This is a genomic window from Mesorhizobium sp. KR1-2, from assembly GCF_040045035.1.
Lineage (GTDB): Bacteria > Pseudomonadota > Alphaproteobacteria > Rhizobiales > Rhizobiaceae > Pseudaminobacter.
The window spans coordinates 527111-640998 of record NZ_JBDZDS010000002.1 but is presented as its reverse complement, the minus strand read 5'-3'; the positions used below and the strand labels follow the sequence as shown (position 1 = coordinate 640998).

Genomic DNA, 113888 nt, shown 5'->3' with positions numbered 1-113888 from the left:
CCATGGTTTCGCGCATGGCCTGCCCGAGGCGGGCTGGGCCGGGAAAATACTCCCACTCCTGCGCATGCGGGTAGGGCGTGTCCCAGCCGGTTACGCGGGCAATGGGCGCCTCGAGATGGTAGAAGCAGTGCTGCTGCACCAGTGCCGCCAGTTCCGCGCCAAAGCCGGATGTGAGTGTAGCCTCGTGGACGATCACGCAGCGGCCGGTCTTGTTCACCGAGGCGACGATGGTGTCGAGGTCGAGCGGAAGCAGCGTGCGCAGGTCGATGATCTCAGCGTCGATGCCGCTTTCCTCGGCCGCCGCTTCCGCCACATAGACCATGGTGCCATAGGCCAGGATGGTCAACTCCGAGCCTTCGCGGCGCACCGATGCCTTGCCGAGCGGCACGACGAAATGGTCGTCAGGCACTTCGCCCAGCGGGTGCTTGGACCATGGCGTGACGGGCCTTTCGTGGTGGCCGTCGAAGGGGCCGTTGTAAAGCCGCTTCGGCTCCAGGAAGATCACCGGGTCGGGGTCTTCGATGGAGGCGATCAACAGCCCCTTGGCGTCATAAGGGTTCGACGGCACCACCACCTTCAGCCCGGAAACGTGGGTGAACAGCGCTTCCGGGCTCTGGCTGTGGGTCTGGCCACCGAAAATGCCGCCGCCGGTGGGCATGCGCACCACGATGGGGCAGGTGAATTCGCCATTGGAGCGGTAGCGCAGGCGCGCCGCCTCCGAGACGATCTGGTCGTAGGCGGGGTAGACATAGTCGGCGAACTGCACCTCCACGCAGGGGCGCAGGCCGTAGGCCGCCATGCCGATGGCTGCCCCCACGATGCCGGCTTCGCTGATGGGCGCATCGAAGCAGCGGGTCTTGCCGTATTTCTGCTGCAGCCCTTGCGTGCAACGGAACACACCGCCGAAATAGCCGACATCCTCGCCGAAGACGACGACGGTGTCGTCGCGCGCCATCGACACATCCATGGCGCTGCGGATCGCCTCGATCATGGTCATTCTGGCCATGAGCTACACCCCCGCTTCCTGCCGCTGCCGCCGCAGATGCGGCGGCATCTCGGCATAGACGCCTTCGAACATGTCGCGCGTGGAGGGTTTGCCGCCCGCATGCAGCGTGCCGTGGCTCTCGGCTTCCTTCTGCGCGGCAATGACGGCGTCGAGGATTTCGGCCTCGGCCTGCTTGTGGCGCTCTTCGGACCACGCGCCCTTGAGGATGAGGTGGTTCTTCAGCCGCAGCACCGGATCGCCCAGCGGCCAGGCCGCCGATTCCTCCTTGGGCCGGTAGGCGGACGGATCGTCCGAGGTCGAATGCGCGCCGACGCGGTAGGTGACATATTCCACCAGCGTCGGCCCCAGATTGCTGCGCGCGCGTTCGGCTGCCCATTTGGCCACCGCGTGCACGGCGAGATAGTCGTTTCCGTCGACGCGTAGCGCCGGGATGCCGAAGCCCAGCCCGCGCGCCGCAAATGTGCCGGAGCCGCCGCGGGCTATGCCTTGGAAGGTGGAGATCGCCCACTGGTTGTTGACGATGTTGAGGATGACCGGCGCCTTGTAGGTGGAGGCGAACACGAGTGCTGCGTGGAAGTCGCTCTCGGCGGTGGCGCCGTCGCCCACCCAGCCTGCAGCGATCTTCGTGTCGTTTTTGATGGCCGATGCCATCGCCCAGCCGACCGCCTGGATATATTGCGTGGTCAGGTTGCCTGAGATCGAGAAGAAGCCGTGCTCCTTCGACGAGTACATGACCGGCAGTTGGCGGCCCTTCAGTGGGTCGCGCTCGTTGGAAAAAATCTGGTTCATCATGTCGACCATCGGATAGCCGCCCGCGATCAGCAGGCCGGCCTGGCGATAGGTCGGAAAGTTCATGTCGCCCGGGTTCAGCGCCTTGCGGAAGGCGCAGCTCACCGCTTCCTCGCCCATGTGCTGCATGTAGAATGAGGTCTTGCCCTGCCGCTGCGCCATCAGCATGCGGGCATCGAAGGTGCGCAATGTCATCATATCTCGCAGGCCTGCCAAGAGCTCCTCGTCGGTCAGCGTGCCGGCCCAGGGGCCTACGGCCTCGCCTTCGCGGTTCAGCACGCGGATGATGGAGTAGGCGAGGTCGCGGATTTCCCTGGGATCGACGTCGATTTCAGGGCGGGGCACGGAGCCGGCCTTGGGGATGGGGACGTTGGAGAAGTCTGGTGTGCCGCCGGGGCGAACCTCCGGTTCGGGCACGTGAAGGCTGAGCGGTGCGTGCTCGGTCATGCGGCCAATTCCTCCCGGTTCCGGTTGGCCAAGACACTCGATAGCGTCATTCATTCCACCGGCTCGGGCGGCAATCAACCCCTCCAACCGGCGCGGGCGGCCCTGCGGCGCGGCGCCCGGCAGCCCCCTTCGGGGTAGACAGAAATTTTATGGCGCCAATGCCTCGGGCGCGGGATCGTTCCTGTCGCCACGACAAATTCAGACAGCTTTTCCTGTCGTTTTGAGCTATTGTCCGCGATTGTGACGATGCGAAAATTTTTTTTCGAGATCACCGACAAGGGAGCCCAAACGCAGACGCGAGCTGCGAGATGGACATTCGGAGGAGATAGACATGCCCACCTTGTTACCCCCGCTTTATGAAGGCCACGCGCCGACCATGCTGCACCAGGCGTTTCACGACGCGCTGGAGGCGTATGAGGGGTGGGCTGTCGGGACTCCTGAACCGTCCGTCGATTTCGAAGGCAGCCCGGTTTTTATCAGCGCGGTATTCGGCCGGATGCGAACCTGTACCGACATCTTGCCCGTCCGCACGCTGGATGCGGTCCGCGACATTGCCGGTGCCTCGGCCTCGGAATTGTCAGAAGACCAGGTCACCTATGCCCATGCCGCGCTGCTCTTGAGGGCGCTGTGCGTAGAGAGGCTCAGAAGCTAGCGGATTCGATCTGTTTTCAAAATTGTCAAAATTTTGGAAAAAAATTCCTTGATTTGGCGATTTTTGGAAGGCGAATTCTGTTCGCCACAAAAAAATCGCAATCGACAAAGTCTACAAAAGACATAGACTATTCGTAACCTACGGAGGTCTGAATGTCTCGTAGCCTGTCAGCTGCCAAATGGCATAGCGTTCGCCGGTCCTTGGCGCCGCAACGCTCCAGAATCCGTTTCGGCGTCGAAACGCTCATCTTCCTTCTCGCGGTCGGGTTCACCGTGGCTTTGGTGTGCGGCCTCATCGGCGGGTGAGGACGAAAAAGAAGGCGCAAGCTCAATCAAACTCATAGATCGCGTCCAGCGCGAGTCGCGCGGGCGGCACGATGCACATGAGTTGAGGCATTCGTGGCGCCGCCGAGTTGCGCCGGCGTCGATCAGACGCGATATTTGACGTTTACCAGGAGGTCGTCGTTGTCGGCGTCACGCATCGAGGCGAGGCTGCGGTTGTCCAGCACCTCGGCGATGGCCTGGCGGACTTCCAGCATCATGTGGCGGACCTGGCAGGTGGCCTCGTCACAATCGTCGCAGCGCTGATACTGGGTGCGGCTGGCGCAGGGGATCGGCGCCAGTGGGCCGTCGAGCACGCGCACGACGTGGCCAATCTTGATCTCGGACGCCGGACGGGCGAGGCGGTAGCCGCCGTCCTTGCCCTTGCGGCTCTGCACGAAGCCGGCATTGCGCAACTCGCCGAGGATGGCGTCGAGGAATTTCTTCGGGATGTTGTTGGCAACTGCGATGTCGTTGACGAAGGCCAATTGGCCGACCGGGAGCCCAGAGAGGTGCACGAGGGCCTTGAGGCCGTATTTGCCTTTTTTAGTGAGCATGCCGGGGACAACTCATCGCAAATCCGCCACCGCATGTGGCGATCGTTTGTGTGCAAATCATGACGGGTCATGCTCCGCGAAGCACCTCCACCTGCCTTAAGGTCGGGTGCCATGATAGACAAGCGCAAACTCGTTGATGTTCCGTGACTTTTCGACGGTTTTCCTCGGCCGGTGACCAGAGACGCGTCAGGCGGCGAAAACGCGTCCGCGCCGCACCGTCACGAAGCCCGCGTCGCCCGCGCGTGCCCTGGTTTCCGGTGCGACGTCCAGCTCCAGCACATCGCCCTGGTCGGGCGCCACCAGTAGCCGCCGTCCGCCCGGATGGTCGATGACGCGCAGGATCTTCGCCGCCACGCCGCCGCCGTCGGCGGTCCAGTCGAGGTCGCCTGGGCGCAGGAACACTTCCGCCTTGCCGTCCCCCACGCCGGGCGCGGGGAGGGTGGCTGCGCCGATCTTCGCCTCACCGTTCACCACGGTGGCCGGCAGGCGGTTGGTGTCGCCCAGAAAGCTCATGACGAAGGGCGAGTTCGGCTCTCGGCACACCTCTTCCGGCGTGCCTTGCTGCACGATGTCGCCGTCCTTCAGAATGACGACGCGGTCGGCTAGGTCGAGCGCCTCTTCCTGATCGTGGGTGACGAAGAGCGTGGTGATGCCGAGCTCGTCGTGGATCTCGCGCAGCCAGCGGCGCAGGTCGCGGCGCACATTGGCATCCAGAGCGCCGAAGGGCTCGTCGAGCAGCAGCACCTTCGGGTCCACGGCCAACGCGCGGGCAAGCGCCACGCGCTGCCTCTGGCCGCCGGAGATCTGCGAGGGGAAGCGCTCGCCGAGCCCGTCGAGCTTGACCAGTCGCAGCAGTTCGGCCACGCGTGCGGCAATTTCCTGCTTGCTGCGCTTGACCTTCGACACCTTCATGCCGAAGGCGACGTTTTCGGCCACGGTCATGTGCGGGAACAGCGCATAGTGCTGGAACACGAAGCCGACGCCGCGGTCGCGAACGGGAATGTCGGTGGCGTCGACGTCGCCGAAATGGATCTTGCCGCTGTCGGCATATTCGAGCCCGGCAACCATGCGCAGTATGGTCGTCTTGCCCGAACCCGAGGGGCCCAGCAGTGCCACCAGCTCGCCGCTTTCGATTTCCAGCGACACGCCATGCACGGCGCGGAACGTGTCGAACGTCTTGACGACAGTGTCGAGGCGGATTTTCACGTCGTTTTCTCCGAGGCGAGTTGGGGGATGACCGCTGCGGCTTTCGGCGCGGCGAGCGCGGGGCGGCGGGCGCCGCGACCGGCACCCCGCCGCTCTAGCAGGACCTTGGCCACCAGCGTCACCACCGCCAGCACGGCGAGGATCGAGGCGACGGCAAAGGCGCCGGCGGATTGGTAGTCGTGATAGAGCAGCTCGATATGCAGCGGCATGGTGTTGGTCTGGCCGCGGATGTTGCCGGACACGACCGAGACTGCGCCGAACTCGCCCATCACGCGCGCGTTGCACAGCACCACGCCATAGAGCAGCGCCCAGCGGATGTTGGGCAGCGTGACCGAGAAGAAAGTGCGCCAGCCCGAGGCGCCGAGCGAGGTGGCGGCCTCTTCCAGATCGCGGCCCTGCGCCTGCATCAGCGGGATCAGTTCGCGCGCCACGAAGGGCGCGGTCACGAACATCGAGGCAAGCACGATGCCCGGCAGCGCGAACAGGATCTTTATGTCGGCCGCTTGCAGCGCATGGCCGAACAACCCCTGCAGGCCGTAGACGAAGAGATAGGCCACGCCCGCGACGATGGGCGAGATCGAGAACGGGATCTCGATAACGATCAGCAGGAAGCGCCGGCCCCAGAAGTCGAATTTTGTGATCGCCCAGGCGGCGGCGACGCCGAAGGCGGTGTTGACCGGCACCGCGATCAGCGCCGTCACCAGCGTCAGGAGGATGGCGTGCAACGTGTCGGGATAGGCAATCGCGGCGGCGTAGACCGCCCAGCCCTGCGAAAAGGCCTCCACGCCGATGACGACCAGCGGCGCCACGACGAAGAACGCCGTCACCACCAGCACGATGGCGATCAAGGCGCGGCGGAAGGCGGGGTTGTCGCCGACGCGCGGCGGCTTTTTGGCTGTGCTTGCGCTCATGGTTTTAGGCCCTTTGCGTGTGGCGCAGCGCGCGCGCCTGCAGGAGGTTGGTCACTGCCAGCATCGCGAAGGCGGTTATCAAGAGCACCGAGGCAATCGCCGCCGCCGCCTGATAGTCGTATTCCTCGAGCCGGATGAAGGTCAGCAGCGCGGTGATCTCGGTCTGGAACGGCTGGTTGCCGGCGATGAAGATGATGGCGCCGAATTCGCCCAGGCTGCGGGCGAAGGCGAGTGAGATGCCGGCCAGCAGGGCTGGTGTCAGAAGCGGCAGGATCACCTTGCGGAAGATCGCGCTGTCCGAGCCGCCGAGCGACTGCGCGGCCTCTTCCAGCGCCGGGTCGAGGTCTTCCAGCACAGGCTGGATGGTGCGCACGATGAAGGGCAGGCTGGTGAAGGCCATGGCGATCATGATGCCGAGCGGCGTGTAGGCGACCTGTATGCCGACCTTGGCCAGATACGCGCCGAACCAGCCGTTGGGCGCAAAAAGCGCGGTCAGCGCAATGCCGGCGACGGCCGTGGGCAGCGCGAAGGGCAGGTCCACCAGCGCATCGACGAAGCGCCGGCCGGGGAAACGATAGCGCACCAGAACCCAGGCGAGCGCGAAGCCGAAGACCAGGTTGAAGGCCGTCGCGGCGAGCGCGCACAGCACCGTCACGCGGTAGCTCGCCACCGCGCGGCCGGAGGAAACGATGCGCCAGTAATCGGTGAAGCCGAGGCTCGCCGCCTTGTAGACCAACGCGCCGAGCGGCAGCACGACGATGATCGAGACATAGAGCAGCGTGAGCCCGAGCGTCAGATGCAGGCCCGGCAGGACACGTCGTTGCACGAAGAAGCCTTCCGAAATTGTCGATATGGAAAGACGGAAAGCCGGGCTATGCCGGCTTTCCGCCCTTGAACAGCAGCAAAGCTGTCAGGTCAACGTTCGCCGTAGATCTGGTCCAGCAGGGCGCCGGAGGCGAAGTGCTCGGCCTGCACCTTGTCCCAGCCACCGAACACGTCCTCGACGGTCACGAGGCGAACCTCGGGGAACTTGTCCTTGAACTCGGCCGCGACGTTTTCGTCGCGCACGCGGTTGCCGTGCTCGGCCAGGATTTTTTGGCCCTCCTGCGTGTAGAGGAAGTCGAGGTAGGATTTCGCCAGCTCGCGCGAGCCCTGCTTGTCCGCCACCTTGTCGACGATGGCGACCGGGAATTCGGCCAGCAGGCTGACCGAGGGCGTGACCTGCTCGTACTTGTCCTCGCCGAATTCCTTGCGGATGCCGGTGGTCTCGGACTCGAAGGTGATCAGGACGTCGCCGATGGCGCGCTCCACGAAGGTGGTGGTGGCGGCGCGGCCGCCGGTGTCGAACACCGGCACGTTGCCGAACAGGTTGGAAATGAATTCCTTCACCTTTTGCTCGTCGCCGTTGAAGGCCTCGCGGGCATAGGCCGTGGCGGCCAGATAGGTGTAGCGGGCGTTGCCCGAGGTCTTCGGGTTCGGGAAGACGACCTTCACGTCGTCGCGGACGAGATCGTTCCAGTCCTTGATGTTCTTGGGGTTGCCGGCGCGCACCAGGAAGGAGGGCAGCGAATAGAAGGGCGACGCCTGGTTCGGAAAGTCCTTCTTCCAGTCTTCGGAGACAAAGCCGTTCTTGACCAGGAAGTCGATGTCGGTGACCTGGTTGAAGGTCACCACGTCGGCCTCCAGCCCTTCCACGATGGCGCGGGCCTGCTTGGAAGTGCCGGCATGCGACTGGTCGATGGTGACGCCCGGATGCTGGGCGACGAAGGCCTTGTTGACGTCCACGAACAGTTCGCGCGCCACGTCGTAGGAGGCGTTGAGCAGCTTGTCGGCGGCAAGGGCCGAGGCGGGGGCGGAGAGCAGGCTGGCAATGGCCGCGCCGACGAGCAGGAAACGTCTCATTTCAATCAACTCCAGAATCAATACACTGCGTGGTGTCCGGTATCGGGAGCAAACTAGCGAGCGGGGGCGCCGCCCGCGAGGAATGGCCGCCCCCGTTGCGTGGCAGCAGGGGAAAGGCTGGGGCCTGCGGTCCGCCGTGATTGGAAAATTATTTCCAGAGGACGGAAGTCACGCTGCGTAACGCGGAATTTTGGCCGCGTGCCCAAAAATCTTTTCCGCAGAATCTGATTTCGCCTCCGTCGTGCCGACCCGGAAAGTGTTTTAGCTATCGCTCAAAATACGAAAAGCGCGGTCCTGCATGGGGCGGATGGGCTGCCTAGAATGGGGGCGTTTCATGAGGCGGGCGTCTATCCCGCGAAAATCCCGGCGGTGGCCAGAGGAGTGATGCATGACAACCACCTTGATAATCCCCGGCTTCAATGGCTCCGGCGAGGACCATTGGCAGAGCCACTGGCTGGCCGACCACGACGATGCTCTGCTGGTCGCCCAGGAGCATTGGGGCGAGCCGGTGCTGGAAGACTGGCTCTACAATCTCGAAAGCGAGCTCATCGCCAATCCGGGTGCCATCCTCGTCGCCCACAGCCTGGGCTGCATCCTGGCTGCGCGGCTCGCGGGACGGCCAGCTGCCGAGCATGTGGCGGCCGCCGTGCTGGTCGCGCCCTGCGACATCGACGTGACCAACCGCAAGCACCCCGGCCTCATCGACTTCGGACCGATGCCGCGCCGGCGGCTGCCGTTTCCGTCGATCCTGGTCGCCAGCCGCAACGACGGATACATGGAGTTTGACACGGCGCGCGCCTATGCCGGCATCTGGGGCAGCGGCCTGGTCGACCTCGGCAATGCCGGCCACATCAATGTGGCAAGCGGTTTTGGGCGTTGGGAAGATGGGTACGCGCTGGCTTCCACTTTCCGCTTTGGGCGCTGGGTTTCGCGGGCTGCGTAGTGTGCAAAGCTTTCGCTCTCCTTTGATGGCGGAGGTCGCCACCGGCCGAGTGCGGAGAGGCCAGACCGTTTCAATCAGCCGTCTGCTGCAGGGAGGAATTCTCGACCCGTCGCGCCGATGGCTATGCCGAGGCATGGGTCCCCGGAACCTCCGCACTTCGCTGCGCTCGTGCTCCGGCCCGAGGACGACGGAAAGAGGAACGGCCCGCCCAAATCGCCGACGCCGGAGTTCGACGCCGGAGCTCAGATAGCCGGAGCTCAGGCAGCCTGAGCCCAGGTCGCCGCAGAGCGACGCTGGAGGCTAGGCGGGAGACAATAAACTTCCGTCGTCCTCGGGCCGGAGCACGAGCGCAGCGAAGTGCGGAGGTTCCGGGGACCCATGCCTCGACCTTGACGAGGCCAAAGCCCGTCCAGAACTTTGACGTGCAGTGAGAATCCTCACGCCGCCGGAAACACCTTCCACCGGCGCGGCCGGAAGGCGACGCGGCTTTTCTGCGCGGCCGGGTGCTCGATGGGCAGCTCGATCTCCACCTGTTGCCGCCCTCCGCCAATCTCCAGTTCCACGCGCCGCGTGCCGGCCACGCGGCGGCTGGCCGCCACCGTGCCGGCGATGCAGCCGCTGCAGCCGTCGAGCAACTCGACATCGTGCGGACGGAAATAGAGGGTCGCCTTACCGTCCGGCGCGTCGGGTGCCGAAAGCCCGATCGGCCGGTCGGCGACCCAGAGCTGCCCATCCTCGATCTTGACCGGCAGCGAACTGGATTCGCCGATGAAGCCGTAGACGAACGGCGAGTTGGGCGTGTCGTAAACCTCGTCGGCGGTGCCGACCTGCTCGATGCGGCCCTGGCTCATGACCACGACGCGGTCGGCCAGCTCCAGCGCTTCTTCCTGGTCATGGGTCACGAAGACGGTGGTGTGGCCGGTGGCGTCGTGGATCTCGCGCAGCCAGCGGCGCAGCTCGCGCCGCACCTGGGCGTCGAGCGCGCCGAAGGGCTCGTCCAGCAGCAGCACCCTGGGCTCGATCGCCATGGCACGCGCCAGCGCCACCCGCTGCCGCTGGCCGCCGGACAGCTGCGCCGGATAGCGCTTATCCAGCCCGGAAAGCTGCACGAGGTCCAAAAGCTCGGAGGCGCGGCGGCTGATCTCGGCCTTGCTCGGGCGCGTGGCGCCGGGGCGGACCTTCAGGCCGAAGCCGATATTGTCGGCCACCGTCATGTGCCGGAACAGCGCATAGTGCTGGAAGACGAAGCCGACATTGCGCTCCTGGATGGTGCGCTGCGAAGCGTCCTCGTCGCCGAAATAGATCTTTCCGCGCGTCGGTTTTTCCAGCCCGGCGATGAGGCGCAGCAGCGTCGTCTTGCCGGAGCCGGACGGTCCCAAGAGCGCGATAAGTTCGCCCGACTTGATGTCCAGCGAAACGTCGTGGAGCGCCGGAAAACGGTCGAACTCCTTGCGTACATTGGCAACGCGAACTTCCATGAAATTATCCTTGTCCCCCAAATGCGCTTGTCAATGTCCGCGGCTGGCGGCGATTGCATGGCCGTAGCGGATTTCAAGAATGGTTTTCAGCACCAGCGTCACCAGCGCGAGCCCCGCCAGCAGCGAGGCTACGGCGAAGGCGCCGACGGCGTTGTATTCGTTGTAGAGAATCTCGACATGCAGCGGCATGGTGTTGGTGAGGCCGCGAATATGGCCCGACACCACCGACACGGCGCCGAACTCGCCCATGGCGCGCGCATTGCACAGAAGCACGCCGTAGAGCAGGCCCCATTTGATGTTGGGCAGCGTGACGTACCAGAAGGTCTGCCAGCCATTGGCGCCGAGCGACAGGGCTGCCTCCTCGTCGCCGCTGCCCTGGTCCTGCATCAGCGGGATCAGTTCGCGCGCCACGAAGGGGAATGTCACGAACATGGTTGCCAGCACGATGCCGGGCACCGCGAACAGGATTTCGATGCCGTGGCCCTTCAGCCAGGGGCCGAGCAGGCTGCTGGCGCCGAACAGCAGCACATAGACTAGGCCCGAAATCACCGGTGAGACCGAGAAAGGCAGGTCGATCAGCGTGATCAGGAACGCCTTGCCCTTGAACTCGAACTTGGCGATCGCCCAGGCGGCGGCCACGCCGAAGACGAGGTTGAGCGGCACGGCGATTGCCGCCACCAGCAAGGTCAGGCGGATCGCGGAGATCGTATCGGGATCGACAAGCGTGTCGAAATAGGGTCCCCAGCCGCGCTTGAAGGCCTCGGCAAAGACCAGGACCAGCGGAAGCAGCAGAAAGACGGCGAGGAAGGCGAAGGCCAGCGCCATCAGTACCCAGCGCGTGGCGCGGCTTTCGCTGACACCGGTGGCGCGGGCTTCACGGGCGTCGGCCGCCGCGGTGAAGGAGAGATCAACCATAGCGCTTGCGGCTCCAGGACTGGATCAGGTTGATGACCAGCAGCATCAGGAAGGAGATCGCCAGCATGATCGTGGCGATCGCAGTCGCGGCGGCGTAGTGGTATTCCTCCAGCCGGATGATGATCAGAAGCGGCGCGATTTCCGATACATAGGGCAGATTGCCGGCGATGAAGATCACCGAGCCGTATTCCCCCACGCCGCGTGCGAAGGCGAGCGCGAAGCCGGTGACGATGGCCGGCGCGAGGCCGGGCAGCAGCACACGCGTGATGGTCTGGAAACGGTTGGCGCCCAGCGTTGCGGCGGCTTCCTCGACCTCCCTGTCGATCTCCTCGATGATGGGCTGCACCGTGCGCACCACGAAGGGCAGGCCGATGAAGATCAGCGCGATCACGATGCCAAGCGGCGTATAGGCCACCTTGATGCCGAGCGGGGCGAGCAGGCTTCCGACCCAGCCCTTGGGCGCATAAAGCGAGGTCAGCGCGATGCCGGCCACCGCCGTTGGCAGGGCGAAGGGCAGGTCGACCATGGCGTCGATGACGCGCCGGCCGGGAAAGCGATAGCGCACCAGCACCCAGGCCACCAGCGTGCCGAAGACGACGTTGACGGCGGCGGCGATCAAGGCCGTTCCGAAGCTGACCTGCAGTGCGCTGATCGTGCGTCGGTCGGTGGCGATGGCCCAGAAATCGGCCCAGCCCAATGCTGCCGTGTGCCAGACCAGCCCTGACAGGGGGATGAGGATGATGAGCGTGAGGTAGGTGAGCGAAAAGCCGAGGGTCACCCCGAAACCCGGAATGACGCTTGGCAGCCTGAATCTCCACCCTGCTTCGGCGGGCGCTGTGGTCATATGTTCCCGTTCTTTTTCGCGTCGGCCACTTTGCCGTGGCACTATCATAACATGCCCTGCCGAGGCGGATGACGCAGCTTTGTGGATGCCGCGTCAGGCGCCCCGGCAGGGGAAGGCTTTTCAGGGGCTGTTACTGGCCCGGCTTGTAGAGCTGGTCGAAGATACCGCCATCGCCGAAATGTTCGGGCTGCACCTTCTTCCAGCCGCCGAAGATCGGATCGTCGATGCTGACGAGCTTGAGCTCTGGCAGCTTTTGCAGGTCCTCGGCCGGAACCAGCTCCGGCTTGGAGGGCCGGTAGTGGTGCTTGGCGGCGATGCGCTGGCCTTCCTCCGAATAGAGATAGTCGAGATAGGCTTCGGCCACCTTGCGGGTGCCCTTGGCGTCGACATTACCATCGACGACGGCCACCGGCGGCTCGGCGAGGATGGAGGAGGGCGGGATGACGATGTCGAACTGGTCGGCACCGAATTCGTCGAGCGCCAGATAGGCCTCGTTCTCCCAGGCCAGCAGCACGTCGCCCAGGCCGCGCTCGGCGAAGGTCACGGTCGCGCCGCGCGCGCCTGTGTCGAGCACCGGCACATGCTTGTAGAGGTTGGCGATGTAATCCTTGATTTTGGCCTCGTCGCCGCCGAACTGGTTGTGCGCCCAGGCCCAGGCAGCCAGATAATTCCAGCGCGCGCCGCCGGAGGTTTTCGGGTTCGGCGTGATGACCTGGAGGTCGTCCTTCACCAGGTCGCCCCAATCCTTGATGTCCTTGGGATTGCCCTTGCGGACGAGGAAGACGATGGTCGAGGTGTAGGGCGCGGAATTGTTGGGCAGCTTGCCGCGCCAGTCGGGCGCGATCTTCTTGGTCTTGTCGGCGATGGCGTCGATGTCGCCTTCAAGCGCCAGCGTCACCACGTCGGCGTCGAGCCCGTCGATCACGGCGCGCGCCTGCTTGCCGGAGCCGCCATGCGAGGTGCGGATCGTCACCGTCTCGCCGGTCTCGGCCTTCCAGTGCTTGGCGAAGGCGTCGTTGTAGTCCTTGTAGAGTTCGCGGGTCGGGTCGTAGGACACGTTCAGGATCGTCGTGTCGGCGAATGCAAAGCCGAATACTCCGAACTGCACCGCACCGGCGAGGAGGCCGGCAAGAAGGAAACGCGGTCGAAATTGAGTCATGTCTGCCTCCGTTGAACAAGCATACTCTATCGATTTGGTGGAGTTTGCATGCGGCGGTTCGTGCCAAATTTTGCGCGCCGCGGCAATTTTCCTCACTTCGGCGCTTGGCCGGGACGGAATTATTTTCCCGGCGGGGAGAAGCGGCATCAACGGGGCAGGGTTGCTTCGGTTCCCGCGGGGGGGCGCACGACGGGCAATATCAGGACAAGGGTGGCCTTCTGCAGGCCGCGCCCCGATCCTCACTCCACGAACACCTTCACGCTTGCCGCGCGGCCGGCGGCGTCGATGACGGTCAGCGTTGAATAGCCGGTGCCGTCGGGCTGCCAGGTGGCGGTGCGGCGGCGGGAAGGTTCTTCAAGAGGTTTGCCGTTGGCCAGCCAGCGGAAGGGCGCGCGGCCGCCCTGCAGCTTCAGCACCAGCGGCGAAGCGTCGTTCGAAGCGGCGGCGAGGTCGACATGCGCGCCGTCGGGCGGGAAGACGATCTGCGGCGCCGGCTCGGTCGGAGCAACTGCCACGAGCCCGTCGGGCGCGGGCGAAAAGCGCTCCTGCGTCACCGGCAGGTCGGCGCGGGCGGTGCGGAAGGCGCCGGCCGGCGCGCGGCCGAGCGGTACGGCGGCAAGGCCGGACTTGGCAAAGCCTTCGAACAGGATAGGGGCGGCGGACGCATAGCCTGACAGCCCGGGCACGGAGCCGGCATCCGCCCGGCCCACCCACACGCCCAGCACGTGGCGTCCGTCGAAGCCAACTGACCAGGCGTCGCGATAGCCGTAGGAGGTGCCGGTCTTGTAGGCGATGCCACGCGGGGACGCCCCTTCCGGCGGCCTCACGCCCGACAATATGTCGGCGATCTGCCATGTCGCCTGCTCGCCGAGGATGGTGCCGCCGCTGTTTTCGATCGGCCCGGCTTCGGTGCCGTCGCGCAGCGTGCGCGCCTTTCCGCCATTGGCGAGCCCGGTATAGAGCTGCACGAGATCGCGGAGCGATACGCCCACGCCGCCGAGCCCTATCGCCAGCCCCGGCGCTTCCCCCTTGGGCAGCACCGGCGTCACGCCCGCCTGGCGGAAGCGCGCCGTCAGCCGCGCCGGGCCCACCGCGTCGAGCAGACGCACGGCCGGCACGTTGAGTGACAGCTGCAGCGCCTGGCGCACGCTGACATCGCCCTGATAGCTCATGTCGAAATTGCGCGGGCGGTAGCCGGAGAAGTCGGCCGGGCGGTCCTCGATCAGCGTCTCCTGCGCGACGAGGCCCTGTTCCATCGCCAGCCCATAGATGAAAGGCTTTAGCGTCGAGCCCGGCGAACGCACGGCGCGCGTCATGTCGATCCAGCCGGAGCGGCCGCCGTCGAAATAGTCGGCCGAGCCGACCTCGCCGAGGATCTCGCCGTTGCTGGCATCGGCCAGCACCATGGCGACGGAAATGCGCGGCCCCAGCCTCTCGGCGGCATTCCTGGCCACGGCTTCCAGCCCTTCCTGCACGCGCTTGCTCAAGGTCAGCTTGTGCCGGCTTTCGGACGGTGACTTGCGCAAGGCGGTGTCGGCGACATGGGCGGCGAGGGAAGGCAGGGCGAGGCGGGTGCCGGCCACTGGCTCTCCAGAGGCGCGGGCGGCCTCCGGCTCGTTCAGCACGCCAGCCGTCACCATGCGCGCCAGCACGCGATCCCGAGCTGCTTCCGTCACGTCGCGGTTGCGGTCGGGGCGGCGGCGTTCGGGCAACTGGGGCAGGGCGACCAGCAGGGCCGCTTCCGAGACGGTGAGGCGGCGCGGCTCCTTGCCGAAATAGGCGAGGCTGGCCGCGCGCACGCCTTCGAGATTGCCGCCATAGGGCGCAAGCGTCAGGTAGCGTTCGAGGATCTCGGCCTTTGACAGCCGCCGCTCGATCTGGAAGGCGCGCAGCACCTGCAACAGCTTGGAGCCGAAGCTGCGGCTTGCACGCGGCTCGATCAGCCGCGCCAGCTGCATGGAGAGCGTGGAGCCGCCGGAAACGATGCGGCGATTGCCGGCGAACTGCTTTGCCGCGCGCAGGAGCGCCAGCGGGTCGACGCCGTCATGGTCGAAGAAGCGCTTGTCCTCATAGGCGATCAGCATTTTTACAAATTGCGGATCGACCCGGTCGAGACGGGTATCGAGCCGCCAAAACCCATCCGGCGTCGCATAGGCGCGCAGAAGCGCGCCGTCGCGGTCTAGCACTTCCGTCGAGACGGTGAGGCGTGCGGGGAGAGGGGGCGGATAGGCGCGGTCGAGGGCGTAGAGAGCGCCGGCCGCGATCGTGGCGAGGCCGATGGCGGCCGCGCCCCAGAATGCCAGCTTGCGAAACGCGCTCATGGCTACGGCGCCGCCACCTCCATCATGCCGGTCGAGGTGCGGGCCGAATATTGCGGCCGGTACATGTCCTCGACGCTTGCGGCCGGATGGGCATAGAGGCCCGGCGTCACCGCGCGCACCACATAGGCCAGCGTGATCTGGCTTGCGTCTCCCGCCTGCCGGTCGAAGGCCGCGACGAAGCGGTCGTCGCGGAACTCGAGATGGGCGGCTTCCGTCCGGTCCAGCCAGGGGAAGTTGCCGAGGTCGGCGCTGGACACCAGCCCCGGATTGTCGATCTCGAAGCCGGCCGGCAGCAGGTCGGTCACCAGCACGCGCGAGGGCCAGTCGTTCGACTGGTCGACCTTCAGCACCACCACGAAACGCTCGTTCTGCTTCACGCTGGTGACGTTCGCCTCCGAGCCGTCGAGCGTATAGTAGGTGCGCTCGATCTCGAAACCGTCGCCGCCGGCGGGCAGCGCCTGCGCGGGTGCGGCCACGGCGGTCACCACCGCCTGCACCGGGTCGCTGCCGGTATTGGCGATGACCAGCGGATTGTCGACCAGCGCGCTCCCGTCGATCCGTTCGGAATAGGCGCCACCATGCGGCGTACCGTTGACGGTGAGCTGGATGGCGTCGTTGTTGGCCCTCAGCGCACGGGCGGCCAGAAGCATCCAGGCCTGGTCCTGCGTGCTGAGATAGCTGGCGGCCTTGCGCTCGGTAGTGACGAGGCCGACGAGTTCCGGCACCACCTTGGGTGCCGGCCGGCTTTCGGCGGCAAGCGCCAGCATGGCGGCGCCGTCGCGCAGGCGCGAGCCGTAGTCGGAGCGGGCGTAGTCGTGCTCGGTGGCCTTGGCCAGCGTCAGCGCGGAGCGGAATGCGGCTTCCGAGCGCGGCTGGTCGCCATAGAGCGCGAGGCTGGCGGCGAGCTGCGCGACCGCCATGGGGCTCGAGAACGCGTCGAGCTGCGTGTCGGAATAGTAGCGCAGGTCGCCGATCGAGGCCTTCTTGTTGCGGGCCAGCACATAGAGCGCATAGGCGATGTCGCTGCCGCGGTCCCGCAGGTCGAGGTCGTAGGACAGCGAATTCTGCAGGTTGTCCAGCGCCAAGAGCATGGCCTCGCGCGGCACGTCGTAGTTCTTTTCGCGCGCCCGCGTCAGGAAGTCGGTGACATAGGCGTCGAGCCAGAGGTCGCCCGAGCCCGGTCCCCACAGGCCGAAACTGCCCGAGGAGGACTGGTTGTTGAGCACGTGGTAGACGGCCTCCTGGATGCGCCGGCGCAGGTCCGGGTCGTCCGCCATGCCTGCGCTTTGCGCCAGTTCGCTGAGATAGAGCAGGGGCAGTGCCCGGCTGGTGGTCTGCTCGGCGCAGCCATAGGGATAGCGGTCGAGCGTCATCAAAAGCGACGGCACGTCGAAGGCCGAGGCGTACGAGACGCCGACGCTGACATAGGCGCCGTCGAGCAGGCTCGCGGCCAGAAGCTCGCGATCGATGCGCAGGCTGCCGCCATTGGCCGCCAGGTCCACGACGGTGCGCGTGGTGACCGGCAGCTCGGCCCGGCGCACCGGCAATGACAGATTCTGCTCGACGCTAACGCCGCTGTCGTTGGCGAGGCGGATGGTAAGGCCCGCTTCGCCGGTCGCCTGGGCGGTAATCGGCACGGTCAGCGACTGGCGCTTGCCGGCGGTCAACGTCACCTTGCCGGGAGCCGAGCCGGCCTCGGTCGCGAGGTTGCTGCTCGGCTCGATCGAGAGGACGTAGTCGCCGTCTGGCGCATCGGTGTTGGCGATGTCGAGGCGCATCGTCGCCTGGTCGCCCGGCGTCAGGAAGCGCGGCAGGCTGGCCGTGATCACCACCGGATCGCGCACGATCACGTCGGTCGAGGCATGGCCCATGGCCTCCTTCGTCCAGGCCACGGCCATCACGCGCACCGTGCCGTTGAACTGCGGCAGGTCGAATTCGACGGTTGCCTTGCCCTCACCGTCGAGCTGCACAGGGCCGGAGGAGAAGGCGACAAGCTTCTCGGTCGGCGGGCTGCCTTCGGTGACCATGTTGCCGCCGTCGCCGCCGGTGCGCAGCTTGCCGGTGATGCCGAGAGAACCGTCGATCAGCCGGCCGTAGAGGTCGCGCAGTTCAAGCCCGAGCTGACGCTGGCCGAAGAACCAGCCTTCCGGGTCGGGCGCCTGGTAGCGGGTGAGATTGAGGATGCCGACGTCCACGGCCGCGACCATCACATAGGCCTCGCTTGCAGCGGACGCACCGGTGACCTCGACGGGAATGGACAGGCTACGGCGTGGCTCGCTCTTTTCCGGCGGCGAGAGCGTGACCCCAAGCTGTTTCTCGCCCGGGGTGACCGCAAGCCACTTCACGCCGATGGCGCGGGCCGGCATGCGCGATCCCTGCGCGTTGCCTGGCCGGTAGAGGGTGGCAGTGACATAGGCGCCCGCGCCCCAGTCGCCGTCAACCGGGATGTCGACGGTGGCACCGCCTTCCGGCACGGAGGCGGTGAAGGTCTTGAGCAGCCTGTCGGCACCCACCGTCACCAGCAACTCGCCGGCAAAGCGTGGCGACACCTGCAGCTTGGCCGTCTCGCCGGCAGCATAGGCGTCCTTGTCCAGCGCGATCTCCAGGCCGTCCGGCGTCTCGGTCGAAGTCGCCTCGACGAACCAGCCGGCGTTGAATTCGTAGCTGGTCATCGGGCCGGTCGGGTCGGCCGTCTCCACCTCAAGCCGGTAGCGACCCCAGTCGACCGGCACGGTGACGGTGGCTTCGCTGTCGGCGGCCAGGTCGAGCTGGCCGCTGGCGATGGCGCGGGTGAAGGTCACCGGCTCGTAGTTCCAGCTGTTGCCGCTGCGATACCATTGGTAATTGCGCTCGATCTTGACCAGCGACCAATGCGCGCCGTGCAGCGCCATGCGTTCGCCCTGCGCGCTGGCGGCGATGAGGCTGAACTTGGCAGTCGAGCCCTGCGGCACCTCGTTGCCGGAAAATTCCGGCCGGATGCCGATCATGTCGCCTTGCGGACGGATCGCGATGTCGAGCGCGCGCTCCACAGCGCGGCCGCCGCTTTCGCGCATGCGCACGGTGACGGCGGCATTGAGCAGGCGGGTGGTGGAGGGTGCCTGATCGACTGCGACGGGGAAGGTGGCCTTGCCGTCCTCGCCCACCGGCGGCAGCTCGGCCAGCGGAACTTGCGTCGCCTCGCCCTCCTGCTCGTCGGCGAGCCCGAAGGAGAAGCCCTTGAAGCGGTCCCATTCGCGCCTGGTCGAGACGGTCAGTTCGCCCTCGAGCGCAAGGCCAGCGGCCGGCGCGCCGTAGAGGAAGCGGCCGTCGACGGTGACACTGGCGGCCTCGCCGGCCGCGATCTCGCCGTGGTCGCTGGTGAGATCGAACTCGATGCGGTCGGGCACGAAATCCTCGACCAGGAAATTCTGCGTGGCAACTGCCGGCTGCTTGGGGTCGGTGTGGATCGCCACGCTCCAGGTGCCGCGCATGGCGTTGGCCGGCAGCGTGAGGTCGACGGCGTGGCCGCCGGCCTTGCCGCCGTCGGAGATGATGCGGCGATCTTCGACGCCGTCCGGCCGCGAGAAGACGAAGGTCAGTGGCAGGTTCTCCACGGCCCTGGCCGCGTCGTCGCGAGCGAGGGCGGCCACATGCACCTCCTCGCCGACGCGGTAGATGCCGCGCTCGGTCCAGGCATAGACGTCCAGCGCGCCGGGCGAGGCGCGGCCGGTCACGCCGCGGTCGGACAGGTCGAAGCCGGCGCGGGTCATGTCGAGGAAGACGAAGTCGCTGTCGCCCTGGCTGGCCATCAGCACCGCCGGCACCATGCCGCCCGTGCCGCGCGTCAGGCCCGGCGTGAAGGTGGCGCGGCCTTCCGCGCCCGTCGTGGCCTTGCCGAGGATTTCGTTGTTGCGGGCCAGCAGCGTCAGCTCGACGCCGGCAAGCGGCAGGGCGGTGCCAAGCGAGCGGGCGAAGACGTTGAGCCCGTCCTGGCCGGTATAGGTCGACAGGCCGATGTCGGAGACGACGAACCACTGCGTGGCCTTGGGCTGGTAGTCTTCGCTGCGGTCGTCCTGGGGCCGCGCGGTCAGCACATAGACGCCGGGCTTGCGATCGGGCAGCGCCTCGTCGATGGGAAAGCTGGTGGTGACCTCCTTGTTGAGGTCGTTGCCCGGAATATCGATCTCGCCGTCCCAGATCGGCTCGCCCATCTGCTCGGAGATGCTGCTGATGTCGTAGCCGTCGAGCTGGCGCAGGAACTGGTAGCCGGACAGAAGCTGAGCCAGCGAGCGGTCGCCGACGCGGAACAATTCCAGGTCGGCCGTCGCCGTGTTGACGGTCACCAGCGGGATACCGCGCCGGGCGGTGGCGGGCAGGACAAAACTGTCGCCGGTGAAGCGCACGGAAGGCGAGCGGTCCTGCACATAGATCGAGAGCGTCACGGGCGCGGCCAGCGCTTCGCCAACCGCCGCCGGCAAGCCGGCGCGGAAGGTCACGCTGTAGTGCCGGCCGTGCTCCAGGCCCTCGACGCAGATCTGCCTGTCCTTGGCCTCGATCGCCTTGGGGGCGGCGTCGTCGAGCTTCACGAACGTCGTGTAGTCGACGCCGGTCTTGACCAGTTCCTCGGAAAACTGGGCGCAGATGCGCGGGGACGTGCTGTCGTTGTCGACCGAATGGTCGACGATGCGGAAGCCCTTGCGCGCCTTTAGGTCTTCATAGTCGGTCCGGACCGACGCTGAATCGTTCAGCGCAAGGCTTGCCTCATAGGCCTTAAGGGCAGGGCGATAGAGCTCGCGCTTGTCGAGCCCGACGGCCAGCACGGCCAGTGCTTCGGCGCGCGCCATGGCGCTGCGGGAGAGCTGATAGCCGTTCCAGGCGGCCGATGTGGCGTCTCGCTTGAGCTTGGCCGTTTCCTCGTCGTTTACCGGGGGCGTGCCGAGTATGGCGCGGGCAAGCTCGATCCACAGCGCGCCGTCGTCGGGCGTGGTGGCGACGGCGGAGGTGAACTTTTGCATGGCGGTGCGCGGGTCGCCGTTGCGCATCGCCTCTTTCCCGGCCTCGGTGAGGGCGGCGAGGCCTTCCTCGCCGACGGCCACGGAACCATCGGTCAGGTCGCTGCGGAAACGGCGCGCCTCATCCACCATGCCCGCGGCGAAGAACGACAACGCCGGCGGAGCGCCGATATCGGGTGCGCTGTCGCGCAGCACCACCTTGCCGGCGACGGCCCCGGCGAAGGGCTTCAGCTGGCTGAAATCGGATTTCAGAAAACACCACTTCGCCTTGACGTTGTAGGTGAAGGCGCGGCAGGCGCTGTCGCCCAGGCAGGTGCTCTTGCACTGGTCGAGCGAGACGTTCTGCTGGGACCGGAGGTCGAAGCCGAAATAGTCGCTGTTTTCGGTGGTGGCGATGGAGCGGGCGTCCACCGCAAGCGCGGGGCTTGACCATGGCAGCACCAGCAACAAGGCAAGGAATGCGAAAGTCGACCAGATGCGAGCAGCGCGAATTGCCATAGGTCCCCTCCGGACGCTGGTGCTTTCTCGAAAAACCATTGATCAAGCTTCAAAACTACTTGTCAACACGGCTCCGTCATCACCCGGTCTTTACCTGCTGCGCATGTCATTCATGCATCGACCGCCCGGGCAGCATGCGGCGATTTTCTTTGCAGGCGTCGTGACCGATCGGAAAGTGTCTGCGGGCCCTTTCCACACTTTTTAGTGGTGTCGGCCGAAGCGCGCACGCCAGGATGCGCAAAGCCTTGTGTGGCCTCACGATGAGCCCGGTCTGGCGCTGGCTGTTTTTCGGTGATGGCCGTATTCTTGCAAGCTGCGAAAAAAATCGACCGAAATTGCCGCGCATTACCAATTTTGCGCCATGGCTGTCGTATTCGCGAAAACCGCCTCCCAATCAAAATTGCACATTTGCTCCCGCGTTGACGTCTTGGGCTTTTGACATCGAAGGCCGGATGCGAAATGCTAATCGGCGGAAAAGCCAAAAATAATGGGAGAAAAACATGACGTTCTACAAGAGTAACGGGGACCTTGTGCCCGATCATATTCGCAAGCTCGCCGAGAGCGCGAAGTCGGGCCAGTTCGACCGTCGTGAATTTCTAGCGTTGGCAAGTATCTTCGGCGCCTCGACCGCCATGGCTTACGGTATGATCGGTATTGCCGCCCCCACGCCAGCCCGCGCCGAGGAGCAGCCGAAGACGGGCGGCGTCATCAAGGTGGCCATGTCCATCAAGGACCCCAAGGACCCGCGCACGGCCGACTGGTCGGAAATCTCCAATGCCGAGCGCCAGGCGCTGGAGCCGCTGGTGAAGTATACCCGCCAGTATACTTTCGAGCCCTATCTGCTCGAGAGCTGGGAAGTCAATGACGACGCCACCGAATACACGCTGCATGTGCGGCCGGGCGTCGAATGGAACAACGGCGACAAGTTCACCGCCGACGACGTGATCCATAATTTCACCCGCTGGGCCGACAAGACCGCCGAAGGCAACTCCATGCCGGGCCGCCTGGGCAGCCTCGCCGACGAAGAAACCAAGAAGCTGCGCGAAGGCTCGGTCGTCAAGGTCGACGACATGACCGTCAAGCTGAAGCTGAGCAAGCCCGACATCGCCCTCATTGCCAACCTGACCGACTATCCGGCGCTCGTCGTGCACAGCTCCTTCGACGAGAAGGGCGGGAGCTTCAAGGACTGCCCGATCGGCACCGGCCCGTTCGAGCTCGTCTCCTACGACGTCGGCCAGAAGGTCGTCTACAAGCGCCGCGAAACCGGCAAGTGGTGGCAGGGCGACGTCTATCTCGATGGCGTCGAGTTCATCGACTACGGAACCGATCCGGCAGCGACGGTCGCAGCCTTCGAGTCCGGCGAGGTGCATTGCAACCACGAGACGACTGCCGACTATGTCAGGATCCTCGAAGGCGTCGGCGCCCCCGTTTCGGAAGTCGTGACCTCGGCCACCGTCGTCTCGCGCTTCAACGTCAACAACAAGCCGTACGACGACCAGAAGGTCCGTCAGGCGCTGTGCCTCGCCGTCGACAACGAGACGGTGCTGCAGCTCGGCTACGGCAATGCCGGTACGGTGGGTGAAAACCACCACGTCTGCCCGATCCATCCGGAATATGTGGAGCTGCCGAAGGTCAAGCGCGATCCGGCCAAGGCCATGGAAATGCTCAAGGAAGCCGGCGTGGCCGATTTCGAGCACGAGCTGATCAGCAACGACGAGGACTACCACAAGAACACCACCGACGCGATCGCCGCCCAGCTTCGCGAAGCCGGCATCAAGGTGAAGCGCACGGTGCTGCCGAGCTCGACCTTCTGGAACGACTGGACCAAGTACCCATTCTCGGAAACCAATTGGAACATGCGTCCGCTGGGCATCCAGGTCATCGCGATCGCCTACCGTTCGGGCGAGGCCTGGAACGAGAGCGGTTACGCCAATCCGGAGTTCGACAAGAAGGTCAACGAGGCGCTTGGCGTTGCCGATGCCGAGAAGCGCAAGGTGGTGATGAAGGACATCGAGCAGATGCTGCAGGACTCCGGCATCATCATCCAGCCTTACTGGCGCAAGCTCTACATCAACATCAAGCCCGAGGTGAAGAACCACGCCATGCACCCGACCTACGAACATGATTTCGGCAAGGTCTGGATCGATCAGGCGTGATCGATCGGTTGTCGGAGAGAGGGCCGTTCGCCCTCTCTCCTTCCTCCTCATATGCCCAGCTGAAAAGGGTCGACCTGAAAATACGGGTGACTTTTCGCCTGGGCATGTGCAAAAAAATCAAGGGTTGAACGCATCCGACCCCAACCCCACCGGCAGGGGGCTCAAATGTTGTCTTTCGTTGCAAGGCGTCTGGGCACAATGGCATTGACGATGCTGTGCCTGACGCTGGTCGTGTTCTTCCTCGTCAATCTCGAACCGAACCTGAAGAAGCTGGCGATCAGCCAGACCGAAATGCACACGTCGGCCGAACAGCTCGAGGGCTGGCTGGTGAAGCACGGCTATCGCCAGAATTTCTTCGTGCGCTACGGCCAGTGGCTGGGCATCGTCCCCAAAGAGCCGATCACCGATCCGGCGACGGGCAAGGCAGTGCAGCGCTTCTCCTTTTGCAACGATCCGGTCGAGAAAGCCTATTCCGGCATCTTGCAGGGAGACTTCGGCTGCTCGACCAAGTTCAAGGCCACCGTTTCCTCAAAACTCTTCCCCGCGCTTGGCGCCACCGCCGTGCTGATGTTCTGGGTGCTGGCCACCATGGTGCCGATCTCGCTGCTGATCGGCATACTGGCGGGCATGCGCGAGGGCTCGCGCACAGACCGCACGCTATCGGTCGCCTCCATCGCCACCACCGCGACGCCTGAATATGTGTCGGGCGTCATCTTCACGGTGATCTTTGCTTCATGGCTCGGCTGGCTGAACGGTTCGGCTGCCTCGGCGAGCCAGGGCGTTACCTTCTACAATTTCACGCTGCCGGTGATGACGCTGGCGATCTACGGCATCGGCTACATCGCCCGCATGACGCGAGCCTCGATGGTCGAGGTGATGACCCAGCAATACATCCGCACGGCGCGGCTGAAGGGGCTCAGCTTCGGCGGCGTGGTGGTCAAGCACGCACTGCGCAACGCGCTGATCGCGCCATTCACCGTCATCATGCTGCAGTTTCCATGGCTGCTCACCGGCGTCGTCATCGTCGAGGTGATGTTCCGATACCAGGGATTTGGCTACACGCTCGTCGAGGCGGCCGGCAACAACGACATCGACCTGCTGCTGGGCTGCTCGCTGGTGTCGGTGCTCATCGTGCTGGTCACCCAGCTCATCTCGGACGTCGGCTACGCCTATCTCAATCCACGCATCAGGGTGCAGTAGGGGGCGCGGATGCAGCTAGAATTCATAAGCGGATTCCAGATTTTTCTCGGCGTGCTCGGCCGGTTCGGGCCGGTGTGGTTGGCGCTGGTCGTCGTCCTGGGCGCGAGCTTCTTCTACCGGAATAAGCTCGGCCTCTATGGCCAGCTCTTCGACAGCGGCGTCGGCATAGCGGGCGCCACCATCTGCCTGTTCTGGCTGTTCACGGCCATCTTTGCCTCCACCGTCGCGCCCTTCGATCCACTGGCGCAGATCCCGGCCATGAAGGATGCGCTGCCGGGCGCCATTGAGCCCGCCTCCCACGGCGTCTATCTGTTCGGCGGCGACAAGCTCGCGCGCGACATCTTCTCGCGCATGGTCTATGGCAGCCAGATCGTGCTGATCATCGCGCCCGCCGCCACCGGCTTTGCGCTGATGGTGGGCATCACGCTCGGTCTGCCGGCCGGCTATTACGGCGGCAAGATCGACACCTTGCTGTCGTTCCTGGCCAATCTGGTGCTCGCCTTCCCGGTGATCCTGCTGTTCTACCTGCTGGTCACGCCTGGCATCATGGACACACCCATCCCCTACGCCATGGCGGGGCTGTTCTTCCTGTTCCCGATCATCTTCTTCTGCGTGCTGTTCTGGACAAGGTTCAAGACGCGTCCCGAGCGGCTGTACCTGCTTCTCGGGCTGACGCTGGTGATCGGCGGCTGGATCTATGCCGGGCTCGTCTTCGACGCCGATCCGCTAAAAATCATCCATATCGATCCGAACCAGCTCAATATCTTCGTGGCGGTGGTGTTCGCCTCCAGCCCCGGCGTGTTCCGCATCGTGCGCGGCCTGGTGATGGACATCAAGACGCGCGACTACGTGGCGGCCGCGCAGACCAGGGGTGAATCTCCCTGGTACATCATGCTGTGGGAGATCCTGCCCAATGCGCGCGGACCGCTGATTGTCGATGCCTGCCTGCGCATCGGCTACACCACCATCCTGCTCGGCACGCTCGGCTATTTCGGCCTCGGCCTCGCACCGGAAAGCCCCGATTGGGGCACCGCGATCAAGGACGCCAGCCGCCTGCTGCGCTCCTTCGTCCACCCGGCGCTGCCGCCGACGATCGCGCTGATGTCCTTCGTGCTCGGGCTCAACCTGCTCGCCGATTCCCTGCGCGAGCAATCGCTGAAAGATTGATGGAGGGCACCATGAACGAAGCCGTCAGGCCTCAGGTCGAACCCATCCTGGAGATCGAGAACCTCTCTATCTCCTTCTTCACGCGGCGCGGCGAAATCCCCGCCGTGATGGATTTTTCATGCACCGTCATGCCCGGCGAGGCCATGGGCATCGTCGGCGAGAGCGGCTGCGGCAAGTCCACCGTCTCGCTCGGCGTCATGCGCGACCTTTCCAATGTCGGCAAGATCGTCGGCGGCCGGATAAAATTCCAGGGCCGCGACATGGGCGAGATGTCGGAGGAGGAGCTGCGCAGGATACGCGGCAACAAGATCGCCATGATCTATCAGGAGCCGATGGCGAGCCTCAATCCGGCGATGAAGGTCGGCAAGCAGCTCATGGAAGTGCCGCTGATCCACGAGAAGGTCTCGAAGGACGAGGCCTACAAACGCTCGCTGGAGATGCTGAAGGCGGTGCGGCTGCCCGATCCCGAGCGGGTGATGAAATCCTATCCGCACCAGCTTTCCGGTGGACAGCAGCAGCGCATCGTCATTGCGATGGCGCTGCTCTCCAACCCGGCGCTGCTCCTGCTCGACGAGCCGACCACCGCGCTCGACGTGACCGTCGAGGCCGGTATCGTCGAGTTGATCAAGGGGCTGGGCAGGGAGTTTGGCACGTCGATGATCTTCGTGTCGCACAATCTCGGCCTGATCCTCGAGACCTGCGACCGCATCACGGTGATGTATTCGGGCGAGGCGGTGGAGACCGGCAAGGTCGAGGACGTATTCGACCGCATGCGCCACCCCTATACGCAAGGCCTGTTCCGCTCGATCCCGCTGCCGGGCGCCGACAAGAATTCGCGGCCGCTGATCGCCATTCCCGGCCAGTTGCCGCTGCCGCACGAGCGGCCCAAAGGCTGCAATTTCGGCCCGCGCTGCCACCACTTCGTCGAGGGCGTCTGCAACGCCGCCGAGATCCCCATGGTCGCCGTGGAAGGGCACGACAACCACTTCAGCCGCTGCGTGCGCATCAACGAGATCGACTGGCAGGCGGTGCCGGAAGGGGCCAAGACGGGGAAGGAACCGATCCAGCCCGGCAAGCCGGTGCTTCAGATCGATGAGCTGAAGAAATATTACAAGGTCTCGGGCAACGAGGTGTTCGGCGGCGGCGAGGGCCGCGTGGTCAAGGCCAACGAGGCGATCAGCTTCGAGGCGCGCGAGGCCGAGACGGTGGCCATCGTCGGCGAAAGCGGCTGCGGCAAGTCCACGCTCGCCAAGGTGCTGCTGGGCCTCGAGACGGCGAGCTCGGGCAAGATCACGCTCGCAAACCGCGAAATCCAGTCAACCCCGGTCGAGGAGCGCGACGTAGACACCGTGTCGTCGATCCAAATGGTGTTCCAGAACCCGTTCGACACGCTGAACCCCAGCCATTCGGTCGGCTCGCAGATCGTTCGCACGCTCGAAAAATTCAAGATCGGCAAGACCGCCGCCGAGCGCCGGCGGAAGATGTTCGAACTGCTCGATCTGGTGAAGCTGCCGCGCGCCTTTGCCGAGCGCATGCCGCGCCAGCTTTCGGGCGGGCAGAAGCAGCGCATCGGCGTGGCGCGCGCCTTTGCCGGCCGCGCCCGCGTGGTGGTGGCCGACGAACCGGTCTCGGCGCTGGACGTGTCCGTGCAGGCGGCGGTCACCGAGCTTCTGATGGACATCCAGCGCGAGTCCAAGACGACCATGCTGTTCATCAGCCACGATCTTTCAGTGGTGCGCTACATCGCCGATCGTGTGGTGGTGATGTATCTCGGCCATATCGTCGAGCAGGGCACCACCGACCAGATTTTTTCGCCGCCCTATCACCCTTATACGGAGGCGCTGCTCTCTGCGATCCCGATCGCCGACACCAGCGTGGTCAAGAAGCGCATCGTGCTGGAGGGCGAAATCCCCTCGGCCATGAACCCTCCTACGGGCTGTCCGTTCCAGACTCGCTGCCGCTACAAGAACCTGGTGCCCGGTAACCTTTGCGAGACCGAGGTGCCGCCGCTCAAGGATCTGGGCAACGGCCACAAGAGCCTGTGCTGGCTGTCGGACGAAGTGCTGGCCAAGATGGAGCCGGTGATCAGCTTCGAGCGGGACGAAAACACGCAGGATCCGGCCGCATCCGCACGCTAAGGATGGCGCGCGGCAAGCGGCGCCCCTATATAGTGTTCAGGTAAAGTCTTCTGCGGTGGAGCGCTAATGCCATGCCGTCTTTGCAGAACATTTCGAAACTGATGCTGCCGGCTCTTGTCTTGCTGGTGGGCGTCTCGCAAGCCCCTGCCATCGAACTCGCCGGAGCGGCTTACCGCGGCCCTGGGGTTGGACAGCAGAGGCTGATCGACGGGCAAGTGCAGTCGCTGCAGAACGAGCAGATGCGCCGCGACTACCAGATGCAGCAGCAGTTCTACCGGGAGCAGGATCGTCCACGCGTCAGTCCGCAGCAGATGGATGTTCCGATCTACCGGCCGGGTTGCCAGAATTCCGGCTGTTGACCCTCTCCGGGGCGATTCCACGTCAAAGCACTGATGGCTTTAGTATAAAACATGATAGTTTTAATCATGTTTTTATGATACCTTTTCAATCGGTTATCTTGAAAATTGACCAATTGATAAAAAAATAAACTGTGCTAGCCTTCCCCAAAACCACAATAATGGGGAACTGAAATGGCCGAAGGTCAGTTCAAGGAAGGCATAGCCGCCGGAAGGCTTGCCGCCGCTCAGTATGCGGAGAATTTTTCCGATCTTCATCCTCCGCTGGATCATCACGAAGCCCTGGTAGAAGCGGATCGCTGCTACTTTTGCTACGATGCGCCCTGCATGCAGGCCTGCCCGACCTCCATCGACATTCCGATGTTCATCCGGCAGATCGCCACGGGCAATCCGCTCGGCTCGGCCAAGACCATCTTCGACCAGAACATTTTGGGCGGCATGTGCGCCCGCGTCTGCCCCACGGAGACGCTGTGCGAAGAGGTCTGCGTTCGCGAAGTCGCGGAAGGCAAGCCGGTGCAGATCGGCCGTCTGCAGCGCTACTCCACCGACATCGCGATGGAGGAGGGCAAGCAGTTTTATCAGCGCGCGGAACCGACCGGTCGTAAGATCGCGGTAGTCGGCGCGGGCCCTGCCGGCCTTGCCGCCGCGCATCGCCTGGCGCGCTACGGCCATGAGGTGACCGTGCTCGAGGCCAAGCCCAAGTCCGGCGGCCTCAATGAATACGGCATCGCCGCCTACAAGAGCACCGACGATTTTGCCCAGGCCGAGGTCGACTACGTCACCGCCATCGGCGGCATCACGATCGAGAACGGCAAGGCGATGGGCCGCGATTTCCATCTCGCCGACCTCACGGCGAAATATGACGCCGTGTTCCTCGGTCTCGGCCTTGGTGGCATCAACGCGCTGCGCGCCGAAGGCGAGGATGCGACCGGCGTAGAGAACGCCGTCGAATATATTGCCACGCTACGTCAGGCCAGCGATCTCGGCGCACTGCCCGTCGGCCGCCGCGTCGTCGTCATCGGCGGCGGCATGACGGCCATCGACGTGGCCGTGCAGTCCAAGCTCCTGGGCGCCGAGGAGGTGACCATCTGCTACCGGCGCGGCCAGGAGCACATGAACGCCTCGGTGTTCGAGCAGGATCTGGCGACTGCCAACGGCGTCGTCATCCGCCACTGGATGCAGCCCAAGCGGGTCATCTCGGAAGGCGGCAAGGTGGTGGGCATCGAACTCGAATACACCGCCATGAAAGGCGACAAGCTCGCCGGCACCGGCGAGATCGTGCACCTGGCCGCCGATCAGGTGTTCAAGGCAATCGGCCAGGCCTTCGAGCCTGTGTCGCTGAACGGCACCGGCGCGGGCCTTGCCATGGAAGGCGGGCGCATCGTCGTGGACGATCAGGGCCGCACCTCGCTGGCCAAGGTCTGGGCTGGCGGCGACTGCATCCTCGGCGGCGAGGACCTCACCGTTTCGGCCGTCGCGCAGGGTCGCGATGCCGCCGAAAGCATTCACAAGTCACTCACCGCGAACGGGAGGGCGTGAGCATGGCTGACATTCGCAACAACTTCATCGGCATCAAGTCGCCCAATCCGTTCTGGCTGGCTTCCGCGCCGCCCACCGACAAGGCTTACAATGTCGAGCGCGCCTTCAAGGCGGGCTGGGGCGGCGTGGTGTGGAAGACGCTGGGCGAGGAGGGCCCGCCGGTCGTTAACGTCAACGGCCCGCGCTACGGCGCGATCTGGGGCGCCGACCGTCGGCTGCTCGGCCTCAACAATATCGAGCTGATCACCGATCGCGACCTGCAGACCAACCTGCGCGAGATGAAGCAGGTGAAGATGAACTGGCCGGATCGGGCGCTCATCGCCTCGATCATGGTGCCCTGCGTGGAGGAGAGCTGGAAGGCGATCCTGCCGCTGGTCGAAGAGACCGGCGCCGACGGCATCGAGCTGAACTTCGGCTGCCCTCACGGCATGTCCGAGCGCGGCATGGGGGCGGCCGTCGGCCAGGTGCCGGAATATATCGAGATGGTGGTGCGCTGGTGCAAGCAGTACACGCGCATGCCCGTCATCACCAAGCTGACGCCCAACATCACCGACATCCGCAAGCCGGCGCGGGCGGCCCATGCCGGCGGCACCGACGCGGTGTCGCTGATCAACACCATCAACTCGATCACGTCGGTCGATCTCGACAGCTTCTCGCCCGAGCCCTCAATCGACGGCAAGGGCAGCCATGGCGGCTATTGCGGCCCGGCGGTAAAGCCGATCGCGCTCAACATGGTGGCCGAGATCGCGCGCGATCCGGAAACCCGCGGCCTGCCCATCTCCGGCATCGGCGGCATCACCACCTGGCGCGACGCGGCCGAGTTCATGGCGCTCGGCGCCGGCAATGTGCAGGTCTGCACGGCGGCCATGACCTATGGCTTCAAGATCGTGCAGGAGATGATCGCCGGTCTCGAGAACTGGATGGATGAGAAGGGCCACAAGACGCTCGACGACATCATCGGGCGCGCCACGCCCAACGTCACCGACTGGCAGTATCTCAACCTCAACTACATCGCCAAGGCGCATATCGACCAGGATGCCTGCATCAAGTGCGGCCGCTGCCACATCGCCTGCGAGGACACCTCCCACCAGGCGATCACCAGCATGGTCGACGGCGTGCGCCGCTTCGAGGTGATCGAGGAAGAGTGCGTAGGCTGCAATCTGTGCGTCAATGTCTGCCCGGTCGAAGGCTGCATCACCATGGAGCCGCTGGCTGTTGGCGCGCTCGACAAGCGTACGGGCAAGACGGTTTCGCCCGACTACGCCAATTGGACGACGCACCCGAACAACCCGATGGCCAGACAGGCCGCGGAGTGAGCTTTATCGATGCGGGTGGCGCGCGAGAAATGCGCGTCGCCCTACAATTGGAGGCAGGATCCCTGCCTATGTGACAACAAGGCCCGACAACGTCGGGCCTTGTTGTTTTTCTTGCGTCAGAACGAGATCTTGGCACCTACCGAAACGGTGGCCGACACAAAGTCCATGCCGGCGCCATCCTTGTATTTCGCGTTCAGGACGCCCTTCTCGTATTCCGTCGTATCCCCTGACGTGCGGAAGTACTTGTCGAAATTGCCGGCCAGGAAAAGGCTGGTGCGTTCGTTCCACTGGTAACTGGCGCTGCCGCCCACCGACACGAACGGAACCGTTCCATACTCGTCTTCGAAGCGCAGTTTGCGTATCCAGTGGTGATCGGTGTCGCTGGCGTTCACCGTGAAGCCGCCGCGCAGCAGCCCGGAGAGGGTCCAGTCGTCGACCAGCGTGGTCGCTTCTGCACCGATGAACAGGGTTGGGTATCTCTGTTCGAAGGTTATCCCGCGTTCGCCGTCCGGGAACGTGTCGATGTCGTCACGGTATCCCTTCTTGCTGTAGATGTGCGAGCCGCCATAGGCCGTCCATTTGACATTCGTGTATTTGAAGCCGCCATGCAGATTGACGGTGATCGTACCGTTGACAGCGAAGTTCCGGCCCAGCGCGACATCCAGATTGATGTAGCGATCGAGATTGGTGTCCGGATGAATGGAGCGGTGAGTCCAATCGTCATCGCCCCAGCCAGACAGCCAACGCCCCGTCCAGTCGTAGTCCTTCATGTCGCTCCGGCCGGAAAAACCGATCACGGCATTGGCCGAAGCAGTCCAAACGTCGGCGAAAACGGCCTTGGCGCCGAGTGTGGCGACGGGAGCCTGAGTCTTCCAGATCAGTTGGCTGATGCGATTGGCATTGTCGTCATAGACGAGTTCGTTGCTCCTCAGCCACGTGTAGCCGATGCCACCGAGGACGGTGATACTTTTGTCGGCTGACTCGTAGACGGTCTCGCTGGACAACTGATCCGCCGCCTGCGCCGTCGTCGCTCCGGCGAGCGAGAACAATGCGAGCATTGCAACGCAACATCTGGTGGTATGCACTGATAGTCCCCTCGTAAGTCAATTAAACCCTTGCTGCACCTACGTTATCCGCCACCATCTGTCTGTCTCTGTTCTGCAACACTGCAGTACCTGCATACCTGCTGGTTCTGCATTTGCGCGTAAGCCGTACTGTTCGAATGCGCGCTTTACCGGCCCGCGTGATCTGCGCTTTCGTTCCTGGAAGTGTCTTGCCCGCCGTCCCGCGCAATGCTTTGCTGTGGAAAATTGGGGAGGGAAGGGGATGCGTCTTGGTGTTCTTGGCATTGCGGTTGCCGTCTGCTTGCAGTGCGGCAGCGCCTCCGCGGAGGAGGCGGCCTTCGACGAACTGAAGGTGATAGACGTCGATGCCGCCGATCCGGATTTCGTCGCCGACATGTTCGGTCCGTGGAGGGTCAGCAACGCGGCGGGCGACAAGCACTGCCTAGCCGTTCTGAAGCGCGAGCAGACCATCGGTGGCATGGAGATCGAACTCGCACCCGCTTGCGCGGCGAACTTCCCGGTCCTGGACGACATCACCGCGTGGCGATTGATGGAGGGCTGGGCGATCGATCTCGTCGATGCCGAGCGCAAGACCCGCATCCGCTTCGAAACGCCGGACGATGTCTATGTCGCTTTCCCGGATACGGACGGCATCTTCACGATCCAGCCGGTCCCCCGCGACTGAGCGGATCGAATAGCGCGGAAGGCCGCGAAGCCCGCCGCTGCGGGTGCCGGGAGGCGTCAGACCTCCTTCGTGTCGAAGAAGAACAGGTCAGCGCCGCCATCTGCGAAATTGGGAATGTCGCCGGCGGCTGCCCTGCCTTCCGGAGAAACCAGGGCGGTTTCCATCGCGGCGAGGGAGGGGAACTCGAGCACCGCAGCCAGGTGATAGGGGGCCGGCCCCGTCAGACTCAACACCGCGCCTTCGCTCACCTCATATCGCACGAGGCCGGGTATCTTCTTGGCAAGCGGGACATGAGTGGAAAAATAGTAGCGGTCGAAGGCCGCCGGGTCCTTCGGCGTCCCGTACATCACGATCAGCTTCGCCATCGTCTCCTCCGTCACGCGCTCCGTTGTCGCGCGCAGACCGGACCCGCCGGCTGCCGCTGCGGAGAGGTCAGGTCAGCATGGCCGAAGCCTGGGTTGGCGGATAGCCGGACGATAGTCCTGCCGGAAACCGAGCCGCTTTTCCCGGTTCAGTCCTTGTGCGGCGCGAGTCCATGGACGAACAGGTCTTCGAGGAAGCGCGCGGCATCCTCGAAGCGGCCTTCGCCGCCGCGGTCGGGGCCGAGCACGGCGCGCACCTGCACGTCGAAGTCGGCATAGTGCTGGGTCGTCGCCCAGATGGAAAAGATCAGGTGCCAGGGGTCGGTCTTGACGATCTTGCCGGCCCGCATCCAGCCCTTGATGATCTGGGCCTTCTCGTCCACCAGTTCCTTCAGTTCGCCCTCCAGCAGCGGCATGATGCGCGGCGCGCCCTGCAGGATCTCATTGGCGAACAGCCGGCTTTCGCGTGGGAAGTCGCGCGCCATCTCAAGCTTGCGGCGGATATAGCCGCGGATCTCGGCGATCGGGTCGCCGCTGTCGTCCAGTTCGCGCAGCGGCGCCAGCCATGTGTCCAGCAACCGCTCCATCAGCGCCTCGTGGATGTCCTCCTTGCGCCGGAAATAGTAGAGCAGGTTCGGCTTCGACATGCCGGCAGCTTCGGCGATCTGGTCGATCGTCGAGCCGCGGAAGCCGTGGGTGGAGAACACGTCCAGGGCGGCTTCGAGAATGAGCTCGCGCTTTGCCTGCTGGATGCGGGTGCGGCGCGGGCGGGCGGTGCTTTCCATTGTCATTGGGGTCTCCCGGCAAGGGCGGAGGCCCCTCGGTTGTGGACCAATTCGCTGGACCAGTTTCTCTCGGCCGGTGGAACGCGATTTCGCACGTGCATCTGGGCTAGTATTCCCTTGACCGCCCGTCTGGCGGTGCTAACGTTTGTCCAATCGGTCAAAAATTGCGTAACACACAAGTACCGCAAAGACCAAGCGTTGGCCGCAGTGAAACAGGGGACCCCAAAAGGAAAGCTTGGTATGTCTAACAGAAAGAACGTCGCGCCGAACGACCTCAGCGCATTCTGGATGCCCTTCACGTCGAACCGCCAATTCAAGCAGGCGCCGCGCATGCTCGTCAGCGCCAAGGACATGCACTACACGGCAAGCGACGGTCGCAAGATCCTCGACGGCACGGCTGGCCTGTGGTGCGTGAATGCCGGCCACTGCCGTCCCAAGATCACCGAGGCGATCCAGCATCAGGCTGCCGAGCTCGACTATGCGCCGGCCTTCCAGATGGGCCACCCGATCGTGTTCGAACTGGCGAACCGCCTGGTCGACATCGCACCGGCGGGCATGGACCACGTCTTCTTCACCAATTCCGGCTCGGAGTCGGTCGAAACCGCGCTGAAGATGGCGCTGGCCTACCAGCGCGTGAAGGGCGAGGGCTCGCGCACCCGCCTCATCGGCCGCGAGCGCGGCTATCACGGCGTCAACTTCGGCGGTATCTCGGTCGGCGGCATCGTCACCAACCGCAAGATGTTCGGCACGCTTCTGGGCGGCGTCGACCACCTGCCGCACACGCATCTGCCGGCCAAGAACGCCTTCACCAAGGGCGAGCCGGAATACGGCGCGGAGCTTGCCGACGAGCTGGAGCGCATCGTCGCGCTGCATGACGCCTCGACCATCGCGGCCGTCATCGTCGAGCCGGTGGCCGGTTCCACCGGCGTTCTCATCCCGCCGAAGGGCTATCTCCAGCGCCTGCGCCAGATCTGCGACAAGCACGGCATCCTGCTGATCTTCGACGAGGTCATCACCGGCTTCGGCCGTCTCGGCACCCCGTTCGCGGCTGACTATTTCGGCGTCATCCCCGACATCATGACCACCGCCAAGGGCGTCTCCAACGGCGTCGTCCCGATGGGCGCGGTGTTCGTGAAGAAGGAAATCCACGACGCGTTCATGAACGGCCCCGAGCACCTGATCGAGTTCTTCCACGGCTACACCTATTCGGGCAACCCGATTGCCTCGGCCGCGGCTCTCGGCACGCTCGACACCTACAAGGAAGAGGGCCTGCTGACGCGCGGCGCCGAACTCGCTCCCTATTTCGAAGAGGCGCTGCACTCGCTCAAGGGCGAGCCGCACGTCATCGATATCCGCAACATCGGCCTCGTCGGCGCGATCGAGCTGGAACCGATCCCGGGCAGCCCGAGCAAGCGTGCCTTCTCGGCCTTCGTGAAGGCGTTCGAACGCGGCGCGCTGATCCGCACCACCGGCGACATCATCGCGCTGTCGCCGCCGCTGATCATCACCAAGGGCCAGATCGATGAACTCATCGATCATGTCCGCGAAGTGCTGAACATGATCGACTAAGACCAAGTGGTTCCGGGAGGCCGAAAGGCCTTCCGGTATTTTAATAAGCAAGACCAGGGGAAAGAAGAGAATGGCGGCGCCGGGAGAGAATCTGCGAATCAATTCAGACCGTTTGTGGGATTCGCTGATGGAGATGGCGAAGATCGGGCCTGGCATCGCCGGCGGCAACAACCGCCAGACGCTGACCGATTTCGACGGCGAAGGTCGCCACCTTTTCAAGAAATGGTGCGAGGACGCCGGCCTCGAAATGGGCGTCGATGAGATGGGCACCATGTTCGCCCGTCGTGAGGGCACCGATGCCGACGCCTTGCCGGTCTATGTCGGCAGCCATCTCGATACCCAACCCACCGGCGGCAAGTTCGACGGCGTGCTCGGCGTGCTGGGCGGGCTGGAAGTCGTGCGCACGCTGAACGATCTCGGCATCAAGACAAAGCATCCCATCGTCGTCACCAACTGGACGAACGAGGAGGGCACCCGCTTTGCCCCGGCCATGCTGGCCTCGGGCGTGTTTGCCGGCGTGCTCGGCCAGGACTGGGCCTATGACCGCAAGGACGCCGAAGGCAAGCGCTTCGGCGACGAGCTCGCCCGCATCGGCTGGAAGGGCGACGAGAAAGTCGGCGCGCGCAAGATGCGCGCCTTTTTCGAGTTGCATATCGAGCAGGGACCGATCCTCGAGGACGAAGAAATCGAGATTGGCGTCGTCACCCACGGGCAAGGGTTGAAGTGGCTGCAGGTGACGGTGACCGGCATGGAAGCGCATACCGGATCGACGCCCATGTACAAGCGCCGCAATGCCGGCCTCGGCATGGCGCGGGTGACCGAGCTGGTGCATGAAGTGGCGATGGACTACCAGCCCGACGCCGTCGGCGCGATCGGCCACATGGAGGTCTATCCGAACTCGCGCAACATCATCGCCGGGCGCACCGTCTTCACCATCGACATCCGCTCGCCCGACAAGGAAGTGCTGGACGAGATGGACATGCGCATCCGCGATGGCATCTCGACCATCTGCGAGGCGCTCGATATTTCCTTCGAGATAGAGCAGGTCGGCCATTTCGACCCGGTCACCTTCGACGAAGGTTGCGTGAAGGCGATCCGGGATGCCGCCGAACGGCTGGGCTACTCGCATCGCAACATCGTCTCGGGAGCGGGCCACGACGCCTGCTGGATCAACCGGGTGGCGCCGACGGCGATGGTCATGTGCCCTTGCGTTGACGGACTGAGCCACAACGAGGCCGAGGAAATCTATCCGGAATGGGCGGCCGCCGGCTGCGACGTTCTTTTCCACGCGGTGGTGGAGACTGCCCAGATCGTGGAGTAACATACGGAACTGACAGGGCCGACGCGCTCGCCAAGAAGCGCGCGGCCCGAAATGAAGGGGAACACGGGAGCATGAGGAGCATCTTCACACACGGCACATAGCGCGACCGGTCGCCATGCGGCGGCCGCGAGGTCGCGCGCGCAACGATCCGGTCCTTGAGCAGGGCGGGAAACGCACTCTCGCAACCAATTGCGAAATCGAGTCAGGAGACGGGCGCAATCCGTTGTTTTCCGGACTCATTTTCGCGCACGTGCCGTCTGCCGAACCCCGAAATGCTTTGATCGATCAACGGAAATTGGAAAGAGCCAGCTTGCAGCCAGCACACAGCAATACCGTCATCGAAGCCAGTAAGCTCGGGCTTACCTTCCAGACCAATGACGGGCCCGTTCGGGCGCTTTCGGATGTCGACCTCACGATCGGCAAGGGGGAGTTCGTCTCCTTCATCGGCCCGTCGGGATGCGGCAAGACCACCTTCCTGCGCGTGATCGCCGACCTCGAACGGCCGACCTCGGGCACGATCTCCATCAACGGCATGACGCCGCAGCAGGCGCGCGAGGCGCGCGCCTACGGCTACGTCTTCCAGGCAGCGGCGCTGTTTCCGTGGCGCACCATCGAGAACAATGTCGCTCTGCCACTGGAGATCATGGGCGTTTCCCGCGCCGAGCAGAAGGCGCGCATCAAGCGCACGCTCGATCTGGTCAATCTCTCCGGTTTCGAGAAGAAATTTCCGTGGCAGCTCTCGGGTGGCATGCAGCAGCGCGCCTCAATCGCGCGTGCGCTCGCCTTCGATGCCGACCTGCTCCTGATGGACGAGCCCTTCGGCGCGCTCGACGAGATCGTGCGCGACCATCTCAACGAGCAGCTTCTGAAGCTGTGGGACCAGACCAACAAGACGATCTGCTTCGTCACCCACTCCATCCCGGAGGCGGTCTATCTCTCCACCCGCATCGTGGTGATGTCGCCGCGCCCTGGTCGCGTGACCGACGTCATCGAGTCGACCCTGCCGAAGGAGCGGCCGCTCGACATCCGCGAGACGCCCGAATTCCTGGCCATCGCAGCGCGCGTGCGCGACGGCCTGCGCGCGGGACACAGCTATGACTGAGGCGGCGGTGTTGAAGGGGGAGTTTTCAATCAAGGGGACCAGGGCATGACCATGGCCTCCAACACCCTGGCGCAGTCTCCGGCGAAACAGGCCGGCATCTTCTCGCGCATCGTCTCCGGCAGCGTTTTTCCGGTGCTGTCGATCCTGGCGGCGCTGGTCGTGCTCTGGTACGTCTTCGCCGTTGTCATGAATGCGCCATTCCAGCGCGATCTCGACCGGCGCGCGGGCGAAGCGCCAGGTTTCGTCGAATTCGTCGGCAAGACGCTGACGCAGCCCAAGCCGGTTTTGCCAACGCCGTACCAGGTGGCGTCGAACTTCTTCGAAAACACCTTCATGCGGAAGATCACCAGCAACCGCAGCCTCGTCTACCATGCCTGGGTGACGCTTTCCTCGACGCTGCTGGGCTTTGCCTTCGGCACCGTGCTCGGCATCCTGATCGCGGTCGGCATCGTGCATTTCGTGGCGCTTGACCGCAGCCTGATGCCATGGATCATCGCCTCGCAGACCATCCCCATCTTGGCGATCGCGCCGATGGTGGTGGTGGTGTTCGCGGCCGTCGGCATCACCGGGCTGGTGCCCAAGGCGCTGATTTCGACCTATCTGTCGTTCTTCCCTGTGGCCGTGGGCATGGTGAAGGGCCTGCGTTCGCCGGAGATCATGCATCTCGACCTCATGCACACCTACAACGCCAGCCCCTCGCAGACCTTCTGGAAGCTGCGCGTGCCGGCCTCGGTGCCGTATCTCTTCGCCTCGATGAAGGTGGCGGTGGCGGCAAGCCTCGTCGGCGCGATCGTTGCCGAACTGCCCACGGGTGCCGTGGCCGGCATCGGCGCCAAGCTGCTCGCCGGATCCTACTACAGCCAGACCATCGAGATCTGGTCGGCGCTCGTGGCCGGATCGATTGTCGCGGTGCTGCTGGTCACCCTGGTGGGCGTTGCCGGGCGCATCGTCGAGCGCTCGATGGGCGGGAGGCCGGCATGAGCGGGTTCAAGATCTCATGGCAGGCGGCGCTGGCGCTCATCGTCGGCGTGATTGCTGCCGCAAAGCTGCCCATTGCCGGCATCGAGGGCGCGGAGCCGTTCGGCCCGGGCGCGACGGCGGCCGTCTTCGCCCTGATCGGGGCGGCGGCGCTGCTGTCCATGCTGCCTCTGTCGGGCTGGCTCGCGGCAGCGATCCTGTTCGTCGGCGCCCATGGAGCGGCATGGCTGCTCATTTCTGGCATCGCCGGCAGCGAGGGCGCCGCGCACGCCTCGTTCTTCCTGCTGGTGGGGGCCGCGTGGCTTCTCGCCTGGCGTTGCGTGACCGTGCTTTCGGCGATGCGGCCCGAAAACCGCTCGGCAAGCACGTTTCTGCGGCTGCTGATCCCGACCATCTTCGGCGCCTGGATCCTGATCATCTGGGAGACGGTGACGCGCGGGGCGGGCATTCCCTTCGTGCTGTTGCCGCCGCCCAGCGCAGTCGCCGCCCGCTTCGCCAATTCGCTGCCGGTGCTGTGGGCGGACGTGAACCAGACCATCTTCCACGCCGTGATCTTCGGCTACATCATGGGCTGCGGTGCGGGCTTCGTGACCGCGATCCTCGCCGACCGCGTGGATTTCCTGCGGCGCGGGCTTTTGCCCATCGGCAACATGGTCTCCGCGCTGCCGATCATCGGGGTCGCGCCCATCATGGTGATGTGGTTCGGCTTCGACTGGCATTCCAAGGCAGCGGTGGTGGTCATCATGACCTTCTTCCCGATGCTGGTGAACACGGTGGCGGGGCTTGCCGCCTCCGGTCACATGGAGCGTGACCTGATGCGGACCTATGCGTCGGGCTACTGGCAGACGCTGTGGAAGCTGCGCCTGCCGGCCGCCGCGCCATTCATCTTCAATGCGCTGAAGATCAACTCGACGCTGGCGCTGATCGGCGCGATCGTCGCCGAGTTCTTCGGCACTCCTGTCGTGGGCATGGGCTTCCGGATCTCCACCGAGGTCGGGCGCATGAACATCGACATGGTCTGGGCCGAGATCGCGGTTGCGGCGCTTGCGGGTTCGGTCTTCTATGGTGTGGTTGCCCTTGCGGAAAGGGCTGTCACGTTTTGGCATCCGTCTGTCCGTGGTGGGTAGACGAACTTCAGAGGGTGGAAAGAATGAAGAAACTGATCGTCTCCATGCTTGCCGGCGCGATGTCGCTGGCGGCTGTCCAAGCCTGGGCGGCCGACAAGGTTACCCTGCAGTTGAAGTGGGTGGCGCAGGGCCAATTCGGTGGTTACTTCGTCGCCAAGGACAAGGGCTTTTATGAAGAGGAAGGCCTCGACGTCGACATCAAGCCGGGCGGCCCGGACATCGCGCCCGAGCAGGTGATCGCCGGCGGCGGCGCCGACGTCATCGTGACCTGGATGGCAGCTGGCCTTTCGGCGCGCGACAAGGGCGTGCCCCTGGTCAACATCGCCCAACCCTATGCCAAGTCCGGCCTTGAACTGATCTGTCCGAAGGATGGCCCGGTCAAGACCGAGGCAGACTTCAAGGGCCACACGCTCGGCGTCTGGTTCTTCGGCAACGAGTATCCGTTCTATGCCTGGATGCACAAGCTCGGCTATTCCACCGATGGTGGCCCGGATGGCGTGACGGTTCTGAAGCAGAGCTTCGACGTGCAGCCGCTGGTGCAGAAGCAGGCCGACTGCATCTCCGTCATGACCTACAACGAATACTGGCAGGCCATCGATGCCGGCTTCAAGCCGGAAGACCTCATCGTCTTCAACTATTCGCAGCTCGGCAACGACCTGCTTGAGGACGGCCTCTATGTCATGCAGGACAAGCTCCAGGACCCGGCCTTCCAGGACAAGATGGTGCGCTTCGTGCGCGCTTCGATGAAGGGCTGGAAGTATGCCGTCGAGCACCCGGATGAGGCCGCCGGAGCTGTGATGGATGCCGGCGGGCAGGACGAGAACCACCAGAAGCGGATGATGGGCGAAGTGGCAAAGCTGGTCGGCGATGGCAAGCTCGACAAGACGCTCTACGACCGCACCGTCAAGGCACTGCTGGACCAGAAGATCATCACCAAGGAGCCGGAAGGCGCCTACACCACCGAGATCACCGACAAGGCCCTCTGATCCGGCTCGCGAACACCGCCTGCCCGGGCATTCCGGGCAGGGCGTGATATCGGATTGCCGCAGAAGCGGCACGAAGCAACGGGAGGGGCGGGTGACCGCCCCTTTTTCCGTGTATCGGGTCGCAACCTTGAGGCTCCGGAGTCGTTATTGCCACTCCTCAGGAAGCGCGGAGTTCGCCTCCGGGGCGGGCGCTTCCTAATCCAGGGAGGCAGTGCAATGAAACACTCCAGCTTTTCGCCGCTGATGGCCGGCCTTGCGATCTCCATCATGCTGATGGCTTCGCCGGCTCTGGCCGAAGCCATGAAATTGACCGCGAAAATGGACGGCAGCCAGGAGGTTCCGCCAACCGACAGCAAGGGGTCGGGCGTGGTGGACGTGACCTATGATCCGGATACCAAGACCATGGAATGGACGCTGGAATATTCCGGTCTGACCGGCAAGGCGACCGGGGCCCATTTCCACGGGCCTGCCGGTTCGGGAGAGAACGCGGATGTGGCCGTGCCGATCCCTGATCCCCAGAGCGGCACGAAAGGATCGGTCACCCTGACGGAAGAGCAGGCGTCCGACCTGATGAACGGCAAGTACTACGTCAACGTCCACACCGCCAAGCATGCGAGCGGCGAGATCCGCGGCCAAGTCATGCCCACAGGCAATTAACCCACCGCAGGCGCCATCGGCGCCCGCACTGGAAGGGCGCCGTGGCGCCCCTTTTCCATCAGCGTTTTTCGCGGATGTCCGTAAGCGTGCGCGCCGGCGTGATCGCTTCGGGATCGAGCTTGATCTCGATGATCGCCGGCTTGCCGCTTGCCTTGGCGCGCTCGAAGGCGGGCGCGAAGGCATCCGTCGTCTCCACCGTTTCGCCATGGCCGCCATAGGCGCGGGCAAGTGCGGCGAAGTCGGGATTGCGAAGGTCGGTTCCCTCCACGCGGCCCGGATATTCGCGCTCCTGGTGCATGCGGATCGTGCCGTAGATGCCGTTGTTCACGACCACGACGATGATCGGCAGGTCGTACTGCACGGCGGTGGCGAATTCCTGGCCGTTCATCAGGAAGCAGCCGTCGCCGGCAAAGGCGACCACGGTGCGCTCGGGGAAGGTGGCTTTTGCCGCAACTGCAGCTGGCGTGCCGTAGCCCATCGAGCCCGAGGTCGGTGCGCCCTGCGTGGCAAAGCGGCGGAAGCGGTGGAAGCGATGCACCCAGGTGGCGTAGTTGCCGGCACCATTGGTGAGGATCGCGTCCTCGGGCAGCACGCTTTCCAGATAGTCCATGATCGGGCCCATCTGCACCGCGCCGGGGCCGGTTTTCGGCGGGGTCGACCAAACAAGATAGTCGGCATGCGCCTCGGCAGTCGCATCGGCCCATGCGGGAGCCGTAGGGCCGTTTCGCTTTTCGAAGGCCCGCGCGAAAGCGGTCGGCGAGGCGTTGATGGCGACCGTCGGACGGTAGACGCGGCCGAGCTCGCTGGAATCGGGGTGGATATGCACCAGCGTCTGGTCCGGATAGGGGCTCTTCATCAGCGTGTAGTCGGATGAAGGCATTTCGCCGAAGCGTCCGCCGATCAGCAGGATGAGGTCGGCCTCCTTGATGCGGGCGGCGAGCTTGGGATTGATGCCGATGCCCACGTCGCCGGCATAATTCGGATGCAGGTGGTCGAACAGCATCTGGCGGCGGAACGAGCAACCGACCGGCAGCGACCAGGCCTCGGCGATTCTGGTGAATGCCTGGACGCCGTGGCGTGTCCAACGTGTGCCGCCAAGGATCGCGAAGGGCCGCTTTGCCGCGTTGAGAAGGGCTTCAAGCCGGTCGAGCTCGGCCTCGCCAGGCTGCGTCTCGACAGGCGTGAAGGGCAGGGCGGCGGGCGCTTCGACGAGGGAGGTCAGCATGTCCTCCGGCAGCGAGATGACCACCGGGCCGGGGCGGCCGGACGTGGCGATCGAGAAGGCGCGGGTGACGATCTCGGGAATGCGCGCGGCGTCGTCGATCTCGGTCGCCCATTTGGCGATTGGGCCGAAGAAGGCGCGGTAGTCGACCTCCTGGAACGCCTCACGCTCCTTGGCGTGACTGGCCACCTGGCCGATGAACATGATGAGCGGGATGGAATCCTGCCTGGCGATGTGGATGCCGGCCGACGCATTGGTGGCGCCGGGGCCGCGGGTGACGAAGCAGATGCCGGGCTGGCCGGTCAGCCGGCCGGCACAGTCGGCCATCATCGCGGCGCCCCCTTCCTGCCGGCAGACGATGGTCCGGATGGGGGAATCATGCAGCGCGTCCAGCACGGCGAGGTAGGACTCGCCCGGTACGCAGTAGACCCGCTCGACGCCATTGGCCTCGAGTGCTTCGACGATCAGCTTGCCGCCGGTTTTCATGATCCCGTTTTCTCCAGTTCCCTGAGTATTTCTTCTGTGTGTTCGCCAAGGCGCGGCGAGGGGCGCTCGTAAGTCAGCGGCGTTTCGGAAAGCACCATCGGCGCGCGCACCGAAGGCAGCTTGTTGCCGTGGCCGTCGTCGAGGTCGAGGCGCATGCCGCGTGCGATCACTTGCGGATCGGCGAAGGCCTGGCCGATATTGTTGATCGGGCTTGCCGGCACGTGGGCCTTTTCCAGCGCGTCCAGAAGCGGCGCGCGCTCGAAGGCCGCAAGGGCTGCCACGATCTTCTCGCGCAGCGTCACGCGGTTGGCCACACGGGCCGAATTGGTGGCGTAGAGCGGGTCGTCGGCCAGTTCCCCAAGGCCGATTGCGGCGCAGAACTTCCGGAACTGCCCGTCATTGCCGACCGCGAGGATGAAATGCCCGTCCTTCACCGGCAGCACCTCATAGGGGGCGATGTTGGGGTGGGCATTGCCCATCTGCACCGGCGGCACGCCGGAGACGAGATAGTTCAGGTTCTGGTTGGCAAGGACGGAAACCTGCGCGTCGAACAGCGCCATGTCGATGTGCTGGCCCTGGCCGGTGGCTTCGGCGTGGCGAAGCGCGGCCTGGATCGCGATGACAGAATAGAGGCCGGTGAAGATGTCGGTGACGGCCACGCCCACTTTCTGCGGCTCGCCGCCAGCCGGCCCGGTGATCGACATCAGGCCAGACATGCCCTGCACGATGAAGTCGTAGCCCGCGCGCGGCGCATAGGGGCCGTCCTGGCCGAAGCCGGTGATCGAGCAATAGACCAGCTTCGGGTTGATCTCGCGCAGGCTCTCATAGTCCAGCCCGTATTTCTTCAGGCCGCCGAGCTTGAAGTTCTCGATCAGCACGTCGGCGGTGGCAACGAGCTTGCGGATGGTCTCCGCGCCTTCCGGCGTGGAAAAATCGACGGCGATAGAGCGCTTGCCGCGGTTGCAGGAATGGTAATAGGCGGCCGAAAGGTTCTCGCCGTCGTGGCCTTCCACGAAGGGCGGTCCCCATTTGCGGGTGTCGTCGCCGCCGTTCGGGCTCTCGACCTTGATGACGTCGGCGCCGAGATCGGCCAGCAGCTGCCCGGCCCAGGGTCCCGCGAGAATGCGGGCAAGCTCGATGACGCGGATGCCGTGAAGTGGAGGATTTGCCATGAAACGCCCTGGAGAGAACTGACGGGAATGCCGAATGCTCTAGCAACATTCGGGCGGCCGTGTCACGGCCGATGCTCTGGGCCAAGCTGTCATGGGACTCAATTTGCCACAGTTCGTTCCGCCCAGTCGGCGAATTGCGCCATGATGATGTGGCGATGCACCTCGTTCAAGCTTTCGTGGCGGGTCTCGGCGTAAACCTTTGCAAACAGATTCGAAAATCCCTGCCGGTCGAGGCGGATCGCCAGATCGGTGATGGCCTTGCCGCCATTGGTTGCCGGGTCCTTCTCGCCTCCGACGAGATTGAAGGGAAGGTCGCGGCGAAGACCCGCGAAATTGCGGTCGTCGGCCGCGTAGAAGATCATGCCGAACAGGTCCTGCCAGAGCGACACCGAGGCGTCCCAGCCGCAAAGCGGGTCGGCGACATATTTGTCGACCTCGGCTTCGTCGCGCGACAGCCAGTCGAATTCGGTGCGGCGGTTGGGCACCTTCTTCGCCCAGTCCTGAAAGGTCAGTTTTGGCAGGATGCGCGAGGGCACGTCGGAGCCCATGCGGAAACGCTCAAAGGCCAGCAGGGCCTGGGCCAGCCGGCCGAGCATGCCGGCGGAGAAATTGGCGTTCCAGATCGCGGCCGCGTGCACGTTCTGCGGGTGGCGCAGCACATAGTTCAGCGCGACGATGCCGCCCATCGAGTGGCCGAAGACGATGACCGGCAGGCCGGGATGTTCCGTCGCGATCAGCCGATGGATCGCAGCGACATCGGCCATGAGGTTGGCCACACCATCCGGGTCGCCGAACACGCCGCGCGGCGCGTCCGGGGCGGAAGAGTAGCCATGGCCGCGATGGTCGTGGGCGTAGACGTGGAAGCCGCGCATGGCCATGAAATCGGCAAAGCGGGCATAGCGTGCGGCGTGTTCGGCCAGGCCGTGATTGATCTGCACGACGCCTAGCGGCCGGCTCTCGGCGAGGCGCGCGTAGAGATTGATCTTCGCGCCGGTCGGCGACTGGTAAAGCGTCTGTCTGTCGAACGGCATGGCCTTCACCCCCAGCTGACTGTGGGCGATGCCTGGGGTGGGCGTCAAGGGAGGGCACGCTTGTGGTCGAGCCGACTCATGACAGGTGCGCGCACTGTCAGCAGCCGGTCAGGGTGCCCTTGTGCGCCACAAGACTGCCCATATACTGCGCAGACTTCGGCCCGCACATTTCCCGCCGCGTTTTCGCGAACCGCCGCGAAAGCGCTACCGCCAACCCCACCGCACGTCCTCACCATGCAGCCGATCATATCCGTCTCGAACCTTTCCAAGACCTATGCGTCCGGTTTCAAGGCGCTGAAGAACATCGATCTGGAAATCCGCCGCGGCGAGATCTTTGCGCTGCTCGGCCCCAACGGCGCGGGCAAGACGACGCTGATCAGCATCATCTGCGGCATCGTCAATCCGTCCGAGGGCACGGTGCTTGCCGACGGCCACGACATCGTCAGGGACTTCCGCCCCGCCCGCACGCGCATCGGGCTGGTGCCGCAGGAACTGGCGACCGACGCCTTCGAGACCGTCTGGAACACTGTCAGCTTCAGCCGCGGTCTGTTCGGCAAGCCGCGCAACCCGGCCCACATCGAGAAGGTGCTGAAGGAACTGTCGCTGTGGGACAAGAGAAACAACCAGATCATCACGCTCTCGGGCGGCATGAAGCGCCGCGTGATGATCGCCAAGGCGCTGTCGCACGAGCCGCAGATCCTGTTCCTCGACGAGCCGACCGCCGGCGTCGACGTCGAGCTTCGCCGGGACATGTGGGAGGTGGTGCGCTCGCTGCGCGCCACCGGCGTCACCATCATCCTCACCACGCATTATATCGAGGAGGCCGAGCAGATGGCCGACCGCGTGGGCGTCATCAGCCACGGCGAGATCATCCTGGTCGAGGAAAAGGCCGAACTCATGCGCAAGCTCGGCCGCAAGCAGCTCACACTGCAGCTTCTGGGCCAGCTCGACCGGGTTCCGCCGGCGCTGGCCAACCACGGGCTGGAACTGGCCGATGGCGGGCACGAGCTCGTCTACACATATGACACGCAGGGCGAGCGCACCGGCATCACCTCGCTGCTCAAGGACCTCAACGACGCCGGCATCCGGTTCAAGGACCTGCAAACGAAGCAAAGTTCGCTGGAAGACATCTTCGTCAATCTGGTGAGGGAACGGCGATGAATTTTTACGCGATCCGCGCGATCTACCTGTTCGAGATGTCGCGAACCTTCCGCACCCTGCTGCAGAGCATCGTCTCGCCGGTCATCTCCACCTCGCTCTATTTCGTGGTCTTCGGGGCGGCCATCGGCTCGCGCATCAGCGAGATCAACGGGATCAGCTACGGCGCCTTCATCGTGCCGGGTCTCATCATGCTCTCGCTGCTCACCCAGAGCATTTCGAACGCTTCCTTCGGCATCTATTTCCCGAAATTCGTCGGCACGATCTACGAGATCCTCTCGGCGCCGGTGTCCTATCTGGAAATCGTCATCGCCTATGTTGGGGCGGCGGCGTCCAAGTCCATCCTTCTTGGCCTGATCATCCTGGCCACCGCCTCGCTTTTCGTGCCGCTGCACATCGAACACCCGGCCTGGATGGTTCTGTTCCTGGTGCTGACGGCGGTGACCTTCAGCCTGTTCGGCTTCATCATCGGGATCTGGGCCGGCAATTTCGAGCAACTGCAGCTCGTGCCGCTGCTGATCGTGACCCCGCTGACCTTCCTTGGCGGCAGCTTCTACTCCATCGACATGCTGCCGCCCTTCTGGCAGAAGGTCACGCTGTTCAACCCAGTGGTCTATCTGGTCAGCGGCTTTCGCTGGAGCTTCTTCGGCTTTTCCGACGTGAATGTCGCGGTCAGCCTCGGCATGACGCTGGTGTTCCTCACCATCTGCCTGACCACGGTCTGGTGGATCTTCCGGACCGGCTGGCGGATCAAGGCGTAGGAACCGCCGCGCTATTGCGTGCCCGATCCGGGCTCCTGATAGGCGGTGCGCCTGAGGCTTCCGACGACCTCGTCGATCTGGACGTCGCTCTCACCGAGGGTGCGAAGAACCATCCCGCCTAGCAGCAGGCTCGACTCGATGGTCTCGGGCATGACGTTGCTGGCGCCATGGCGCATCAGCTCGTCCATGTTTTCCGCGTCGCGGGCGCGCACGATGACCGGCATGTCGGGCAGGTCCCGTCTGATCATCCTCAGCACGGATGCTGCCGCCGCAGGGTCGTCGAGAGTGATTACGGCAGCGCGCGCCAGGCGCACCTTCGCGGCGTGAATGATCGCCTCATTGGAAGCGTTTCCATAGAACACGTGCAGTCCTTTGGCCCGCGCGGCGGCCACATTGGCCGCGTCGAGGTCGACCGCGATCCACTGGATGTCTCGTGCATCGAGCATCGCGGCGATGGTGCGGCCTACGCGTCCATACCCGGCGATGACGACATGGTCTGTGAAGAATTCGGCCTCCGCGGCCAACGCGGCCGTGCCGCCAAAGCCCTTTTCCTCCAGCCAGGCTTGCAGTCGCCGTCCGGCCAGGCCCAGCAGTGGCGTCAATGCCATGGTGATTGCCACGACCGCCAATAGAAACTGGCCTGTTTCAACGGAAAGAACCGCGGTTCCCATCGCAAGCGAGAACAGCACGAATGCGAATTCGCCACCTTGCGCCAGGTGCAATCCCACATTGGCGGAAAGGGGCAGAGGCAGCCGGAACAGTCGGCACAAGACCGTCATGATCGCGGCCTTGGCAAGGATGACAAGCGCTGCGACGGCCAAAATCTCCGGCAGCCGGGGAATGATGGTCCGAAAGTCGACCAGCATTCCTATCGAGACGAAAAACAGCCCCAGCAGCAGTCCCCGGGCCGGGCGGATGTCGGCGTCGATCTGGTGACGATACTCTGTGCCGGCAAGCATCAGCCCGGCCAGGAAGGCGCCGAGCGCCATGGACAATCCCGCCACCATCGTGGCCCAGGCCGTGCCCAGGACCACGAGCAGCGTTGCGGCGGCGAACAGCTCCGGGCTGCGCGTGCCGGCGATCATGCGATACAGGGGGCGGAGAACCAGCCGGCCAGCCACGATTATGAGAACGAGCGCGGCAAGCGCCTTTATCGCGGCGACCGCAAGCGCTCCACCAACCGCTTCAGGTTGAGTGCCAAGCGCGGTTACGATCGCCAGGCCGGGCACCACCGCGAGATCCTGCAAAAGCAGCACGGATAGGACGACGCGGCCGAAATGCGTGGGAAGTTCGCCCCTTTCAGACAGGAGCTGGAGAACAAACGCCGTCGAGGACAGGGCCAGCGCGCCGCCGATCACCACCGCCTGGCTCCAGCTGGCGCCGAACAGCAGCGCGCCGCCGGCAAGTATCGCTCCCGTTACCAAGACCTGGGCGACGCCAAGACCGAAGACATAGCGCGCCATCACCCGGAGCCGTTCCAGCGACAGCTCGAGGCCGATCGCAAACAGCATGAAGACGACGCCAAGTTCGGCCAGCCGATGGGTGCCTTCCACCTCGTGGACCAGTGCCAGCCCATGAGGGCCGATGATCACACCTGCGACGAGGTAACCGATGACCGCATTGATGCCGAAACGGCGGAAGAGGGGCACGACGACGATTGCCGCAAGCAGGAAGACGATCGCGTCGCGCAGGATCGAAGGTTCGTAGGACGCGGTGTCAGGCATATGCGGATCGTGAAGCCGGTGTGTTGGGCATTCACTGTAGTCACATTGCGTGCCGATTGCGAAGCCGCAAAGGGGCGCCAGCGGCGCGGCCCGGGCCAATATCCCGAAAGCATTTGCCGTTTCGGCCCGTATCGCCTACATAGCGCTCAACCTGAAGAACCCAATCCTCACAATCGATTCATGGGATAAGCGCGCGTGGCACGCCAGTTCATCTATCACATGGCCGGGCTGAACAAGGCCTACGGCACCAAGAAAGTCCTCGAGAACATCCATCTCTCGTTCTACCCCGACGCCAAGATCGGCATTCTCGGCCCCAACGGCGCCGGTAAGTCGACGATCCTCAAGATCATGGCCGGCATGGACAAGGAATACACCGGCGAAGCCTGGCTAGCCGATGGCGCGACCGTCGGCTACCTCGCGCAGGAGCCGCAGCTCGACCCGAGCAAGACCGTGTTCGAAAACATCATGGACGGCGTCGCCAAGAAGACGGCCATCATCGAGCGCTACAATGAGCTGATGATGAACTATTCCGACGAGACCGCCGAGGAATCGGCGCATCTTCAGGATGAGATGGACCGCCTGAACCTGTGGGATCTCGAACAGCAGGTCGAGATGGCGATGGAAGCGCTGGCATGCCCGCCCAGGGATGCAGACGTGACCAACCTTTCGGGCGGCGAGCGCCGCCGCGTGGCGCTCTGCAAGCTGCTGCTCAGCGAGCCGGACCTGCTGCTGCTCGACGAACCGACCAACCACCTCGACGCCGAGACCACGGCGTGGCTTGAAAAGCACCTGCGCGCCTACAAGGGTTCCGTGCTGCTCATCACCCACGACCGCTACTTCCTCGACAACGTCACCGGCTGGATCCTCGAGCTCGACCGTGGCCGCGGCATCCCCTACGAGGGCAACTACACCGCCTATCTGGAAGCCAAGGCCAAGCGCCTCAAGCAGGAAGGCCGTGAGGACGACGCGCGCCAGAAGGCTATCACCCGCGAGCGCGAGTGGATTGCGTCTTCGCCCAAGGCGCGCCAGACCAAGTCCAAGGCCCGTATCAAGGCCTTCGAGGACCTGCTCGAGCAGGCCAACAACCGCCGCCCGACCGATACGCAGATCGTCATCCCGCATGGCGAGCGCCTCGGCAATGTCGTCATCGAGGTCGAGGGCATCAACAAGGGCTTCGGCGACGAGCTGCTGATCGAAGACCTGACCTTCAAGCTGCCTCCGGGCGGCATTGTCGGGGTCATCGGCCCCAACGGCGCCGGCAAGACCACGCTGTTCAAGATGATCACCGGCCAGGAGAAGCCCGATTCCGGCTCGATCCGCGTCGGCGAGACCGTCAAGCTCGGCTATGTCGACCAGAGCCGGGATGCGCTCGACCCGAACAAGACCGTGTGGGAAGAGGTCTCCGGCGGCGCCGAGGTGGTCAAACTCGGAAAGTTCGAGGCCAACACCCGCGCCTACTGCTCGTCCTTCAACTTCCGCGGCGGCGACCAGCAGCAGAAGGTCGGCAACCTCTCGGGCGGCCAGCGCAACCGCGTGCACCTGGCAAAGATGCTGAAGACCGGCGGCAACGTGCTGCTGCTCGACGAACCGACCAACGACCTCGACACCGAGACGCTGGCGGCCCTCGAGGATGCGCTGGAAAACTACGCCGGCTGCGCCGTCATCATCTCCCACGATCGTATGTTCCTCGACCGCCTGGCCACGCATATCCTGGCCTTCGAGGGCGACAGCCATGTCGAGTGGTTCGAGGGCAACTTCGAGGACTACGAGAAGGACAAGGTCCGTCGCCTCGGTCCCGATGCGCTCACCCCGCACCGGATGACCTACAAGCGGCTCACCCGCTAACACTTTCAACGCCCCGCCCATCCCGGCGGGGCGTTTTCGTTTGGAGTTCCCGCGATGAAAGACTGGTCGGCTGCGCAGTATCTGAAGTTCGAGGACGAGCGGACGCGGCCCGCGCGGGATCTTCTGGCCCAGATCCCGCTCGACAAGCCGCGCCATGTCGTCGACATCGGCTGCGGGCCGGGCAATTCCACCGAACTTCTTGTCGCGCGCTGGCCCGAAGCAAAGGTTTCCGGCTTCGACACCTCGCCTGCCATGATCGAGGAGGCGAAGAATCGGCTTCCCGCAGTGGATTTCCGGATCGCGGATGCCGAAAGCTGGGCGCCGGGCGAGCCGGTGGACGTCATCTTCGCCAATGCTGTGTTCCAGTGGCTGCCCAACCACCGTGAGGTTCTGGCGCGCCTGCTCGGATTGCTGCGGCCCGGCGGCTTCCTCGCCGTCCAAATGCCGGACAACATGGCCGAGCCCTCGCATGCGGCGATGCGCGAGACGACCGCCGCCATGCCTTTCGCCGAAAAGATCGCCGGGGCCGCGCGTGCGCCGCTGCCGCCGGTCATGTCCTACTATGACCTGCTGGCGCCGCTGTCGGCGCGGCTCGACATTTGGCACACCATCTACAACCACCCGCTGGCCGATGCCGGCGCGATCGTGGAGTGGGTCAAGGGAACGGGCCTAAAACCTTTCGTCGATCCGCTTGACGAGGCCGAGCGCAAGGTGTTTCTAGCCGCCTACACTGCGCGCATCGCTGCGGCCTATGAGCCGGTGGCGGACGGCAAGGTACTGCTGCGGTTTCCGCGCCTGTTCATGGTGGCCCAGCGAAGATAGCGCGTCAGCCGCCTTGGCGTGGCCAATTAAACTGACGTAAACTGCTGCATTGCAACAATGGCGGCGAAAAGCGGTCCTGGATACGTGCGCGCAAGGATCGTGTCGAGCATGCGCACCAGGCGGGCACAAGCATGCATCGCGTCATCATCAGCGGTATCGGCGTCGAAATCCCCGAGTTCAGCATCACCAACGAAGAGCTGGTCGCCAGCTTCAACAGTTGGGTCGATGCCGAAAATCCCCGGCGCGCGGAGCAGGGGCTGGAGCCGCTCTCGAAGTCGGACGCCGATTTCATCGTCCAGGCCTCGGGGGTGAGGAAACGCCACGTCATCGAGCGCGAGGGCATCCTGGACCCCGCCCGCATGGCGCCGCGCATTCCTGCGCGTGACGACGAGGATCTGTCGCTTGAGGCGGAGTTCGGCATCGCCTCGGCACGCAAGGCGCTGGCGCATGCCGGCGTTGAGCCGGCCGATGTGGACCTCATCATCTGCTCGGCCTCGCACCACCAGCGGCCCTATCCGGCGCTGGCCGTCGAGATGCAACAGGCCATGGGCACGCAAGGGGCGGGCTTCGACATGGGGCTTGGCTGTTCCTCCGCGGTCGCGGGCCTGCATGTGGCGGTCAATCTGGTGCGCTCGGGCGCGCAGAAGCGCGTGCTGGTGTCGACGCCGGAGATCATCACCGGCCATCTCAATTTTCGCGATCGGCAGACGCATTTCATCTTCGGCGACGCCTCGGCGTCGATGGTGGTGGAGGCGATCGGCGAGGACGAGGTGCGGCCCGGTTGCTTCGAGGTGCTCGACTCGCGGCTGTGGACGCAGCTTTCCAGCAACATCCGCACCAATCTCGGCTATCTCACCCGCACCTTCCAGGACGATCCCTACATGATTGATCTGGAAGGCAACATGATCAAGCAGGTGGGCAACCGGGTGTTCAAGGACGTCACGGTTGCCGGCCATCGCTTCATCGTCGGCTTCCTGGCCGAGCACGGCCAGACGCCAGACGACATCCGCCGCTTCTGGCTGCACCAGGCCAACGCGCGCATGAACGCCATGATCCTGAAGCTCGCTTTCGGCCACGAGGTCGGCCACGACCGCGCGCCGATGGTGCTGGAGCGGCTGGGCAACACGGCCGGTGCCGGCGCGGTGATCGCGTTTCAGGAAAACCACGCCGACATGAAGGCCGGCGACTACGGCCTGCTCTGCGCCTTCGGCGCGGGCTATTCCATCGGCGGCGCGCTGCTGAAGATGATGTAGGGGCGGTGGCGATCTGCCGCCTGCTACCCCGTCACCAATCACTCCCGCTCATCCACCGATCAGGCTTATTGGCTGGACGCGGGGCGGTTGCAGCGGCATGTTCGCGCCGAAACATGAGGAATCCCATGCTCGACCAGCAAAGCCCCGCCACGGAAGTCGAAATCCTGCCCGCCCGCAAGCTGACCGCCAGGGCGGCCGGCGTCTATATCGCCGAAAACGACGATTTCGAGACGCGCGCGACCGATGCGCTGGAACTCGATTTCCAGGGCATCCTCAATGACTACCATGCCGGTCACACGCGCCGCTCGGGCGGACGCGAGCCGTGGTATCCGCGCGGCACCGAGATGCGCAACGAGCGCCAGCTGTCCATCCTCGCGCTGGACGAGCTGGCCAAGGCGGCGCAGGCAATGGGCCTCGCTGAGATCAAGCCGGAATGGATCGGCGCCAATCTCGTGCTCGACGGGCTGCCGCACCTTTCCATGCTGCCGTCCGGCACGCTGCTGTTCTTCAAGGGCGGCGTGACGCTGAAGATCGACGGGCAGAACGCGCCGTGCCGCATCGCCGGCCGCCGCATCGCCGAGCGCGCCAGCATGCCCGACCTCGATAGCGGAGCGCTGCTATTCCCCAAGGTGGCCAAGCGCCTGCGCGGCCTCGTCGGCTGGGTGGAAAAGCCGGGCCGCATCGAAGCCGGGGAAGAGGTCTCGGTCCGAATTCCCGAGCAGTGGCTCTATCGGGCCTGAGCCCGTCGCCGCACCGCGCGCACGTGTCTCAAGGATACCGCACCGGGCTCGACCAGGCCGGGTCCTCGTGCCTTTGCCAGTAAAGATCTTTCAGGCGCCGAGTCATCGGCCCGACCTTGCCGTCGGCTATGGGAGCCCCGTCGATCCTGGTAACCGGCATGATGCCGCCGGCAGTCGAGGTGATGAACACCTCGTCGGCCCCGCGCAGGGCCTCGACGCTGACGGTCGTGGCGGCGGCTTCGATCCCCAGCTCGGCGCAGAGATCGAACACGGTGCGCCTCGTGATGCCCGGCAGCACGCCGGTCGCCGGCGTCGTCAGCCGGCCGTCCTTCACCGTGAGCACGTTGAAGCCGGGGCCCTCGGCGACATTGCCGTCGAAGTCGAGCAGCAGTGCCGTCTCGGCATTGTTGTCATAGGCGTCGTAGAGGCCGCGCACGAGGTCGAGCCAGTGATAGTTCTTGATTGCCGGGTCGATGGACGCCGGCGGAATGCGCACCCGATTGCTGATGGCGACATGCAGCCCGCGCTCGAGCTGCTCCGCATTGGCAACCGAGCCGAAGGGGATGGCAAACGCCATGAAGCGGTTCACCGCATCGCGCGGGTCGCGGCTGAAGGTGGGCGAAGCGCCGCGCGTGCACAGCATCTCGACATAGGCCGAGCGGTGGCCGGATAGCGCGACGCAGTTGTGCAGGATCTCGGCCACTGCCTCCCGGTCGTAAGGGATGCTCATGCGCAGCCGCTCCAGTCCGCCGAAGAAGCGCTCGATATGCAGGTCGAGCCGGAAGAAGCGGCCGTTCCAGACATGCACCGTGTCGTAGGTGGCGTCGGAGTGCAGGAAGCCATAGTCCAGCACCGAGATCTTGGCTTCCGAGACCGGCACATACTGGCCGTCGAGATAGGCGACGCCGCTTGGATAGTTGTGCGGGTCCACGTGGCGGCTGCCGAGCGTGGGCAACGCAGAAACCTGTCGGTCCATTTCCGTCCTCCTCCGTTTTCCCGATGCTGTCGGGCGAGGGCGGATCAGGCCATATTCCATTGGCCACGGACTATGGGGCCAGGCGCAGCCGGGCTGGCCCCAGGAAAGGCACGCGTCTCGGGTGTGCCGCGCCTGAAAGTGGGTCTACCCCTTGCGGTTTCCGTGAGGCCCTTGCGCCATCACGGCGACATCGTCCCATTTTTCCCAGAGCGCGATGCGATCGCCATATTCCATCTTGATCATGGGCAGGCCGACATCGCCGAAGAAGACGCGCAGCGGCGGTTCGGCCGCATCCACGACCGCCAGCATGGCGGCTCCGGTCGCCTCCGGGTCGCCGGGAACGGTGGTTTCGCGGCGATGGGTCAGCTTTGCGCGAACCGGATCATAGGCGGCGATCGGCTCTGCGAATTTCGCCGAAGGGCCGCCCCAATCGGTGGAGAAGCCGGCCGGCTCGACGAGCGTCACATGGATGCCGAACTCCGCAACCTCGGCGCTGAGCGCTTGGCTGAACCCCTCCAGCGCCCATTTGGAGGCGTGGTAGAGGCCGATCGACGGAAACGCATTCACCCCGCCGATGGACGAAATCTGGATGATGTGGCCGGAGCCCTGCGCGCGCATGATCGGCAGCGCCGCCTTGGTCACCCACAACGCGCCGAACAGATTGGTTTCGATCTGGGCGCGGGCTTCCTGCTCGTTCACTTCCTCGATGGTGCCGAACTGGCCATAACCGGCATTGTTGATGACGACGTCCAGGCGGCCGAAGCGCTTGTGCGCCTCCGCCACGGCGCCATCGACCGCATGCTTGTGGTCGACGTTGAGGGCCAGGGCGGCGACCTGGTCGCCATATTTGTCGACGAGATCGGCGAGCGTGTCGACATTGCGCGCGGTTGCCGCCACGCGGTCGCCCCGCGCAAGCGCGGCCTCCGCCCATACGCGTCCAAAACCCTTCGATGTTCCGGTAATGAACCAAACCTTCTGCGCCATGATCCGCAATCCTTGCGCTTCGAGCGATGATTGCTGCTTCAACGGAGAACTCTCCGTTTGGTTCACGCGTCAGGAATGCCCCGGATCGGTTGCAACGGCTCTATTCGTCCTCGTCGTCGAGATCGAGCAGGCGCGTCGCGCGCCAGCCGGTGAGGACCCGGTTGACATGACCGACGACGAAGAAACGGGCGGAGTCGCGGTCATAGCCTTCTTCCAGCAACTTCTCGTAGTCGGTGTGCTGGTGGCGGACATGGGCCACCGTTGCCAGCCACACCGCGATCGTCGGCGGCAGCGTCTTCAGGTGCGGTGCGCTGGCGTCGGCGCGGATGCGCTCGGTGTCGGCATAGGGCGCCATGGGCAACAACGCCGTCAGCGCCTTGGCAATGGCCCTCTGCCGGCCGGTGGAAGGTCTTGTCATTCGGACCGCCCGAACACGGCGTCGGGATAGGCGTCGACGCTCGGAATATAGGGTTTCAGGTCAATGACCGGGGTGCCGTCGAGCGCGTCGATCGCTTCCAGCGTCAGCACGCCGGCCTCGATGTCGAGCTTCACCAGCCGTGCGATGTGCAGCCCGACCGGGTTCGGCCGGGCAGGCGAGCGCAGGCCGAAAACGCCTTTGGCGTCAGAGGCATGGCGAGGTTTCTGGATAATCAGATTCCGCGGCGCGTGCTGTAGCCAGGTCAGGATCACGACATGGCTGGCGCGGTCGAGCCCTGCCAGCCCCGGCCGGTAGGGCGCGTCGACCTCGACGGTCGCGCCGCCGCCCTTTTCGCGCGCCGCGCCCATGTTCTTGGGGCACTCCTCGCGCGTGGTCCATGGCGAGCGGATGCGGCCGATGAACACGATATGCCCGTCCCCTGGCATCGCTCCCGGGTCCTCGGCCAGCGGCTGCTCTCCCTCGCGCTCTTCGAACATGCTGCGTCCTGCCATCCTGCTATCCCAACGCCGTCTTCCTGCCTGCACGCGACATTGCCGTTGCAAATCGACCTAACATCACATAAAGATATGTTTATGTCTTTTTGCAAGAGGTCGCGGCATGCGGGTCACCCTTGATACCCTGGTTGATACATTGAAGGCGGCTGCCGAATCCAGCCGCTTGCGCATACTGGCGCTGTTGTCGCGCGGCGACCTCACCGTCTCCGACCTTACCGAAATCCTCAACCAGTCGCAGCCGCGCGTTTCGCGGCATCTGAAGCTGCTGCTCGAGGCAGGCCTGATCGAGCGCTATCAGGAAGGCTCCTGGGCGTTCTTCCGGGTCACGGATTCCGACGGCGGCCGCGAATTCGTGCAGGGGCTGGTGTCTCGCGTGCACGACGGCGATCCGCAGGTCGAGCGCGACCTGGAGCGGCTTGGTGCCGTGAAGCGCAAGCGGCAGGAACGCGCCCGCGAGTTCTTTGCCGAGAACGCCGCCAGCTGGGACGAGATCCGCTCGCTGCACGTGCCCGACAAGGCGGTGGAGACCGCGCTGCTCAAGCTGGTCGGCAAGCGCCCGTTCCAGACCATGCTCGACCTCGGCACCGGTACCGGGCGGCTCCTGGAGATTTTCGCGCCGCTTTATCGGCGCGGCATCGGCATCGACATGTCGCGCGAGATGCTGACGGTGGCGCGCGCCAATCTTGACCGGGCCGGCATTTCCAACGCGCAGGTGCGGCTGGGCGACATCTATGCCCCGCCGGTCGAGCGCGATTCCTTCGACCTCGTCACCATCCACCAGGTTCTGCACTATCTCGACGATCCGGCGCTGGCGATCCGCGAAGCCGCGCGCTTGCTGCGTCCCGCCGGCCGCCTGCTGATCGTCGATTTCGCCTCGCATGCACTGGAATTTCTGCGCGCGGAACATGCGCATATGCGGCTCGGCTTCTCCGACCGCCAGATCGCCGAATGGTTCACTGAGGCCGGGCTCGATCTGGAGGAGACCCAGAACTTCGAGCCGCGCGGCGGTTCGGAGGCCAAGCTCACCGTCAAACTCTGGCTCGGCCGCGACCGTCGTCTGCTGATCGCCGATCCTGCCGCCAATTCTGCCGCAAGGGAAACCGCCTGATGAACAATTTCGGATTTTCGCGTCGACCCGACATCGGCGGCAAGGTCAGCGTCTCGTTCGAGTTCTTTCCGCCGAAGAGCGAGGAGATGGAGGCCCGGCTGTGGGACACGGTCACCCGGCTTGAGCCGCTGCAGCCGGAATTCGTCTCTGTCACCTATGGTGCCGGCGGCTCGACGCGCGAGCGCACGGCGCGCACCGTCAAGCGCATCCTGACCGAGACGACGCTGACGCCGGCCGCGCACCTGACCTGCGTCGACGCCGTGCGCGGCGAGATCGACAAGGTCATCGGCGAATTCGTCGACATGGGCGTTACACGCTTCGTCGCATTGCGCGGCGACCCGGTCGAGGGTGTCGGAGCGTGCTATCGGCCGCATCCGGGCGGCTATGCCAACGGCGCCGAACTTGTGGGGGCGTTGAAGAAGGTCGGCGATTTCGACATCTCGGTCTCCGCCTATCCGGAAAAGCATCCCGAGAGCCCGGACTTCGCCACCGACATCGACATGCTGAAGCGCAAGGTCGACAATGGGGCCACGCGCGCCATCACCCAGTTCTTCTTCGACAACGACCTCTATGAGCGTTACGTCGAGCGGGTGCGCCGCGCCGGCATCTACGTGCCCATCGTGCCGGGCGTGCTGCCGGTGCACAATTTCACGCAGGTTGCCCGGTTCTCGGAGCGAGCAGGCGCCCATGTGCCGGCCTGGCTGGCGGAACGCTTCGACGGGCTGCAGGACGACCCGCAGACCCATGCGTTGGTGGCCGCGGCGGTTGCGGCCGAGCAGGTGCTCGACCTCGTCGAGCGCGGCGTGGACGATTTCCACTTCTACACCATGAACCGCGCCGATTTGTCGCTCGCGATCTGCCACATGATCGGCATTCGCGCCCAGGCGGCCAAGGCGGTGCCGAGTTCGGCCGCGGCCTGAAGCCCCAAAAGGAAAGGCCGGACGCTTGGCCCGGCCTTCGAATGTTGCCGGCTGGCGCCGGCCCCCAACAGCTCGGGGCTTAAGGAAGAACTCCTACGATCAGGGCGCCTATAACAGCGAATGCAGCGCAAATCATCAATGCGTTGATCGGCCGTGCAAGTCCCATAACTAGCCTCCTTCTTGAGCTATGGCGCCGGAGTCTAGGGGACTTTGGGCAACACGCAAGCACAAATCATGCTGCATTGCGACACAAATGGCCCGAATGCGACCCTGCCTGTCGGCTTTAGCCTTTGAAACAATTCATCAAAAGCCGGCTTAGGACTTGTGAATAAATTGTGGCGGAGTGCCGGCTTTTTTGCGTCGGAAGCGCCCCAGAATCCGGCCGTCGATGGTGAGCAGGCCGATGCCGATCAGCGCCATGCCCATCAGTTCGACCGCTTCCAGCCGTTCTCCAAGGAAGATCATGCCGAGGAGTGCGGCACTCACCGGCACGATCAGCGTCACCAGCGAGGCGTTTGTGCCGCCGGCCGAGGCGACCAAGTTGAAAAACAGAATATAGGCAAAGGCGGTGGACAAGAGCGCCAGCGCCAGCACCGCCGCCCACACCGGCAGGCTGGCCGAGACCAGGCCGGACGTGCCGTACACCAGCGCCACGACCGGGATCATGATGACGGCCGAGGCGGCAAGCTGGCCGGTCGCCACGACCGGCGGCGGCAGGGCGCGGAAGCGCCGCGCCACGATCAGTGCGAAGGCATAGGACAGCGCGGCGCCGATGAGCGCGAACTTCGCCCACACAGGTCCGCCCAGACCGGCCAAAAGGCCGGGGCCGATCATAACCGCTGTGCCGGCAATGCCCAGCAAAATGCCGGCCAGCTTGTTGCGCGTCAGCTTCTCGTCGTCGGTGAAGAGGTTGGCGACGATCAGCGTCCAGAACGGCGTGGTGGCGTTGAGCACGGCGGCGAGGCCGGCGCCGAGCTCGGTCTGGCCGAGGAAGATCAGCGAGAAGGGGATGACGTTGTTGAGCAGCGCCAGCGCGAAGAATGGGGCTATGTAGGGCAGGGCCAGCCGGATCGAAGGGCCACGCAGCCCAAGATAGACGAGCAGCGCAACCGCTGCGATGGTCACCCGGTACAGCACCAGCACCAGCGGCTGGATTTCGGCGACCGCGACGCGGGCAAAGAAGAACGAGCCGCCCCAGATCGCGCCGAGCAGCAGAAGCTGGCTCCAGTCCCTGGCGTTCATCGTCTTTTGTGCCAATCCGGCGGTGGAACCTGTGCCCATGAAAAATCCCCTCGGAGCTACGCCGGAGGAATGAAACTCGCCCATCCCGCAACGATTGGGATGGAGCAGGCTGCCACTTTCTGCCGGGCCAGAAGCCCGGCAGCGCTGTCGGGCGCTCCGGGCTGGAGCGACCTCTAGTCGGGCAGGCTCTTCCTTGCCACCCGTTTCTTGCCGTTCGGAGTGTCCTGCCCGATAAGGTCCAAAAATTCGGCCTGGGCGCGGGTCAGGTGCCGCTCCTTGTGGCGTATGGCCAGAAAGCGCCGCTTCGGGAAGGAAAGCGGCATCTGCACCAGCCGCCCGGCGGCTACTGCCGCCTCGGTCACGAAGCGCGACATGGCGGTCGCGCCCGCGCCGGCGATGACGGCGGTGCGCACGGCCTCGTTGGAGGAAAGCTCCAGCGCCACGTCGAGCTCCGCCGGCGCGATGCCGAGGCCCTCTAGCGCCTCCTCGAACACGGCGCGCGTGCCCGAGCCCGGTTCGCGCAGTACCCAGCGCGTGCCGGGGAGGTCGGCAGGTGCGATTTCCGTGCGGTTTGCCCAGGCGTGACCGGCCCCGATCACCAGCACCAGCTCATCCTCGGCGGCGGGCGTGACCATGAGGGCAGCGTCATCGATCTCGCCCTCGACGAAACCGAGGTCGGAAAAGCCGCCGCGCACGCTTGCCGCCACCTGCTCGGTGTTGCCGATGGTCAGTTTCAGGGAGATGCCGGGATACAGCGTCTGGAAGCGGTGCATGAAGGGCGGCAGCCAGTAATTGGCGACCGTCTGGCTGGCGGCCAGCAGCAGCGAGCCGCGCTTCAGCCCGGCGAGATCGGCCAGCACGGCTTCCGCGGAGGCGGCGCGTGCCAGCACCGCGCGGGCCTCGACCAGAAACAGCCGCCCTGCCTCGGTGAGCTCGATGCGGCGGCCCACCCGGTCGAACAGTTTTGTTGCGTGCCGCGCCTCGAGCGCCGAGATGGCCGCGCTGGTGGCCGACTGGGTGAGGTTCAGGTCGCGCGCGGCGCGGGTGACGTGCTCGCGCTCGGCCACGGCGACGAAGATGCGGAGCTGCTCCAGCGTCATGGGCGCAGCTCCGGGTGGATCACCCCACCAGCTTGATCAGCGTCAAGCTGAAGCCGGCGATGAAGATAAAGGCGGCCAGACCCAGCAGCAGCGGGCGCAGGCCTTTTGCCTTGAGCTTGCGGATGTCGGTCTCCAGCCCCATGGCGGCCAGCGCCACGCTGAGCATGAAGGTCGTGGCCATGACGATAACGCTCTTGGCCTCGGCCGGGATCGATACCACGCTGTTGATGCCGACCAGTGCGATGAAGCCCAGCACGAACCACGGCACTGGCGCCTTGGCGGCCGCATGGTCGTGGCCAAGCTTGGCCGCGCGGCGCGTGGCCAGGAAGCCGAGCGACAGCACGACGGGCGCAAGCAGCATCACGCGGCTGAGCTTTGCCACCGTGCCGAACTCGCCAGCCGCCTGGCCGCCCTGGAAGGATGCCGCCACCACCTGCGCGATCTCGTGGATCGAGGCGCCGGCCCATAGGCCGTAGGCATGGGCGTCGAGCCCCAGCAGCGCCGGCAACATCGGATAGGCGAACATGGCGATCGAGCCGAACACCGTCACGCAGGCGACCGCATAGGCCACGTCCTCGTCCGGCGCACGCGTCACCGTGTTGGTGGCGATAACGGCCGAGGCACCACAGATCGATGTGCCGGCGGCGATCAGTTCGGCAAGCTTCGGCTCCACGCCCATCGCCCGGCCGAGCCGCACGGTGAAGGCGAAGGTGGCGACCAGCGTTGCCACGATGATGGCGATGCCGGCAGCACCCACCTCCACGATCTGCGCCGCTGTCAGCTGCAGGCCGAGCAGGATGATCGCCAGCCGCAGCACGCGGCGCAGCGAGAACACCACACCAGCCTTGGCGCCTGCCGGCGTGCCGACGAGGTTGTGAAAGGCAATGCCGATGAGGATGGCGAGGATCATGGGGCTGAATACGGCCACACCCGGCATCTGCCGCAGCACGAAGGCGGCCGCCGCGATCGCAATCGTCAGCGTCAGCCCCGGCAGGACATCCAGCGCTCGCTGCCTCAAGCCAGGTGCGGCCTGCGCCGGCATCAGGCCGGCTGGCGCGGCAATGGGCGCAGCTTTGAGCGTGTCGGGGGTGGAAAGCGCGTTCATGGCTGAAATTCCGATTTGTCCTGGCCATGTCTCGCTCATTCCAATCAATCGATCCAACGCATTATATCGTAGAAACCGTTCGCTGAAAGCGAATGATTGGAAGGCAGAAGCGGAATTCCATTCACCAGCCGCTTGCTCTAAGTTTGCGCCCGGGTCCCATCAGGAGGACGCATGCAGCAATTCGAGAATGCGAAGGCCGCCGCGCTTGCCCTGCGTCCCGACGACCCGGTCTACTGCTTCCGGCCGGAGGTTCTGAAGGCCGATGCGCGCGGCTTCATGGACATGTTTCCCGGCAAGACTGCCTATGCGGTCAAAACCAATGGCGAGCAGCTGGTGCTGAAGACGCTGGTGGAGGCGGGCGTCACCGCCTTCGACGTGGCGTCGCCCGGCGAGTTCGCGGCGGTGCGGGCCGTCTCGGCGGACGTCGAAATGCTCTACATGCACCCGGTCAAGGCGCAGTCCGACATCCGGCTCGCTCTCGAAAAATACGGCATCCGCGTCATCGCGGTCGACCACGAGGCCGAGATCACCAAGCTCAGCCGTATCGTGCAGGCGCTCGACATCGATCCCGGCACGATGACCGTCTTCGTGCGCATCCAGACCAAGGGGCAGGCGGCTTACGAACTGTCAAAGAAGTTCGGCGCCGGCCCGGCCAATGGGGTTGAACTCGGCCACCGGCTGCACCGCCACGGCTACAGGGTCGGCCTCTGCTTTCACGTCGGCAGCCAGATCGAGGACCCGGACGTTTACGAGCGGGCACTGGCCTCGGCCGACTGGGTGCGCAACCGGCTGGGCTTCGAGATCGCCGCGCTCGATGTCGGCGGCGGCTTCCCGGCCGAATACGGCGAAGACCCGCGCCGCAAGAAGCGCGAAATGCCCTCGCTCGGCCAGATCATGTCGCGGCTACGGGGCGACCTGCGCGAATACGGTTTCGACGAGGTGCCGCTGGTGGCCGAGCCGGGCAGGGTCATTGTGGCGCGCGCCTTCTCGCTCATCGTCCGCGTGCTCCTGCGCAAGGGCCGCCGGCTCTACATCAATGACGGCATCTGGGCCTCGCTGTCCGACAGCTGGACCGGCAAGATCACGCTGCCGGCGCGGTTCATCCCCGACCCGGCCATCCGCTCGCGCAACGGCCAGGAACAGAACATCGTGCCGTTCAAGGTCTGTGGTGCCACCTGCGATTCCGTCGACATCCTGTCGCGGCCGTTCTGGCTGCCCGAGACGATCGACACCGGCGACTGGATCGAGATCGGCCATATCGGCGCCTATTCGCTGTCGCTCAGGACACGCTTCAACGGCTTTTTTCCCGACACCTTCGTGGAGGTGACCACGCCCTTCGAGGAGGGCGAGGCGCCGCAAGGGCTGGCCAGCCTCGAAACCATGGCGGATTAGCGGGCAACTGCGGCGCCATCGCCCTTGCACGGACGCGCCGAACTCTCGCCAAATGCTGCCATTTGTGCTGTTGTCGTCGCATGGACGACGAGCGACTAGCGACCGGTCGGCGCAAGCTGACCTTCCCCCTCTCCAAGGCAACGAGCGCGCCGCTCGATCTGGAGACGCACCTGCCGTTCCGGCTGGCGGTTCTGGTCAACCTGCTTCAGTCGCAGCGCGATCCGCGCGTTCGGGCGGTGACGGATCTGGGCCTGCGCGAGCTGCGGGTGCTTTTGAACGTCGGCGCCTACATGCCGGTGCGCGCGGCCGACATAGGCTACCAGACCCGGCTTGACCCCGGCACCATCAGCCGCGGCGTGGCGACGCTCGTGGAGCGCGGCTATGTCTCGGTGTCGAGTGATCCCGCCGACCAGCGCAGCCAGCTCGTTTCGCTCACCGACAGCGGGCGCGAGCTCTACGAACAGGTGGCCGAAGTGCTCGGCCGCCGCGCCACCGAGATCGAGCAGGTTCTGGACGCGAACGAGCGGGCGCTTCTGTTCGATTTCCTGGAGCGGCTCGAGGACAAGGCCGAGGAGGTTCTCGCGCACCACGCCCTGGAGAGCCGCCAGGCCGGACAGTCGCTTTCGGCCGACCAGCGCGAAATGCTGCGCTGGCACCGCCGCACGATGGGCTCGAAGGCGGAAGAGGGGTAGGGGCTTCTAGCGCCTTCTGGACCGGCTTTGGCTGCACCACTGGCGAGGCATGGGTCCCCGGAACCTTCGCATTTCGCTGCGCTCATGCTCCGGCCCGAAGGGGCGTAGGGTTCCGGGGACCCATGCCTCTGCGGCGACGCCATCAAAGCCGGTCCTGAACTATGTTGTCTGAGAAGGCTCTTGGCGGCGTGGTCTGCCCCGGCCGCCCTCAGATAAATGACGCGATCTGCTCCAGCGTCTTCTTCTTCAGCGCGTGCATCGGCACGGTCGCGTCCTCGGCCGGATAGCCGACCACCAGCAGCATGAACGGCTTTTCGTGGTCGGGCCGGCTGCAGATCTTGTTGAGGAAGTCCATGGGCTTGGGCGTGTGCGTCAGCGTCACCAGCCCGCAGCTGTGCAGCGCGTTGATGAGGAAGCCGGTGGCGATGCCGACGGATTCGGCGATGTAGTAGTTCTTTCGCTCCTCGCCCGCTTCCACGCCGCCGCGGCGCTGCGCGAAGATGCCGATCAGTCAGGGGGCGATTTCGAGATAGGGTTTTAGCTCGTCAGTACCCAGCGGCGCCAACGCGTCGAGCCAGGCCTCGCCCGCCTTGCGGTCGACATAGAAGGCGCGCTCCTCAATCTCGGCCTTCTCGCGGATCTCGCGCTTGGTGGCGGCATCGCCGATGGCCGAGAAGAACCAGGGCTGGTGGTTGGCTCCGCTCGGCGCCGTGCCGGCGGCCATGATGCAGTGCTCGATGATCTCGCGCGGCACCGGCCGTGGCGAGAAGCTGCGCACGGTGTGGCGGCGCCTGATCTCCTCGTAGAAGGAGCTTGCGCGCGCGATCATTTCGGATTGGTCCAGCTCGCGATAATCCGGCAGCGGCACGCTGTCATGGTCGCGCATGTCGTTCTCCTTCCAAGGGTGGGTGGTGCAGATTATTATTGTAATTACAATAAATTTCTCGCGCAAGCTGCGCCTACAGCCAGCCGCCGGAAAAGCCGGCGCGCCGCAGGCCGGTCACCACGGGCTGGCAGCGTTGCATGATGCCCCAGAGCAGCCCGGTGCGGTAGTTCTCGATCATGAGCACGACCGGGCCCTGGTCTATGCCGAAGTGATAGGGTGTCACCCACCATCCCGTGGGGCTGTCGGGCGTCGTGAACGTCTGGTTGAACGAGGGCTTGAACCCGTAGAGACGGGTTCCGCCGAGGTCCATCTTCGCGAAGTTCCTGGCCGTGGGTATGACGATCTCCGGCGCGAACGGCAAGGAGGCGATGACGACCCAGGGCGAGACTGTTCCGTCGTCCGGGCCGTATGGAGCGCCTCGGGCGATATAGTCGAAGAATTTCCGCTCCACGCCGTCGATCACCCGCGTGCACCAGCCCGGCCCGTCGCTGGCGGTGAAACCCCAGCAATGTTCGCCATAGCCCACGAAGCCCATCGGATTGCGGATCGCATATTCCTGCTGCACGAACGTCGCTTCCCGGCTGTTCTTGAAATAGTCGCTGCCGTGCTGGCGCATGAAATCGTCCCGGATCTCCCTGAAGTCGATCCACATGTGCGACAGCTGATGGGTGAACAGCGGGCCCGAAAAGAGCAGTTCGCGGCCATGGAGCTCCTTCCATTGATAGGTGGATGTGTAGGCGGCGTAGCTCTCGGGCGGCAGCGGATGGGTCGGGGAACCGAGGCCGAGGATGTAGAGAAGCAGCCCTTCGTCATAGCCGCGCCAGCGATAAGGGATAAAACCGCTCTCCGGGCGCCAGCCATGGGTCAGCGTTGCTTCGCCGTTGCGGGCCCAGTTCCAGTCGGCGCGCTCGTAGAGCGCATTGGCAAGCTGGCGGATTTCCGCCTCATCCGCGGTGTCGCGATCGAAATAGGCGGCCACCGTCAGGGCGCCTGCGAACAGGAATGCCGAGTCGATGGTGGACAGTTCGCACTGCCAGACGCGCCGGCCGGTCTCGATGTCGAGAAAATGGTAGAAGAAGCCCTTGTAGCCGGAGACGTCGGGCTCGGGCCCCTGGGGGCATTCCAGAAGGTATCGTAGCCGCTTGCGGGTAATCTTCGCCGCAAATTCCCGCAGGATCACGCGCCGTTCGACGATCACCGGGATGGTCGCCAGGGCCATGCCGATTGCCGCGATGCTTGCCGGGGTGGTCGGGTTCGTATTGTCGCGAACCAGGCCGTTATCCGGATTGGTGACCTGCAGATAGTACAATACGGTGGTGAACTGCAGCCGGGCCAGTTCCTCGACGGTCAGCGGCTGCTCGAGATCGATTTCGGTCGACGGCATTTCGGTCACGGGTCAATACCTCGCATCACATCTACATAGAGGGGGGACGAAACCCTTCTAGGAGATGCGGTTTGCGAAGGTGCCAGGGGCTGCCGTCAGGCGAACGTGACTTTCTCGCCCTCCGGAGTAGGGGCGCGCCCGACTACAGGCTCTCCAGCAGTTCCGGCGTCGGCCAACCGTCCACCGGCAGGCCGAGCCGGATCTGCTCCTGACGGATGGCCTCGCGGGTGTTGGTGCCCAGAATGCCGTCGATGCCGCCGACATCGTAGCCCTTGTCATGCAGCTTCTGCTGCAATTGCTTCATGCCTTCGCCGGTAAGGCCCTGCTCGGGGTTGCGCTTTTCGAAGGGCGGCTCGCCGGCAAAGCGGGCGGCCAGGTGCGCAGCCGTCAGCGTGTAGGTGATCGACTGATTCCACTGAAGGTAGATGTCGAAATTGTCGTAGGCGAGGAAGGCGGGGCCCTTGCGGCCCATGGGCAGCATCACGCCCGCTTTCAGGCCGTTGTCCTTGAGCGGGTTTCCGTCGCGGTCGGTCACGCCCCACGCGATCAGCTGGGAGACCGGCAGCTTGTTGGTGCGGCCGGTTTCCTCCCAGGGCATCTGCTCGGGCACGCGCACTTCCTGCAGCCAGGGTTCGTCGCGCTTCCAGCCGCGCGACTGGATCTTCTTGGCCGTCGTCATGATGACGTCGGGCACGCTCTTGCGCAGGTCGACGATGCCGTCGCCATCGCCGTCGACGCCGTTCTCCAGATAGTCGATGGGCAGGATCTGGGTCTGGCCGATCTCGCCCGCCCAGGCACCCTTGACGTCGGCCGGCAGCACGCCGTGGTCGATCAGCGTCAGCAGCGGTGCGAGCTGCTTGCGGAAGAGCTCCGGCCGGCGGCAGTCATGCGAGAGCGTGACCAGTGCGTTCAGCGTATGGAAGTCGCCCTGTACGGCGCCGAAGTCCGTTTCGAGCGCCCAGAAAGCGGTGATCACCGCGCCGGGAACGCCGAATTCCTGCTCGGCACGAGCGAAGACGTCGGCGTATTTCGTCATGTTGGCCGCGCCGTGCTTGAGCCGGTAGTCCGAGATCATGCGGCCGGAAAATTCGATGAAGGTCTGGGCGAAGACGCCCTGGGCGCGGTCGCGCTGCAGCACCTTGGGGTCGATCTCGGCCTGGTCGAGAGCGGCAAGGCCCTCGGCGCCGACCCCGGCCGCGGCGGCTTCGGCATGCAGGGCGCTTTTCCAGGCGCCGAAGTCGCCGCCGCATTCCTGCGCCATCGCCGGCGAAGCCGCAAATGCAATCAGTGCCGCCGCCAGTGCCTTCATCCGCGCCACCATCGTGACCACTCCGCGCATGCCCATGATTTCGCATCATTGTGTGCCCGATGGACATGGCAAAATGCGGGCAGCCGCCCATACCTCCGGTTGCGCGCGGATGGAAGCGGGATTTCGCGCATTTCGCGGCTTTAGGCCGCTATTTCGTCGTCTAACGGGCGTTTTCCTTCAGCCACTTCCGCCAAGCAGCCTCGGTGCCATTGAAGACGTTGATGTCGGTCTTGCCGCGGATGCCGGGAACCACGCCTGTGCCGGTGTACTGCCAGAAGGTGAAGGGATGGCTGCCGTAGCGCTCGCTGGGGTGGCCTGCCACCGAGCGCAGCCAGTAGGGATAGCCGCGGAAGCCGGCGAGTTGGTTGTCGTCGAAGAAGTCGATCGAGGTGTAGATGATCGGCTTCTTGCCGTAGTGCTTCTCCACGATCTCGAGGAAGGTCTTCATCTCGCTGCGCACCGTGGCCGGGGCGGGCCTCAGCTTGCAGGTGGGCGATTGCGGGTTCCACTCCATGTCCACCACCGGCGGCAGGGCGGAACGCTCGCGCGGCACGTTGCGGATGAACCAGGCCGCCTGCTCGGCAGCGGTGCGGCAGAAATAGTAGAAATGATAGGCCGCGCGCGGCACGCCGGCGGCCTTGGTGGCGTTCCAGTGATCTTCGAACTGGTCATCAACGCGGTCGCCGCCCTCGGTCGCCTTGATGAAGGCAAACGAGATGCCGCTGGCCTTGGCCTGCGGCCAGTCGATCGAGGTCTGGTATTTCGACACGTCGATGCCGTGCACGGGATGCTCCCACGGCGTGCGGCCGGTCCAGTCGTGCGGATTGACGTCGTCGAAGCGGGGATAGCGCACCATCACTTCGCCCTGCGTGATGGTCTGCGAGCCGGTGCGCGCGGGGGCGAGGTCGTCCACCGTGGTGCAGGCGCCAAGCGCGCCAAGCAGGATGAGGGCCGCGAGACGGCGCATCGCTTCTCCTTTGGGGCCGGCAGGGCGGCCCAGCATGCGGACGAATGCACGGCTTGTCGCCGCGCGCAAAAGGTGGTGCAGGCGCCGTTCCGAGGCGTTATGCGCGGCGGAACGGTCTCATCATGTCTTCGCCCAGCATGGTTGATTTTTGGTTGATGGCGCGAGACAGTCGGCAAAAATTTGCGCCAGGCGCGGCGGCAGTCCGGTCCCGGCCGGCGCCCAGGGGGAGACGGGAATGCAGGCTTTACTCAGGCTGGTGAAGTGGTTGCTCGGGCTTGCCGTGCTGGCGGTCGTGGGCGTGGCCATCTGGCTCGCCGTGGCCCCGCCGGCCCTGATCCGGGTGGCGGCCGGCTACACGGCCAAGATCGTCTGCTCCAACGTCTTCATCGCTGGGCGCGATCCCGAGGAGGTGCTCAGGGTCGACGTGCAGGCGCCCGGCCATCCCATCCTCAAGCTGATGTCGGTCGACGTCGACAGCGAGACCGGCACCGTCTCGGCCGCGGTGTTCGGCTGGTTCGGCGGAGGGCTCGCGGTCGCGCGCGACAATGGCGGCTGCGCCACCGTGCCGGACGGCAATGTCGAGGCGGCGAAGCTGTTCTCGCTGGAGCCGCCGTCGCAAGGCACCAAGCCAGACGAACTGTGGCCGCAGGGTGAGCGCGTGGAGCCGTCCCAAAACCCCGCCGTCGCCACGATCCTCGACGACGAAGGCGCGACCGGGCCGGGCATGCGCGCCGTGGTGGTGGTCAAGGACGGTCGCATTGTCGGCGAGCGCTATGGCACCGGCTTTTCGCAAAGCACCCCGCTGCTCGGCTGGTCGATGACCAAGACGGTCAATGCCGCGCTCATCGGCGCGCTGGTGAAGGCCGGCAAGATGTCCACCGACGCCACCGGCCTGTTCGAGGCCTGGAAGGGCGACGCGCGCGGAAAGATCAGCCTGGCCGACCTGATGGCGATGTCGTCGGGCCTCGAATTCAACGAGGACTATGGCGACGTTACTGACGTGACCCGTATGCTCTATCTGGAGCCCGACATGGCCGGCTTCGCCGCCGGCAAGCCTTTGGTGGGCGAGATCGGCAAGGTGTGGAGCTATTCCAGCGGCACGGCGGTAATCCTCTCGCGCCTCTGGCAGAATGCCGTGGGCAATAAGGCGCTGGCGCTGGACTGGCCGCGCAAGGCGCTGTTCGACCCGCTTGGCATGACGAGTGCGGTGATGGAAACCGACGCGCGCGGCACCTTCGTCGGTTCGTCCTATCTCTATGCCACCGGGCATGACTGGGCGCGCTTCGGCCAGTTCTTGGTCGACGAAGGCGTCTGGAATGGCATGCCGCTGTTGCCCGCCGGCTTCGTGTCGTGGATGCATGAGCCGGCGCCAGCTTCGAACGGCAAATATGGGCGCGGCCAGCTGTGGCTCGAAGGCCCCGACGGAGGCGATGAAGCAGACAACGCCAACGAAAAAGGTCTCGACCTGCCGGCAGACGCGTTCTGGCTGCTCGGCCATGACGGCCAGTCCATCGCCGTCGTGCCGTCGCAGAAGCTGGTCGTGGTGCGGCTGGGGCTTACGCCGTCGAAGCTCGGCTACCGGCCGCAGGCCATGGTGGCCGCGCTGTCCAAGGCGCTGGAGTAGGGGGCCTTACGCCCCCACCACTGCCTTCACCGCATAGCCGCGATAGAGCGTCTCGAAGAACACGCTCGAGTTCCGCTTGCCGGCCTCGGTCTCCAGTTCGTCGCGCAGCGTCGCCCGCGGCTCGACATGGAACTTTGCCAACCACGCCCGCAGCATCGCGCGAAACCAGCGCGGCAGGCGCTCCTGCTCGCCGAAATCGACCACGTGCAGCGAGCCTTCGGGCTTCAGCACGGCCAGCGCCGCGCTGACGGTCTTTTCCCAGCCGGGGATCATGGACAGCGAGTAGGAAACAAAAACCCGGTCGAATTTTTCCTGCCCGAACAGCGCCTTCGTATCGAAATCGGTGGCGTCGCCACGCGCCAGCGTCACGCGGGCGGCAATGCCCTCGCCGTCGATCGCGGCTTTCGCCGTCTCCAGCATCTCCGCGGAAATATCCAGGCCATAGAAGCGTGCCTCCGGATAGCGCCGGGCGGCCAGCACGATGTTGCGCCCAGTGCCGCAGCCCAGCTCCAGCACGCTGCCGCCTGCGGGCACGTCGAGCCCGTCGAGCATGCGGTCGCGGCCAAGCAGGTAATATTTGCGCGTCAGGTCGTAGATGTGGCGCTGGTGGCGGTAGATGCGGTCCATCAGGCCGGAATGGTCCGTCGAGCCCATCGCCAAAACCTCTCAGTTCTTCACATAGAGGTGGAAGCCGCCATAGATCGCTGAGCGGTCACGGGCCGTGAACTCGCGCGACTGCTCCGCCTCGTAGCGCCACTGGTCGAGCAAAGCGGGCGAGAGGCGGCCGGGCAGCAGGCTCGCCTCGGCGGCGGTGCGGAAGATCGCGCGCGCGCCGGGGGCGGCGGTGCGGCTGATCTCGCTCCACAGCGCGTTCAGCTGCTCGTCGCTCATCCAGTCCTGCGCGTCGAGCAGCACGAAGCGGTCGACGGAGCCGGCGGCCTTGCCTGCCAGAAGCTCGGTGAAATTGGCGTGGTGCACACTCACACGGTCGAGGTTTTGGCGGATCGCGGCGTAGTTCCCCGCTTCCAGATAGGCGGGAAGCGCGGCCTCGCCGGGGGCGGGATAACGGCGCGCCAGCGCCTGCCAGGCGAAGTAGTTGTCCTTCAGGGCGAAATGGCAGGTCAGCTTTTCCAGCCGTGCCGAAAGCACGCTCGCCATGGTGCCGTCGCCGGACGTGATCAGCTTGTCATACTGCGCCGGCGGAATGCCGAGGCCGAACAGCGAGGATTTTCGCGACGTCGCCCAGCGAACCAGCCGGCGGCGGAAGATTGGCTCCAGACTCTCGCGGAAGAAGCGGCGCTGTTCGGCGATCGTCTTGGCAGCCATCATCTCCGAAACATCCACGCCATAGAGGCGGGCGGTGCGGTGACCGGCGGCGATGAACAGCCCCAGCAGGCCCTTGCGGTAGAAATTCCGGTCGAAGGCGGCGATGCGGCGCTTGCCGCGCCAGTTGCGCTTTTCCCAATAGGCGCGGCTGGTCCGGTCGAGATGCGGCGCCACGAACTGGTCGTAGGCGGCGGAATTGTGCCGGTTGCCGGGGCTGCCGAAGAACCGGAACAGGTCAGCCTGCGAGGGCAGGTGGGCCACAGCCGTCAGCTTCATGCGGTTCAGCGCAATGTGGGCGGTGTTGAGGTCGACGGCATCGACATGCGCCGGAGAGCGGGTGAGGTAGGCCAGCACGTTGCAGCCGCCCGAGGCGATGGTGACGACGCGGTGGCCTTCGCCGAGTTGCATCGCCTCCATGTCGACGTCCGGGTCTTCCCAGATCTGCGGATAGACGAGGCCGGAGAACAGCAAGGTGAACAGGCGTTCCGAAAACCCTTCCTTCGAAAGCGCGCGGTTGCGATGCACCGCCTTTCCAAGGCGCTTGTTGCGGGCGAAACCGATTTCCGAGGACAGGTCGGTCATGGCAAGGCGATTCCCCGTTTGCTTTGGAGCAAGCGGGTAACGCAGCGGCATGACAGCCGGGTGACAGTTTGGTGGCGGAGCGTTTGGAGTAGGCCCGGCGCGGCCGATTGGATGCCGGCGCGGCCGCCCCACCTCGTCATCCTCGGGCCGAAGCACGAACGATAGCGACGTGCGGAGGTTCCGGGGACCCATACCGGTCGGCCGAAGCTGCCGCTGCGGAGGTCGATCCGCGCAAATCGCTGCGCTCCCTCCGCCGGGATGGCGCTTGGAAAAGCCGCGGCTCAAAGCCGGGCCGAGTTCCCGGGGATAGTTTTCTGATGCCGAACCTGCCCCGGACTGCCGGCTGAGAGTCCGAGGCCTGGGTCCCCGGAACCTCCGCACTTCGCTGCGCTCGTGGGTGAAAGGCTGCGGCATCCCTTCAAGGCCGTCCCCAGAACCTTCAACAAGGTGGGATCAAGGTACCCGGTAAGCCCTCGACACTGGCGACTGGCGCCGGCCGCCCCACTTCGTCATCCTCGGGCCGAAGCACGAGCGATAGCGAAGTGCGGAGGTTCCGGGGACCCATACCGATCGGCCATAACTGCCGCAGCGGTGCAGAAAGAGGGGAGGGCAAGGCGCGCCCTTACGCCCTGCCAAATCCTCCCGCCGTCGGCGTGGTCACGATGACGGCCTCGCCGGGCTCCAGCACGGTCTGGTCGCAGGCCCTCAGCGTCTGGATGGAGCCGTCGTTGCGGCGGACCTTGGTGGAACCGACCTGACCGTCGTCGCCGCCGTTCACGCCGCGCGGCGGGGCCGCGCGATGCGACGACAGGATCGCGCATTCCATCTTCTCCAGGAAGCGGATGGTGCGGCGCGTGCCGTCGCCGGCGTGCCATTTGCCCTTGCCGCCGGAGTTCTCGCGGATGTGGAAATCCTCCAGCAGCACCGGGAAGCGCAATTCGAGGATTTCCGGGTCGGTCAGGCGCGAATTGGTCATGTGGGTGTGCACGCCCGACGTGCCGTTGAAGCCGCGGCCGCTGTTCATCTGGCCGGCCGGCGAGCCGGAGCAGATCGTCTCGTAATACTGGTACTGCTTGTTGCCGTAGGTGAGGTTGTTCATCGTCCCTTGCGCGTTGGCCAACGCGCCCATGGCGCCGAACATCGCGTTGGTGACGTGCTGCGAGGTCTCGACATTCCCGGCCACCACGGCCGCCGGATAGCTCGGCCGCAGCATGCAGCCTTCCGGAATGATGATGTTGATCGGCCGCAGGCAGCCGGCATTCATCGGGATCTGGTCCTCGACCATGACGCGGAAGGCGTAGAGCACGGCTGCGCGCGCCACGGGCTCAGGGGCGTTGAAATTGTTCTTCATCACCGGCGAGGTGCCGGTGAAGTCGACGGTCGCCTCGCGCTTCTGGCGGTCGACGGTGATCTTCACCTTGATGACCTGGCCGGTGTCGGTCGGGTACTCGTATTGCGAGCTGTCGGGCAGGCGCTCCAGCACGCGGCGCACGCTTTCGGCGGCGTTGTCCTGCACGTGGCCCATATAGGCATTGACCACGTCGAGCCCGAAATGCGCGACCATCTTGCGCAACTCGGCCACGCCCTTCTCGTTGGCGGCGATCTGCGCCTTCAGGTCGGCGATGTTCTGGTGCGGGTTGCGGGCCGGGTAGGGGTGGTCGGTCAAGAGCTGCTCCAGCTCCGCCTCGCGGAATTGGCCGCGCTCGACGATGCGGAAGTTGTCGAACAGCACGCCTTCCTCGTTGACCGTGGTGGCCAGCGGCGTCATCGAGCCGGGGGCCGTGCCGCCGACATCGGCGTGGTGGCCGCGCGAGGCCGAGTAGAACAGGATCTCCTTGCCCGCGTCGTCGAACACCGGCGTCACCACGGTGATGTCGGGCAGGTGGGTGCCGCCATTGTAGGGAGCGTTCAGCGCGAAGACGTCGCCCGGATGGATGTCGCCCTCGTTGAGGCGGATGATCGTTTCCACCGAGCGGTCCATGGAGCCCAGATGCACCGGCATGTGCGGGGCGTTGGCGACGAGCGCGCCGGTGCGGTCGAAAACGGCGCAGGAGAAGTCCAGCCGTTCCTTGATGTTGACCGAGTAGGCGGTGTTCTGCAGCGTCACGCCCATCTGCTCTGCGATCGACATGAAGAGGTTGTTGAAGACCTCGAGCATGACCGGGTCGGCCTCGGTGCCGAGGGCTGCCTTGCGGCGCTTCTTTTCCGTGCGGCGCATCAGCACGTGGTCCTTGGCCGTGATCTCGGCCCGCCAGCCGGGCTCGACCACGATGGTCTGGTGGCTCTCGATGATCAGCGCCGGCCCGTCGACATGATCGCCGGGGGCCATGGCCTCGCGGCGGAACACGCCGGCGTCGTGCCAGGTGCCCTCGCCATAGAGCCCGCGCGTTTCGCCCGGCTTGGGCGTGCGGTCGGCCAGGGCCTGGTCACGCTCGTCGCGCCCGCGCCCGCTTGTGTCGGTGCCTTCGACGCCGACGGCTTCGACGATCATCGGCTTGTTGCCGTAGATGAAGCCGAACTGCGCCTTGTGCGCGGCCTCGAAGTCGGCGATCGCCTGCGAAACCGAGCCGGCTTCGAAGTTGACCGGGAGCGCGGTGTCGGTGCCGTCGTAGCGCACCTGCAGCACCGGGCGCGAGGCGACGTGCGTTTCGGCGATGCCCTGGCTGGCGAGTTCGGCGAGCACATCCTCGCGTAGTGTCGCGATCATCTCGTTGACCGCGTCGAGCGAGGCTTCGGCCAGCGGCTTCAGAAGCGCCTGCTGGCGCGAGGCGAAGACCGCCGACAGGCCGATGCCATAGGCCGAGAGCAGGCCGGAGAAGGGATGGATCAGCACCGCCTCCATGCCCAGCGCGTCGGCCACCAGGCCGGCGTGCTGCCCGCCCGCACCGCCGAAGCAGTTGAGCAGATATTCGGTGACGTCATAGCCGCGCTGGACGGAGATCTTCTTGATGGCGTTGGCCATGTTCTCCACGGCGATGGTGACGAAACCTTCAGCCACCGCTTCCGGGCTGCGGCCGTCGCCGATCTCGGCGGCCAGCGCCTCAAATTTTTTGCGCACGATGGCGGTATCGAGCGGCTGGTCCTGGCCGGGGCCGAAAATCGCAGGGAAGAAATCGGGCTGCAGCTTGCCCAGCATGACGTTGGCGTCGGTGACCGCGAGCGGCCCGCCGCGGCGATAGCAGGCGGGGCCGGGATTGGCGCCGGCCGAATCCGGCCCGGCGCGGAAGCGGCCGGCCTCGAAATGCAGGACGGAGCCGCCGCCGGCGGCAACGGTATGGATGCGCATCATCGGCGCACGCACGCGCACGCCGGCCACCTCGGTGTCGAAGGCGCGCTCATATTCGCCCTCATAATGGGCGACGTCGGTGGAGGTGCCGCCCATGTCGAAGCCGATCACCTTGTCGAAACCGGCGAGCTTGGCCGTCTCCACCATGCCGACCACGCCGCCAGCGGGACCGGACAACAGCGCGTCCTTGCCCTGGAACATGTCGGCGGCGGTGAGGCCGCCCGACGACATCATGAACATCAGGCGGGGAGAATTGGCCTCCACCGATTTGTCCATGCCCAACTCGCCAGCCACCTGGTTCACATAACGAGACAGGATCGGCGACAGATAGGCGTCCACGACGGTGGTGTCGCCGCGCCCGACCAGCTTGACCAGCGGCGAGACCTCATGGCTGACCGAAACCTGGCCAAAACCGAGGTCGCGGCAGAGCTTGGCTACGGCCTGTTCGTGCTCGGGGAACTTCCAGGCATGCATGAAGACGATGGCGACGGCATCGATGCCATCCTGCTTCGCCTGTTCGATTTCAGCTTGCACCGAGGCCATGTCGAGCAGCTTTTCCGCGCAACCGTCGGCGCGCACGCGCTCCTCGACTTCCACCACGCGTTCATAGAGCTGCTCGGGAAGGATGATCTCCTTGGCGAAGATGTCCGGCCGCGCCTGGTAGGCGATGCGCAGGGCGTCGCGGAACCCCTTGGTGATGAGCAGCAGGACGCGGTCGCCCTTGCGCTCCAGAAGCGCGTTGGTGGCGACGGTAGTGCCCATCTTGATGTCGCCGATGCGCTCCGACCGGATCGGTTCGCCGGCCTTGACGCCGAGCAGGTCACGGATGCCCTGGATGGCGGCGTCGCTATAGGCTTCGGGATTTTCAGAGAGAAGCTTGCGCGGATGCAGCCCGCCCTCGGGATCGCGGCCAATGATGTCGGTGAAGGTGCCGCCGCGGTCGATCCAGAAATCCCAGGTCTTGGCGCTCATCCCTCGCTCCCCTCAAATGGCTTGGACATAGTATATTGGGCTGCTATAGAAATCGACGGCATATCGTCAATATTTTATCGATAAAATGCAACTTAAAGGACGATCGCGATGTCGGATACCAAGGCGCAGATCGGCCCGGTGGTCGCGGCGGCGCATCTGGCCGATGGCGGCATGCCCGCCTTGTCGGAAATGGAGTTCGCGCTGACGGTGCTGAACAACGCCTTCCAGCGCTGGATGGTCCGTTGCATGGGCGCGGCCGGCCTGCCGGGCCTCGCGCCCATCGACGTGCTGATCCTGCACGCTGCCAACCACCGGGGGCGAGAGAAGACGCTGGCCGACATCTGCATGATGTACAACATCGAGGACACGCATGTGGTCGCCTATGCGCTGAAGAAGCTCGAGGGCCTCGGTCTGATCGACACCGGGCGGCGCGGCAAGGAAAAGACCGTTGCGGTGACGGAGGCGGGCGCCGCCGCCTGCCAGCGCTACCGCGAGGTGCGCGAGGCGCTGCTGGTTTCGAGCGTGAAGGGGCTTCAGTTTGACGAGGCCGAACTCAGCGGTCTTGCCGCGCTTATGCGGGCGTTGTCCGGGCAGTACGACCAGGCCGCGCGGGGGGCGGCATCCCTCTGATGCTGCGGGCGCGCCTGACGAAATGTTTCCCCGAGTCAGCGTAAGTGACGCAACCTACAGGCCTGGCTGCACATTTTAGATGCGATGACCCGTTATCGGGTGTTGCCGCCTCAAGGAGACAACTAATGAAGAAACTCATCCTCGCATCCGTTTCGGCCGTTGCGCTGTTCGGCATCGCTGCTTGCAGCGAAAGCTCTGACAAGACCACGACCCAGAGCACGACGCCGCCGGCCACCGAGCAGGCGAAGCCGCCGGCAACCACCGCGCCCGCCACGCCAGCCCCCTCGACCGGCACGGAAGGCAACATGCAGCAGAAGCCCGCCGCGCCCGCGCAGTGATGGAAAGGAGCGCAGCGTAGTTCGATTTCGAACCTGGGCCGGCCGCTTCACGCGGCGCGGCTTTCGGCGTGTCTGGTATCCGAGCCGATGCAGCGTCGCTCCGGCTCTCCACAGCCCCGCAACGTGCCTCGGCAAGGCAGGATATCGGCGCCGATATCGACTGCCGGGGCGTGTAGTGTTCCGGAAGGCCGGTCCACCCGGCCTTTCCGGGGGGCTTAGCCATTGCGGCTTCTTGTTCGCCGCGCTGGAAGCGCGTTTGGGCCTCGCCTAGTTGCAGGTTTCGTTTTAAGAAACGCCCATGTCGATTTGGGACCGCATAGGCGATTTCGTCACCCGTTTCTCTGCTTCCGCCAAAGCCGGCATTGCCGACGTCGTGGAGGCCGTGCGCACAATGTTCGAGGGCGATGCGGAGCTTCGCCGGCGTGTGGCCTTTTCCGTCGCGATGATCGCGCTTTCGGCCAAGATGGCCAAGGCCGACGGCGTGGTCACGCAGGACGAGATACGGGCGTTCCGCGAGATCTTCTCGGTACCGCCCGAGGAGGCCCGCAACGTCGCGCGGCTCTACGACCTCGCCAAACAGGATGTCGCCGGTTTCGAGGCCTACGCTGAACGGATGGCAGGCCTTTGTGGCACCGGGCACAAGAACTGTGCGATGCTGGAGGATATCCTGGACGGACTGTTCCACATCGCCAAGGCGGACGGTATCTTGCACGAGCGGGAGGAAGAGTTCCTCAAGCGCGTATCCGAAATCTTCAGGATCGAGGACGACCACTACCAGACGATCCTGGCGCGACATCTGGATGTCGGCGAGGCCGATCCTTACCGGGTGCTCGGCATAGAACGGGGGCGCCCGTTTGCAGACGTGCGCTCACACTACCGGCGACTGATCGCCCACAATCATCCCGACCGGTTGATCGCCCGCGGCCTGCCCGAAGAATTCATCCGGATCGCGACCACCCGCGTGGCGGCAATCAATGCGGCCTACGAGGCGATCGAGAAGGCGGCGCGGGCGGCATGAGCGGATTCCTGCCTGACCACCCCGGCGCCGAGGTTCGCGTTTCGCCGAATTTCACGGCGCGTCGCGGCACGGATCGCCCCGACATGATCATCCTGCACTACACCGGCATGCCGACCGCCGAGGGTGCGGAAGCGTTGCTGTGCGACCCCGCCAGCGAGGTGTCGTCCCACTACCTCGTGCATGAGGACGGCCGCATCGTGCAGATGGTGCGCGAAAGCGACCGGGCCTGGCACGCGGGCAAGAGCTCGTGGCACGGAACAGTCGATGTGAACTCCTGGTCCGTCGGCATCGAGATCGTCAATCCAGGGCATGGTCTTGGCTATCCGGCCTTCCCGACGCGCCAGATTCATGCCGTAATTGGGCTGTGCAGGGACATAATCGATCGTCACGGCATCGCTCCCGAGCGCATTTTGGCGCATTCTGATGTGGCGCCCGGTCGCAAGGTCGATCCCGGCGAAAGGTTTCCCTGGCGTCAGCTGGCGCAATCCGGAGTTGGCCACTATGTGGAGCCTGCGCGCACGCGCAATGGTGGCATTTTGCGGCGCGGCGACGAAGGCCCGGCGGTCGAAAAACTGCAGTCCATGCTTTCGCTTTATGGCTATGGCGTTGAGATAACAGGCATTTTCAACGACGAGACAGAAATCGTCGTCGCGGCCTTCCAGCGTCACTTCCGTCCGCTCAAGGTTGACGGTGTCGCCGACCCGGCGACGGTGGAGACCTTGACGCGCCTCCTTTCGGCTCTGCCTCGGCGCCCTAGCTGATTTTTCCATTAGCTCTCGCTAAATTACATTCTGTTAATTAATGTGATTTCATCGCCTTCATTCGCGCCCATTCCCTTGTCAAATCCCTTGGCGTGTCACGGGCAATCTATCCAGAAGATGGCCTTTGTTGAGTAAGGGTTGCTGCACGAAGACATTCGTGCGGCCAAGAATAGACAAGGTACACATGAGAAAAATGACCGCGATGGCGGCAGCGCTTGCTGCCGCGTTCACCAGCTTTGCCGCAAACGCCCAGCCTCAGGCTTCCAAGAGCTCGAAAGTGACGGAAAAGGTCTCCGTCGCTTCTGCCGTTAACGACACTGATGACGCGATCGGTCTGCCGGGCGTGAGGGGCTTCACCAGCACACTGCACCTCGAGGCATCCCATGGAGTGAAGGCACCGCGCAAGCACTCGAAGCACAGGGCCAACCGTCATGCGCACGCCAAGCGCGTCAAGGTGGTGCTGAACCGGCGTGGCGGTGGCCTTCCGGGCGTCGACAAAGTACAGACCGCCTCGGCCATAATCACAAACGCCGCCGCTCCGACGCCGCAGCTTGCCAAGGCGCAGTACAGCACCATCGTCGCCCACTATGCCGCGGCCTATGGCGTTCCGGCGCAGCTCGCCCATGCGGTGATCAAGGTGGAAAGCAACTACCGCGCCAACGCTCGCGGCGGCGCAGGTGAGATCGGCCTGATGCAGATCAAACCGGCCACCGCCCGCATGATGGGCTACAACGGCAGCGCCAGCGGCCTGTTCAACCCCGAGACCAACATCAAGTACGGCATGAAGTATCTTGCCAAGGCGCATTCGCTTGGCGGCGGCAGCACCTGCGGCACGATCCTGAAGTACAATGCCGGTCATGGCGCCACGCGCATGAACCCGGTTTCGGCAGCCTACTGCAGCAGGGTGAAGCAGCAGCTCGCCATGAACTAATGCGGGGATGTCCGGGCCTGTCCCGGCCGGCCGGTGGCTTTTTCATTTGCGTTTTTGCGCGCGAATGCCTTTATACGAACCGCCAGCTGGCCGGGCGGCCGCACCTTCGAGAGTCGAAAGGCTGAAGGTGAGGAAAGTCCGGGCTCCATGGAAGCACGGTGCCGGATAATGACCGGCGGGGGTGACCCCAGGGATAGTGCCACAGAAAGCAAACCGCCGCGGATTCGTCCGCGGTAAGGGTGAAAGGGTGGGGTAAGAGCCCACCGCGCGACTGGCGACAGGAGCGGCACGGTAAACCCCACCGGGAGCAAGACCGAATAGGGATGACAGAGGGGCGACCCTCAGGGCTGTTTCCGGCCCGGTCATCCGGGTAGGTTGCGTGAGGCGCATGGCAACATGCGCCCAAGACGAATGGCCGCCACGTTCCCGCGCCGCAAGGCACGGGGGCCATACAGAACCCGGCTTACAGGCCGGCTGGCACTCTTTCCTTTATCCGAGCCTGTTTCGCCGTCGCCTAATTGGCGGCGGCTTTGCGCGTTAGGGGCTCAGCTCCCGATGCGGTCCAGCGACGTCTTGATCGCCGCCCACAATTCCTCGACCGGCTCGCAGCCCACGGCAATGCGCACGAAGCCCGGCGCTACCGCGTCGCCGCGCTTTGCCCGCCGCTCGGCCGATGTGTGCACGCTGCCGAACGAGGTTGCCGCCTGCATCAGCGGGCAGCCATTGATGAAATCTTCAGCCTGATCCTCTGACGCCAGCACGAGGCTGACCAAAAAGCCGAAACGCTCCATCTGCATGCGGGCGAGATTGTGCGACGGGTCGTCCTCGAGGCCCGGAAAGCGCACCATCTGCACAGCCGGATGCTGCTTCAGGCGGCGGGCGATGATCTCGGCCGACGAGCACATGCGGTCGAAACGCACCTCGAGCGTCTCGAGGCCGCGATGCACGAGCCAGGCGTCGAACGGGCTCGGGATGCTGCCCGACATGGTGCGCCAGTCGTGCACGGCGGCGACGATGTCGGCATCGCGGCTGGCCACGTGGCCGAACAGCGCATCCGAATGGCCATTGGGTGCCTTGGTGTCGGCGGCGACGACGATGTCGGCGCCCAGATCGAGCGGGCGCTGGCCGTATGGGGTCATGGTGGTGTTGTCGACAACGACGATCGCGCCAGCGGCATGGGCGGATTCTGCCACCGCTGCGATGTCGCAGATGTCCAGGTTCGGGTTCGAAGGGCTCTCAACGAAGATCAGCCGGTAGCCTTCGAAGCCGCCGTCCAGGAAGGTCGCCGTCGGCCGTGTATCGATGCCGATGCCGAGCTTGCCGAGGAAGCGGTCCGCCAGGATGCGCGTGGTGTGATAGCCGTCCGCGGGCAGCAGGATGCGGTCGCCGGTCTTGAGCAGCGCGAACATCACCGCGGCGATGGCCGCCATGCCGGACGGAAACGCCACGCTGCGCGCATCTTCCAGATGCGACAGCATCTCCTCTACCGCGTCCCAGGTGGGGTTCGAAAAACGGCCATATTGATGAACGCCGGTCGAATCGCCGGGGGTGTGAAACGTCGCCGCCGAGACAAGGGGCAGGGGGACGGGATCGCCGGGTTCGAGCGTTTTGCCGCGGAGATGGACAAGAGAGGCGGCGCGCGACTGCGTGGTTTCGGTCATGGCTTTGGCTGGCTTTCGGCGTTTCTGCGACTGCCGCAAAGCTATTCCGGCAAGGCGCGCGGCACAAGGACGACGCCATCGCTAACCGCTTCTAAACGTTTCGTTAGTCTTAATGGAGGATAAAGACCGCAACGCCGCCAATGTTGCCGCAAGCGACGGTTAGGCGGGAGTTGTGCAGCCCGTTCCCGTTGACGCCCATATTGGCCCATGTTATCCCATTTGGACAATCAAGACTTCGTTTCGGTCCTGGGTGAAGCGTCCCCCGAACACGCAGCGGAGGCTGCTGCGCGGGGCGGCATTTTTGCATTCGAAAACAAGGGATTCGTGGCGAAGGCACAGCCTGGTTGTCCGGTGACGGGCTTGGCGGCGGGCGACGCGACGGAGGCGGCTAAATCGAGTGATGGACCGGTTTCTGTCCAATGCGGTGAACAGGATCGACGCCAAGGGGCGCGTCTCCGTTCCCGCGCATTTCCGTTCCGTCGTCCAGAAGCGCGGCTACAGCGAGCTTTATGCGCTTCGGGCGCTCGAAACCCCGTCTCTGGATGTGGGTGGGCTCGATCTGCTCGACCATTACGAGCAGCGGATCGCGCGGGAAGACTCCTTCCTGCGCACGGCGGACGACATGTCCTTCTTCTGTCATGGCGACGGGATGTTCCTGAAGCTCGATCAGGACGGCCGCATCACGGTTACGGATTTCATGCGCGAGCACACCGGCATCTCCTCGGAGGTGGCGTTTGTGGGGCGCGGCCGCTTCTTTCAGATGTGGGAGCCGGAACGGCTGCGCGTCTACGGAGCGGAGGTGCGGACCCGGCTTTTGAAGCTTCGGCAGGGGACAGGCACGCAGGCAGCAGGAGAAACGGAATGATGGTAGGCAGCGGCGAAGACGACCATGCCGTTGGCGGACCGGCCCGCCACATTCCGGTTCTTCTTGACGAAGTGATCTCGGCGCTGAGCCCCGGGCAGCGCGAGACCATCGTCGACGGCACCTTCGGCGCCGGTGGCTACACCCGCGCCATCCTGGCAACAGGGGCGAACGTGATTGCGATTGACCGCGATCCGGATGCGATCTCGGCCGGTCGCGAGCTGGAGGAGAAGTCCGCTGGCCGCCTGCGCCTCGTCCACGCACCTTTCTCCAATCTCGACGCGCATGCATCGCAGGTCGACGGCGTGGTGCTCGACATCGGCGTGTCCTCCATGCAGCTCGACCAGGCCGAGCGCGGCTTTTCCTTCCGCGCCGACGGGCCTCTCGACATGCGCATGGCGCAGGCGGGCCTGAGTGCGGCTGACGTCGTCAACCGCTTCAAGTCGGGCGATCTCGCGCGCATCTTCGGCTTTCTGGGAGAGGAGCGCCACGCCGGCCGCATCGCCCGCATGATCGAGAGGCGCCGCGCCGAACGTCCCTTCGAGCGGACGCGCGACCTGGCCGAGGCGATTGCCGATCTCGTCGGGCGCAACCCCAAGGACAAGATCCATCCCGCGACCCGCGTGTTCCAGGCGCTGCGCATTTACGTCAATGACGAACTCGGCGAGCTGGCGCGCGCGCTGTTTGCTGCGGAACAGGCGCTGAAGCCTGGCGGTCGGTTGGTGGTGGTCACCTTCCATTCGCTCGAGGATCGCATCGTCAAGCGCTTCATCGCAGACCGTTCGAGCACTGTTGCCGGCTCGCGCTATCTGCCTGAAACGCAAACGAAATCAATCACCTTCAAGAAGGCCGGCAGCGCTGTGTCGCCGACCGAGCGCGAGACCGAGGCCAATCCGCGCGCGCGCTCGGCCAAGCTGCGCGCCGCGATCCGCACCGGGGCATCGGCCCGCGCGCCCGACTTTTCTATCTTCGGCCTGCCGAAGCTTCCCGAAATCCGGCCTGCTGGAGAAAGGTAGAAACATGTTCCGCACAAGCGACATCGTTCTTATCGCGGTGATGGTTTCGGCAGCCGCCTTCACCTACAAGACCAAGCACGAGGCCGAGGAGCAACTCGTCGCAGTCCGCAAGATCGAACAGCAGATACGTTTCGAGGAAGATTCGATTGACCTGCTCAAGGCGGATTGGAGCCTGCTGACCCAGCCCGCACGCCTGCAGAAGCTGGCGGAAACCTATCAGGCCGAGTTGCAGCTCCAGCCCGTGGAGGCGCGGCAGATCGTCGGCCTGGATGACCTGCCGTCGCGACCGATCGAAGCTCATGATCCCTCGCGACCGCTGGGCGGAATGGCCGACAATGGCACCGACAAGGTGGTCACGGGAGCGGTGGTGCGGTGATGAAGCTCTGGCGCAGGCGCATATCCAACGGCCAGGCCTCGACTGCATCCATCGTCGTCGACGGTGCCCGCAAGGCGACGGGCGGCCGGACGAAGAACCGCGTCATCATGACCATGGCGGTGTTTTTCGGCATCTATGCCACGATCGCGGGTCGGCTGGTCTATCTTGGCATGCTGGAACCCGACGAGAGCGGCGGCCCGGTTTCGCGGGTGACGGCCTCCCGGCCGGACATCGTCGACCGCAACGGCGAGGTGCTGGCCACCGACATCAAGACGTCCTCCCTGTTCGCCGAGCCGCGCCGTATCGTCGATGCCGACGAGGTGATCGAAAAGCTGTCGACCGTGCTGCCCGATATCGAGGTCGAGCAGACCTACAAGAAGCTGAAAAGCGGCGCCGGATTCGTCTGGCTGAAGCGCCAGCTCACGCCCAGGCAGCAGGCCGATATCATGCAGCTCGGCCTGCCCGGCATCGGATTCCGCACCGAAAAGCGGCGCTTTTATCCAGGCGGCCCGACCGCTTCGCACATTCTCGGCCTGACCAATATCGACAATCAGGGCATCGCCGGGATGGAGAAATATATCGACGACCAGGGGCTCGCCGATCTCCAGGCCTCGGGACTGGCCGTTGCCAAGGACCTGAAGCCGGTGCGCCTGTCGATCGACATCCGCGTCCAGCACATCGTGCGCGACGAGGTCGCCCGGGCGATGGAAAAGTACCAGGCGATCGCCGCCGGCGCGGTGGTCCTCAACGTCAAGACCGGCGAGGTGCTGGCGATGGCGTCGGTGCCCGATTTCGATCCAAACAACCCCTACAACGCGCTCGACAAGGACCGCCTGAACCGCATGTCGGCTGGCGTCTATGAGATGGGCTCGACCATCAAGAGCTTCACCACGGCCATGGCCCTCGATTCCGGCAAGGTGAACCTCAACAGCACCTTCGACGCGACGAAACCCATAACCATCGGGCGCCAGACCATCCGCGACTTCCACGGCAAGGGCAGGGTGCTGAGCGTGCCGGAAGTCTTCATCTATTCGTCGAACATCGGCTCGGCGCGCGAGGCCGACGTCGTCGGCATCGAGGGGCATCGCGAGTTCCTGAAGCGCATCGGCCTGCTCGACCGCCTGCAGACCGAGCTTCCCGAAGTGGCGCGGCCCACCGAGCCGAAGGTGTGGAAGAAGGTCCACTCCATCACTATTTCCTTCGGTCACGGCATGTCGACGACGCCGTTGCAGACGGCGGTAGGCGCTGCCGCATTGATGAATGGCGGCCGGCTGATGAACCCCACATTCCTTCCGCGTACGGAAGAGGAGGCCGAAGCGGGCGCCCGCCAGGTGGTCAACAAGAAGACCAGTGAGGACATGCGCTATCTCTATCGCCTGAATGCGGAGAAGGGCTCGGGCAAGAACGCCGAGGTCCCCGGCTACCGCGTCGGCGGCAAGACGGGCACGGCCGAAAAAGTCGTCAACGGACGCTATGCGGCCAATGTCAGATTCAACGCCTTCGTAGCCGCCTTCCCGATGGACGATCCGCAATACATCGTGCTCAGCGTGATCGATGAACCGAAGCCTGAAAAGCCGGGCATGGCAGCCACGGCCGGCCTCAATGCGGCGCCGATCGTGGCCAATATCATCAGGCGCTCAGCTTCCTTTCTTGGCGTGAAGCCAGATTTCGGCCATGAAAATCAGGCAACGCTGGTGTCCTACCAATGATTCTCCAGGCGCGCCGGCAAGGCGCGCCATTTGTTTGTGACGGAACCCGATGAAACTGAAAAATTTCGCCGCTGTCCTGCCCGTCGATGGGGCCATTTCCGGCGATCTGGAGATCGGCGGGGTCTCTTCGGATTCGCGGCGGATTGTTCCGGGCGATCTTTTCGTGGCCGTTCACGGCACCAAGACGGACGGCGCTGCCTACGCCGCCGATGCCGCTCAGCGCGGCGCGGCCGCAATCATTGCCGCAAAGGACGCGGCGGTCGGCTCTCCATCGGTCCCGGTCATCGAGGTGGATGATCCGCGGCGCGCACTGGCGCTGATCGCTGCACAACTCGGAGGCCGCCAGCCCGAAACCATGGTGGCGGTTACCGGAACCAGCGGCAAGACCTCGGTGGCCGCCTTCACGCGGCAGATCTGGGAACAGGCCGGGCTGCAATCGGCCAGCATCGGCACCACGGGCGTGGTGGCGCCGGGACGCAACGAATACGGCTCACTGACGACGCCGGACCCGGTCGAACTGCATCACCTGCTGGCCGAGCTTGCGGACGCCGGCGTGACACACGCCGCGATGGAGGCTTCCAGCCACGGGCTGGACCAGCGCCGCCTCGACGGCGTGCGGCTGGCTGCCGCGGCCTTCACCAATCTCGGCCGTGACCACATGGATTACCATCCGACGGTTGAGGACTATCACCGCGCCAAGCTGCGCCTGTTCGACACGCTGCTGCCGAAGGGCGCGCCGGCAGTGATCTTTGCCGACGATCCTTGGTCTAAGCCGACTATCGATGCTGCCCGCGCCGCTGGCCTCAACGTGTTGACGGTTGGCTATCATGGCGACTTCCTGCGCCTGAAGCGCGTCGAGCACGAGCGCTTCCGCCAGCGCGCCGAGATCGAAGCGGACGGCGTCATCTATGAGATCGACCTGCCGCTCGCCGGCGATTTCCAGATTTTCAATGCACTGGTCGCCGCAGGCCTCGCGATCTCCACCGGGACGCCGACCGCGAAGGCGCTGGCGGCATTGGAGAAGCTCAAGGGCGCGCCCGGCCGGCTAGAGCTCGTAGGCACCACGGCAGAGGGCGCGCCGATCTATGTCGACTATGCCCACAAGCCCGATGCGCTGGAGAACGTCCTTGCGTCGGTGCGGCCGTTCACGACCGGCCGTGTGGTGGTGGTCTTTGGTTGCGGCGGCGATCGCGACCGCGGCAAGCGCCCGATCATGGGCGAGATCGCGACGCGGCTGGCCGACGTGGCGATAGTCACCGACGACAATCCGCGCTCGGAAGTGGCGGAAGAAATTCGGGCCGCCGTCATGGCAGCCGCCCCCGGCGCCATCGAGATCGGCGACCGTCGGCAGGCGATCCGCGAGGCGATCGCCATGCTGCATGCGGGCGACACGCTGATCGTGGCGGGCAAGGGCCATGAGGAAGGTCAGACGGTGGGCACCGTGACCCTTCCGTTTTCCGATCATGAGGAGGTGCGGCGGGCTCTCAAGGAGCACTCGGCATGAACCTGCTGTGGACGTCGCAGGCGCTCGTGACCGCGATGGACGGTCGCCCCCTCGGGCAATTGCCTGAGGGCATTGGCGGGATTTCCATCGACAGCCGCACGCTGCAGCCGGGTGACGCTTTCTTCGCCATCAAGGGCGAGGCCATGGACGGCCACGATTTCGCGACCGCTGCGGTCAAGGCCGGCGCGGGGCTGCTGGTGGTAGCCGAAGGCAAGCTGCCTGCGCTCGGTCGCCTGACGGCGCCGATGATCGTGGTGCCCGACGTGCTGGCAGCTCTGGAAAAGCTCGGCATGGCCGCTCGCGCTCGCAGCGACGCCCGGATCGTCGCCGTCACGGGTTCCGTCGGCAAGACCAGCACCAAGGAGGCGCTGCGCTGCGGCCTCTCGGCCGTCGGCAAGGTCCATGCCTCGCCGATGTCTTTCAACAATCACTGGGGCGTGCCGCTGACGCTCGCCCGCATGCCGGCCGACTGCGACTACGCGGTGTTCGAGATCGGCATGAACCATGAGAACGAGATCCGCCCGCTGGTGAAGATGGTGCGGCCGCACGTGGCGATCGTGACCGCGATCGCGCCCGCGCATCTCGGCCACTTCCAGAGCCTCGAGGACATCGCCAGGGCGAAGGCCGAGATATTCGAAGGCGTCGAACCGGGCGGAGAGGCGCTGATCAATCGCGATGATCCGCGCTTCGAGCTGCTCGAAAAGCTGGCGCATGATGCCGGCGTGGACAAGGTGTCCGGCTACGGCGAGAATCCCGAGGCGCAGGTCCGACTCAGCAATTTCGTGCTGCATGCCGATCATTCGATCATGACGGCCGAGGTGTACGGCCAGGAAGTGGGGGCCAAGATCGGCGCGCCCGGCCGGCATATCGTCCAGAACGCGCTGGCGGTGCTGGGCACCGCGCAACTGGTGGGGGCCGACGTCGCCAAGGTGGGGCTGGCGCTGGCCTATCTGGTGCCCGAGCGCGGTCGCGGTCGACGCCACACGCTGCACCACCCGAGCGGAACCTTCACGCTGATCGACGAGAGCTACAACGCCAATCCGGCCTCCATGCGGGCCGCAATGGCGCTGCTGGAAGCGACACCGGTGGCGCCCGGTTCGCGGCGCATCGCCGTGCTGGGCGACATGCTGGAACTCGGCGAGCACTCGGCGGACCTGCACAAGGCTCTGGCTGAGCTGATCACGGAAACGAGCACCGACCTGGTCTTCCTGGCCGGGCCCGAGATGAAGGCGCTGGACGAGATTCTGCCGAGCGACTTCCATGCCGAACACCGCGCGACCGGCGACGAACTGAAGCCGGTGCTGATGCAGGCGATCCGACCGGGCGATGTCGTCATGGTCAAGTCGTCGAAGGGCATCGGCTTTTCGAAGCTGGTCGACGCACTCATAGAACACTTTCCGGACGCTGCCGGAAATATCAGACAAAACTGACGATGGTCCTGGACACCTAGATGCTAACACTGCTCGTCGAATTCTCGGACCACCTCTCGGTCTTCAATGTCTTTCGCTACATCACGTTCCGCACAGGCGGGGCGCTGATCACCGCCGCGCTGATCGTCTTCATCTTCGGGCCGACGATCATCGACTCGCTGCGCATCCGGCAGGGCAAGGGCCAGCCGATCCGAGCCGATGGTCCGCAGACCCATTTCAAGAAGGCTGGCACCCCGACCATGGGCGGCTTGATGATCCTCTGCGGCATCATCGGCTCGTCGTTGCTGTGGGCCAACATGAAGAGCGTCTATGTCTGGGTGGTGCTTCTGGTCACGCTTGGCTTCGGCGCCATCGGCTTCTACGACGACTATCTCAAGGTGACCAAGCAGTCGCATCTCGGCTTTTCCGGCAAGGCGCGCCTGGGCCTAGAGTTCCTCATCGCCGCGATCGCCGGCTGGGCAATCATGCATGCCGGGCAGGAGCCGTTCTCGTCGTCGCTGACCTTCCCCTTCATCAAGGATTTCCTGATCAATCTCGGCTGGTTCTTCATTCCCTTCGCCTGCATCGTCATCGTGGGGGCGGGCAATGCGGTGAACCTGACTGATGGTCTCGACGGCCTGGCCATCGTGCCCATCATGATCGCGGCGGCCTCTTTCGGCGTCATCGCCTATCTCTCCGGTAACGCGGTCTTCGCCGAATATCTGCAGATCCATTTCGTGCCCGGCACCGGCGAACTGGCAGTCATCCTCGGTGCGGTCATTGGCGCCGGCCTCGGCTTTCTCTGGTTCAATGCGCCGCCGGCCGCCATCTTCATGGGCGACACCGGGTCGCTGGCGCTCGGCGGTCTCATCGGCACCGTCGCCGTCGCCACCAAGCACGAGATCGTGCTCGCTATTATCGGTGGCCTGTTCGTGATGGAGGCGCTGTCGGTCATCATCCAGGTCGGTTTCTTCAAGATGACCGGCCGGCGCGTGTTCCTGATGGCGCCGATCCACCATCACTTCGAAAAGCTCGGCTGGACCGAAAGCCAGGTGGTGATCCGCTTCTGGATCATCGCCGTCATCCTGGCGCTGATCGGCCTGTCGACCCTCAAGCTGAGGTGAGCATGATCCCGGCGACTTCCTTTCACGGCAGACGCGTCGCGCTCTTCGGGCTTGGCGGCTCGGGCATCGCGACGGCACACGCCCTGATCGAAGGCGGGGCCGAGGTGCTTGCCTGGGACGACAACCCCGAAAGCGTCTCGAAGGCCCAGGCAGAAGGCATCGGCACCGGCGACCTGCGCCAGGCCGACTGGAGCGGCTTCTCCTCCTTCGTGCTTTCGCCCGGTGTGCCGCTGACGCACCCAAAGCCGCACTGGACGGTGGAGCTGGCGCGCGGCGCCGGCGTTGAGGTGATCGGCGATATCGAGCTGTTCGCGCGCGAGCGCACGGCGCGTGCGCCGGATGCGCCCTTCATCGCCATTACCGGCACCAACGGCAAGTCGACCACCACGGCGCTGACGGCGCACATCATCAAGGCATCCGGGCGCGACGCGCAGATGGGCGGCAATATCGGCCGCGCCGTCATGACGCTCGACCCGCCGCAGCCCGGCCGGCACTATGTCGTGGAGTGCTCGTCCTATCAGATCGACCTGGCGCCCTCGATCAATCCCACCGCCGGCGTGCTGCTCAACCTGACGCCCGATCATCTCGACCGCCATGGCACGATGCAGCACTACGCATCGATCAAGGAGCGGCTGGTTGCCGGCAGCGAGACCGCCATCATCGGCATCGACGACATCTATTGCGCGCAGATCGCCGACCGCCTCGAGAAAGCCGGCAAGGATGTCGTGCGCATTTCCAAGCGACTGCCGCTGACCGACGGCTATTTCGCCGACGGCACCGACCTGATGGAGGCCGTGCACGGCCGCTACAGCCGCATCGGCTTCCTGGAAGGCATCGGCTCGCTGCGCGGGCAGCACAACGCGCAGAACGCGCTTGCCGCCGTGGTGGCCTGCCTCAAGGTCGGGCTCGACCTTGGCGAAATCCAGTCCGGTCTCGAAAGTTTCCCCGGCCTTGCGCACCGCATGGAACAGGTGGGCCGCAAGGATCACGTGCTGTTCATCAACGATTCCAAGGCGACCAACGCCGATGCCTCGGCGCCGGCGCTGTCGAGCTTCCCGCGCATTTACTGGATTGCGGGCGGCTTGCCGAAGGAGGGCGGCATCGAGCCGCTGCGCAGCTTCTTCCCGCGCATCGCCAAGGCTTATCTGATCGGCGAGGCCGCGCCCGCCTTCTCGGCGACGCTCGGCGAGGCCGTGCCTTACGAGATTTCCGGCACGCTGGCGGCGGCCGTGGAACACGCGGCGCACGATGCCGCGCTCGACGATTCCGGCGAGGCGGTTGTGCTGCTCTCGCCGGCCTGCGCGAGTTTCGATCAGTTCAAGAATTTCGAAGTGCGCGGTGACGCCTTCAAAGAGGCCGTGGCCGCGATCGACAAGGTTAAGCCGATCGGAGGGACACGATAATGGCAAGCCGTCTCGACAGGAGCCCCGTCGCCGTCTGGTGGCGGACAATCGATCGCTGGTTTCTCGCAGCCTTCCTGTCGTTGATGGGGCTGGGCATTGTCCTGTCCTTCGCCGCGAGCCCGGCGGTGGCCGAGCGCATCGGCCTCGACAGCTTCCATTTCGCGACGCGCCAGATTTTCTTCACCGTCCCGGCGCTGGGGGTGATGCTCGCCGTCTCCTTCCTGGAGGCGCGCGAGGTGCGGCGCATGGCGCTGATCATGCTTTGCCTGTCGCTGCTCCTGATGGTCGCGGTTCTCTATGTCGGTGTCGAGGTCAAGGGTGCGCGGCGCTGGGTTTCCTTTGCCGGCGTTTCCATTCAGCCTTCCGAATTCCTCAAGCCGGCCTTCGTCATCGTTTGCGCCTGGCTGTTTGCCGAGCATGCGCGCCAGCCCGATATTCCCGGCAATCTTTTCGCCATGATACTCTTGGGCATTGTCCTTGCCCTGCTTGTGGCGCAGCCCGACCTCGGCCAGACGATGCTGGCGCTGGGAACGTGGGGCGTGATGTTCTTCATGGCTGGCTTGCCGTGGCTATGGATCATCGTCCTGGGTGCCCTCGGCGCCAGTGGATTGGTGGCTGCCTACACGATCTTTCCGCACGTCGCCGGCCGTATCGATCGCTTCCTGACGGGCGAGGGCGACACCTTCCAGGTCGACATGGGCCGCGAGGCCCTGATCAACGGCGGCTTCCTTGGGGTCGGTCCGGGCGAGGGCACGGTCAAGCGTGTCATCCCCGATAGTCATGCCGACTTCGTGTTCGCCGTGGCCGGCGAGGAATTCGGTATCGTGATGTGCTTGCTCATCATGTTTCTGTTCGCCTTCATCGTGCTGCGCGGCCTGAACATCGCGTTGAAGGAGCACGACGACTTCACCCGCTATGCCGTTGCCGGTCTGGTCGTCGTCTTCGGCCTGCAATCGGTGATCAATATGGGCGTCAACCTCCAGCTCATGCCGGCCAAGGGCATGACGCTGCCCTTCATCTCCTATGGCGGCTCCTCGCAGATCGCCATCGCGATCTCGATGGGCATGGTGCTGGCGCTCACGCGCAAGCGGCCCGAGCGGCGCAAACAACTCGGCTCCCCGGGGTTCTCCCGTCACGCCCTTTCGGCGGAATGACATGGCCAGTAAGACTGTTCTCCTTGCCGCCGGCGGTACCGGCGGTCACCTGTTTCCGGCCGAGGCGCTGGCGCATGAGCTGATTGCGCGAGGCTGGGAAGTCCACCTCGCCACCGACGAACGTGCGGGGCGCTATGCCGGCAATTTTCCGGGCAAGACGGTGCACCCGATCGCCTCGGCCACCATCTCCTCGCGCAATCCGATCAAGCTGCTGGGCTCGTTCTGGAGCATCTGGCGCGGCTTTCGCCAGTCGAACGACCTGATCCGCGCGATCAGGCCTGCGGTCGTGGTCGGCTTCGGCGGCTATCCGACGCTGCCGCCCGTCTATGCCGCAACCCGCCGCCACGTGCCGACGCTGGTTCACGAGCAGAACGCCGTGATGGGCCGCGCCAACAAGGCGCTGGCCGCGCGGGTGACGGCAATCGCCGGCGGGTTCCTCGACGGGCAGTCGGGTGCGTTCGCGGGCAAGACGATGACGACCGGAAATCCGGTGCGGCCGGCCGTGCTGGAGGCGGCGCACACGCCCTATGCGCCGTCTGGCACAGGCGAGCCGTTCCGCTTGCTCGTCTTCGGCGGGAGCCAGGGTGCGCAGTTCTTCTCCGATGCGGTTCCGCCGGCGATAGCGGCGCTGCCCGAGGCGTTGCGCAAGCGGCTGAGCGTCGTGCAGCAGGCACGCGAACCGGACGTGGCGCGCGTCATGGCCGCCTATGCCGAACTTGGCATAAAGGCCGAGGTGTCTCCCTTCTTCTCCGATATGGCGGCGCGCATCGGTTCCGCGCATCTGGTCATCGCCCGCTCGGGTGCGTCGACCGTGTCGGAAATCGCGGTGATCGGACGCCCGGCGCTCCTGGTGCCCTATCCGCATGCGCTCGATCACGATCAGGCGGCGAATGCGGCGACCCTGGCGGCAATGGGCGGGGCGGAGGTGCACCATCAGGCGACGCTTTCGGTGGAAGCGCTGTCGCGGTTGTTAGCCGACCTCATCTCCGATCCGGACAGGCTGAAATCGATGGCACAGGCAGCCACTGCAGCCGGCCGGCCGGATGCAGTACGGTTGCTTGCCGACCTGACAGAGGCTATTGCGGCGCGGAAACCTATCGGACAGATCAAGGAAGGGATGCGGCCATGAAGATGCGGCAGACGATCGGCCTCGTGCATTTCATCGGTATCGGCGGCATCGGCATGAGCGGTATCGCCGAGGTGCTGCACAATCTTGGCTACAGGGTTCAGGGCTCCGATCAGGCCGACAGCGCCAATGTCCAGCGCTTGCGCGAAAAGGGCATCGAGTGCTTCGTGGGCCATCGGGCCGAGAATCTCGGCGATGCCGAGGTCGTGGTGGTCTCCACGGCGATCAAGAAGACCAACCCCGAGCTGATCGCGGCGCGCGAGAAGCCGCTGCCGATCGTTCGGCGCGCCGAGATGCTGGCCGAGCTGATGCGCTTCCGTCAGGCGATCGCCATCGGCGGCACGCACGGCAAGACCACCACCACCTCGATGGTGGCCGCGCTGCTCGAGGCCGGCGGCCTCGACCCGACCGTGATCAACGGCGGCATCATCAATGCCTACGGCACCAACGCCCGCATGGGCGAGGGCGACTGGATGGTGGTGGAGGCCGACGAGAGCGACGGCACCTTCCTGAAGCTGCCGGCCGACATCGCCGTCGTCACCAACATCGATCCGGAGCACCTCGACCATTACGGGTCCTTCGACAAGGTGCGCGCGGCGTTCCGTCAGTTCGTCGAGAACGTGCCGTTCTACGGCTTCGGCGTGATGTGCACCGATCATCCCGAGGTGCAGGCGCTGGTGGCGCGCATCGAGGACCGCCGCGTCATCACCTATGGCGAGAACACGCAGGCCGACGTCCGCTTCACGCGCCACCGCATGGATGGCGCCGTTTCGCTGTTCGACGTCGTCATCCGCGACCGCAAGACCGGCGACCACACGGTCATCGCCGATCTGCGCCTGCCGATGCCCGGCCGCCACAACGTCTCGAACGCCACGGCGGCAATCGCGGTCGCGCATGAGCTCGGCCTGACGGCTGACGATATCAAGAAGGGGCTGTCCTCCTTCGGCGGCGTAAAGCGGCGCTTCACCCCGACCGGCAGCTGGAACGGCGTGCAGGTGTTCGACGACTACGGCCACCATCCGGTCGAGATCAAGGCGGTTCTGAGGGCGGCGCGCGACGCCTGCCAGGGCCGCGTCATCGCCATCGCCCAGCCGCATCGCTTCACGCGACTGCATGACCTGTTCGACGATTTTTCGGCCTGCTTCAACGATGCCGACACCGTCATGATCGCGCCGGTCTATGCGGCCGGCGAGGAACCGATCGACGGCGCCAATTCGGAAGCACTCGCCTCTCGCATCCGCGCCGGCGGTCATCGCGATGCGCGCTATATCGAGGGCCCGGGCGCAATCGCTCCGGCCGTGCGCGAAATTGCCAAGCCCGGCGATTTCGTCGTCTTTCTCGGAGCGGGCAACATCACCCAGTGGGCCTATGCGCTGCCGAAGGAACTCGGTGGGGAGGCGGCATGACGAAGGGCGAGACGCTGCTTGCCAAGCTTGGCGACCGCCTTTCGGGGCTCCGCGGACGCATCACGCCGGACGCGGAGATGGAGAAGATCACCTGGTTCCGGGCCGGTGGACCGGCCGACGTGCTCTTCCAGCCCGCGGACGAGGAGGATCTTGCTGCCTTTCTCAAGGCCGTGCCGGAAGAGATACCGCTGACGATCGTCGGCATCGGCTCCAACCTGCTCGTGCGGGAAGGGGGCGTCCGTGGGTTCGTGGTGCGCCTCTCCGCCAAGGGGTTCGGCGAGGTCGAGGCGATTTCACCGACGCAGATCCGGGCCGGGACAGCCGTGCCCGACAAGCGCGTGGCGGCCGTTGCGCTGGAGGCCGGTATCGGCGGTTTCCATTTCTACCACGGCATACCCGGCAGCATCGGCGGTGCGCTGCGAATGAATGCGGGCGCCAATGGCGTCGAGACGCGCGAACGCGTCGTGGAAGTGCGTGCGCTCGACCGGCAGGGCAATCTGCATGTGCTGTCGAATGCCGACATGGGTTATTCCTACCGGCACTCCTCGGTGCCGGCCGACCTCATTTTCACGTCGGCCCTGTTCGAAGGCTATCCGGAGGAGCCGGAAGCGATCCGCGCTGCCATGGATGCCGTCCAGCACCATCGCGAGACGGTGCAGCCGATCCGCGAGAAGACCGGCGGCTCGACCTTCAAGAACCCGGAAGGCACTTCGGCCTGGAAGGAAATCGACCGCGCGGGATGTCGTGGGTTGATGATCGGCGGGGCGCAGATGTCGCCGATGCATTGCAATTTCATGATCAACACCGGCAACGCCGCCGGCTATGACCTCGAATATCTCGGCGAGACGGTGCGCGCGCGCGTTCTGGAGAACTCCGGCATCAGGCTGCACTGGGAAATCAAGCGCATCGGCGACTTCAGGCCGGGGCGCGAGGTGCAGGAATTCCTGGGCCGACTTCTATGAGATGACCCGCCGTTGTGCGGCGGGCATCCGTTCCCGAAGCGAGCTCGCGGACGGATCGACTCAATTTATGCAAAATTTGAATCATCTTGAATCCTAAGGGCTTGCCACCGAATCAACTCTCTGATTCTTTGGGCAAAAGCGTTTCCTGATTTGAGTCGTTTGGACGCGGTCGACGCGTTTTCCGTCTGGAGGGGTGCCTGCCGGAAGACTCGGACTCATTTCAGAAATGTGTGGTTGGGAAGCCCAGTCGAAGAGGGACTGCGAGAAAATGACTTCGAAGCATGTGGCTGTCTTGATGGGTGGTTTCTCGTCCGAGCGGCCTGTGTCCCTTTCATCGGGCAATGCTTGTGCCGATGCGCTCGAAGAAGTCGGTTATCGCGTTACGCGAGTCGATGTCGGGCGCGACGTCTCCTCCGTCCTCTCCGAGTTGAAGCCGGACGTTGCGTTCAATGCGCTGCATGGTCCCTTCGGTGAAGATGGCACCATCCAGGGCATCCTCGAATATTTGGCGATCCCGTATACGCATTCCGGCGTCCTGGCGTCCGCGCTGGCGATGAACAAGGACAAGGCCAAGCAGGTGGTCAAGGCGGTCGGCGTTCCGGTGGCGGAATCGAAGACCGTGGGCCGATTCTCGATCGGCAATCAGCACCCGATGAAGCCGCCTTATGTGGTGAAGCCGGTCAACGAGGGGTCGAGCTTCGGGGTGGTGATCGTCAAGGAGGATCAATCCCACCCGCCGCAGGTGATCGGTTCGCCGGAGTGGCTCTATGGCGATACCGTCATGGTGGAGCGGTATGTCCATGGGCGCGAGCTGACTTGCGCTGTCATGGGGGATGTCGCCCTCGGCGTCTGCGAGATCATCCCGACGGGGCATTCCTTCTACGATTACGATTCAAAATATGTTCCGGGCGGATCAAAGCACGAATGCCCGGCGAAAGTTTCACCGAATATTTACCAAAAAATACAGACACTGGCGCTGAAGGCTCATCAAGCAATTGGGTGTCGGGGCGTCTCCCGGTCGGACTTCCGCTACGACGACCGCCATTCCGAAAATGGCGAGGTCATCTGGCTCGAAGTGAACACCCAACCGGGTATGACGCCAACGTCGCTGGTGCCGGAGATTGCTGCGCAGGCGGGGCATTCGTTCGGTGAGCTTTTGAGATGGATTGTGGAGGACGCTTCGTGTTCGCGTTGAGGTCGGGACAGATGAGGAGGATGCGGAGGGCTAGGTCTGGCCTGTTCGGCGTGCTCTTTTCGGCCGACGGCTTCGTGCTGCCGCGCTGGCTGCGCAAGCCGGTGCGCGTCCTGGCTCGCCTGTTCAAGGGTGACTTCACGGCGCCGCGCTTTGCGGCGACCATTTTATCCGCAGTGTTTCTCGCCGCCACTGGTGTCTATGGCGCCTATGAGGGCGGCCATATGCCGGCCGTGGTTCAAGCGATCACGGCTAGAAGCGGATTCGCGGTCGATCAGATTCGTGTGGTCGGTCATCATGAGACCTCCGAAATCGACGTCCTCGAGAAGCTGGGTCTCGATGGTTGGACCTCGCTGATCGGTTTCGATGCCGACAAGGCACGCGAGCGTATCGCCGAGTTGCCTTGGGTTGAGGTCGCTTCCGTCCGCAAGGTCTATCCCGATACGCTGGAAGTGAAGATCGAGGAGCGCAAGCCCTTCGCTGTCTGGCAACGCGGCAACGAGCTGTTCGTCGTTGAGCGGGATGGCAGGGTGATTGCGCCGTTCACCGGTGGTCGCCATGTCGCCCTGCCGCTCGTCGTTGGCTATGGGGCTGCCGGCAATGCAGCCGATTTTCTTGCCAAGATGCGGCGCTATCCCGAACTCGCCTCGCGCGTGAAGGGCTATATCCGCGTCTCCGAGCGGCGCTGGGATCTGTGGCTGGAGAACGGAATCACCGTCAAGTTGCCGGAAGACGGTGAGGATCTGGCGCTTGCCGATCTCGTCAACATGGACCGCGAGGTCGGGCTTCTTTCGCGTGATATCGCAGCCGTCGACATGCGCCTGAGCGACCGTCTGGTCGTCCAGCTGACGCCGGAGGCCATGCTGCGCCGCGATGCCGCGCTTACCGAGCAAAAGGGCGTCAAGGGCAAGCCGGAGAGAAGAATATGAGCCTGCTCGGCGGTCGAAAGGATGGCGACTCGCGTCGCTCCGGCATCGTAACCGTACTCGATGTCGGCTCGAACAAGGTCTGCTGCATTGTTGCCATGCTGAAGCCGGCAGCCGACAGCCAGTTGCTGCGCGCGCGCACCCATCAGGCCAGGGTGATCGGCATCGGCCATCAGAAGTCGCAGGGCGTGAAGTCCGGCGTCGTCGTCGATCTCGACAGGGCCGAGCATGCGGTACGGCTGGCCGTCGATGCGGCCGAGCGCATGGCCGGCCTGACCGTGGATTCGCTCATCGTCAATCTGACGGCGGGGCGCCTGAAGAGCCAGACTTTTTCGGCAACGATCAATCTCGGCGGTCACGAAGCTTCGGCAGGCGACATCAAGCGTGTCCTGGCGGCGGGAGCCAAGCAGGCGTTGCGGGCGGAGCGTGAAGTGGTGCATGCGCTTCCCGTTGCCTTCTCGCTGGATGCCGAGCGCGGCGTGCGCGATCCGAGCGGCATGGTGGGCGAGACGCTCGGCGTCGACATGCATGTGCTGACGGGCGATGCCGCGCCCTTGCGCAACCTCGAACTCTGCATCAACCGCTCGCATCTGTCGGTCGAGCGCATGGTGGCGACGCCCTACGCCAGCGGGCTGGCGGCCCTGGTCGACGACGAACTCGAAATGGGCGCTGCCTGCATCGACATGGGCGGTGGCACGACCACGATCTCCGTTTTCGCCGACGGCAAGTTCGTCCACGCCGACGCCATTCCGATCGGCGGCAACCATGTCACCATGGACATGGCCAAGGGGCTTTCGACCCGTCTCGAGGATGCCGAGCGGCTGAAGGTCATGCACGGCTCGGCACTGCCCGGCAGCTCTGACGACCGCGATCTGGTGACCATCCAGCCGATTGGCGCGGATGAGACGGACGTGCCGCTGCAGGTGCCGCGCTCGGTGATGACGCGCATCATCCGCGCCCGCATCGAAGAGACGCTGGAGATCCTGCGCGACCGCCTGAACAAGTCGGGCTACGGCAACGCGGTGGGCAAGCGCGTGGTGCTGACCGGCGGCGCAAGCCAACTGGCGGGTCTGCCGGAAGCGGCGCGTCGCATTCTCGGTCGCAATGTGCGCATCGGTCGCCCGCTCGGTGTCGCCGGCCTGCCGGAGGCGGCGAAGGGGCCGGCATTCGCGGCTGCGGTCGGCCTGCTGATCTATCCGCAAGTGGCGAGCTTCGAGATCAATCAGCTTCACAATATCTCCCGGTTCCGCATGACCGGGACGGGCGGGAAACTGCATCGCATGAGTCAGTGGTTGAAAGACAGTTTCTAGAGTTTGACTAGGGTTTGACGGGGGCAGCCCCCATAGGTGGCCGCGCGGCGCAGCGGCGGGAAAGGCAAAAGGACGAGGATTATGACGATCAATCTGCAGAAGCCGGACATCACCGAGCTCAAGCCGCGCATCACCGTGTTCGGTGTCGGCGGCGGCGGCGGCAACGCTGTCAACAACATGATCACTGCGGGGCTTCGCGGCGTGGAATTTGTGGTAGCCAATACCGACGCGCAGGCGCTGACCATGTCCAAGGCCGAGCACCTGATCCAGCTTGGAGCGCATGTCACCGAGGGCCTCGGTGCCGGCTCGCAGCCTGAGGTCGGTCGCGCCGCCGCCGAGGAATGCATCGACGAGATCATCGACCACCTTGCCAATACCCACATGTGCTTCGTCACCGCCGGCATGGGCGGCGGCACGGGCACCGGTGCAGCTCCCGTCGTCGCCCGCGCCGCCCGTGAAAAGGGCATCCTCACCGTCGGCGTCGTCACCAAGCCGTTCCACTTCGAAGGCCAGCGCCGCATGAAGACGGCCGATATGGGCATCGAAGAACTGCAGAAGTGCGTCGACACCCTGATCGTCATCCCGAACCAGAACCTGTTCCGCCTCGCCAACGACAAGACCACCTTCGCCGACGCCTTCGCGATGGCCGACCAGGTGCTCTACTCCGGCGTTGCCTGCATCACCGACTTGATGGTCAAGGAAGGCCTGATCAACCTCGACTTCGCCGACGTCCGCTCGGTGATGCGCGAGATGGGCAAGGCCATGATGGGCACCGGCGAAGCCTCGGGCGAGGGCCGTGCAATGGCCGCCGCCGAAGCCGCGATCGCCAACCCGCTGCTCGACGAGACGTCGATGAAGGGCGCCAAGGGCCTGCTGATCTCCATCACCGGCGGTCGCGACCTGACCCTGTTCGAGGTCGACGAGGCTGCGACCCGCATCCGTGAGGAAGTGGACCAGGATGCCAACATCATCCTCGGCGCGACCTTCGATGAAGAACTCGAAGGCGTCATCCGCGTCTCGGTCGTGGCGACCGGCATCGACAAGTCGGCAGCCGATATCGCCGCCACGCCGATCGCCATCCGCCAGCCGCTGAAGCCGGCACCGCGTCCGGTCGCTGCCATGCCCGAGAATCGGCCGGCAATGGCTCCGGTTCAGGAGGCGCCGCGCCTCGAGCCTCGCTCCGCCGACCCGGTCGCCGATGCGATCCGCATGGCCGAAGCGAATGCCGCTGCCGCTGCGATGGCAGCACCGCGCGCGGCCCCGGCTCCGGCTGCCGAAGACTTCCGCCCGCAGAGCAAGCTGTTCCAGGCTCCGCCGCAGCCCGTCCAGCCGCATCCGGTGATGCAGCAGCCGGTCGCTCACCATCAGCCCATGTCGGCGCCCGCGTCGCAGCGTGAGTTGCAGCAGGAGCCGGTCATGGCCGCGCCCCAGCCGCGCATGCCCCGCGTCGAGGACTTCCCGCCGATGGTGCAGGCCGAGGTGCAGGCCAAGACCCGTCCGGCCGAGCAGCATCATGAAGACCGCGGTCCGATGGGCCTGCTGAAGCGCCTGACCAACGGCCTTACCCGCCGCGAGGAAGAGCCTGCCCGCCTGCAGCCGGCACAGGCGCGCGAGCCGAAGCTGCGCCAGCAGGCGCCGGAGATGCGTCGCATGGCCAGCCAGGATGCGCAGCTCTATGCGCCGCGCCGCGGCCAGCTCGACGACCACGGCCGCCTGACGCCGCAGTCGCGGGTCCAGGATGACGATCAGCTGGAGATTCCGGCCTTCCTGCGCCGCCAGGCCAACTGAGCGGGCGCCGGTATGTAACCGACCAAAAAGGGCAGGCACCTCGGTGCCTGCCCTTTTTGTTAAAAGTACAGTGAAAACAGATGGTTGCGTGAGGTGTAGGTAAGGGGAATCTCGTTACACCAAGTTAAAAACCGTGATTTGGAGTATCCTGGCGTCGCTACTATCTTCCGGCCATCGTAGAGTCGGAGAGTGGGAATCAGCGGGGACGTGTTCCTTTCCCCCGACAAAGACCAAAGGCCGAGACCGCCAGACTCTAGCGGACATGGGCTGAAACGGGCACATGGGGATTCATTTGTACGACTATCAGACGACGCTGAAGACGCGCGCGATGCTTTCGGGCGTCGGCGTCCACAGCGGTAAACCTGTTTCCCTGACTTTCTTGCCCGCCGATGCGGATACCGGAATTGTTTTCCATTGTGCCGGCGGCCGCGAATTGCGCGCCCTGGCTTCCGAGGTCGGCTCTACCGATCTGTCCACCCTTCTTGGCGATCCGGCCGGCATTCATGTCGGCACGGTTGAGCACATCATGGGAGCGGTGTTCGGCCTTGGCATCGATAATCTGATCGTCGAGATCGACGGCAGCGAAGTGCCGATCCTTGACGGCAGCGCCATCCAGTTCGTCGAGGCCATCGAGCAGGCCGGCATCGAGACGCTCGCGGCCAAGCGCCGTTATATACGCGTGCTCAAGCCGGTGCGCATCGAGGCGGGCGCGTCCTGGGCGGAGTTCCGTCCCTATGGAGGAACGCGTTTCGAGGTCGAGATTGACTTTGAGAGCGCCGCCATCGGTCGCCAGTCCTTTGCCGCCGACATCACTGCCGACGTGTTCCGCAAGGAGATCGCGCGCGCCCGTACCTTTGGCTTCATGAAGGACGTCGAGCGCCTCTGGGCAGCCGGCTATGCGCTGGGTTCCTCACTGGAGAACTCGGTGGTGATCGGCGATGACGGCCGCGTCATCAACATGGAAGGCCTGCGCTATTCCAACGAATTCGTGCGCCACAAGACGCTCGACGCCATGGGCGACCTGGCGCTTGCCGGTGCGCGCTTCATCGGCTGCTTCCGCTCCTATCGCGGCGGCCACCGGCTCAACGCTGCGGCGCTGCGGCACCTGCTGTCGGATCGTTCGGCCTTTGAAATCGTCGAGACGAGCCGCCGCGAGCGGGGGCGTTCGGCCGAGATGATTGCCGTCAACGCGCCAGTCTACACGCCCTGGGTGGTGTGAGGCCGCAAGGCGTGTATTCGGGACCTGCAAATAGGTTGTGCCCGGACGGTGCGCGAATTCCGGCGAAGCTGTGGAAGCGCCACAAAAATGCGCGAATGGATGGCGATAGCGTTGCCGTCCAGGGGCAGTTGTGATCTATGACTGCGGGCCATTGAGTATAGTCACGCCGAGAGGGGCAGAATCAGACCATGGTTTTTGAGCGAGCTGTACAGTCGAAGCCGGCGCGCGCTGCCCTTCTGGCGTTTTCGGTGCTTTCCGCGCCGCTTTTCCTCTCGGCCTGCATGTCTTCGGACAAGGACGTCGACCTGTCGACCTATGTCGACCAGACCGACCCGGCCGATGTGCTCTACAACCAGGGTCTGGCCAATCTGAACGCCGGCCGCCTGAAGGAGGCCAGCAAAAAGTTCGACGCCATCGACCGCCAGCATCCGTATTCCGAATATGCCCGCAAATCGATGGTCATGGGCGCTTTCGCCAACTATCGCCAGGGCAACTACGACGACGCGGTCACCTCGGCCAAGCGCTATCTCGCGCTCTATCCGTCGACCCCCGACGCGGCCTATGCGCAGTACATCGTTGGACTCTGCTATTTCCGCCAGATTCGCGACGTGACGCAGGACCAGAAGGAATCGCGCCGCGCCATCGAGGCGATGCAGGAAGTGGTCACCCGCTGGCCCGATTCCGAATATGTCGACGACGCCAAGGAAAAGATCCGCTTTGCCCGCGACCAGCTCGCCGGCAAGGAGATGCAGGTCGGACGCTACTATCTGGAGCGGCGCGAATACATCGCGGCCGTCAAGCGTTTCCGCTTCGTGGTCGAGAACTATTCCAACACGCGGCATATCGAGGAGGCGCTTGCGCGTCTCACCGAGAGCTATTACGCGATGGGCCTGACTTCCGAGGCGCAGACTGCGGCCGCTGTCCTGGGGCAGAACTACCCCGACAGCCAGTGGTACAAGGACACGTACAAGCTCTTGCAGTCCGGCGGGCTGGAGCCGCGCGAAAATGCCGGCTCGTGGCTATCCAAGGCCGGAAAGCTTATCACCGGCGCCTGATAGCAGCGGGGAGAGATGCTCTCGAGGCTGTCGATCCGCGATATCGTTCTCATCGAGAAGCTGGACATCGATTTTGTGTCCGGCTTGTCGGTGCTGACCGGCGAGACCGGCGCGGGCAAGTCCATCCTTCTTGATTCCTTGTCGCTGGCGCTGGGCGCGCGGGGCGATGCCTCGCTCGTGCGCCATGGCGCCACGCAGGGGCAGGTGTCTGCGGTCTTCGACGTGCCGCGCAACCACCCCGCTCGGCAGATCCTGATCGACAATGCCCTCGACGACGATGGCGACATCATCCTGCGGCGCGTGCAGACGGCCGACGGGCGCACCCGCGTCTTCGTCAACGACCAGCCTTCCAGCGTCACCCTGATGCGCGACATCGGCCGCGCGCTGGTCGAGATCCATGGCCAGCATGACGACCGCGCACTGGTGGATGCCGGTGCGCACCGCGACGTGCTCGATTCCTTCGGGGGGCATCTTGGCGAGGTGCGGGCCTGTGCCGAAGCCTGGCGACGCTGGCGCGACTGCGAGCAGGAACTCGCGCGCCATCGCGCCCGCGTCGAGGCGGCTGCGCGCGAGGCCGACTATCTGCGCGCGGCGGTCGCGGAGCTGTCGCAGCTCGACCCGCAGCCGGGCGAGGAGGCGGAGCTGGCCGAGGTGCGCACGGCCATGATGCGCGCCGAAAAGATCGCCAGCGATATTCAGGATGCGCAGGACGTGCTGTCCGGCTCCAATTCGCCGTTGCCGCAGCTAGCCAGCCTGCTTCGGCGCCTGCAGCGCAAGGCTGGCGAGGTGCCCGGCCTGCTTGACGATGTGGTGACGTCGCTGGACGAGGCGATGCTGTCGCTGGATGCCGCTCAATCTGGCGTGGATGCGGCGCTTCGGGCAACCGAATACGATCCGAAACGGCTGGAGAAGGCCGAGGAACGACTGTTCGCGCTGCGCGCGGCCGCGCGCAAGCACAATGTGCAGGTGGACGATCTGGCCCGGCTGCGCGACACGATGGCGGCCGATCTTACCGACCTCGATGCGGGCGAGGAGCGTCTGCAGGTGCTGGAAAAGCAAGCGGTGGCCGCACGCGATGCCTATGACGGCGTGGCTGCGCATCTGTCGGAACTGCGCAAGACTGCCGCGCTCGGGCTGCGCAATGCGGTGATGGCCGAGTTGCCGGCGCTGAAGCTGGAGCGGGCCGAGTTCATCGTCGAGATGAGCGCCGAGCCAGACAATCGGCAGGAAGAGGGCATCGATCTCATCGAGTTCTGGGTGCGCACCAATCCGGGCACCAAGCCGGGCCCGATGATGAAGATCGCCTCCGGCGGCGAACTGTCCCGCTTCCTGCTGGCGCTGAAGGTGGCGCTGGCCGACCGCGGCTCGGCGCCGACGCTGGTCTTCGACGAGATCGACACAGGGGTCGGTGGTGCCGTTGCCGACGCCATAGGCCAACGCCTGGCGCGTCTGGCCAACCGCGTGCAGGTGCTTTCGGTCACGCATGCGCCGCAGGTGGCGGCACGGGCACACACCCATTTCCTGATCGCGAAATCGGGCAGCGCGGAGCAGGTTTCCACCAGCATCGCCGAGATGGATCGCAATGCACGTCAGGAGGAAATCGCCCGCATGCTGGCCGGCGCGACCATCACCGACGAAGCGCGCGCGGCGGCCGAGCGGCTGCTGCGCGAGAATGCCGAGGCCGTTGCCTCCTGACATTGAGGGCTTGAGTACGGCTCGAAGCGAAATAGTTTACGGATCTAACCATGGTTGGATTCGCGTCAACATGGCTCGCCTTGGAAACAACTGTCGAACTCGCTATCTGGGAAGCTGGGTGGTGCGTTTCCAAGCATGACCCGAGAGGTCTTTAAATGATACGAAATTATAGCAATACCGACTCTAGACCTCGATCGTCTATCATAAGTGACCATATTATTCAGGGGTGGCCAAATGCGTATAAGGCAGACGTCTCCGAGTTTGTGACGCGCCTCCCCGATGAAGTTCAAGATATATTGTCAAATTATTTATCGAGGCACATTGTTGAGTTTGCTTCAGGGAAAGCGAAGCTCAGGAATATGACTTTGGATGTTCCTGTAATTGAGGATATATCGCGGGCTATCGTGGCTGCTCAAACACTTCTCGCCGAAGCGGATGAAGCCTATTATATCAATGACGCCCCTATATTTTCCGATGCCGTCTATGATGATTTAAGAAGATTTGTCGGCGCTCTCACTTCAGCAAGTCAGGAGTTCTCGGAGCTAGCTAGCAGGCTTGAGAGAATTGGCGCGCGACCGAGCCCGGCATTTGGCCAGGTCGTCCATGCGGTGCCGATGCTCTCGCTCGACAACGTCTTCACCGATGAGGATGTGGTCGATTTCATCGCCGGCGTGCGCCGCTTTCTGACGTGGCCCGCCGACCGGGAGTTGATCTTCACCGCCGAGCCCAAGATCGACGGCCTGTCGATGTCGCTTCGCTATGAAAACCGCAGGCTGGTGACGGCAGCTACGCGCGGCGACGGCACCACGGGCGAGAACGTCACCGCCAATATCCGCACCATCAGGGAAATCCCGCATCAGTTGCCCAAGGATGCGCCTGATGTGGTGGAGGTGCGCGGCGAGGTCTATATGCGCCGCGACGATTTCTTCGCGCTCAACCAGCGCATGGCCGAGACCGGCCAGGTTTTCGCCAATCCGCGCAATTCGGCGGCCGGCAGCCTTCGCCAGAAGGACCCGGAAGTCACCCGTTCGCGGCCGCTGAGATTCTTTGCCTATGCTTGGGGTGAGACGAGCGAGCCGCTGGGAGAGACCCAGTATGATATCGTGCAGCGCTTTGGCGATTGGGGCTTTCCCATCAACAGCCTGATGGACCGCTGCCGGTCGCTCGAGGACATTCTGGCGCACTACCGTTCCATCGAGGCGGAGCGTGCGGAACTGCCCTATGACATCGACGGCGTGGTCTACAAGGTCGATCGGCTCGACCTGCAGGAACGACTCGGTTTTCGCTCGCGCAGCCCGCGCTGGGCGACGGCGCACAAATTCCCCGCCGAGAAGGCGACCACCGTGCTTACCGGCATCGATATCCAGGTCGGCCGCACCGGCGCGCTTACGCCGGTGGCGCGTCTGCGTCCTGTCACTGTCGGCGGCGTGGTGGTCACCAACGCTACGCTGCACAATGAGGACTACATCCGCGGCATCGGCAACAACGGCCAGCCGATCCGCGAGGGCCGCGACATCCGCATCGGCGACACGGTGGTGGTGCAGCGTGCCGGCGACGTTATCCCGCAGATTCTCGATGTCGTGCTTGAAGGGCGTCCCGCCCACGCCGTTCCTTACGTCTTCCCCGATCGCTGTCCGGCCTGCGGCAGCCACGCTGTGCGCGAGGAAGGGGAGGCGGTGCGGCGCTGCACCGGCGGCCTGATCTGCCCGGCGCAGGCGGTCGAACGGCTGCGCCATTTCGTGTCGCGCAACGCGTTGGACATCGAGGGGCTCGGCGAGAAGCAAATCGAATTCTTCTTCAACGCCGAGGACCCGGCTCTGCGCATCCGCTCCCCCGCCGACATCTTCACGCTGAAGGCGCGGCAAGAGAGATCGCTGACCAAGCTCGAGAACATCGAGGGTTTTGGTGCCGTCTCGGTACGGAAACTGTTTGCGGCCATCGACGACCGGCGACAGGTGGAGTTTTCGCGGTTCCTGTTCGGGCTGGGCATCCGGCATATCGGCGAAACCAACGCCAAGCGGCTGGCACGGCATTTCTTGAGTTTTTCTGCCCTGCGCACGGCAGCCGAAAGCGCCGTCATGCCGCAAGGCAAGGGCGATATCGGCAACGCTGCCTGGCAGGAGATCAACGGCATCAACGGCATAGGCGCGGTGGTTGCAGAAGCAGTGGTCGAGTTCTTCGCCGAGGACCACAACCGCGAAGCCGTCGACGCGCTGCTAGAGGAAGTCACGCCGGTCGACGAGCAGCCGGTGGGAGAGGTCTCGTCGCCGGTCGCCGGCAAGACGGTCGTCTTCACCGGGGCGCTTGAAAAAATGTCGCGCGACGAAGCCAAGGCCATGGCCGAGAAGCTCGGGGCCAAGGTCGCGGGATCCGTCTCGAAGAAGACCGATCTCGTCGTGGCGGGGCCGGGCGCGGGCTCCAAGCTGAAGCAGGCCACCGACCTCGGCATCGAGGTCATTGACGAGGATGCCTGGTTCGAGCGGGTGGGGAGGGGCTAGAAGCCGACCGGCCCCGTGCCACTGGCATCAACCCGGCTGATCCATTGCTCAAGCAAATTGACGTGACATGTCAGTCTGGCTGACCTAAACACGTTTCTTTCCCCGGAGCAGTCATGTCTGTCGAAGCCATTCCCGAAGGCGCGCGCGCAAGCGAATTCTGGCGTGGCGCGCGACTGAGCATTCCGGTCGTGGTTGCGTCCGCACCTTTTGCCGTCCTGTTTGGAGCGCTCGCCATCGACAACGGCTTCAGTGTCGCCGAGGCCACGCTGATGAGCGCGACCATCTATGGCGGCGCGAGCCAGCTCGTCGGTATTGAACTGTTCGGCCATCAGGTCGCGCCATGGCTCGTCGTTCTGTCGATCTTCGCGGTCAATTTCCGCCACGTTCTCTATTCGGCGGCGGTGGGCAAGCGCATCGACCACTGGCCACTGTTGAAGCAGGCCATCGGCTACTTCTTCCTCGTCGATCCGCAATATGCCGAAGCCGAACGCAAAGGCGAGAATGGTGAAGAAGTCACCTTCGCCTGGTACATGGGCCTGGCGTTGCCGATTTATGTGTTCTGGCTGGCCGAGAGCACGCTGGGCGCGCTGTTCGGGCGGCTGATCCCCGATCCCCACGCCATCGGCCTTGATTTCCTGTTGCCGATCTATTTCCTCGGGCTCGTCATGAGCTTCCGCAAGCGCCCACGCTGGCTGCCCATCGTCATTGCCAGTGCGGCAGCCTCGATGATCGCCTACAAGACGGTCGGTTCGCCCTGGCATGTGTCGATCGGTGCGCTGGCAGGCGTGATGCTTGCAGCAGCCCTACCTGTAAGAGCCGACGAGACCGTCGAAACCGAGGAAGCCGTGGAGGTGGTGTCATGAGCACGACACTGTGGATCATCTTTGCCGGCGCCGTCGCGACCTATCTGACGCGTATCGGTGGGCATCTGGTCATCTCGCGCTTCGAGCGCATCCATCCACGTGTCGAGGCTGGGCTCAATGCCGTGCCGGCCGCGGTCCTGACCACGCTTGTGGCGCCTGCCGCACTGTCGGCCGGTCCCGCTGAGCTGGCAGCTCTTGCGGTGGCGGTGATCGTCTCGTTGCGCGGCGGCCTGTTGACCATGTTCCTCGCCGGTGCCGCAGTGCTTATCGCCATGCGGCACTTCATCGGCTGAGCTCCAACTCAGCCGATCGCCGCGGTCGCATTCTCCAGCCACCTCAGCGTTTCGCCGTCCACCATCGGTCCGATCTCGGCCAGAACGCGGACGTGGTAGGCATTGAGCCACTCCAGTTCGTCCGGCGCCAGCAGGTCGGCGTCTATCAGCCTTCGGTCGATCGGCACGAGCGTCAGCGTCTCGAAGCCATGGACGGGAAGGTCGCCGCCCTCGAGAGCCTTGGCGGCCGTCACGAGGATCAGGTTCTCGATGCGGATGCCGTAATGGCCTTCCTTGTAGTAGCCCGGCTCATTCGACAGGATCATGCCTTCGAGCAGCTTCTCGGTACCGGTCTTGGCGATGCGCTGGGGCCCTTCATGCACGGCCAGATAGGAGCCGACGCCGTGGCCGGTGCCATGGGCGAAGTCCAGGCCCCGCTGCCAGAGCGCTATGCGCGCGAAGGCATCGATGTCGCAGCCGCGCGTGCCGACCGGAAAATGCAGCATCGAAATGGAAATCATGCCCTTGAGCACCAGGGTGAAGCGCTCGCGCATTTCATCCGTCGGCCGGCCAATGGCGACTGTGCGGGTAATGTCGGTGGTGCCGTCCTGATATTGCGCGCCGGAATCGAGCAGGAACAGTTCGCCGTCGCGTAGCGGACGGTTGGTGGCGCGCGACACGCGATAGTGCATGATCGCGCCGTTCGGGCCGGCGCCGGAGATGGTGTCGAAGGAGACGTCGCGCAGCGGCATCTGGGTCTCTTCGCCGACGCTACGCCGCATCTCCTCGAGCTGCGTGACCATCTTGATCTCGTCCAGCGTGTTCGGCTTCTGCGCATCGAGCCAGCACAAGAGTTTCGCCACGGCGGCGCCGTCGCGCCGGTGCGCGGCGCGCGCGCCCTGGATTTCCGCCTGGTTCTTGGTGGCGCGGGGGAGGCGGGCCGGGTCGGGCTCCAGAACGACGATGCCGCCATTCTCCTCCACCAGCGCCCGCAGCTTGTCGGCGGCAAGCACGGGATCGAGCGCGATCCGGGCGCCGGTTCTCGCCAGTTCGATCACGTCGGCTTCGAGCATGTCGGGCGCGCGCAGGTCTGCAAGCTGGGTGAGATAGGCCTCGACCTTGCGGGACAGCTTGCGGCCGTCCATGAACAGGCGATGCTTGCCGTCGGCGGCGAGTATGGCGAAGCCGAGCGCCAGCGGCGTGTGCGGCACGTCTCCACCGCGGATGTTGAAGGCCCAGGCAATCGAGGACGGGTCCGTCAGCACGCAGTGGGTGGCGCCTTCCCTGGCGATTGCGGCCGCGAGCCTGGCGAGCTTGTCCTTGGCCAATTCGCCGGCAAAGGCGATGGGGTGGATCTCGACCGGGGCCAAGGGGGGCTCCGGCTGGTCGGTCCAGATCTCGTCGATGGGGTTGTCGGCCAGCGGCACCAGGGTTGCGCCGGCTTTCGCAGCCGCCTTCTTCAGCGCGCTCACTTCGCTGATCGTGTGCAGCCAGGGATCGAAGCCGATCTCCGCACCCTTGCCGAGGTTTTCGCGAATCCACGCCGGGGGCGGATTTTCGATCAGGTTCTCGATGCTGAATATGCCGAGGTCGACCTGTTCGCGCACCTGGAGCTGATAGCGGCCGTCGACGAAGATGAAGGCGCGGTTGGCGAGGATGATCGCAACACCGGCAGAGCCGCTGAAGCCTGTCAGCCAGCGAAGGCGCTCGGAGCCGGGCGCGACATACTCGCCCTGGTGCTGGTCGGCGCGCGGGACGATGAAGCCGTCGAGCTCGCGCGCGACAAGCCATTCGCGCAGTTTGGCGACACGGGTTGCCGCGGTGGACGGGTCGCTGGCCGAATCGAATGTCTGGAACATGGGCGGAGGTGCCTTCCGGTTGCGGGTGTCTAGCGTGGCGCAAAAACTAGAGCATCGCGCCTGAAAGTGGAATCCGGTTTCCGAGCAATCTGCTGATCCTGAAGCGCCAAGGCTCGGCGCAACCGCTGGCTCAGCGCTTGAGATGCAGCGTCACCCAGCCCTCGCGCAGCAGGGTTCGGACATGGGTGAAGCCCTGGCCGACATAGGCCGAGCGCACGCCATCGCCTTGCCGCTCCAGAATGCCCGAGAGCACGATGGAGCCTCCAGGCGTGACATGCTGCGCAACGGAGGGGGCAAGCTCGATCAGCGGCCCCGCCAGGATGTTGGCGATGATCAGGTCGAAGGGGCCGCGGGCGGCAAAGACGGGGTGGTCGAAGCCGGTTGCGGTTTCGGTTTCGACATAGTCGGATACTTCGTTGAGCCGCACATTGCCGGCTGCAACCTCGGTCGCCACCGGGTCGATGTCGGTCGCCAGCACTGGGATATGCGCGAGCTTTGCCAGGGCGATGGCCAGAACGGCGCTGCCGGTGCCGAGGTCGAGCGCATTGCGCGGCTTCTCTTGCCGGGCGACCTCCGCCAGCAATTCGAGGCAGCCCGAAGTGGTGCCGTGGTGGCCGGTGCCGAAGGCAAGGCCGGCCTCGATCTCGATGCCCATCTCGCCTTCGCGGGGCTCGTCCCGGTCGTGCGAGCCGTGCACGACGAAGCCGCCGGCACGCACCGGCTTCAGCCCCTCCAGCGACTTTGCCACCCAGTCGACGTCGGGCAGCGTCTCGCGCCCGATCGCCTTGTCGAGGGAAAGCGAGGTCAGCACCTTGCGCATGCGCCGCTCGGCTTCGTCTATGTCGCCGTCGGCATAGAGCGACACTTCCTGGATGTCGCGCTCCTCGTCCACTTCCAGCACCGCGATCGGGAAGCCGTCCTCCTCGAATTCAATCTCGAAAGCGTCGAAGATGCGGCTTGCATCGCCGCGCCCGGCCGTGAGGTAAAGGCGTGTCTGGCTCATGGTGCTTCACAATCCGAAAAGAGGGCCGAAAAGAGGGCGCTTGAGCCGCGCTTGTGGACGTTTCAGCCTTTGCCTGCAAGACGTTTCAGCTTGGCCACCGCCGTATCCCCGCTTTCGCCATAGGCGATGGTGCCGAAGAAGTCGCCCTTGCCATCCAGCAGCAATACCGAGGCGGTGTGGTCCATGGTGTAGTCGCCGCCGTCGAGCGGCACCTTGCGCGCATAGATGCCGAAGGACTTGGCCATGGCCGCGACCTTGTCGGGGTCGCCGGTGATGCCGGTGATGCGATTGGAGACGTTGCTGACATAGGTGTCCATGGCAGCCGGCGTGTCGCGCTCGGGATCGACCGAGACGAAGTAGGCCTTGATGTCCTTGCCGTCGTCGCCAAGCTTCTTCAGCCAGCCGTCAAGCTCGAACAGGGTTGTCGGGCAGACCTCGGGACAATGGGTAAAGCCGAAGAACACCGCCGAGGGGTGGCCCCGGAAGGCCGCCTCGGTGATGGGCTGGTCCTTCTGGTCGACCAGTGCGAACGGGGCTCCGAAGGGTTCGCCGCTGTGGCGCGATTGGTACGATTGGAAGGTCAGCCAGCCGACAACGGCCGCCGTCAGAACCAGGATTCCGACGAGAATGGAGCGCATCATGGGTACCGGTTTCCCCTGTCAGTGTTGGAGCGGGCGAAGCGCGCAAGCCTGTCGCCGCCCAAGGGCGTGGGCAGGCCTGCACCTTGGCAGCGAACATAGTAAGCCGGAGCCTCGCGCAAAAGAGGCCATGATGCCGCTGACGCCACGCGGGGTTGCGGCTTGCAACGCCGCCGACGCGCCCCAATTTCTTCCGGGCAACGTCTTTTCATGGAGGTCTTCATGCGTCTGGCACTTTGGGCTGCTGCGGCACTTGTTCTGGGCGCGGCCGCGCCGGCGTCTGCCGACGAGGTCGGCCGGGTTGGCGTCGATTGGCTGGGCAACGACATCGTCGTTCAGGCGGTGCAGGATCCGAAGGTACAGGGGATCACCTGCCACGTCTCCTACTTCGACCGCGGCGTCGTCGACCGGCTGCAGAAGGGCAACTGGTTCGAGAATCCCTCCGATAGCGCCGTTTCCTGCCATCAGACAGGGCCGATCACCATCGGCGACATCGATCTCAGCGAAAAGGGCGAGGAGGTCTTCAAACAGGGCATCAGCCTGATCTGGAAGAAGCAGGTGGTGAACCGGATCTACGACAAGACGAACAACACGCTGATCTACCTGTCGCACTCCCGGCAGGTGCAGAACGGCTCGGCCAAGATGGCGATCACCACCGTGCCGCTCTACGACCAGAACGTCGTGTGGACGAGCAGCAAGCCGAAATAGGTTGGGCGGCAGCCACGCCTTGCCCGGCGCTGCGCGGCGGCGTAAAGCGCGGGGATGGACCCAGCACTTCGCTTCAAGGATGCCGAGCCGCGCATCCACCCCACGGCCGAGCTGAAATCCTGCCGCCTCGGCCGCTATGCCGTGATCGGCGAGCGCGTCATCCTGCGCGAGGTGACGGTGGGTGACTTCTCCTATTTCGAGCGCCATGCCGAGGCGATTTACACCACCATCGGCAAGTTCTGCTCGATTGCTGCAAACACCCGCATCAACGCGCTGGAGCACCCGATCGAGCGCATCACCACGCACAAGGTGAGCTACCGCCCGAACGAATATTTCCGCTATCTCGGCGTGGATCAGGCGTTCAAGGCACGCCGGCAGGCCAAGGCGGTGACAATCGGCCATGATGTCTGGATCGGCCATGGCGCGGTCGTCCTGCCCGGCGTGACGATCGGCAACGGCGCGGTGATCGGCGCCAATGCCGTGGTGACGCGTGACGTGGGCGCCTACGAGATCGTGGCGGGCGTGCCGGCGCGCAGCAAGCGGCTGCGCTTTGCGCCCGAGACCATAGCGCGCATCGAGGCGCTGGCTTGGTGGGACTGGCCGCTGGACCGTCTGGCCGATGCGGTCCCCGACATGCAGTCCATGACCATCGAGGCCTTTCTGGATCGCTGGGAAGGGCGTGCGGGATAAAGTCGGGGCGCGAAGACGAAATATTGCGTTCGTGCGCTGCTCTGGCAGCAATTTCAAAGGCTTGGCGCAGGTCGACGTCGGATTTCATCCCCTTTCCAACGGCGATTATCCACATTTCGGACGACGCCGGCTCCACGCCCCGATGCGGAAAGTCCCCGCCGTCGGCTTGACGCCCCGGGCGGGCGAGGCGCATTTTGCCCACAGAGGAGACGCAATGGCAGATTGGCTGGAAATCCTGCGCAATCAGGCGGAGACCTGCTCCCATATGGGCAAGGAGGTGCCCAAGATGCTGGCCAATCCCGACATCGCCGCCGATCAGGTCAGGGCGCTGTT

At 64.7% G+C, this 113888-nt stretch carries 98 protein-coding genes and 1 other RNA gene (2 of these 99 running past the window's edge); 59 read left to right on the top strand and 40 right to left on the bottom strand.

From position 1 onward, the window contains the following. Together ABLE85_RS07275 and ABLE85_RS07270 are read right to left on the bottom strand one after the other, a co-directional pair. On the bottom strand, positions 1-1006 hold the 5' portion of the coding sequence (locus ABLE85_RS07275) for an alpha-ketoacid dehydrogenase subunit beta (protein WP_348792023.1). The gene continues 8 nt to the left of window position 1, outside the view; 1006 of the gene's 1014 nt are visible here — the first part of the coding sequence; its start codon is at positions 1004-1006; its stop codon lies beyond the left edge, outside the window. A gap of 3 nt (positions 1007-1009) precedes the next feature. Next, a complete protein-coding gene (locus ABLE85_RS07270; RefSeq protein ID WP_348792022.1) occupies positions 1010-2242 on the bottom strand; it encodes a 3-methyl-2-oxobutanoate dehydrogenase (2-methylpropanoyl-transferring) subunit alpha in 1233 nt (410 codons plus the stop codon). Positions 2243-2573: 331 nt separating this feature from the next. Here ABLE85_RS07270 and ABLE85_RS07265 point away from each other — a divergent pair, with 331 nt between their 5' ends. Continuing rightward, positions 2574-2894 carry a hypothetical protein gene (locus ABLE85_RS07265; RefSeq protein WP_348792021.1) on the top strand — a complete coding sequence of 107 codons (321 nt, stop codon included), beginning with the start codon at positions 2574-2576 and terminating at the stop codon, positions 2892-2894. A 167-nt stretch (positions 2895-3061) separates the two neighbouring features. Here ABLE85_RS07265 and ABLE85_RS07260 read toward each other — a convergent pair whose 3' ends face one another. The 6 genes from ABLE85_RS07260 to cysP form a co-directional block, all read right to left on the bottom strand. Further along, entirely contained in the window at positions 3062-3235 is a 174-nt protein-coding gene (locus tag ABLE85_RS07260; protein WP_348792020.1) for a hypothetical protein, read from the bottom strand. An 86-nt stretch (positions 3236-3321) separates the two neighbouring features. Further along, on the bottom strand, positions 3322-3771 hold the full coding sequence (locus tag ABLE85_RS07255; RefSeq protein ID WP_348792019.1) for an Rrf2 family transcriptional regulator: 450 nt from the start codon (positions 3769-3771) through the stop codon (positions 3322-3324). A 186-nt stretch (positions 3772-3957) separates the two neighbouring features. Then, positions 3958-4977 carry a sulfate/molybdate ABC transporter ATP-binding protein gene (locus ABLE85_RS07250; protein WP_348792018.1) on the bottom strand — a complete coding sequence of 340 codons (1020 nt, stop codon included), beginning with the start codon at positions 4975-4977 and terminating at the stop codon, positions 3958-3960. Next, positions 4974-5888 carry a sulfate ABC transporter permease subunit CysW gene (gene cysW / locus ABLE85_RS07245; protein ID WP_348792017.1) on the bottom strand — a complete coding sequence of 305 codons (915 nt, stop codon included), beginning with the start codon at positions 5886-5888 and terminating at the stop codon, positions 4974-4976. Before cysW (ABLE85_RS07245) ends, ABLE85_RS07250 begins: the two co-directional genes overlap by 4 nt. Before the next feature lie 4 nt (positions 5889-5892). Then, entirely contained in the window at positions 5893-6714 is an 822-nt protein-coding gene (gene cysT, locus ABLE85_RS07240; protein WP_348792016.1) for a sulfate ABC transporter permease subunit CysT, read from the bottom strand. An 89-nt stretch (positions 6715-6803) separates the two neighbouring features. Next, the gene (gene cysP, locus ABLE85_RS07235; RefSeq protein ID WP_348792015.1) at positions 6804-7790 is read right to left on the bottom strand and encodes a thiosulfate ABC transporter substrate-binding protein CysP; all 987 of its coding nucleotides are present in this window, start codon (positions 7788-7790) and stop codon (positions 6804-6806) included. A 388-nt stretch (positions 7791-8178) separates the two neighbouring features. On the opposite strand from cysP, the gene ABLE85_RS07230 reads away from it, so the two are divergent. Next, the gene (locus ABLE85_RS07230) at positions 8179-8733 is read left to right on the top strand and encodes an alpha/beta fold hydrolase (protein ID WP_348792014.1); all 555 of its coding nucleotides are present in this window, start codon (positions 8179-8181) and stop codon (positions 8731-8733) included. Between the two features lie 437 nt (positions 8734-9170). Here the strand turns inward: ABLE85_RS07230 and ABLE85_RS07225 are convergent, their stop codons facing one another. The 6 genes from ABLE85_RS07225 to ABLE85_RS07200 form a co-directional block, all read right to left on the bottom strand. Next, positions 9171-10211 carry a sulfate/molybdate ABC transporter ATP-binding protein gene (locus tag ABLE85_RS07225; protein ID WP_348792013.1) on the bottom strand — a complete coding sequence of 347 codons (1041 nt, stop codon included), beginning with the start codon at positions 10209-10211 and terminating at the stop codon, positions 9171-9173. 30 nt (positions 10212-10241) lie between these two features. Further along, entirely contained in the window at positions 10242-11126 is an 885-nt protein-coding gene (gene cysW, locus ABLE85_RS07220) for a sulfate ABC transporter permease subunit CysW (protein ID WP_348792012.1), read from the bottom strand. Continuing rightward, the gene (cysT, locus tag ABLE85_RS07215) at positions 11119-11970 is read right to left on the bottom strand and encodes a sulfate ABC transporter permease subunit CysT (protein WP_348792011.1); all 852 of its coding nucleotides are present in this window, start codon (positions 11968-11970) and stop codon (positions 11119-11121) included. The genes cysW (ABLE85_RS07220) and cysT (ABLE85_RS07215) overlap by 8 nt, the downstream gene beginning before the upstream one ends. Positions 11971-12100: 130 nt before the next feature. Beyond that, complete coding sequence (locus ABLE85_RS07210; protein WP_348792010.1) at positions 12101-13129, bottom strand: sulfate ABC transporter substrate-binding protein; 1029 nt, start codon at positions 13127-13129, stop codon at positions 12101-12103. 239 nt (positions 13130-13368) lie between these two features. After that, positions 13369-15450 (bottom strand): penicillin-binding protein 1C, encoded by a 2082-nt coding sequence (gene pbpC, locus ABLE85_RS07205; protein WP_348792009.1) that lies wholly within the window; start codon positions 15448-15450, stop codon positions 13369-13371. Positions 15451-15452: 2 nt separating this feature from the next. Continuing rightward, entirely contained in the window at positions 15453-20939 is a 5487-nt protein-coding gene (locus ABLE85_RS07200) for an alpha-2-macroglobulin family protein (RefSeq protein WP_348792008.1), read from the bottom strand. A 500-nt stretch (positions 20940-21439) separates the two neighbouring features. Here ABLE85_RS07200 and ABLE85_RS07195 point away from each other — a divergent pair, with 500 nt between their 5' ends. From ABLE85_RS07195 to preA, 7 genes are all read left to right on the top strand, one after another. Beyond that, positions 21440-23095, top strand: a complete 1656-nt coding sequence (locus ABLE85_RS07195) for an ABC transporter substrate-binding protein (RefSeq protein ID WP_348792007.1) — start codon at positions 21440-21442, stop codon at positions 23093-23095. A 165-nt stretch (positions 23096-23260) separates the two neighbouring features. After that, entirely contained in the window at positions 23261-24295 is a 1035-nt protein-coding gene (locus ABLE85_RS07190; protein ID WP_348792006.1) for an ABC transporter permease, read from the top strand. Positions 24296-24304: 9 nt separating this feature from the next. Next, on the top strand, positions 24305-25462 hold the full coding sequence (locus ABLE85_RS07185; protein ID WP_348792005.1) for an ABC transporter permease: 1158 nt from the start codon (positions 24305-24307) through the stop codon (positions 25460-25462). An 11-nt stretch (positions 25463-25473) separates the two neighbouring features. Next, positions 25474-27600: an ABC transporter ATP-binding protein gene (locus tag ABLE85_RS07180; RefSeq protein WP_348792004.1), complete on the top strand. Its 2127-nt coding sequence runs from the start codon at positions 25474-25476 to the stop codon at positions 27598-27600. Between the two features lie 71 nt (positions 27601-27671). Then, complete coding sequence (locus ABLE85_RS07175) at positions 27672-27959, top strand: hypothetical protein (RefSeq protein ID WP_348792003.1); 288 nt, start codon at positions 27672-27674, stop codon at positions 27957-27959. A 171-nt stretch (positions 27960-28130) separates the two neighbouring features. Beyond that, positions 28131-29495 carry an NAD(P)-dependent oxidoreductase gene (locus ABLE85_RS07170; protein ID WP_348792002.1) on the top strand — a complete coding sequence of 455 codons (1365 nt, stop codon included), beginning with the start codon at positions 28131-28133 and terminating at the stop codon, positions 29493-29495. Between the two features lie 2 nt (positions 29496-29497). Beyond that, positions 29498-30811 (top strand): NAD-dependent dihydropyrimidine dehydrogenase subunit PreA, encoded by a 1314-nt coding sequence (preA, locus tag ABLE85_RS07165; RefSeq protein WP_348792001.1) that lies wholly within the window; start codon positions 29498-29500, stop codon positions 30809-30811. A gap of 116 nt (positions 30812-30927) precedes the next feature. Here the strand turns inward: preA and ABLE85_RS07160 are convergent, their stop codons facing one another. Then, positions 30928-31869, bottom strand: a complete 942-nt coding sequence (locus tag ABLE85_RS07160) for an omptin family outer membrane protease (RefSeq protein WP_348792000.1) — start codon at positions 31867-31869, stop codon at positions 30928-30930. Between the two features lie 268 nt (positions 31870-32137). Between ABLE85_RS07160 and ABLE85_RS07155 the strand changes: the two genes are divergently transcribed. After that, on the top strand, positions 32138-32560 hold the full coding sequence (locus tag ABLE85_RS07155) for an AprI/Inh family metalloprotease inhibitor (RefSeq protein ID WP_348791999.1): 423 nt from the start codon (positions 32138-32140) through the stop codon (positions 32558-32560). A gap of 56 nt (positions 32561-32616) precedes the next feature. On the opposite strand, the gene ABLE85_RS07150 is transcribed toward ABLE85_RS07155, so the two are convergent. After that, a complete protein-coding gene (locus ABLE85_RS07150) occupies positions 32617-32925 on the bottom strand; it encodes an EthD family reductase (RefSeq protein WP_348791998.1) in 309 nt (102 codons plus the stop codon). A 146-nt stretch (positions 32926-33071) separates the two neighbouring features. Further along, positions 33072-33707 carry a TetR family transcriptional regulator C-terminal domain-containing protein gene (locus ABLE85_RS07145; RefSeq protein WP_348792126.1) on the bottom strand — a complete coding sequence of 212 codons (636 nt, stop codon included), beginning with the start codon at positions 33705-33707 and terminating at the stop codon, positions 33072-33074. A 240-nt stretch (positions 33708-33947) separates the two neighbouring features. Here ABLE85_RS07145 and ABLE85_RS07140 point away from each other — a divergent pair, with 240 nt between their 5' ends. The 7 genes from ABLE85_RS07140 (at position 33948) to ABLE85_RS07110 (ending at position 41447) form a co-directional block, all read left to right on the top strand. Next, positions 33948-35276 carry an aspartate aminotransferase family protein gene (locus ABLE85_RS07140; protein WP_348791997.1) on the top strand — a complete coding sequence of 443 codons (1329 nt, stop codon included), beginning with the start codon at positions 33948-33950 and terminating at the stop codon, positions 35274-35276. Between the two features lie 70 nt (positions 35277-35346). After that, positions 35347-36597, top strand: a complete 1251-nt coding sequence (locus ABLE85_RS07135) for a Zn-dependent hydrolase (protein ID WP_348791996.1) — start codon at positions 35347-35349, stop codon at positions 36595-36597. Between the two features lie 310 nt (positions 36598-36907). Then, positions 36908-37699 (top strand): ABC transporter ATP-binding protein, encoded by a 792-nt coding sequence (locus ABLE85_RS07130; protein ID WP_348791995.1) that lies wholly within the window; start codon positions 36908-36910, stop codon positions 37697-37699. A 45-nt stretch (positions 37700-37744) separates the two neighbouring features. Beyond that, on the top strand, positions 37745-38680 hold the full coding sequence (locus ABLE85_RS07125) for an ABC transporter permease (RefSeq protein WP_348791994.1): 936 nt from the start codon (positions 37745-37747) through the stop codon (positions 38678-38680). Beyond that, the gene (locus tag ABLE85_RS07120) at positions 38677-39804 is read left to right on the top strand and encodes an ABC transporter permease (protein ID WP_348791993.1); all 1128 of its coding nucleotides are present in this window, start codon (positions 38677-38679) and stop codon (positions 39802-39804) included. Before ABLE85_RS07125 ends, ABLE85_RS07120 begins: the two co-directional genes overlap by 4 nt. A gap of 23 nt (positions 39805-39827) precedes the next feature. Next, a complete protein-coding gene (locus ABLE85_RS07115; RefSeq protein WP_348791992.1) occupies positions 39828-40790 on the top strand; it encodes an ABC transporter substrate-binding protein in 963 nt (320 codons plus the stop codon). 216 nt (positions 40791-41006) lie between these two features. Beyond that, a complete protein-coding gene (locus ABLE85_RS07110; RefSeq protein ID WP_348791991.1) occupies positions 41007-41447 on the top strand; it encodes a CHRD domain-containing protein in 441 nt (146 codons plus the stop codon). A gap of 58 nt (positions 41448-41505) precedes the next feature. On the opposite strand, the gene ABLE85_RS07105 is transcribed toward ABLE85_RS07110, so the two are convergent. The 3 genes from ABLE85_RS07105 to ABLE85_RS07095 all read right to left on the bottom strand — a co-directional run bounded on the left by ABLE85_RS07105 (position 41506) and on the right by ABLE85_RS07095 (position 45358). After that, a complete protein-coding gene (locus tag ABLE85_RS07105; RefSeq protein ID WP_348791990.1) occupies positions 41506-43155 on the bottom strand; it encodes a thiamine pyrophosphate-binding protein in 1650 nt (549 codons plus the stop codon). Next, the gene (locus ABLE85_RS07100) at positions 43152-44327 is read right to left on the bottom strand and encodes a CaiB/BaiF CoA-transferase family protein (RefSeq protein ID WP_348791989.1); all 1176 of its coding nucleotides are present in this window, start codon (positions 44325-44327) and stop codon (positions 43152-43154) included. The genes ABLE85_RS07105 and ABLE85_RS07100 overlap by 4 nt, the downstream gene beginning before the upstream one ends. Positions 44328-44425: 98 nt before the next feature. Further along, positions 44426-45358 carry an alpha/beta hydrolase gene (locus ABLE85_RS07095; protein ID WP_348791988.1) on the bottom strand — a complete coding sequence of 311 codons (933 nt, stop codon included), beginning with the start codon at positions 45356-45358 and terminating at the stop codon, positions 44426-44428. Between the two features lie 234 nt (positions 45359-45592). Here ABLE85_RS07095 and ABLE85_RS07090 point away from each other — a divergent pair, with 234 nt between their 5' ends. Both ABLE85_RS07090 and ABLE85_RS07085 read left to right on the top strand, forming a co-directional pair. Continuing rightward, entirely contained in the window at positions 45593-46519 is a 927-nt protein-coding gene (locus ABLE85_RS07090; RefSeq protein ID WP_348791987.1) for an ABC transporter ATP-binding protein, read from the top strand. Continuing rightward, positions 46516-47277 carry an ABC transporter permease gene (locus tag ABLE85_RS07085; protein ID WP_348791986.1) on the top strand — a complete coding sequence of 254 codons (762 nt, stop codon included), beginning with the start codon at positions 46516-46518 and terminating at the stop codon, positions 47275-47277. The genes ABLE85_RS07090 and ABLE85_RS07085 overlap by 4 nt, the downstream gene beginning before the upstream one ends. A gap of 11 nt (positions 47278-47288) precedes the next feature. On the opposite strand, the gene ABLE85_RS07080 is transcribed toward ABLE85_RS07085, so the two are convergent. Continuing rightward, a complete protein-coding gene (locus ABLE85_RS07080) occupies positions 47289-49001 on the bottom strand; it encodes a monovalent cation:proton antiporter-2 (CPA2) family protein (protein WP_348791985.1) in 1713 nt (570 codons plus the stop codon). Positions 49002-49196: 195 nt separating this feature from the next. On the opposite strand from ABLE85_RS07080, the gene ettA reads away from it, so the two are divergent. The 4 genes from ettA (at position 49197) to ABLE85_RS07060 (ending at position 53661) form a co-directional block, all read left to right on the top strand. After that, positions 49197-50846 carry an energy-dependent translational throttle protein EttA gene (ettA, locus tag ABLE85_RS07075; RefSeq protein WP_348791984.1) on the top strand — a complete coding sequence of 550 codons (1650 nt, stop codon included), beginning with the start codon at positions 49197-49199 and terminating at the stop codon, positions 50844-50846. A 54-nt stretch (positions 50847-50900) separates the two neighbouring features. Continuing rightward, a complete protein-coding gene (tam, locus tag ABLE85_RS07070) occupies positions 50901-51668 on the top strand; it encodes a trans-aconitate 2-methyltransferase (protein ID WP_348791983.1) in 768 nt (255 codons plus the stop codon). A gap of 131 nt (positions 51669-51799) precedes the next feature. After that, positions 51800-52921: a beta-ketoacyl-ACP synthase III gene (locus tag ABLE85_RS07065; RefSeq protein ID WP_348791982.1), complete on the top strand. Its 1122-nt coding sequence runs from the start codon at positions 51800-51802 to the stop codon at positions 52919-52921. 125 nt (positions 52922-53046) lie between these two features. Beyond that, entirely contained in the window at positions 53047-53661 is a 615-nt protein-coding gene (locus ABLE85_RS07060) for an MOSC domain-containing protein (RefSeq protein ID WP_348791981.1), read from the top strand. Between the two features lie 28 nt (positions 53662-53689). Here the strand turns inward: ABLE85_RS07060 and ABLE85_RS07055 are convergent, their stop codons facing one another. From ABLE85_RS07055 to tsaA, 4 genes are all read right to left on the bottom strand, one after another. After that, positions 53690-54637 (bottom strand): D-amino acid aminotransferase, encoded by a 948-nt coding sequence (locus ABLE85_RS07055; protein WP_348791980.1) that lies wholly within the window; start codon positions 54635-54637, stop codon positions 53690-53692. A 144-nt stretch (positions 54638-54781) separates the two neighbouring features. Next, positions 54782-55621, bottom strand: coding sequence for an SDR family oxidoreductase (locus tag ABLE85_RS07050; RefSeq protein WP_348791979.1), 840 nt, complete (start codon positions 55619-55621; stop codon positions 54782-54784). Positions 55622-55721: 100 nt separating this feature from the next. Then, entirely contained in the window at positions 55722-56039 is a 318-nt protein-coding gene (locus ABLE85_RS07045; protein WP_348791978.1) for a DUF2293 domain-containing protein, read from the bottom strand. After that, the gene (tsaA, locus tag ABLE85_RS07040; RefSeq protein ID WP_348791977.1) at positions 56036-56551 is read right to left on the bottom strand and encodes a tRNA (N6-threonylcarbamoyladenosine(37)-N6)-methyltransferase TrmO; all 516 of its coding nucleotides are present in this window, start codon (positions 56549-56551) and stop codon (positions 56036-56038) included. The genes ABLE85_RS07045 and tsaA overlap by 4 nt, the downstream gene beginning before the upstream one ends. Before the next feature lie 106 nt (positions 56552-56657). Between tsaA and ABLE85_RS07035 the strand changes: the two genes are divergently transcribed. Continuing rightward, positions 56658-57662, top strand: coding sequence for a metalloregulator ArsR/SmtB family transcription factor (locus ABLE85_RS07035; protein WP_348791976.1), 1005 nt, complete (start codon positions 56658-56660; stop codon positions 57660-57662). After that, positions 57662-58582: a methylenetetrahydrofolate reductase [NAD(P)H] gene (metF, locus tag ABLE85_RS07030; protein WP_348791975.1), complete on the top strand. Its 921-nt coding sequence runs from the start codon at positions 57662-57664 to the stop codon at positions 58580-58582. Before ABLE85_RS07035 ends, metF begins: the two co-directional genes overlap by 1 nt. A 315-nt stretch (positions 58583-58897) precedes the next feature. Here the strand turns inward: metF and ABLE85_RS07025 are convergent, their stop codons facing one another. The 3 genes from ABLE85_RS07025 to ABLE85_RS07015 form a co-directional block, all read right to left on the bottom strand. Next, the gene (locus tag ABLE85_RS07025) at positions 58898-59863 is read right to left on the bottom strand and encodes a DMT family transporter (RefSeq protein ID WP_348791974.1); all 966 of its coding nucleotides are present in this window, start codon (positions 59861-59863) and stop codon (positions 58898-58900) included. A 134-nt stretch (positions 59864-59997) separates the two neighbouring features. After that, entirely contained in the window at positions 59998-60924 is a 927-nt protein-coding gene (locus ABLE85_RS07020; protein ID WP_348791973.1) for a LysR substrate-binding domain-containing protein, read from the bottom strand. 19 nt (positions 60925-60943) lie between these two features. Continuing rightward, positions 60944-61966, bottom strand: coding sequence for a YeiH family protein (locus tag ABLE85_RS07015; RefSeq protein ID WP_348792125.1), 1023 nt, complete (start codon positions 61964-61966; stop codon positions 60944-60946). A gap of 234 nt (positions 61967-62200) precedes the next feature. On the opposite strand from ABLE85_RS07015, the gene ABLE85_RS07010 reads away from it, so the two are divergent. Both ABLE85_RS07010 and ABLE85_RS07005 read left to right on the top strand, forming a co-directional pair. Next, positions 62201-63421 carry an alanine racemase gene (locus ABLE85_RS07010; RefSeq protein WP_348791972.1) on the top strand — a complete coding sequence of 407 codons (1221 nt, stop codon included), beginning with the start codon at positions 62201-62203 and terminating at the stop codon, positions 63419-63421. Between the two features lie 80 nt (positions 63422-63501). After that, entirely contained in the window at positions 63502-64113 is a 612-nt protein-coding gene (locus ABLE85_RS07005) for a winged helix DNA-binding protein (RefSeq protein WP_348791971.1), read from the top strand. Positions 64114-64321: 208 nt separating this feature from the next. Here ABLE85_RS07005 and ABLE85_RS07000 read toward each other — a convergent pair whose 3' ends face one another. The 5 genes from ABLE85_RS07000 to ABLE85_RS06980 form a co-directional block, all read right to left on the bottom strand. Further along, a complete protein-coding gene (locus ABLE85_RS07000) occupies positions 64322-64591 on the bottom strand; it encodes a hypothetical protein (protein WP_348791970.1) in 270 nt (89 codons plus the stop codon). Between the two features lie 33 nt (positions 64592-64624). Then, positions 64625-64999 carry a nitroreductase family protein gene (locus ABLE85_RS06995; RefSeq protein WP_348791969.1) on the bottom strand — a complete coding sequence of 125 codons (375 nt, stop codon included), beginning with the start codon at positions 64997-64999 and terminating at the stop codon, positions 64625-64627. 73 nt (positions 65000-65072) lie between these two features. After that, positions 65073-66392, bottom strand: coding sequence for a glucoamylase family protein (locus ABLE85_RS06990; RefSeq protein WP_348791968.1), 1320 nt, complete (start codon positions 66390-66392; stop codon positions 65073-65075). Between the two features lie 133 nt (positions 66393-66525). Continuing rightward, on the bottom strand, positions 66526-67704 hold the full coding sequence (locus ABLE85_RS06985; RefSeq protein ID WP_348792124.1) for a lytic murein transglycosylase: 1179 nt from the start codon (positions 67702-67704) through the stop codon (positions 66526-66528). A gap of 148 nt (positions 67705-67852) precedes the next feature. After that, complete coding sequence (locus tag ABLE85_RS06980; protein ID WP_348791967.1) at positions 67853-68659, bottom strand: GH25 family lysozyme; 807 nt, start codon at positions 68657-68659, stop codon at positions 67853-67855. Between the two features lie 235 nt (positions 68660-68894). On the opposite strand from ABLE85_RS06980, the gene ABLE85_RS06975 reads away from it, so the two are divergent. Beyond that, entirely contained in the window at positions 68895-70283 is a 1389-nt protein-coding gene (locus tag ABLE85_RS06975) for a serine hydrolase (protein WP_348791966.1), read from the top strand. Between the two features lie 6 nt (positions 70284-70289). Here the strand turns inward: ABLE85_RS06975 and ABLE85_RS06970 are convergent, their stop codons facing one another. From ABLE85_RS06970 to ABLE85_RS06960, 3 genes are all read right to left on the bottom strand, one after another. Next, entirely contained in the window at positions 70290-70937 is a 648-nt protein-coding gene (locus ABLE85_RS06970; protein ID WP_348791965.1) for a class I SAM-dependent methyltransferase, read from the bottom strand. Positions 70938-70949: 12 nt separating this feature from the next. Further along, positions 70950-72242, bottom strand: a complete 1293-nt coding sequence (locus tag ABLE85_RS06965) for a DUF3419 family protein (protein WP_348791964.1) — start codon at positions 72240-72242, stop codon at positions 70950-70952. Between the two features lie 571 nt (positions 72243-72813). Then, complete coding sequence (locus tag ABLE85_RS06960; protein WP_348791963.1) at positions 72814-76449, bottom strand: hydantoinase B/oxoprolinase family protein; 3636 nt, start codon at positions 76447-76449, stop codon at positions 72814-72816. A 108-nt stretch (positions 76450-76557) separates the two neighbouring features. Between ABLE85_RS06960 and ABLE85_RS06955 the strand changes: the two genes are divergently transcribed. The 6 genes from ABLE85_RS06955 (at position 76558) to rnpB (ending at position 80609) form a co-directional block, all read left to right on the top strand. Then, positions 76558-77079, top strand: coding sequence for a winged helix DNA-binding protein (locus tag ABLE85_RS06955; RefSeq protein ID WP_348791962.1), 522 nt, complete (start codon positions 76558-76560; stop codon positions 77077-77079). A gap of 125 nt (positions 77080-77204) precedes the next feature. Then, the gene (locus ABLE85_RS06950) at positions 77205-77417 is read left to right on the top strand and encodes a hypothetical protein (RefSeq protein ID WP_348791961.1); all 213 of its coding nucleotides are present in this window, start codon (positions 77205-77207) and stop codon (positions 77415-77417) included. A 298-nt stretch (positions 77418-77715) separates the two neighbouring features. Then, positions 77716-78435, top strand: coding sequence for a DnaJ family molecular chaperone (locus ABLE85_RS06945; RefSeq protein ID WP_348791960.1), 720 nt, complete (start codon positions 77716-77718; stop codon positions 78433-78435). Beyond that, complete coding sequence (locus tag ABLE85_RS06940; protein WP_348791959.1) at positions 78432-79196, top strand: N-acetylmuramoyl-L-alanine amidase; 765 nt, start codon at positions 78432-78434, stop codon at positions 79194-79196. The genes ABLE85_RS06945 and ABLE85_RS06940 overlap by 4 nt, the downstream gene beginning before the upstream one ends. Before the next feature lie 184 nt (positions 79197-79380). Further along, on the top strand, positions 79381-80127 hold the full coding sequence (locus tag ABLE85_RS06935; protein WP_348791958.1) for a transglycosylase SLT domain-containing protein: 747 nt from the start codon (positions 79381-79383) through the stop codon (positions 80125-80127). 82 nt (positions 80128-80209) lie between these two features. Further along, an RNA gene (gene rnpB, locus ABLE85_RS06930) (RNase P RNA component class A) lies at positions 80210-80609 on the top strand. Positions 80610-80672: 63 nt separating this feature from the next. Here the strand turns inward: rnpB and ABLE85_RS06925 are convergent. Beyond that, positions 80673-81788 carry a cystathionine gamma-lyase gene (locus tag ABLE85_RS06925; protein ID WP_348791957.1) on the bottom strand — a complete coding sequence of 372 codons (1116 nt, stop codon included), beginning with the start codon at positions 81786-81788 and terminating at the stop codon, positions 80673-80675. Between the two features lie 400 nt (positions 81789-82188). Between ABLE85_RS06925 and mraZ the strand changes: the two genes are divergently transcribed. From mraZ to ABLE85_RS06815, 22 genes are all read left to right on the top strand, one after another. After that, complete coding sequence (gene mraZ, locus ABLE85_RS06920) at positions 82189-82653, top strand: division/cell wall cluster transcriptional repressor MraZ (RefSeq protein ID WP_348792123.1); 465 nt, start codon at positions 82189-82191, stop codon at positions 82651-82653. Then, positions 82650-83666, top strand: coding sequence for a 16S rRNA (cytosine(1402)-N(4))-methyltransferase RsmH (gene rsmH, locus ABLE85_RS06915; protein ID WP_348791956.1), 1017 nt, complete (start codon positions 82650-82652; stop codon positions 83664-83666). The genes mraZ and rsmH overlap by 4 nt, the downstream gene beginning before the upstream one ends. Positions 83667-83670: 4 nt before the next feature. Beyond that, positions 83671-84042 carry a hypothetical protein gene (locus ABLE85_RS06910; RefSeq protein ID WP_348791955.1) on the top strand — a complete coding sequence of 124 codons (372 nt, stop codon included), beginning with the start codon at positions 83671-83673 and terminating at the stop codon, positions 84040-84042. Beyond that, positions 84042-85751 (top strand): penicillin-binding protein 2, encoded by a 1710-nt coding sequence (locus tag ABLE85_RS06905; protein ID WP_348791954.1) that lies wholly within the window; start codon positions 84042-84044, stop codon positions 85749-85751. The genes ABLE85_RS06910 and ABLE85_RS06905 overlap by 1 nt, the downstream gene beginning before the upstream one ends. Before the next feature lie 49 nt (positions 85752-85800). Next, on the top strand, positions 85801-87255 hold the full coding sequence (locus ABLE85_RS06900; RefSeq protein WP_348791953.1) for a UDP-N-acetylmuramoyl-L-alanyl-D-glutamate--2,6-diaminopimelate ligase: 1455 nt from the start codon (positions 85801-85803) through the stop codon (positions 87253-87255). Next, entirely contained in the window at positions 87252-88685 is a 1434-nt protein-coding gene (locus tag ABLE85_RS06895; RefSeq protein WP_348791952.1) for a UDP-N-acetylmuramoylalanyl-D-glutamyl-2,6-diaminopimelate--D-alanyl-D-alanine ligase, read from the top strand. The genes ABLE85_RS06900 and ABLE85_RS06895 overlap by 4 nt, the downstream gene beginning before the upstream one ends. Before the next feature lie 20 nt (positions 88686-88705). After that, on the top strand, positions 88706-89788 hold the full coding sequence (mraY, locus tag ABLE85_RS06890; protein WP_348791951.1) for a phospho-N-acetylmuramoyl-pentapeptide-transferase: 1083 nt from the start codon (positions 88706-88708) through the stop codon (positions 89786-89788). A 2-nt stretch (positions 89789-89790) separates the two neighbouring features. Then, complete coding sequence (gene murD / locus ABLE85_RS06885; protein ID WP_348791950.1) at positions 89791-91191, top strand: UDP-N-acetylmuramoyl-L-alanine--D-glutamate ligase; 1401 nt, start codon at positions 89791-89793, stop codon at positions 91189-91191. Continuing rightward, the gene (ftsW, locus tag ABLE85_RS06880) at positions 91191-92345 is read left to right on the top strand and encodes a putative lipid II flippase FtsW (protein ID WP_348791949.1); all 1155 of its coding nucleotides are present in this window, start codon (positions 91191-91193) and stop codon (positions 92343-92345) included. The genes murD and ftsW overlap by 1 nt, the downstream gene beginning before the upstream one ends. 1 nt (position 92346) lies before the next feature. Next, positions 92347-93474, top strand: a complete 1128-nt coding sequence (murG, locus tag ABLE85_RS06875; RefSeq protein ID WP_348791948.1) for an undecaprenyldiphospho-muramoylpentapeptide beta-N-acetylglucosaminyltransferase — start codon at positions 92347-92349, stop codon at positions 93472-93474. Continuing rightward, on the top strand, positions 93471-94877 hold the full coding sequence (gene murC, locus ABLE85_RS06870) for a UDP-N-acetylmuramate--L-alanine ligase (RefSeq protein WP_348791947.1): 1407 nt from the start codon (positions 93471-93473) through the stop codon (positions 94875-94877). The genes murG and murC overlap by 4 nt, the downstream gene beginning before the upstream one ends. Further along, positions 94874-95839 (top strand): UDP-N-acetylmuramate dehydrogenase, encoded by a 966-nt coding sequence (gene murB, locus ABLE85_RS06865; protein ID WP_348791946.1) that lies wholly within the window; start codon positions 94874-94876, stop codon positions 95837-95839. Before murC ends, murB begins: the two co-directional genes overlap by 4 nt. 268 nt (positions 95840-96107) lie before the next feature. After that, the gene (locus ABLE85_RS06860) at positions 96108-97034 is read left to right on the top strand and encodes a D-alanine--D-alanine ligase (protein WP_348791945.1); all 927 of its coding nucleotides are present in this window, start codon (positions 96108-96110) and stop codon (positions 97032-97034) included. 11 nt (positions 97035-97045) lie between these two features. Then, positions 97046-97960 (top strand): cell division protein FtsQ/DivIB, encoded by a 915-nt coding sequence (locus ABLE85_RS06855; RefSeq protein ID WP_348791944.1) that lies wholly within the window; start codon positions 97046-97048, stop codon positions 97958-97960. Beyond that, positions 97957-99267 (top strand): cell division protein FtsA, encoded by a 1311-nt coding sequence (ftsA, locus tag ABLE85_RS06850; protein WP_348791943.1) that lies wholly within the window; start codon positions 97957-97959, stop codon positions 99265-99267. Before ABLE85_RS06855 ends, ftsA begins: the two co-directional genes overlap by 4 nt. Positions 99268-99348: 81 nt before the next feature. Next, positions 99349-101055: a cell division protein FtsZ gene (ftsZ, locus tag ABLE85_RS06845; RefSeq protein WP_348791942.1), complete on the top strand. Its 1707-nt coding sequence runs from the start codon at positions 99349-99351 to the stop codon at positions 101053-101055. A gap of 280 nt (positions 101056-101335) precedes the next feature. Next, positions 101336-102274, top strand: a complete 939-nt coding sequence (lpxC, locus tag ABLE85_RS06840) for a UDP-3-O-acyl-N-acetylglucosamine deacetylase (RefSeq protein WP_348791941.1) — start codon at positions 101336-101338, stop codon at positions 102272-102274. Positions 102275-102462: 188 nt separating this feature from the next. After that, a complete protein-coding gene (locus tag ABLE85_RS06835) occupies positions 102463-103329 on the top strand; it encodes an outer membrane protein assembly factor BamD (RefSeq protein WP_348791940.1) in 867 nt (288 codons plus the stop codon). Between the two features lie 15 nt (positions 103330-103344). Beyond that, entirely contained in the window at positions 103345-105024 is a 1680-nt protein-coding gene (recN, locus tag ABLE85_RS06830) for a DNA repair protein RecN (RefSeq protein ID WP_348791939.1), read from the top strand. A gap of 359 nt (positions 105025-105383) precedes the next feature. Continuing rightward, a complete protein-coding gene (gene ligA / locus ABLE85_RS06825; RefSeq protein WP_348791938.1) occupies positions 105384-107522 on the top strand; it encodes an NAD-dependent DNA ligase LigA in 2139 nt (712 codons plus the stop codon). A 113-nt stretch (positions 107523-107635) separates the two neighbouring features. Beyond that, on the top strand, positions 107636-108385 hold the full coding sequence (locus tag ABLE85_RS06820) for an AzlC family ABC transporter permease (RefSeq protein WP_348791937.1): 750 nt from the start codon (positions 107636-107638) through the stop codon (positions 108383-108385). Continuing rightward, complete coding sequence (locus ABLE85_RS06815; RefSeq protein ID WP_348791936.1) at positions 108382-108678, top strand: AzlD family protein; 297 nt, start codon at positions 108382-108384, stop codon at positions 108676-108678. Before ABLE85_RS06820 ends, ABLE85_RS06815 begins: the two co-directional genes overlap by 4 nt. Before the next feature lie 8 nt (positions 108679-108686). Here the strand turns inward: ABLE85_RS06815 and ABLE85_RS06810 are convergent, their stop codons facing one another. From ABLE85_RS06810 to ABLE85_RS06800, 3 genes are all read right to left on the bottom strand, one after another. Continuing rightward, positions 108687-110516, bottom strand: coding sequence for an aminopeptidase P family protein (locus tag ABLE85_RS06810; protein WP_348791935.1), 1830 nt, complete (start codon positions 110514-110516; stop codon positions 108687-108689). 130 nt (positions 110517-110646) lie between these two features. After that, positions 110647-111519, bottom strand: coding sequence for a 50S ribosomal protein L11 methyltransferase (locus ABLE85_RS06805; protein WP_348791934.1), 873 nt, complete (start codon positions 111517-111519; stop codon positions 110647-110649). Between the two features lie 62 nt (positions 111520-111581). Beyond that, positions 111582-112160, bottom strand: a complete 579-nt coding sequence (locus ABLE85_RS06800) for an SCO family protein (RefSeq protein ID WP_348791933.1) — start codon at positions 112158-112160, stop codon at positions 111582-111584. Between the two features lie 219 nt (positions 112161-112379). Here ABLE85_RS06800 and ABLE85_RS06795 point away from each other — a divergent pair, with 219 nt between their 5' ends. The 3 genes from ABLE85_RS06795 to ABLE85_RS06785 all read left to right on the top strand — a co-directional run. Then, positions 112380-112865, top strand: a complete 486-nt coding sequence (locus tag ABLE85_RS06795; protein WP_348791932.1) for a CreA family protein — start codon at positions 112380-112382, stop codon at positions 112863-112865. Between the two features lie 54 nt (positions 112866-112919). Continuing rightward, positions 112920-113555 (top strand): DapH/DapD/GlmU-related protein, encoded by a 636-nt coding sequence (locus tag ABLE85_RS06790; protein WP_348791931.1) that lies wholly within the window; start codon positions 112920-112922, stop codon positions 113553-113555. Between the two features lie 214 nt (positions 113556-113769). Then, positions 113770-113888, top strand: partial view of a hypothetical protein gene (locus ABLE85_RS06785; protein WP_348791930.1) — the 5' portion only. 163 nt of this gene lie beyond the right edge of the window; the window shows 119 of its 282 coding nt (coding positions 1-119); the start codon lies at positions 113770-113772; its stop codon lies off the right edge, out of view.

Coding starts and splice junctions, on each gene's coding strand:
- ABLE85_RS07270 (WP_348792022.1), bottom strand. CDS start 2,242: ATGACCGAGCACGCACCGCTCAGCCTTCACGTGCCCGAACCGGAGGTT.
- ABLE85_RS07265 (WP_348792021.1), top strand. CDS start 2,574: ATGCCCACCTTGTTACCCCCGCTTTATGAAGGCCACGCGCCGACCATG.
- ABLE85_RS07260 (WP_348792020.1), bottom strand. CDS start 3,235: ATGAGTTTGATTGAGCTTGCGCCTTCTTTTTCGTCCTCACCCGCCGAT.
- ABLE85_RS07255 (WP_348792019.1), bottom strand. CDS start 3,771: ATGCTCACTAAAAAAGGCAAATACGGCCTCAAGGCCCTCGTGCACCTC.
- cysW (WP_348792017.1), bottom strand. CDS start 5,888: ATGAGCGCAAGCACAGCCAAAAAGCCGCCGCGCGTCGGCGACAACCCC.
- cysP (WP_348792015.1), bottom strand. CDS start 7,790: ATGAGACGTTTCCTGCTCGTCGGCGCGGCCATTGCCAGCCTGCTCTCC.
- ABLE85_RS07230 (WP_348792014.1), top strand. CDS start 8,179: ATGACAACCACCTTGATAATCCCCGGCTTCAATGGCTCCGGCGAGGAC.
- ABLE85_RS07225 (WP_348792013.1), bottom strand. CDS start 10,211: ATGGAAGTTCGCGTTGCCAATGTACGCAAGGAGTTCGACCGTTTTCCG.
- cysW (WP_348792012.1), bottom strand. CDS start 11,126: ATGGTTGATCTCTCCTTCACCGCGGCGGCCGACGCCCGTGAAGCCCGC.
- cysT (WP_348792011.1), bottom strand. CDS start 11,970: ATGACCACAGCGCCCGCCGAAGCAGGGTGGAGATTCAGGCTGCCAAGC.
- ABLE85_RS07210 (WP_348792010.1), bottom strand. CDS start 13,129: ATGACTCAATTTCGACCGCGTTTCCTTCTTGCCGGCCTCCTCGCCGGT.
- pbpC (WP_348792009.1), bottom strand. CDS start 15,450: ATGAGCGCGTTTCGCAAGCTGGCATTCTGGGGCGCGGCCGCCATCGGC.
- ABLE85_RS07200 (WP_348792008.1), bottom strand. CDS start 20,939: ATGGCAATTCGCGCTGCTCGCATCTGGTCGACTTTCGCATTCCTTGCC.
- ABLE85_RS07195 (WP_348792007.1), top strand. CDS start 21,440: ATGACGTTCTACAAGAGTAACGGGGACCTTGTGCCCGATCATATTCGC.
- ABLE85_RS07190 (WP_348792006.1), top strand. CDS start 23,261: ATGTTGTCTTTCGTTGCAAGGCGTCTGGGCACAATGGCATTGACGATG.
- ABLE85_RS07185 (WP_348792005.1), top strand. CDS start 24,305: ATGCAGCTAGAATTCATAAGCGGATTCCAGATTTTTCTCGGCGTGCTC.
- ABLE85_RS07180 (WP_348792004.1), top strand. CDS start 25,474: ATGAACGAAGCCGTCAGGCCTCAGGTCGAACCCATCCTGGAGATCGAG.
- ABLE85_RS07175 (WP_348792003.1), top strand. CDS start 27,672: ATGCCGTCTTTGCAGAACATTTCGAAACTGATGCTGCCGGCTCTTGTC.
- ABLE85_RS07170 (WP_348792002.1), top strand. CDS start 28,131: ATGGCCGAAGGTCAGTTCAAGGAAGGCATAGCCGCCGGAAGGCTTGCC.
- preA (WP_348792001.1), top strand. CDS start 29,498: ATGGCTGACATTCGCAACAACTTCATCGGCATCAAGTCGCCCAATCCG.
- ABLE85_RS07160 (WP_348792000.1), bottom strand. CDS start 31,869: ATGCTCGCATTGTTCTCGCTCGCCGGAGCGACGACGGCGCAGGCGGCG.
- ABLE85_RS07155 (WP_348791999.1), top strand. CDS start 32,138: ATGCGTCTTGGTGTTCTTGGCATTGCGGTTGCCGTCTGCTTGCAGTGC.
- ABLE85_RS07150 (WP_348791998.1), bottom strand. CDS start 32,925: ATGGCGAAGCTGATCGTGATGTACGGGACGCCGAAGGACCCGGCGGCC.
- ABLE85_RS07145 (WP_348792126.1), bottom strand. CDS start 33,707: ATGGAAAGCACCGCCCGCCCGCGCCGCACCCGCATCCAGCAGGCAAAG.
- ABLE85_RS07140 (WP_348791997.1), top strand. CDS start 33,948: ATGTCTAACAGAAAGAACGTCGCGCCGAACGACCTCAGCGCATTCTGG.
- ABLE85_RS07135 (WP_348791996.1), top strand. CDS start 35,347: ATGGCGGCGCCGGGAGAGAATCTGCGAATCAATTCAGACCGTTTGTGG.
- ABLE85_RS07125 (WP_348791994.1), top strand. CDS start 37,745: ATGACCATGGCCTCCAACACCCTGGCGCAGTCTCCGGCGAAACAGGCC.
- ABLE85_RS07120 (WP_348791993.1), top strand. CDS start 38,677: ATGAGCGGGTTCAAGATCTCATGGCAGGCGGCGCTGGCGCTCATCGTC.
- ABLE85_RS07115 (WP_348791992.1), top strand. CDS start 39,828: ATGAAGAAACTGATCGTCTCCATGCTTGCCGGCGCGATGTCGCTGGCG.
- ABLE85_RS07110 (WP_348791991.1), top strand. CDS start 41,007: ATGAAACACTCCAGCTTTTCGCCGCTGATGGCCGGCCTTGCGATCTCC.
- ABLE85_RS07105 (WP_348791990.1), bottom strand. CDS start 43,155: ATGAAAACCGGCGGCAAGCTGATCGTCGAAGCACTCGAGGCCAATGGC.
- ABLE85_RS07100 (WP_348791989.1), bottom strand. CDS start 44,327: ATGGCAAATCCTCCACTTCACGGCATCCGCGTCATCGAGCTTGCCCGC.
- ABLE85_RS07095 (WP_348791988.1), bottom strand. CDS start 45,358: ATGCCGTTCGACAGACAGACGCTTTACCAGTCGCCGACCGGCGCGAAG.
- ABLE85_RS07090 (WP_348791987.1), top strand. CDS start 45,593: ATGCAGCCGATCATATCCGTCTCGAACCTTTCCAAGACCTATGCGTCC.
- ABLE85_RS07085 (WP_348791986.1), top strand. CDS start 46,516: ATGAATTTTTACGCGATCCGCGCGATCTACCTGTTCGAGATGTCGCGA.
- ABLE85_RS07080 (WP_348791985.1), bottom strand. CDS start 49,001: ATGCCTGACACCGCGTCCTACGAACCTTCGATCCTGCGCGACGCGATC.
- tam (WP_348791983.1), top strand. CDS start 50,901: ATGAAAGACTGGTCGGCTGCGCAGTATCTGAAGTTCGAGGACGAGCGG.
- ABLE85_RS07065 (WP_348791982.1), top strand. CDS start 51,800: ATGCATCGCGTCATCATCAGCGGTATCGGCGTCGAAATCCCCGAGTTC.
- ABLE85_RS07060 (WP_348791981.1), top strand. CDS start 53,047: ATGCTCGACCAGCAAAGCCCCGCCACGGAAGTCGAAATCCTGCCCGCC.
- ABLE85_RS07055 (WP_348791980.1), bottom strand. CDS start 54,637: ATGGACCGACAGGTTTCTGCGTTGCCCACGCTCGGCAGCCGCCACGTG.
- ABLE85_RS07050 (WP_348791979.1), bottom strand. CDS start 55,621: ATGGCGCAGAAGGTTTGGTTCATTACCGGAACATCGAAGGGTTTTGGA.
- ABLE85_RS07045 (WP_348791978.1), bottom strand. CDS start 56,039: ATGACAAGACCTTCCACCGGCCGGCAGAGGGCCATTGCCAAGGCGCTG.
- tsaA (WP_348791977.1), bottom strand. CDS start 56,551: ATGGCAGGACGCAGCATGTTCGAAGAGCGCGAGGGAGAGCAGCCGCTG.
- ABLE85_RS07035 (WP_348791976.1), top strand. CDS start 56,658: ATGCGGGTCACCCTTGATACCCTGGTTGATACATTGAAGGCGGCTGCC.
- metF (WP_348791975.1), top strand. CDS start 57,662: ATGAACAATTTCGGATTTTCGCGTCGACCCGACATCGGCGGCAAGGTC.
- ABLE85_RS07025 (WP_348791974.1), bottom strand. CDS start 59,863: ATGGGCACAGGTTCCACCGCCGGATTGGCACAAAAGACGATGAACGCC.
- ABLE85_RS07020 (WP_348791973.1), bottom strand. CDS start 60,924: ATGACGCTGGAGCAGCTCCGCATCTTCGTCGCCGTGGCCGAGCGCGAG.
- ABLE85_RS07015 (WP_348792125.1), bottom strand. CDS start 61,966: ATGCCGGCGCAGGCCGCACCTGGCTTGAGGCAGCGAGCGCTGGATGTC.
- ABLE85_RS07010 (WP_348791972.1), top strand. CDS start 62,201: ATGCAGCAATTCGAGAATGCGAAGGCCGCCGCGCTTGCCCTGCGTCCC.
- ABLE85_RS07005 (WP_348791971.1), top strand. CDS start 63,502: ATGGACGACGAGCGACTAGCGACCGGTCGGCGCAAGCTGACCTTCCCC.
- ABLE85_RS06995 (WP_348791969.1), bottom strand. CDS start 64,999: ATGCGCGACCATGACAGCGTGCCGCTGCCGGATTATCGCGAGCTGGAC.
- ABLE85_RS06985 (WP_348792124.1), bottom strand. CDS start 67,704: ATGGTGGCGCGGATGAAGGCACTGGCGGCGGCACTGATTGCATTTGCG.
- ABLE85_RS06980 (WP_348791967.1), bottom strand. CDS start 68,659: ATGCGCCGTCTCGCGGCCCTCATCCTGCTTGGCGCGCTTGGCGCCTGC.
- ABLE85_RS06975 (WP_348791966.1), top strand. CDS start 68,895: ATGCAGGCTTTACTCAGGCTGGTGAAGTGGTTGCTCGGGCTTGCCGTG.
- ABLE85_RS06970 (WP_348791965.1), bottom strand. CDS start 70,937: ATGGGCTCGACGGACCATTCCGGCCTGATGGACCGCATCTACCGCCAC.
- ABLE85_RS06965 (WP_348791964.1), bottom strand. CDS start 72,242: ATGCCGCTGCGTTACCCGCTTGCTCCAAAGCAAACGGGGAATCGCCTT.
- ABLE85_RS06960 (WP_348791963.1), bottom strand. CDS start 76,449: ATGAGCGCCAAGACCTGGGATTTCTGGATCGACCGCGGCGGCACCTTC.
- ABLE85_RS06955 (WP_348791962.1), top strand. CDS start 76,558: ATGTCGGATACCAAGGCGCAGATCGGCCCGGTGGTCGCGGCGGCGCAT.
- ABLE85_RS06950 (WP_348791961.1), top strand. CDS start 77,205: ATGAAGAAACTCATCCTCGCATCCGTTTCGGCCGTTGCGCTGTTCGGC.
- ABLE85_RS06945 (WP_348791960.1), top strand. CDS start 77,716: ATGTCGATTTGGGACCGCATAGGCGATTTCGTCACCCGTTTCTCTGCT.
- ABLE85_RS06940 (WP_348791959.1), top strand. CDS start 78,432: ATGAGCGGATTCCTGCCTGACCACCCCGGCGCCGAGGTTCGCGTTTCG.
- ABLE85_RS06935 (WP_348791958.1), top strand. CDS start 79,381: ATGAGAAAAATGACCGCGATGGCGGCAGCGCTTGCTGCCGCGTTCACC.
- ABLE85_RS06925 (WP_348791957.1), bottom strand. CDS start 81,788: ATGACCGAAACCACGCAGTCGCGCGCCGCCTCTCTTGTCCATCTCCGC.
- mraZ (WP_348792123.1), top strand. CDS start 82,189: ATGGACCGGTTTCTGTCCAATGCGGTGAACAGGATCGACGCCAAGGGG.
- rsmH (WP_348791956.1), top strand. CDS start 82,650: ATGATGGTAGGCAGCGGCGAAGACGACCATGCCGTTGGCGGACCGGCC.
- ABLE85_RS06910 (WP_348791955.1), top strand. CDS start 83,671: ATGTTCCGCACAAGCGACATCGTTCTTATCGCGGTGATGGTTTCGGCA.
- ABLE85_RS06905 (WP_348791954.1), top strand. CDS start 84,042: ATGAAGCTCTGGCGCAGGCGCATATCCAACGGCCAGGCCTCGACTGCA.
- ABLE85_RS06900 (WP_348791953.1), top strand. CDS start 85,801: ATGAAACTGAAAAATTTCGCCGCTGTCCTGCCCGTCGATGGGGCCATT.
- ABLE85_RS06895 (WP_348791952.1), top strand. CDS start 87,252: ATGAACCTGCTGTGGACGTCGCAGGCGCTCGTGACCGCGATGGACGGT.
- mraY (WP_348791951.1), top strand. CDS start 88,706: ATGCTAACACTGCTCGTCGAATTCTCGGACCACCTCTCGGTCTTCAAT.
- murD (WP_348791950.1), top strand. CDS start 89,791: ATGATCCCGGCGACTTCCTTTCACGGCAGACGCGTCGCGCTCTTCGGG.
- ftsW (WP_348791949.1), top strand. CDS start 91,191: ATGGCAAGCCGTCTCGACAGGAGCCCCGTCGCCGTCTGGTGGCGGACA.
- murG (WP_348791948.1), top strand. CDS start 92,347: ATGGCCAGTAAGACTGTTCTCCTTGCCGCCGGCGGTACCGGCGGTCAC.
- murC (WP_348791947.1), top strand. CDS start 93,471: ATGAAGATGCGGCAGACGATCGGCCTCGTGCATTTCATCGGTATCGGC.
- murB (WP_348791946.1), top strand. CDS start 94,874: ATGACGAAGGGCGAGACGCTGCTTGCCAAGCTTGGCGACCGCCTTTCG.
- ABLE85_RS06860 (WP_348791945.1), top strand. CDS start 96,108: ATGACTTCGAAGCATGTGGCTGTCTTGATGGGTGGTTTCTCGTCCGAG.
- ABLE85_RS06855 (WP_348791944.1), top strand. CDS start 97,046: ATGAGGAGGATGCGGAGGGCTAGGTCTGGCCTGTTCGGCGTGCTCTTT.
- ftsA (WP_348791943.1), top strand. CDS start 97,957: ATGAGCCTGCTCGGCGGTCGAAAGGATGGCGACTCGCGTCGCTCCGGC.
- ftsZ (WP_348791942.1), top strand. CDS start 99,349: ATGACGATCAATCTGCAGAAGCCGGACATCACCGAGCTCAAGCCGCGC.
- lpxC (WP_348791941.1), top strand. CDS start 101,336: ATGGGGATTCATTTGTACGACTATCAGACGACGCTGAAGACGCGCGCG.
- ABLE85_RS06835 (WP_348791940.1), top strand. CDS start 102,463: ATGGTTTTTGAGCGAGCTGTACAGTCGAAGCCGGCGCGCGCTGCCCTT.
- recN (WP_348791939.1), top strand. CDS start 103,345: ATGCTCTCGAGGCTGTCGATCCGCGATATCGTTCTCATCGAGAAGCTG.
- ligA (WP_348791938.1), top strand. CDS start 105,384: ATGACTTTGGATGTTCCTGTAATTGAGGATATATCGCGGGCTATCGTG.
- ABLE85_RS06820 (WP_348791937.1), top strand. CDS start 107,636: ATGTCTGTCGAAGCCATTCCCGAAGGCGCGCGCGCAAGCGAATTCTGG.
- ABLE85_RS06815 (WP_348791936.1), top strand. CDS start 108,382: ATGAGCACGACACTGTGGATCATCTTTGCCGGCGCCGTCGCGACCTAT.
- ABLE85_RS06810 (WP_348791935.1), bottom strand. CDS start 110,516: ATGTTCCAGACATTCGATTCGGCCAGCGACCCGTCCACCGCGGCAACC.
- ABLE85_RS06805 (WP_348791934.1), bottom strand. CDS start 111,519: ATGAGCCAGACACGCCTTTACCTCACGGCCGGGCGCGGCGATGCAAGC.
- ABLE85_RS06800 (WP_348791933.1), bottom strand. CDS start 112,160: ATGATGCGCTCCATTCTCGTCGGAATCCTGGTTCTGACGGCGGCCGTT.
- ABLE85_RS06795 (WP_348791932.1), top strand. CDS start 112,380: ATGCGTCTGGCACTTTGGGCTGCTGCGGCACTTGTTCTGGGCGCGGCC.
- ABLE85_RS06790 (WP_348791931.1), top strand. CDS start 112,920: ATGGACCCAGCACTTCGCTTCAAGGATGCCGAGCCGCGCATCCACCCC.